The organism is Nostoc sp. DedSLP03 (assembly GCF_034530815.1).
GTDB lineage: Bacteria > Cyanobacteriota > Cyanobacteriia > Cyanobacteriales > Nostocaceae > Nostoc.
Window position 1 is genome coordinate 1 of the sequence record NZ_JAVRCK010000012.1, and the last position, 115,343, is coordinate 115,343.

A 115,343-nucleotide genomic window follows, 5' to 3' on the forward strand; every position below is an offset into this window, starting at 1 on the left:
TTTAGATCCTCTCTTGCGTAGCTGGTTGGTGGAGGATATTGGTCGGGGCGATCGCTTTCCCAAAGCGTAAATTATTTTTTATAGATCAATTCCTTTGCAGATGAATTTGACAGGTGTATCCAACGCCGAATCGTTTTATACACACTTTTGCTTACTTCTGTATCAATGTGAATAAGAAAAGCAGTCACTATATTATATAGAAAGAGCAAAATTTGCTATAACCACTCAAAAAAATCAGTTCCAGCCTAATGCTTCACTAATTTGCGCTGCTAGTTTCAAGGGACGGAAAGGCTTGGCAAAGACAGCAGCTACATCTAAGCCAGTAAACACCTCTTGAGCGGACTCCTGGACTTTGGCAGTTAGTAAAATTACGGGAATTGACTTAGTCACGGGGTTAGCCTTGAGTTGTTGCAGAGTGGCACGCCCATCCATATCAGGCATCATCATATCTAGTAAAATTACATCAAGCTTAGAGTTGGCTGCTACATTCAACGCTTCCCAACCAGAACAAGCAGTCAACACGTTCCAACCAGCAGCCATTTCTAATCCCAATTTAGCGATCGCCTGCACATCTTCTTCATCATCAACAATCAAGATATTTCTGCTCATATTGTCACTCTCGCATGATATGTGATGCTGATTAGCTTGATTAGTCTTCGGCTATTTTAGAATGCAATCGGGTAGAAGTAGGGGAGATTTGGGTAATTAAAGGCTGCTATTGACAGTCTACTAAAGGTAACAGCACATAAAAGGTGCTACCTTTGCCTAAAATGCTCTGAACCCAGATTTTACCATTATGTTGCTGTATGATATCTCGGCAAATAGCAAGTCCTAAACCTGTTCCTCCTTTGTTGCGGGAGTCAGATGCATCTACCTGCTGAAAACGCTCGAAGATGATTTGTAATTTATCTTCAGGAATTCCTCGCCCTTCATCTTGGATCGTAATTAAAAGAAAGTTGGATGATGAAGGCTGATTTTCTTCAGATTCAACACTTTTAGATTCTGAGAGAGTGGTACTTATCCACACAGTGTCACCTGGTTCAGAAAACTTAATCGCGTTGCTCAGTAAATTGGTGAGGGTTTGCAAGAGGCGATCGGGATCTGCCCAAAGTTCTGCTGCTACGGGATTTATAATTAGTCGAACTTGTAATTTATCTGCCATTGCTTGCATTGCTTCCGTTGCCGTAATTAGCAAGTCTGCGGCGTTGCACTTCGCCTTCCGTGTCAAGATTTTGCCCGATTTCATTCGCTCTAAATCGAGAATATCGTTGACTAAACGAATCAAGCGTTCAGTATTAGTTGTGGCAATGCTGAGGACTTTTTGTCCCTGTTCGGTTAGAGTTCCCAGTTGTCCTGAACTCAATAAATCTAATGCCCCCATTGTGGAAGTTAAAGGTGTACGCAACTCATGACTAACTAAAGAGATAAATTCGTTTTCTAGGCGTTTACGTTCGGTGATGTCATTGGCAATTAATAAAGCACATTGCACTCCACCTAAGTCAATTAATTCGAGAGATATCAGTATGGTTTTGAGTTCTCCAGACTTTGTAGAAAATTCAAATTCTAGATTGTATAGCGAACCAGTTTCCGGCAGAAGTTGAATTGTTTGAACGATCGCGACTGTGTTTTTACCTAAATTAAGTTTGGTAGCAGTATCTTCAATTACTTCTTCTAAAGAATAGCCGCTCATCTTCAAGAAGCTGGGATTGACATCAATAAAACGAGCTTCCGAAACTGTGGCGATCGCAATTGGATTGGGACTAGAGCGAAAAACCTTAGCAAACTTCTCCTCTGCTTTGGCGCGTTCAGTAATTTCCTGCTGCAACCGCTCATTTTGGGCTTGGAGTTGTCGTTGCAGTTTCCAAATGGTCAAGTGATTTTCAATTCGTGCTAAAACCTCTTCTAGTTGAAAAGGCTTAGTGATGTAGTCCACCCCACCAGCTGTAAAAGCTTTCACCTTATCTAGCACATCACCCAAAGCGCTGATAAAAATTACTGGAATTTCGCGGGTGCGATCGCTTGCCTTCAGATGTTGGCAGACTTCATAGCCATTCATCTCAGGCATATTCACATCCAGCAAAATTAGGTCGGGAGGAACTGCATTTGCTCCGCGTAAACCCGTAGAACCTTTAGTTACACTCCTAACTTTATATCCCTGTTCCGTCAACATGGCAGATAAGAGATTCAGGTTTTCTGGCGTGTCATCAATCACCAGTATGTCTGCTTTAGGGAAGTTGGGTGACTCTTTAGGCATAGAAATATCGACTTTAGCCACAATAGGCTACTAATTGTTTCTAGAGATTTTAACCTTAGTTCAATATCTTAATAATCAGTTACAAAAAAAATAGCAATTATCCATTTATCTACCCTAGTTCTCCCCGATTAATTTCTAATGTTAAAAACATCAAATCAAGTTTGGAAATCACTTACTAAATTACACAACAAGGAATAACTTGTATGCAAAGTGCAACCGTGCGGAAACCAACTATTATTGCATCAGGAGAAGGGAATCAATTTTCAGTTATTGGTGCACAGTTCACAACAAAAGTAACCGGAGAAGAGACAAACCAAGCGTGGACAATTTATGAAATTACAGATACAGAAGAAAATGGTCCACCACTTCATACTCATCCTTGGGAAGAGGCGTTTTATATTCTAGAAGGTGAACTAGACATCCAAATTGGTACAGAAACAATTTTGGCATCACCAGGCTTTTTCGTTAACATTCCTCACAATGCAGCACACGGCTTTAAGATTCGTTCTGCTACTGCGAAATTCCTGGTTTTAATTTCGCCGAAGGGTGCGAAAAACTTTTATGAAGAAATGGGTCAAGTAGCAGATAGTCCATCGCTAAATATGGAAAAAGTACAGCCTGTTTTGAACAAATATGGATTGCAGTTTATTGCATGAAGTTTTCGTTTGGATGGATTTGGATGCACATTTGTGTACCCCTATTCACAAAGGCGATATAGAAACATGCAGAGTTCGGGTTGGAAATTGTTTTCGTTGATAAATAAATCTATTTCTACAAAAATGCTATGCACTCAATAACCAATAGGCTATTCTATTCCATGCCAAAAACTGTCTGCTTTTTCGCTGCCAGTGCCCTAAGTTTGGGTTTCACCGCTAGCCTTGCTTTTTATCCAAGCGCGAGTCAGGCGGGTAATAATACTGGAGTGCCTGCTGAACTCCAGGGCGAGTGGCGGTATGGCCGGATTTCGTCCATTCAATACCAAGACAGTTACACAGGGCAGTCCGCAGCCCCAAACGGCTCTAGCGACCAATTCCAACTTGCATCTAATGGAAGTTACAAGCGAAATAGACTGATTCAAATCAACACCTACAACTGTGCGTCTAACCTCTTCATAGAGGAAAAAGGCAAAGTTAAGATTGAGGCTCAACGCCTGACTTTTCAACCCAGCGACAGCACATCTAAAGGGCAAATCTGCAATAGCGGGCGCACCTACTCCAGCCGCAACACAGCAAAGCCTGAGACTTACCAGTGGTCGATTGAGACGAATGATTATGGACAGCAAGTTTTAGTACTTGAGACTGCCGATGGTAAAGGTCGCGCTCATTATGGACGACCTCAATAAACTAATGAGCATTCAATTTGCATAGAACCCAATACGCTGAGGTTAAGAATTTTTTCTCTCTCCTGCTTCCCCTAGTTTTACCCGATTGTTTTCTAATCTACAAGATATCGAACGAGGTTATTCTATGATTCACCATATTTCAATTGCTGTTAGAAACCCTAGTCATGTTGCTCAAGTTCTGGGGGAAATCTTAAAAGCGCAAGCTGTTCCCTTTCCTCCTAATCCTGGAAGTTATATGGTTCTACCTTTTGATGAATACGGTACAGGTATTGAACTTTATCCTTTAGGTTCTCAAATAGAACCTGGTGAAGGTGATGAACAATGCGTATTTGTACATACTGCTATTACTTCCAGGTATACAGATATTCATGCAGCTATCTCTGTACCAATTAGTCAGCAAGAAATTGAAAAAATTGGTGTTCGTGAAGGTTGGCGTGTAGTGCGCTGTAACCGCGATTCTTTCTTTGATGTGATTGAGTTTTGGGTGGAAAACAGGTTAATGATTGAATTGCTAACACCAGAAATGGCATCTCAATATTTGAAGTTTGCCACCCAGCAAGAAAATCTGAAATATTTTTTGGCAGAACCAGCTTTAGCTACAAATTAATAAACATTTATTGCAATCCTATTTTATTTGTAAGAATTGCAAACCGTAGAACCCCAACTTGTTTGATAAGTTGGGATTCTGCTTTTATTTGCACCTACCTTGCGGTAAGCTTCTTTGCGACTATGACCAAGCCAAAACTCTACTTTTTCACCGCCGGATAGTTAGTTAGTTAATCTTATACTGTTAGAATAAAATTCTTTTAAGGATATTAAACTAGCGGCATTGTAGATAATTGATATGATACAGAAATATCATTACTTATTTTGTAACAGCCAATCTACTAATTCCTGGTAAGCGCCACATAGATACTTTTTGAGAGCATCACGCTCATGCCAACCAACTGGGTTGGTTGGATCTAAAATTTTATGCAGCCGAGTATGAGCTTCTGTACTTGATGATCTTAATTTATGACACTTGAGTAATGCGGTAGCGAATATACTAAGTTTTTTTTCTTGAAGTTGAGTATGGATATATTCCATTCTATCTGGCAGAGCCATTTTTAGAACATCTTCCCTACTAGGTTTCAATTTTAGTTTGTCTACAATTATGGGATAAAGTAATTCTTCATGAAACAAATCTAACTGAGACACATATCGCGAAGGATTAGGAAGGTATGATTTATCTGATTGCCATAGAAATTTGGTTGCACGTTTATATTCTGATCCAAGTAAAGCATGAAAGTCTACTGGCTCAGAAAACTTAACTCTGTAGAATTTTGTGAAAGTGTGCCGTATGTAGCATGATTGAAGATGAGGCAGAGAGTTATCATACCCTCTAGCAGAATTTATAGAGTACTCACTAAGTTGTTGTGTTTCATTAAGACCCAATTTCTCCATTGTTAGACGTAAAGTTTGAGATGCTTTGGGGAGGTATTTAATTTCTGGATATGAAGCTTCAAAAGTTCTCCCCATCAAAGTTTGTCTGAGTAGTTCAAGGTTGTAGTCACGATTGGCAGCAAATACTTTTAGGCCAATCCAGTCTCGTGAATCAGAGCGATCAAAGTAGCGAACACGCTCCCAAGCAAGTTTGAGATTATCAAGGCTTATAAAGCTATCATATATTGAAGTACTAGTGTTCATTTGTAACAATAATTACTTGTAGACCGTTTCAATTATGTTGCACTACATACATAATACAACTAATTACACACTGATTAAAGTGAAGCCCAAAGTAAAGTCTTCAATGATCTAGATGAGATGCGTTAATTTTCAATAACACACCTCACCGCCCTACTACTTCTTCATCGCTGGATACTGTTTCAACACCTGCTTTAAATATTGTCCAGTATAAGACCTGGGATTTTTTGCTACTTCCTCTGGTGTACCCACAGCAATTAATTCTCCGCCTTTGTCGCCACCTTCTGGCCCCAAATCTATCACCCAGTCTGAACAGCGAATTACATCTAAGTTGTGTTCAATTACTAATATTGAATTGCCTTTATCTACCAATCGTTGCAACACATCTAACAATTTGTGGACATCGTAAAAAGATAACCCTGTTGTCGGTTCATCGATTAAATAAAGCGTCTTACCTGTGGCGCGTCGAGATAGTTCTGTTGCCAATTTCACTCGTTGCGCTTCACCACCAGATAAGGTAGTCGCAGGTTGTCCTAGTTGGACATAACCCAACCCGACATCAAATAAAGTTTGCAAACGCGCGATCGCTTTGGGTATATTCTGGAAAAAGTCTAAACTCTCCTCAACTGTCATTCTCAGAACATCAGAAATTGACTTATCTTTATACTTCACTTGCAAAGTTTCGCGGTTGTATCTTGCACCCTTACAAATTTCGCATTGCACGTAAACATCAGGGAGAAAGTTCATTTCAATCACATTCACACCCTGTCCGCTACAAGCTTCGCAACGTCCACCTTTAACGTTGAAGGAAAATTGTCCGGGTTTGTAACCCCTAGCTTTGGCTTCTACTGTTTGGGAAAATACATCCCGAATGGCATCGAAAATTCCTGTGTAAGTTGCAGGGTTGGAACGTGGTGTGCGTCCAATGGGAGATTGATCGATAACGATCGCTTTATCAATTGCGTTTAATCCCTGAATTTTATCTAAATGCTTGGGTAAGGGAACTTTCTTAGTTAAATGGTGTTGCAGAGATGGGTACAGTAATTCGTTAATCAGAGTAGATTTGCCAGAACCAGACACACCAGTGATGGAGACGAGTTTACCTAATGGAATGTCTACATCGATATTTCTTAAATTGTTGCGATGGGCATTTTTAATTCCCAAACTGCGCCCATTTCCTTCTCGGCGTTCTGCTGGTGTGGTAATTACTCGTCTTCCTGATAAATATGCACCCGTCAAAGAATCTTCTGCTGCTAATAACGCCTGAAAATCACCTTGGGCGATAATATTTCCGCCGTGAATTCCTGCACCAGGGCCGATATCAACTATATAGTTAGCTGCACGAATTGTTTCTTCATCGTGTTCAACGACAATTAATGTATTACCCAAATCACGCAATTTAGTTAAGGTTTTCAGCAATCTGCCATTATCTCGTTGATGCAAACCAATACTCGGTTCATCTAAAACGTAGAGAACTCCTGTTAAACCAGAACCAATCTGTGTTGCTAGACGAATTCGTTGGGCTTCGCCACCGGAAAGGGTCATGGCGGGACGGTCAAGGGTGAGATAATCTAAACCGACATCCAACAAAAATTGCAATCTGGCCTTGATTTCTCTCAAAACTAAATCAGCAATTTGTAACTGGCGATCGCTCAACTTAAATTGCTCAATTCTCTCTCGACAATCTCGAATTGACACGGTAGTTAATTCTAAAATTCCATATTGTCCCAACTTCACCGCCAAGGCTTCCGGTTTTAACCGTTTTCCTAGACAAACTTCACACGGCTGATCGATTAAATACTGCTCTAATTTTTGTTTAATTAATTCAGAACCACCCTCATACTGCCGTTGCAAAATTGGAATAGCACCTTTAAAACTCTGCTTTCTCTTTGCCTCTGCGGCTCGTTCATCTTTTTCTCCATACAGAAGAATTTGCTGCTGTTCTTCTGTCAGCTTGCCCCAATTTGTCTGTAACTCAAATCCATAAATCTGCCCCACGCTATAGAGTAATTCCAAGTAATAAGAATTATCTTTTTCTGACCAAGGCGCGATCGCAGCGTAAACTGGCGCTTCCCAGTCAGGTACAATCAAGTCTGGCGCAAATCTTCTTAAAGTGCCGATGCCATGACAGTGCGGACAAGCACCATAAGGTGAGTTAAAGGAGAACAATCGCGGTGATAGTTCCTCCATTACCGCGCCATGTTCTGGACAAGCAAAGTTTTCTGAAAATACTAATTCTTCTTCTTTTTCTTGTCCATCGTCACCAAGCAAACTCACCAGAATGGCTGCAATCCCACCCGATTGCTTGAGACACGTAGATAGAGAATCAACCAAACGCTCTTGGATACCATCTTTTTTCACCAAGCGGTCAATTACCACTTCGATGGTGTGGGTAAAATTTTTATCCAATTCAATGGAATCTGACAGTTCGCGGATCTCGCCATTGATCCGCACGCGAACAAAACCTTGGGATGCCAGACTTGACAAAAGCTTACGATGTGTGCCTTTTTTTCCCCGGACGACGGGTGCAAGAATTTGGAAGCGGGTGCGGTCTGGTAGTTCCATAATGCGATCGCACATCTCATCGATTGTCTGGGGTGCAATACAGCGATCGCATATCGGACAATGGGGTTCGCCAGCCCGACCAAACAACAGCCGCAAATAGTCGTAAATCTCTGTCACCGTACCGACTGTGGAACGGGGGTTATGAGACGTTGACTTTTGATCAATAGAAATTGCTGGACTTAAGCCTTCAATCGCTTCCACATCCGGCTTATCTAGTTGTCCGAGAAATTGCCGTGCGTAGGCGCTGAGGGATTCCACATAGCGACGTTGCCCTTCAGCGAAAATGGTATCAAATGCTAGGGAAGACTTACCAGAACCAGAAACGCCAGTGAATACGATTAGGCGATCGCGCGGCAATTCCAAGTCAATATTTTTCAGATTATGCTGCCTAGCACCCCGAATCCGAATGGTATTCTGGCTGTTGTGGCTGGGGTACGGAAGATGTCCATTCAAGGATGCTGCTAGCTGTTGGTCTGACATATTGGCGGCGAAGAAGGAGTTTCTTATGAAACAGTCCTTAATAATACTATCTTTAATCGGTTTATTGTAGAACAATAGTACTGTTTTAGTTAGTTATCATTCCAGATTCATGGCGCAGACATCCTTAAGAGTCTGCTAATTTGGAAGCATCCCGATTAAATATTCTTCTGAGGGCGAAGCTATGGTATCGCAAATCCAACCGCCGACCCAGCCAGAGGTCATCTACCCAGATAGTGACGGACAACCAGTGGCTAATAATACCATACAGTTTGGCTGGATTGTAGAAATTAAGCAGAATATCGAGTGGCTATTCGCTGACGATCCAAATGTTTTTGTCGCCGGAGATTTGTTTTGGTATCCAGTAGAGGGACGTAACAAAATTGTTAACGCCCCAGATGTGATGGTGGTATTGGGTAGACCAAAAGGCGATCGCTTGTGCTACCAACAATGGAAAGAAGAGGGAGTTGCACCGCAAGTTGTGTTTGAAATTCTTTCTCCCAGCAACACCCAAACTGAAATGGACAAGAAATTACTTTTCTACGATCGCTATGGCGTGGAAGAGTACTACATTTACGATCCCGATCGAAATAATTTGCATGGATGGTTGCGTAACGAAGATGGATTAGATGTCATCCCTCTAATGGAAGATTGGGTGAGTCCTCAGTTAAAAATTCGCTTTACTCCATCACCAGAGGGTTTGCAGCTATATCGCCCTGATGGAGAAAGGTTTTTAACTTATACAGAAATTTCTCGCAACGCCGAACAAGAACGACAACGGGCTGAACTTGCAGAACAAGCCAGAAGAGATGCCATACCCCGATTGTTGCAAATGAATTTGAGCATCGAACAGATTGCCCAAGCTTTGGGATTGTCAGTGGAAGAAGTGCGAACCTTTGCTCAGGAGTAACGCCGTGTGCAATTTTTTAATCGGGCTATTAGAAATTGAAGTTGTACTTGAAATATTCTGATTATGCTAGCCAACGCAGCCACTCATAATGTCACCTGGGAAAAGTTACCTGATGATTTTGTTTTAGACAACGAGCCAGTGGATAGCATTAATCAGCCACTCTTAGCTGCTGCTTTAACAGAAAGCTTGGAATTTGCTGGCAGATTACCCACCGATGCTTTAACCATTACTAACTATGGGATCTGCGCCACCTTGAATAATCGATTTGTGGTCAAAGCACCAGATTGGGGATATGTACCATCTATTCGAGTCTTACGAGAAAAAGTGAAGCGCAGTTATACGCCACGACTCCAAGGTGATATTCCCGTAATTGTGATGGAATTTCTCTCAGATACCGAAGGTGGAGAGTATTCCAGTAAACCGACCTATCCCCCTGGTAAATGGTTTTATTATGAGCAGATTTTACAAGTGCCAAACTATGCCATTTTTGAACCAGATGGCGGAGTGTTAGAAGTTTATCGGCAAGATGATTTCGGACATTATGAATTGCAAACACCTGATGCAAATAATCGTCACTGGATTGCCGAAATGAACTTGTTTATAGGTGTATGGCAAGGAAGCCGAGAAAATCGCACAGGCTATTGGTTGCGTTGGTGGGATGACAAGGGCGAACTATTACTGTGGGGTTTGGAGTTAGCAGCAAAAGAACGCCAGCGTGCAGAGAGATTAGCTGCTCAGTTAAAAGCGCTGGGAGTGGAACCAGAGGTTTAACTCGGAAGTTCGACCTTTTTACTCGGCCATTCTTGTTTGGAACTCGGAAGTTCCACCTTTTTGCTCGGCCATTCTTGTTTGGAACTCGAAACTTCGACCTTGCATTTTTTAAATCTTTCTGTGCGTTATTTGTTTCTGCCTTAGCTGATTGTGCTACTGCAATAGCATTCTTGGATACCTCAAGACTTTTTTGAGTAATTATAAATAATGCTACCGCCCCCACTAGAGCAAAACCTAACACCACAGAACCAATACGAATTCGTTGATTAGCTTTGTGGTTCGCCTCTGCTAAAACTTGCTTTGCTTGTTCCTCTGCCTTCAGTCGTTTCTGCACATCACGCTTTTCTAACTCTTGGCTAGCAGCTAAAAACCGATAGTCCAAGTCACTCAAACTTTTACCTACTGCCCATTCTTGGGCATCTTGCAAAGTCTGTCCCCGCAACAAGCGCGACTCATCTTGACGTTCCGACTCAACCCAGGCATTTAATGCAGCCGAGTAAGGACGCAACTTTGCCAAGATTTTTTCAGCCCACTCCTGTTTAAACACCTCTGCATAAATCCGGTTATAAATTCGCAGCTTCCCCTCCCGCTTTACCACCAAACCCGTCAGCCGCAGTTCCGTTTGTTCAGGACTATCATCAGTTGCTATCTCTCCCTGCTGCAAAATCTGTTGATACAACCCCAACAATCGCCCAGTCCTCTGTTCTCCACTCTGCAAAATTCTGTCTCGAATCGTCTTCAAATGCTCCGGCTCATCTTGCGTCTCCCAATTCTCAATAATTCCCTCGCATACCAACTCTTCCACCCAATCCCCAATCTCTAGTCCCCAGTTTCTAGTCTCCAATCCTCCCTGCACCAGCAACTTACAAACTTTTTGCGTCAAAAACGGCTGTCCTCCCGTCCAGTCCAGCACCACCTGCATCAACTCTTGAGAATCACCCACTTCTGCTAATCCCTGTGCCAAGGGTTGTGCCTCTCGGAGTTGAAAGCCAGTTAAATCAATTGCCTGTCCAATATTAAAAGGTGTCCGGCGTTTGTCTTGAATCAAATCTGAAGGCGTAGACACGCCAATCAAAGCAAAGGTGAGGCGATTATATTCAGGATGGTCTGCTCGTCGGTTGTAGCAATCGCGGATAACGGCAAAAAAGTCATCCAAGTTGAATGAAAGACTCAGAATGCTGTCAATTTCATCAATAAAAATAACTATCTTTTCAGTAATTGTTTTTAGTAAAATTGTTTCAATAAACTTGCTCAAATGCTGCACTGGTGAAAGCAAACCGTTATTAGTCCACCAAGTATCTAAATCAAAAGTTGGATAAATATTAAAACTTCCCACCAGAGTATCAATCACCCCGGCATACCACTGTTCTAGGGTAATATCTGCTGTCCCAATCGCTGTAAAATCAACAACAGCACAAGCAAATCCTTCTGTTTGCAACTGTTGCATTACCCGCACCCGCAAGCTAGATTTCCCCATCTGCCGGGAATTGAGTACATAACAAAAATCCCCAGCCTTCAAGCCTTCATAGAGGTCATGGTCAGCTTGCCGTCTGACATAAGTTGGTGCATTTTGAGGCAGACTACCACCGACTTGATATTGGTACTGGGTCACGTCGCTTTGCTCCGAATTCAAAATTCAAAATTCAAAATTCAAAATTATGAAATACAGCTAGTTTGGTGGGGTGCATTAGCACAGAGAGTGCAGCACCGAAAGTATTGAGATGGTAAGTTATGTCCTTGGCTAACGTACTCTACAAGATTACGAATTACGAATTAAATCAGCTAGACGTTTTAACACTTTTACCACAGTATCTAGGTCATCTCCACGATTGAGCGACAGTGTGTAAGATAATTCATATTTTGGTGTACCCTGTTTCATCAACTTAATAAATTGAAATTCTCGACCATTGGTTACAAAACCAAATGTAGGTTTATCATTACCAGGATTAGCCAACATATAAGCTAATGCTTGAGAAATTGCTACCTCCAAAGAATATTCTGCTCGTTTCGCCTCAATAATGAGAACCCAAAATGGAGGATGAAACACCAAGATATCAATACGTCCTCTAATAATTTTGCCTTCGTCTTCAGAAGAAATTCTTACCTCTTCTTCTGACGCAATATAAAAAGGCGGTTGATAAAAACCTGCTAGATGCAATAGTGGAGATAGCACCACCATTTTGACTACAGGTTCTAAAATAGAATATTTCGATAGATGCAAATATTCTGCCTTGACTTCGTTGAGAGATTGCTTTTCTAAGTCACTCAACTTAGGTAAATCTTGCTGCCACTCTAAAAAAAACTGTTCATTGTCTGCACGTTGTAGCCCAAATTGATCTATGAGTTGGGCTAAGGTTATATCTCTTCCTTGAATAACTTGAACCATTTTTGATCCTTTTTGTTAAATGGTAATTGCAAATAAAAGTCTTATTGCACTCCTAATGTACTTTTTTAATTTTTCTACCCCAAGCGATGCCCAAAATATTGTTTATACAAATCACACAAAGGCACTACTTGATTGCCTTGAAACTTAACTAACCCCATACTGCGGAGTTTAAAGGCTTCAGTTGTGTCTACATTCACGGCTCGATTTGCCATCATCACTTGTTTAACCGCAGCTAGCAAGCAATTCTGCATCCTCTTGCAAATTCAGCCAATGGCGGCGTAAATGGTCACTGTAAGGACCTTCCTCGGTTGCCGCGATTTTTTGCAGATTTTCCAGCGTTATCCGACCACGGGCAATTTCATAAAGCGCTACCCGCACTAAATAAGGATGACCACCCACGAGTGTCATTAATTCTTCAATTTGTGAGTTAGACCAATTGAGGCTGTGAAGCTGTACCAAGTGTTGTACTTGTGTTTGATTTAAGTCTAGTAACTCAATGGGTAAACCGACATTAAAAGGTGACTGATTAATATTGAGCGGGATATAAACTTCCTTAGAATGCACAATCACCAACCGGAGATTTTTCCAAACTGTTTCATTCTTTGACCGCTCATGCCAAGCTCGTAGCAATCCAAAAAAATCAGCCGCAATTATGGGATGCTTAAAGACTTCATCGACTTCATCCAAACTCAAAGCTATGGGGCTATTAATGGCTGGTAATAAATATCGTTGAAAGTAATTTGTACATTTATTCTTGCTACCTAAAACACCCTTCCAATACTCATCTAATTTATCGGGTAGATTCAATTCGTAGGTAATGCTGGCACAGAACCACTGCAAAAACCGATCTAAATTAGCGAGAAATTCTGCATCGGCTGACTGGAAATTTACAGGTGCTATCTGATAGCCATGTTGACTAGCATGATGGAGAACCCTTGACATGAGGGAAGTTTTGCCCATCTGCCGGGGAGCTTTGATGCGAATTAAGGCCCCTGGTTGAAGAATCGCTTCATAACAGTCTACCTCAATAGGCGATCGCTCCACATAGAAAGTAGAGTTTAGAGATACCTGCCCTTCTGGATTTTCTAAGGAGACTGCTGTTTTTATCTCGGTATCTGGAATAATTTCGTTAGCAGAGATAGCACCTTGGGAATTGTTCCGACTTTTCAGCACTGGGGTGGAAGATTCTGGAATACTTTCTAAATCAATCGCGCTACAGCCAAATTCATAAGCATCCTCATAAGACCTATCAGCACCCAGTGCATCATAAAAGCCTACCGCAAATTTAATTGCCGCCCTGTCCCCAATTGCCCGATTCATCCCAACCACACAGTTAATGTGTTGGTAAATAGCCTCAGCTTGCACCTCGCTATAACAAGCATTTAATAATATACACTCAACTTTGTCTTGAAATAACTTAAATAACCTTGCCAGTGACTCTGTACTCACCAGCTGCATTTGCCCTGTATTATTTTCCAAGGCTAAACCTTGATTTCCTCCCCCATGTCCTGAAAAATGGATAATATGAGGATTATGATCTAAAAGCGCCCGCCGCAAATCATCAGGACGCACTGCCCATTTTGTAATCAGTTCAAATTTATCTCGGCTGCGAGAGCGTTGCAACCCTTCCTGAATTTCCCTTACTTCCTCGTCCAAGCGGAGTTTGTCTGTCGTTGTGGGATTAGCTGACACAATCAGGATTTTTTTCACAGCGCTATCAACTATTGAATGCAGGCTTCTGGCTTAGATGTAGTTTACTACAGCAGATAACTACACAATTACTGATAGTGCATTACCGTTAACGAGTATTTGAACTAGATTCATCCACCTTTTATCTCCGTTAACGAGTATTTGAACTGGATGAATCCACCTTTTATCTCCGTTAACGAGTGTTTGAACTGGATGAATCCACCTTTTTACTCCGTTAACGAGTATTTGAACTGGATGAATCCACCTTTTATCTCCGTTAACGAGTGTTTGAACTGGATGAATCCACCTTTTATCTCCGTTAACAAGTGTTTGAACTGGATGAATCCACCTTTTATCTCCGTTAACGAGTATTGGATACTCATGCAAATTGCAGCAATTTTCACAAGCATGGAATACACATAATTTTAGGGGCACAATATATTGTGCCCCTAAGCGTGTAGTTTATTCAATTGAAAACCGCTGTAATCCTTAGCCAGATGCAACCTAATTAATCTTAATCTCCGATTTTTTATTGGCAACCTGAGCTTAAATCAAAACTTTGACATTCTCTAGCTTCCGACAATTGCCTAACCGTATTACCAGGCTGATAACTTATTAAAGTTCCTGCAACCGCAGCTAGTGTAACAACAGTAGCTAGTCCCAACAAAGTGGCTCGTTTTCTAGGTTTGATTGTACTGATGAAATTATCTAACCCAGTCGCACTATCAACAACCTCAATTGACCCAAGTGCTTTAAAAGCAATAGCCGCATTAGCATAGCGACGTTTTCGGTTACGTTCCACCATTTTGATTAACCACCACCGGAAACGCGGACTGATTTGAGGAACTAATTGCTGGAAATTAAAGCGATAGTTATCATCAATTAATTTGCTAATCTCAACAGAACGGGTATTAGTAAGTAAGCAAATTAGTGTTGCTCCTAAACTATATAAATCTGATGCTTCTGTCAGAAAATGACCAAACTGTTCTTCTGGTGGCATAAAGCCTGGAGTTCCAGCGATAAAGCTGCTCAGAGCTACTTTTGTACCCTGTATTCTAGCCATGCTTGAGCTAAAACATATCGGCAGAAAGGTGAAATTATTATTACCCTTGCGCTAGCCAATCGACAATCTGGGCATTGACAACATCTGGAACTTCATCGTGAGGACAATGACCGGCATTGGGAATGGGAACAATTTTGATATCTTTGCCATTCTCCCGTGCCTTTTCGTAAATCTTGGCCCCGGTAATTGGTGTCCAGGGGTCGTCAGCACCCCAAATTACTAATAAAGGACGTTCTACTTTGGGCAAAAGTTCCTCTGGGCTTGGGCCAGGAGGGGCTGTGAGAATAGATGCGAAGACTTGTTGCGCTCCTGGGTCGCAAGAGGGAGTATAAAGTAAATTAACTAATTCATCAGTGACAGCTTCACGGTTCCGGTAAACTTGGTAAAGGGTGCGGCGAATTTGGGCTTTTTGGCGGATGCGGTTATAGACAAATTTACCTGTAATTGGCGATCGCACAAACCGATTAAAAGTTGACATCACCATCCGTAGCGGCGGGTTCAGTTCGTGGGGACGATGGCTTAAACCACCCGCAGAGTTAATTAAAATACCACCAGCAGCAATTTCTGGATGTTCTACCAGTACTATTAAGCTCAAAAGTGCGCCGATAGAGTTGCCAATAAATACAGCCGGTTCCTGGATGTGTGCTGTGCAGAAATCTTTCAGCAGTTCCACCCAAACTTCTACACTGTAATCAATGGGCGCTTTATCGGAACCACCAAAACCCAAAAGGTCTATGGCAAATACTTGGTAGCCAGCATCAGCTAAAACCGGGATATTTTTGCGCCAGTGTCCAATGGAAGCGCCAAAGCCGTGAACCAGAACCAAAGGGCGTCCTGTACCCATAACAGTGTACTGAATTTTGTAACCCTGCCAATTCCAAATGAATTTTTCAAAGGCGTCTTGAGTTGGAAGTTGTTGTGTAGTTACAGTCATTAATAAGATTCATAAAGTGTTTCTTCAAATATAGTATCTCTGACCAAAATCTGAGTGCTGATTAGATGTTAAGTAGGTGGGTGCAAATAAAGATAACTAGTGAAGATTGTCATTTGTCATTTGTCCTTAGTCATTTGTAAGGATTTTAGATTTATTTACATTTCGTAACCTAGTTAGGTTTTTTATCACTGACTGACTTACTTAGTTTCATTTACCCTGATTAATTGCGTCTCTAGCTTGCTCAACTGTAAAACTAATTTCCTGACCATAGGAAATTTCTAGTGTATGACCATCTGGGTCTCGAAGATAAGCCCAGTAACCAACTGGATGACCCCAGTCATTTGGCCCAGCCAGCAGTATTCCCTGATTTCGTGCCTCATTGCAGAGGCGATCGATTTCCTCGCGATTCTGATAAGCTACCCCAAGATGGGATTGTGGTAAGAGTGCGCCTTCTACTTTAGGTACTTTAATTAAGACAATTACAAAAGGTCTAGTCAAGTCACTAATCCAAGCAACATCTGATTGAGTTGCTCGATCGATGCGATGATGCACGACTGTCATCTGGGCATACTTTGCATAAAATGAGATACTTGCATCAACATTACTAACTGCAAGTGCAATGTGAGTAAAACCAAGATCGGACATTAAAATAACTCCGTATATAGACGTTGACCGGACGAATGTAGGTATTGGACTGAGTGCTTACTAAGCAAGCTGACACGAATGATAATGAAGATAGGCGTTATCTTCACAAAATTTATGTTTTTAACTTGGTTCGACAGTAATTCTTGGCTTTTGGAAATCGGCGGTAAACGAATACTAATTGACCCTTGGCTGGTTGGTTCGTTGATTTTCAGCAATTTGGAATGGTTGTTTAAAGGTTCGCGATCGCAAAATCGCCCAATCCCAGATAATATTGATTTGATCCTGCTATCTCAGGGTTTAGAAGACCATGCTCACCCACCAACGCTCAAACTGTTAGATCGCAGCATCAAGGTTGTAGCTTCTCCCAATGCCGCTAAAGTAGTACAGCAGTTAGATTACACCCAAATAACAGTATTGGCTCATGGTGAAACTTTCACTTTAAATAATCAAGTAGAAATCAAGGCTTTCCCTGGCTCTCCAATTGGCCCGACTTTGGTAGAAAATAGTTATCTCCTCAAAGAATTGGAGAGTGGTTTAACTGTATACTATGAGCCTCACGGGTATCATTCCCCACAACTTCAGCAATCTGCACCTATTGATGTAGTGATTACGCCGTTTATTGACATGACGCTACCTTTGCTTGGGCCGATTATTAAAGGACAAAATAGTGCTTTAGAAGTCGTCAAATCATTACAGCCTCAAGTAATAATACCTACTGCTGCTGGTGGAGATGTGTCCTTTGAGGGCTTGCTGATGAAACTCATTCAAACTAAAGGAAGTGCTGAGGAATTTCGTTCGTTATTAGAAAAGAACAATCTTTCGACGCGGGTATTTGAGCCAAAACCAGGCGATCGCTTTGAACTACCATTAGAAAAACGAGCATTGGCAATTTAAATTCGAGGACAGATACTGCTTGCCATGTTAGTTTAATAACATGGCAACTACTAATTTTTTTCCATAGCTGAATTATCTTGCATATACACTTGTCTAATCGGAAAAGGAATTTGAATTCCTACTTGTTGATAGCGTTTGTGTAATTTTTTGACAAATAGATGTTTCCCAATCCGCTGATCGAAATATTCACTTACTCGCATATAAAGCGTAAAATCTATACTAAAATCATTAAAAGTATGAAATCTGATATATGGTTCATTATCTTTTAATTCCGGTGCAATTTCTTGCATAACTTCTTTAGCAACTTCTACAGTAACTTTTTCAACTTTTTCCAAATCGCTATCATAACTTACGCCCACATCAATTGTTAAAGTAATTTCTTTTGCAGGTAAATGATAATTGGTGAAAATTGCTGAAGACAATTTAGAATTGGGAACAATAACTATATTATTGGAAATTTCTCTAATGGTCGTATTCCGCCAAGAAATATCTATAACATATCCCTCATGCCCAGCATCTAATTTGACATAATCTCCGGTTCTAACTTGCTTAGAAATAATTAAGTAAAAACCAGAAAATAAATTTGCCAGTGTGTCTTGAAGTGCCAAACCAACTGCTAAACCACCAATACCTAAAGTTGTGACGATCGGGGTAATTTGAACACCCACAGTTTGCAGTATGATTAATGTTCCCAAAACTAAAACAGTAATTTTAGCCAGGTTAGAAATTAGTGATGTGGGAACCCCTTCTGCTCTGCGAATAAATAAATTCACAAAACCAGCAGTCAGTTTGGCTAAGACAAAAGTTATTGAATATAGAAATGCCATCGTCAGAATTTTTTGCAGTACGATGGCAACATTTGGCTTGAGGGGAGCGCTCAGAACTGCCCAAAAAAAACCGCCAATGACAAACCAAAGAAAAGTCATCCGGTGTAGAGAGTGAAATATAATTTTACTCCCAACAATTCGTTTATTAGTAACGAATGTTTCTAGTTTTTTGAAGATAACTTTTTCACCGATTATTCCAGCCATAAAGCCAGATAGAATAAACACTATCGGCGTAATCCATTCCATCATATCAATTTTAGATTTGGAGTTTTACATTTAGGATAACAGCACTGTTGCTGCGATTATGGCTAAATTTTACCTTGTTATTTGTCGGATTACCTGCTTGAGATTTTCTGGACTATGGACTTGCCAATTATTTACCACCCAGATTACATTGCTCCTCTACCTGAAGGACATCGTTTCCCGATGTCTAAGTTCCGACAACTCTACGAATTGCTGTTAGCTGATGGTGTAGCTAATCAAGAACAATTTCATACCCCCGAACGTCCGCCGCAAGAATTGATAGAGTTAGTCCATACTCCAAGCTACGTTCAAGCTTATTGCGAAGGAACCCTAGATGCCAAGGCACAACGTCGCATTGGTTTACCTTGGAGTCCAGCACTAGCAAATCGTACTTGTGTAGCGGTAGGTGGTACGATACTGACTGCAAAACTGGCACTAAGTCAGGGTTTAGCCTGTAATACGGCTGGTGGAACTCATCACGCCTTTCCTAGTTATGGGTCTGGTTTTTGTATTTTCAACGATATAGCGATCGCTTGTCGCGTTTTACAAAAATTTGGACTCGTGCAAAAAATCCTGATTGTTGATTTGGATGTGCATCAAGGAGACGGCACAGCTTTTATCTTCCAAGACGACGACAGCGTTTTTACTTTCTCCATGCACTGCGAAGTCAATTTCCCTGGTACAAAACAAAACAGCGATTTGGATGTTCCTTTGCCGGTGGGAATGGAAAATGACGCTTATTTACAAACCTTAGCGAATTATTTATCAGATTTGTTGTCTAACGTCAAGCCAGATTTAGTATTTTATGATGCAGGCGTTGACCCTCATATAGGCGATCGCTTGGGGAAATTATCCCTTACAGATGCTGGCATTTTTCGCCGGGAAATGCAGGTTTTAAGTACCTGTGTGAGTAGCGGTTATCCCGTCGCCTGCGTTATTGGCGGCGGTTATGCTGATGATATGAAATCTCTCGTTTGGCGGCATTCCTTGCTGCATCGTGCCGCTAGCGAAGTTTATCAGCAATACAAACTATTTTAAACGCATAGGTACGCAGAGTGCTACCAAATTTAATTCGTAGCGATTCGCATTAAAATAATACTTTGCGCTCCTCTGCGCTTACCTTTGCGCCCCTCTGCGTTTAAATCAAAACCCTCAATTGTTAACTGGATGAACAACGGCAAAGTCAGAGTCTACGAACTAGCAAAAGAATTAAATTTAGATAGCAAGAAGCTATTAGTAATTTGTGAAAAGCTGAAAATTGCAGTCAAAAGCCATACCAGTGCAATTCCAGAATCCGATGCAGAACGTATTCGTGTAGCGGTAAGTAAACTAACAGCAAAATCCTCGAAAACTAAAACAACCTCTGAAGATTGGGGCTATACATTTATAGCTTCAGCAATAGATAGTTTCATCCGTCATCTTGAAGGTGAAGCCGCCCTAAAATCAGGATATGATTTTAGGGAGCGCCGCGATCGCGCCAATCAGTTAATGTATGAATGTGTCGGTAAAAAGCCTTCTCTATTTTATGTGCGTCGCAAAGGTGCGGGGAAAGAAACAAGAGAGGAAATCTGGGATTTGACAATAGCAACAGACTCCGATGATTTTCCATTACCCGCAACACTTGACAAGCTCAGAAAAACATTAGGATTTAGAGCGGCTGTACAAAAAGATGGACGCGATGGTATAAAAATACTTTCGGCTCAATTGTTACAACTCTCACGGGGACACGCCGACAGCTATGCCATAGCTTGTCGCTTGCGTTTACTGGCTAATCATCAGCATCATCTCGATATTCCGCCAGCGACATTGAAGCGCATCGCTACCGCGCCAGTTTGTGGCGAAAATGTACCTACAGAAGATCAGCTTAAAGCTTGGAAAGCATTTTTGCAAATTGAAGAAAAAATCGCTAAAGCTCGTCAATTTTGTGTGCGTTATGTAAGTCATAACTATAATTTTAAAAGACGAATCAGTTTTGAAATTAATGTAGCCTCAGCCACCCTTGACGGCTTTTATCAAAATTCCCTTGATGTAGAGAATTTTTGGGAACGAGCAAGAGGCACAAAAAACGAAGATTTAAAGCTTTTTGAAACTGCTCCTGTCGGCAAAAATTGGATTAGCGGTCGTCAATTAGGGACTGTTGAGGAAATTGACCCCAACCGTTGTATTATCAGCCTCAGATTAGACCGCGACTTAGCTGAATTCATGGCAGCAGAGCGTTATAAGTTGCCAGATACAGGATTTTTGTGTTTTGAAGCAGTTGGTGATATTCAGCAGATTCAGCGCAAGAAAAAAGCTTTAGATGATTTGAATAATGGTTATACTCAAAATCCTTATTTAGGCAACTTTTTATTCGATGCTTCTCAGGCTAGACAGATCAAAACAACTGTTGAACTGCAACCACAAGATTTATTATTATCTTCTGCAAATCCTGGGCAGAAAGCAGCAGTGGAGAAGGTACTTGCCGCAAAGGATCTTGTTCTCATCCAAGGGCCACCAGGTACTGGGAAAACTACCGTAATTGCGGAGATTTGCTATCAAATTGCTCTTCGCGGTGGACGAACTCTAATTGCTTCTCAAGCCAATTTAGCAGTAGATAACGCCCTGAGTCGATTAGTTCACAACCCAGTAATTCGCGCTGTACGCAAGGGTAAAGCCGAAAAAGTTGGGGAAGAAGGACAGCCATTTTTAGAAGACCAAGTGATTGGCAGATGGCTAGAAAATACTGCAACTGACTGCGAAAATAATCTGACTCAACGGCTGGAAAATATTAAAATTTTCACTCAATTACTGGCATCATCACAAAGATTTACTGCTTACTTCCAAGCAGAGGAAGAATTTAATCAGCAACAAACTAAATTCAATGAAAATAAGATAAGACTAGAGGGAAACTTTCAAAATCAAGAAAAAGATTACAACGAAAATGTAGATAAACAGAACGAGGTTGAATCACTAATTGCCAAATTAGAAAATATATTAAAGACTTTACCAAATATTAACTGGGAAGCTTCAGAAATTACAGATTTCTTGCCACTTCTTAAACCCTACACAGAAGGTAACAGTTTAGTAGAAGAGTTTTTAGCAAATGTTCGTCAAATCATCAAATATACTGATGAGCTTGGCTTTGTGCGTCCGGCGCTTGGTGCTTTTGGTTTAGCGGCTTGGTTGCGTAAAACTGTAGCAATAGAAATTTCTGGATTTAAAACTTCTTTGACTGATGCTCAAGAAGCAAGTAAAGCCATTTTAGAAGTTGCAGCATCAGTAGAGGTTGTCAAACAAAATTTCGCCTCGTTAAATCAGTTACAACCAGATTCTCAGCAATATCTTACCAAGCTGCAAAATATACAGCAAACAATCCAGATATGGCAAAATCGCCAACGGGAAATAGATTACATTATCTCAGCAGTTAAAGAATGGAAATCTACAGTACCCTCTCATCTCTATCAAACTTTAAAAGAATGTCATCAATCAGGTTTACCACTTACAGAAAATTTAGTTGACTTGCCGCTAGGTTTGTTGATGTTTGCTAATACATTAAAACTACCAATAGTACCAAAAGATTATAAAATAAATCTACCTGAATGGGAAGTATTAGCAAAGGCGATCGCTTATGAAATAGACGGAGGTTTTACTGACAGGCGGGGTAAACAGCATAATTTTAGCTATTTTTTACAAGAAAATTTTAGTCAGATTCCAATGGTGCTATCAAAGAGCGATCGCACTCAATGGCAAGAAACCTATCAACAGTTTAACAATTATCAGCTACTCAACCCCAAACAACGAAAATTACTGGTTGAGAATACCCAGGTTTTCTTAATTAGAATGCAACGGACTTATAGTACATCATGGGAATGGAATAATATCGACTCTACTCTCACCCGTATTACACAAGAATTGTTAGATATTATCCTTGCAAATGCGCGTCAATGCGTTTTAAAAGTCAAAACGGAAACCGAGCAACAACTTCAGCATCTACAAGGACAATTAAATGAACTTCAGAAAAATAAAGTTAGCCAACAGCAAATATCTATTACTCAAGCTGAGGTAGAAAAAGCACAGCAAGATGCTAATTTTCAACTTGGGCAAGTGATTAATATTTTGCAAGATATTAATCAAAAACATATCCCTTCTCAATTACGTATTTTAGTTGAAAAATATCTGGGAACACAATCAAATATTTGGAAGCATCCCCAAGAATTTGCAAATCAAGTGAATTATTATAGAACTTCCATTAGTCAGTTTGAAACCTTAATCTCATCATTAGAACCTTTTGCTGTACTTGAGATAATTAAACATTCTTTAAATGAGCATTTATCAAAACTACAAGAAGAAACTGAAACTTCTCTACAGCATCTACAAAAATTACAAACTAATTTACGTGAAATAGATCAGAAGTCACAACCACAGCCATCAGAAAACCTAAGAGAAGAACGAAGCTGGTGGTTGACAAAATGGCAAACAATACCTGATAAATTTAAACCAGAAAATTCCCAAGCAGACTTATTTAGTATAGAGTTTTTACGCAATATCAATACTCAGTTTGAATCTTGGCAGCAACAACTCCAGACAGACGAAACTTATCTCAATAAATATCAGAATTTTGTTCAAGATTGGATAGGAAAATTAAGAGAGCCAACTGAAGGCGATAGGGACGATTTAAGACGCATATATTTAGATAATGCTAATGTCGTCGGTATCACCTGTGTTCAAGCTGCAAATAGAGGTTTTTCAGAAGAATTTAAATCTTTTGATGTGGTCATCATTGATGAGGTTAGTAAGTGTACTCCACCAGAGTTACTAATCCCAGCTTTGAAAGGCAAAAAGCTAGTAATGGTAGGCGATCATCGCCAATTACCACCCATGCTTGATACTAGCACTTTAGAAGAAGTTGCTCAAACAATTGGCAATACACGAGACGAACTACAATTCCTAGAAGAATCACTATTTAAAAGTCAGTTTGAATCTGCTGATGAAAGCATCAAACAAATGCTAACTACACAATATCGAATGCATCCATTTATTATGGGTGCAATTAATCAGTTTTATGACGGTAAACTAGAATCTGGTATTTTAGAGGCGGACACAAAACGCGCACATCATTTAGCAAGCGAAATTATCCAAGAATCTCAGCATCTTATTTGGGTAAAAACGCCTATAGAAAATCAGTTTTTAGAGCAACGAAACGGAACTTCTTACTTTAATATTCCAGAAGTTGATGCGATTGAACGTTTGTGTCATCAGTTTGAGAATACTTGGGTTTCTAAAGTTGCTAATGGGGAACCAAAAAAAGAAATTGCCGTAATTACATTTTATGGCGCTCAATTAAGAAAAATTGATGAACGTCTGCAATCTGAACTTTTTCCTTCGCTAGAAATTCGTACTGGTACAGTAGACAGATTTCAAGGTATGGAAAGACCTGTTGTAATTGTCAGTATGGTTCGCAATAATAACAAAGGAGATGTGGGATTTGCAAAGAAACCAGAACGGGTAAATGTTGCATTTTCCCGCGCTCAAGAACTATTAATAATTGTGGGTTGCCATAATTTATTTACCCATCAATCAGGTAAAGTCGGAAGTATGTATTCTGAAGTATCAAATATTGTTAGTCTTCATGAAGGTTTCGTTGATGTTTCTCGCCTCTTCAGCTAAATCTGTGGTGTGCTTACGCATAGCCGGTCGCAGGTATTGCGCGAATCGACAAAAAACCTAAATTTCATAAACTGTAACTTAGGCTAAGTATCTTAACGGAATTTGCTCCTAAACAGGACTTACGCAACTGGCACAGTGCGATCGCTAGCCAGTAGTACATAAGTATTTAATTACCCAGAATGTATTTGATATTTACAAGCTCAAGCACAATTTGCTTTTTAATTATTTAATTGAGCAACTAAAACGTCCAGATATTGCTGCCTTCTATGTAGTTTTTGGGTGCTCGGTGCGCTTCGCACATCATTGCTTGTGCCAGTTGCGTAAAGTTCTGAACCAAAAATTCTTAGGTCTACAAAGACTCTAAATAGTTCAAAAGATCCGCCATTTCTTGAGGACTAGGTTGGAATTTTGGCATTGGCGGTGTTTCGCCACTGATCACTTGGTGAATCAGCCCATACCGAGACTTGTGCTTTGAAACAGCTTGCAAACTGGGCCCCACTCGCCCGTCTGCTTCCAAGCCATGACAACCAGCACAGTTAATTTGAAATATCGCGTGTCCTTGAACTGGGTTTCCTGTTAGGGATAGAACACTCTTGACGTATGGATCGGAGGCTTGAACCAACTGAACACCAAAAAAGCCCAAAGGGACTCCTAGCAGTATAGTCAGCGTCAATAAAACGATCCGCTGAATCAAAATTTCAGGTTTGTTAATCTGGTTATCCAAAAGGTTTGCTGTGAAAGTCTAGGTGTGCTAAAAAGTTTTCATTTCCTACACATAGCTTAAAAGTTCTTGATTGTGTCTGCAAGCACAGAAGACTATTTTTTTGTGACCAGTCGCACTTCAAAGGGCTGTAGGGCGCAGGATTCATACGAAATTTGGTAAAATCAAAAACAGGCAACGAATATTTAATAATTACAAAGAGGAGATTTACAGTGGTTGAACCCCTGCTATCAGGTATTGTCCTTGGTCTAGTTTTCGTAACTCTCGCTGGACTTTTTTACGCTGCATATAAGCAATACAAGCGCCCCAATCAGCTGGGGGGATGAGGGAGTGCTGAGTTAGGAGTTAGGAGTTAGGAGTTAGGAGTTAGGAGTCATATTCTTCTTCATCTCCTTATCTGCTCCTGATTCCTGATTCCGAATTCTGTAGAAAGTAAGTGATGTGTTGCCGTAAACTTTCTGGCGGCAAATTTCCCAAGCGGGAATCTCTGGCGGTGTCCAACCTTGTGAGGCGTGTTCAACTGCGATTTCGCCGCTAGAATCTAAAAGTTGATGGTGAGCGATCGCTTCTAATACTGGCTGATATAATCCACTGGCATAAGGTGGATCGAAGTAAATTCTATCGAATTGCTTGCTTGATAAAGTCTTTAACTGCTGGGTAATATCTCCCCGCAATACCCGAAATTCTTGGTCGGCATTAGCTATCTGCTGCCAATTTTGTTGAATGGTGGCACAGGCTCGGCTCAATTGTTCAATTCCCACTACTAGGCTGGCTCCTCTACACAAAGCCTCTGCGCCCATTGAACCAGTACCGGCGCACAAATCTAGCCAGCGACAACCTACGATTTCTCCTTGCCAAATATTAAATACTGCCTCCCTTACCCGCGCACTAGTGGGTCTAGTTTCTTTACCTGGTAAAGTTTTTAGCTGGCGATTACCGTAAATTCTCAGGCTCATTGGTTATTAGTCATTAGTCATTAGTCATTGGTCATTAGTCAATGTTTAATGGTCGGTGGTGATTTTGATTTATTCACAAAGGACAAAGGACAAATGACAAAATAATTATGCAGGAATTTTTTCGCGGACTTGAGCAACGAAATTAGACAGGATTTGCAATCCGATATTAGAGGATTTTTCGGGGTGAAATTGTACTGCCATCAAATTTTCATGAGCGATCGCAGCTGTGACGGTTTGAGTGCCGTGAGTGATAGTTGCTGCACGGATTAGCGGGTCTATCGGGTCAACATAGTAGGAATGGACAAAATATACCCAAGGATCGGACGGTAAATGCTCCCACAAAATACTTTTTGGTTGAGTGATTTCTAGTTGATTCCACCCCATATGAGGAATAGTTATGTCAGGTTCGGGACGAAACCGCCGCACTTTTCCTTTGATAATTCCTAGCCCTGGTTGAGTACCTTCGGCACTTGATTCAAAGAGAATTTGTAATCCTAAACAAATTCCCAAAAAAGGTTTACCAGATGCGATCGCTTCTTTAATAGGTTGTTCTAAACCACGCGATCGCAGGTGTTGCACTGCTGGATCGAATGCTCCTACTCCCGGTAGGACTATAGCATCTGCCTGTTCTAATTCCTTTGGAGAGTAAGTAACATTAGGAGTTGCCCCAGCTTTTTCCAAGCCTTTGCAAACTGAGTGCAAATTTCCCATCTCATAATCTACGACCGCAATTACTGGCATTTACCTGCTCCTTGTAAATTTATTATGGAGGGTTTTTCTATTCTAAATAATATTTGTTATGAAGAAAAGAATTCTATTAACTTCTTTTGACACTTGGCTAAAAGATCAACAGTCAAATTCTTCTGATGATTTATTACTTGAAGTGAGCAAACTTAAGTTGATACCACATGACTTAACTTTTTTACGCCAGTTACCCGTAGATGTGCAACTTGCTAGTACTCAGGTAATGGAAAAAATCAAGGCAATCCAACCTGATTACATCATCTGTTGTGGCATGGCTGCAAGCCGTACACAATTAAGTGTGGAAGCAGGTGCTAGCTGTAAAGAAAATATTTTACAGACAGAAGTTGATTTAGAAAAATTAGTAGCGGGAGCAGCAGCAATACAAATTAGCCACGACTGTGGAAAATTTGTCTGTGAAGGTCTTTACTATTCAGTGTTGGACTACTTAAATCAAAATAAACTCACGGCACGTTGTATTTTTGTCCACGTTCCGGTTCTCAATCAAGAAAATTTGATGGGGATTCTTGCCGATTTCGTATTAATTATTAACAAACTGGCACTTTCATCAAGTTGTTAATGTCTGTATGGTGAAAGAAATATCTAAGTATATGTTGCCATTGTTACTAATTTTCCCAATTGCCCAATCAACTCCTGCCAAGCTACCACCTGAAGAAGTCGTCCAACCACAAGAAGTACGCCCTTTACCAGGTCAATTGGATACAGTGCCAACCTTTAACAGCAATAGTCCAGAATTGGTTTTGAAAGAAGGAATTTTACTTTCTACCTTTCCACCAGATGGGAAAAAAGTGCCAACAGCGCATCTAAATTTTCCGTTTCGGGGACGATTTGATATTTTTGCCCATCATGTTGCGAAGGCTGAACCAGCAGAGAATTTGCGTTCTCTTTATTTAGGGATAATTTTGCATAACCCTGGTTCGGAACCGGTGAAAGTAAATATTTGGCAGGCGGCGAGTTATTTGAGTCAACCGGATGCACCATTTATTCAATTACCATCTTTTAGTCAAAATCCTTTAGGTAAAGTTTTTGCCGGGCCTGGCGATCGCGTCATGTCTGATGTGCTTCGGGGAGTGCGACAAGAGATTTTCCCTGCCCAAATTGAAATTCCACCAAAGCAAAGTCGGATGTTACTAAATTTACCAATTCCTGTGCAGGGATTGACACCACCCTTAAATGGTCGGTCTACATTCATGCGACTGCAAAGTGATGGCACTGTCTATGCAGCTAGCCTAGCGATGTTTGCACGCGAGAATCCTGATGGCAGCGAGCGAACGCCTACTTTAGAAGAATGGCAGAATTTACTAGATAATGGCGATTTGGCTGTGCCACGAGATAAAACTCCCACTCCCTTAGAAGAAACTGGTAAGCCAAGAATTTATGGGCGAGTTGCGGGAGTGGTTGGTGGTTCACGATGGAGAGCCTTATTAGTAGATAAGCCTAAAGCTAGATATCTAACTATTCCTCAGCCTGGTCAAGTGTTTTCCTACGCTCTGAATACCCTGCATGGCGGTACATTAGGAACTGGTCAAATTCAAAGTGCGCCGATGCTAGTGCGCTATCCTGACACCGCATATCGCGCTCATGGCAACTATGGAATTCAATATAATCTCAAGTTGCCGCTATACAACAATACTCAAAGTTCTCAAACTGTTAGTGTGTCGATACAAACACCACTAAAGGAAGATCGGTTAGTCAAACCAGGGTTACGTTTTTTGAGTACACCAGATCCTCAAGTATTTTTTCGAGGAACAGTGCGAGTACGTTACAAAAATGACCAAAATCAGCCGCAAACTCAGTTTGTGCATTTAGTACAAAAGAGAGGTCAACCAGGGGAACCATTAGTTTTATTAAAGATGAAAGCTGGCGATCGCTCTTTAGTAGAAGTTGACTTTCTCTATCCGCCAGATGCTACACCTCCGCAAGTATTAACAGTTTCAACTCAAGCTGAACCTCGGTGAGCAGTTATGGGTAATGGGTAAGGGCTTTTCTCCAATTACCTATTACCAAAAAATAATTAAAGCCTGTTCTAAAGCTTTTCACTCCAAGTTTGTATATTTAGGGTGAATACTTATTCCGTTCTATGCATTGCAATAGAAATAGCAGACTAAGTAGATAGCCAATAAGAGGACGGTATGGCAACAAATCAAAAAATCAATCAAGAAACTGAGTTAAATTCGCTTCAGCAACTTGTTGGAACCCTAATCTTACTGGTAGAAGATGAGCCAGATATTGCAGATTTACTCACTTTCATTTTGGAAGCAGCAGGTGCAGAGGTAATGGCTTTAAGCGACGCAGAAGAAGCCCTTTTTTTGGTCGAATCGCTTCATCCCGATATTCTGCTGTGCAATATGAAGCTGCCCGATCGCGATGGAAGTTGGTTAATTGAGCAAATTCGAGTACATTCTTGCCCATCCTTAAGACAGTTGCCTGCGATCGCTATCACTTCTTATACACGAGAAGTCTCAAGCTATAAGGCTTTGAATGCTGGTTTTAATCGATTTTTAGTCAAGTTTGAGAGTCCAGAAGAAATTGTAAATGAGATTGCTAACCTGCTATCTACCGAGCTTTAAATATAACTAGCTAGCCTCGATCTCGTTTTTGATACTGCTTCCACACAATACTCTGTGGGAGCGCACAGCTAGCTATACACTCCTAAAAACGATTTTAAGAAAAGAAACCATAAAACCCTAAGTGAGTAGGGTAAAATGTAGCATATATTTGTTATCCTCGTTGAAAACCCTTTGCTGGCTTTTGTTGCCCCTTACCCTTGGGCTTAGATTTGTTAACTTCTCCTAAAGCTTCCTGAAATAAGTTATGCAAATGTATGGGTACACTGGCAATGTCTGGCAACTCTGGCTCGATAGGTTTGTGGAATTCTTGCAAAAGTGTATCCAAGTCACTTTCAAGCCTAAATGGACGTTGCAAAAATGTTTGCAACAAATTTTCTAATTGAGTTGGATATTGTTGCGCTAATCGATGCCAAATAAAAGCATTAATACTTTTATCTTCGAGGTAGTAGCGAATTAGTTTTTCCGCTCCTTGAACACTTTGCCAATCCTCTGCCAATAAGATTGCTTGTACTTTACTATATGTTGGTAAAAACATTTGTCCCCAACGAGGATGAGAGAGAGCCGTTACCTGTTCTGCTTTCTTGAGTTCAGCAGGCAAATCAACCTTTGGCATCACCATTTTGCTCTTGCTGCTTTTGCTGTTAAGCATCTCAGAGACTACGTTGGAATCAGCACCAAATTCTTGTGCGGCTGCTTTGATTTCCTCGTCACCAATGCCAGCTGCTTCTGCCACTTCCGCAAGAGATTTAGAAGTATCAATTCCTGCGGCTGCAAAGGTTTTTTCAGTAATTACTTCTTGAAATTCCGTTATTTTTTTATTCAGCTGGTATCCAGGTAGTGTGATTTCATCAGTGCCAAAAAAGTCCACAAACTGCTGATGATATTTTTCTACTGACTGCCAAGCTTCTTCTAGCAAGTCTGGAGCATCGCTGTAAAGATTACTTTTATAGTTTTCTTTAAAATTACCAATTGCTACGGCAAGTTTTGGTTTACCTAATTTACCCATTATTGTGTAGGGGCCAGAAAACATCCAGTAGCTATCGGTAACGGGAGAAATGCGAGTTAGCAAGATTTCTCCGACTTTCAAGCGAGATATTGCCTGTAATGTTTGAGGATTGTTTGGCTTGACAATGTAGTGTTTATCTGTCAACCAGTTCGTCAGTTCAAAACCATCAGGTAAAATATTAGTGATGGCAAATAAGCCAATAAAACTATGATGCCAACTGTTAATCAGTCTGCGATCGCTTTCTGCTAAATCTGGATGGCTTTCGATAAACAAGTCTAATGGTGACTTATCACCGACTTTCCCATCTGTCAAAAAGCTATCGATAGTTAAGTCTTGCTGCGTACTATCACCACTTCCACGGCGTAACTGTTCTGCTGCATAAACTTCTAGTGCTTGTGCTAGTTCGCCTTCAGCATCAAGGACAAAATCAACTAAGGCTTGTTTTAATTCGTGCGATCGTTCTAATATGACATCCACAAGTTAATCTCTCGGTGCAACAGATGTAAATTATAGCCTTTGAGAGAATTTCAGCATCTAGCTATTGCTAGATTTATAGAAATGCACACTTAGCAGAATAGGTTTGTTCGTGCAGGTATACTACAGCCGACATCTGTCACAGCCAGGTTATTGGGATTAAATCCTTGGCGAAATCGGCGGTGTGGTGTTTGGACAGCGATCGCAGTTATGGTATCATCTACTTCCCCGCAATACCTTAGAGATTCAATTTCTTGGGGTAAGAGTTTTTTGAAAGTTATAAATATAGAGAAAAACGGGAATATAGAAGTTTGATTTCCAGACTTTTTTCAAAACCTACTATGCAATCTTAGTTCATTTGTACTATTTTATAGTTGTAAATTTTATTACAGGCATATTATGAAAAGCGATCCTAATCAGAGTAAGGAAACAAATTATAACACTGGGCTGAGTGTTATTTTCTCTGAAAAAGCTCTCATTGCATTATTCCATATCATACTTGCCTTAGGCATTGCTCATCTACAATTTAGCAGTTCACCTAATCAAGAACACCCTGCAAAAGTTTTGCAAGACAAACACAATTAGTAAGGTTTTTACTAAGGAAATATGAGAAATTGCGAAAACTTGCACAAAGGATGATTACTTATGCCAAGAGGCGGTTCCAGAAAAGGGTCAGGTCGGAAATATAAATTTGGCGAGCCACTTACAGACATTGGTGTCCCTTCATCAATCAGTAATGACTTGATTGTGGCAATAGAAAACCTTTGGGAAAAGGGAATAAAAGGAGAAGAACTCATAGATATCCTACATTCAGCAAAGTTTCGCAAGGTCAGGAAGTATGATTATCCAGTATCAGCAGGCATACATAGCACATCTAGTGTTGGAGGGGATTCAATGAACATTGATTATGAAGAAATTGATCTCTGTGAGGAACTGATCAATGAATCAAATAAAACGATTATCTTACCTGTAATGGGAGACTCAATGATAGATATTGGTATATATCCTGGTGATTGGTTAATTGTTGAACTGATTGATCCTCTATACCAAAAGCCTAAGGAGGAAGAGATTGTTATAGTTTCTGTGGATTATGAGACTTTAGTTAAACGTTATAGGAGGGAAAAAGGAGAAGTAGTCTTAGTATCGGAGAACAAGAACCACGAGCCAATCAGACGTTCTGAAGGATCAATTTATATTTCAGGAATTGTGAAAAGTGCTATTTGTCGCAATTTATCAAAAAGATTGCCGAATGGATAACCTTTGTACAGGACTCATTGATGAGTTACTTTGCAGTCTTTTTCAAACCTTGCCATCTTTGTCGCAATCGCTGCAAGTTAGGTGTATGACCGCCATAACGCCAGCCAACATAAGCTTGACAAATTTCATCTATTACCTCAGCAGTAGCTAAAGCATGATGCTCGTATGAGACTCTGGCATACTCTAAAGGTGTTTGTGCTGGATGTTTGCCTAAACCTTTTTGAGTTGTCCATTGCAGCATTTGTTGATAAAGGCTCTCCATCGCTGGCAATTTCTTTAACCATCGGCGGTTGCGCCACTCTCGCCACTGACCCCAACCTAGCCAAACAAAGAAAGCTGCTGTAGTTGACAAGATTAAGCCAGTTAATACACCAAACCAACCTTGAGAGAATAAAGCTAAAAACCAAGCGATCGCTCCGATCGCCCACTTAAATATTGTCTCAAATAGATTATTTAACCAACCTGTCACCGGAGAAGGTAGCCAGCCAGCAACCCAATGCCACAATTGGCGTAACACACTAAAAGTCTGAGTATCTTCAATGGATGGCGGTATCAGAGGATGATTGGGAATAGGGTCAAAGGCAAACCAACCATATTTCGGAAAATACACTTCCGTCATCGCATAAGCGTCAGTATTACGGACAACATACAGTCCTGTAAATGGATTAAATTCTCCCGCACTAAACCCTGCTACCAACCGCGCTGGGATACCAATGGAACGCAACATTACCGTAAGAACTGTTGAAAAGTGGTCTGGATAGCCTCCCTTTTGCTTAAACAAAAAAGTTTCTACCAAATCTTCTTTTTCACTCAAATAAGGTAGGTCTAAGGGATTTTGGGGAACAGAGTAGCGTTGCTTTAAATATTGAGCTAAGTAGAGAGCTTTTTCGTAGGGTGAATCTAAGCTTTTAACAGACTTTGCGACTTTTTCTTGATTGTAGTTAGCGAGGATTTCTTCGGTACGTTGCCGAACTTTTTCAGCAATTTCGGGAGGAATTTGCAGATAATGCTTTTTAATCTGTTGGGGATATTTAGTCGAAGCTTCACCTAACAAAGTGCGATCGCGGTATGGTACTTCGGAAACTACTGTGTAGGTGAGACCTTGTGATAATTCTACAGGCGATCGCAATCCGTCTTCTTTATCAACAGCGATCACTGGTGCTGGAAAGTATACTTCTTTGGGATAAGTCATCGCTGGAATCAGGTTAGGCAAATCCGACACCACTGTATAAGTTTGTACTACTTGTTGGGTTTTACCAGTGAGTACAGATGGGGAAAGAAAAATTTGGTAAGACCAAGGCGATCGCCTAACAGTCGTAACATTTTCATTGCGAGAAACTTCCCATCCCTTACCTGTATAGCGATCGAATCCTAATACTCGCCAAAAACCCTCAGCTTGCGATCGCACCCGCATTACAACCTTGGGTTTCATCTCGCCTCGCAGGTTTTGGTTTATTTGGCTATTAAAACCGTAATAAAAATTATTATCTAATTTACCTGGTTCACCTGTTTTATTTTGTCCTGTACCACCGCTACCACTACCTTGATTCTCACCTTTACCTTGGCGGACATAACCGGGATTAATGATACTACGTCCGGTGAAATTACTTTTTACTTGAATAGCAGAACTTACAGGAAAATTTCGTAATTGATAGCCGGGAAATCTGGGTAAAACAGCAAAAATTGCCAGCCCTAGACCGACAATTAGTAAAAAAGTTAGAATTAAAAATTTAAAATTAAGACTTGAGGAATTCTTCTGATTGAATTTTTCCTTTTGAGTTTTTAATGGCTGCAAACCCAAGCGTGAGCGGTAATCTAGTACTAAAGTTGGCAGAGCGATCGCTAAAAATAACAGCAACACAGGTGCAAATGCTAAAGTCTGACTTAGGGTTGCTGCCACACCCAATAAAATCAGTCCGATAACAATGGAATAGCCCAAATTTTTCCGGCGCGGTGTATCAAAGCTGTGTAACACCTGGAGTTGAATTAATAACTCTGCCAAACCCAACCGCGTATCATTTAACTCTCCCACTAATCGCCCAAAGAAAGCACCTAGTGCTACTAACATACCGATGGCGATGCAGAATTTAATTGCAACATTGCGATCGCGGCGACGATAATAACTCCAAATTGCACCCACTACACTTAGGGGTAACGCCCAAAAACTGAATGAAGTCTCAGCAGCAATATCCGTCGCCACAATTCCCAAAATAACCAACGCTAGCACCAGCACCCGCAATAAAATTGAATCTTCCACTTCAATCAAAGGCGAATCCTGCGGATTTTGCCGCCAGAAATTACCTACACGGATACGCCAAAACCGATTCATCCTGGATAAATTAAACATTTGAGTCTAATAGAAGCAATGATGTAGATGCAAAAAACACAATGGAGGGGGAGTCATTACTTACCCTACTACTGTGTCAAAAAAATGATAAATACGGGGTAGAGATGGAGATACACGAGAAACGGTTGACGCGGTAAATCGAGAAATCAAATACTTTCTCAATATCCCTATGTCCCCATATCCCCGTGTCCCTGTGTCTTTGTAATAACTGCTTCTCGTAGACACCCTAATGACCGTTTATTGAAAAATAGGATAAGCTTCAAAACCAGGAAAATCCTTTTAATATATATCGGCGTTGATTGAGATAGTGTGCTAGCGGTGGCAATTTCAACTAAATCGTGGGATTAATCACAAACAACAACGACTGTTCGTCTATTTCTGGAAATTCAACTTCCAAGGTATAAGTTGGGTTAAGTTGCTCGCAGCCTAACTCTACATTTAAGTATCCCGAAGTCGAAGATGTTGTCATTGCTAAAGTGCCACTTCCCCGCAGCGTCAAAGTTCCTTTAACAGGTAACTCAGCTTGAACAAGCAACTTCGTAAGTTTACCTAGAGACTGGTATTCTACTCTGATGTTCAAAGCACCAACACTAGTTAGCCATTGTCTTTCTACCACCGGACTGGTTGTTGAAACTGGTAGAGTCAGATTTTCTAGCAGTTGTTTAGCTGCTAGCAACGACAAAGCCATCTGTTGACGCGGTTGTAAATCTGAGTAATCGCTCTGAATAGCGGGCATTGTCTCCAGAGTGCTTGCAGACCGATAGGTGCTTCTTAGCACCAATCCAGCTATATCATTTAGTGCTTGAGACTCATTGGGAAAAAAGTTCTCCACCACTTGAACTAATTTTGCCCCCAATGGCACTGAAGATGTCACTAAAGCCTGACATTGTTCTAGCAATTGCTGGAAAACTCTTTCCGGTAAGCGGGTTGGCAAGGTCAACTTTGACTGTTGTACCATCCATCCCCAGCTCGGAACGAGTGTCATTGACGGCTCATCAACAAAATCAGGATATTCGATTAATTGTGTTTCCCAAGGAAACAACGGTGGATGTTCTTGGGCTTGGATTTGTAGCCGATGCTTAAGGACAGCTTGAAAACGATCTTGCACAGTAGGAATTTCTCCCAGTTGAAAGGTCTGGGGCGTTCCTCCTAATTTTGGCTCACTGCTTTTTGAAGCAGTGGCTTCTTTGAGGAGGTTTTTTACCCCGTCATTTTCCTCACATTCTAGCGATCGCTCGTTATTTTTGACATCATCTGTCAATAACCAATCGAGACACCGGTGTTGTAAGGATTCTGAGTCACTATTCATGAGTAGATGCACCCGATCCGGAAACTAATGAGTTACGAATTTCCCAAGCTTGCTCAAGAATCTTAAACCATCGTTTTTGCAGTTGTGCCATTGACAGCCCTAAAGTTTTTGCTATTTTTTCATCAGCTTGTCCTTGTTGCTTCAACTCTAATAAAGACCGTTGCTTATTGTCCAGCTGTGCTGTGTATACTTGCCATTGCTGAGGAGTTAAACCCAGATTGGTGTGCAAAGAAGCTTCCAGCCACTCGTGAACTAATTCCCAACGGTGCAACAGGGCAAACCGAATCAAATGATACTTAAAGCGCTGTTGTAAATAATCTCTCTGACGAGGGGTTAAACCTAAAATCGACTCAATTTCTTGTGCTGATAAATCCTGGAGGCGGAGAGAAAAATAATCAGCGCAGTCAGATTGTTGTCTTTGTTCGAGATAATTCATTAATTCTGTAACCACAACAGAACGCAAGGTGTCTTCTTCAGGTTCGGGTTCGGCTTGCGTTGCCATTGTGGAGCGCAATTGGTGAATTGCTGGCTCTTCCCAAGAACCGTCACCTTCATTATTGCTACCTTCTGCGGCTTGTTCTATATCTACACTGGTTTCTGGGGGCTGCTGTTGGGAAAAAGTTTGTGCCCGGAGGATAATTAGCTGCTGCTGACGGCCTGGTAAGGGAATGCGTCGCTTGCCGTAGCGCTCGGTAAATGCCATATACTCGGACAATTCTAAGAGCGTTTGCGGGCGATAAGTGGCACCAAGTTGATTTTCTCGCCGGAAAGCGTTCAACGCTTCTAGATAAAAACTCTGGAGGAAATCTTCGATGATTGTCAGCCGCCCTTGATAGCTCAATTGTCTCTGAGGAGGATTAATATATCGATAAATAATTGCACTCAAAGTACTGTGTAATTCGACTCTGCCCCGATTTGAACCCAACTGATAGTACCTGAGACACTGTTGCAGCCGATGCCGAGCCAAGGTCATCGCCGAGCTTTCTACAGATCCAGAAGCTTGGATACGTTTACTCTCATGACAAATCCGGTAGACTTCGGTGGTAATACGTCTTGCTACGTCGTGGCAATTCTGTTCCGAAGCTTTGGTTGACTGCTGAAACTCCTTGGACAGGAGTTGAAAGATCGCCTCCACGCCTGTAGAATTTTCTCCCAGAATAGTTGCAGATGGAATAGTTGCGGTTGCGGCTGAATTCATAGTCTCGGTTTTCAAAAGACCCTAACTTAACTTAAATACAACCTGTAGGACTGTGGGTATTGGCTAGTTTGGTTTTACGTATAAGCTAAACGCAGGCCAATCCTATATTGAGGATATGGCTGATTTTATTATTCCCAATTCTGATGGAATTGTTCACACTTGATAGATGTTATTGCCATTACCCAAGAGTCGTATACAAGTCATTATGGATTTAGAAGCACAAATTCAATTGCTGATTGACAATGCACCCCGCGATGGTATTACACCACATCTTGTTGCAGCAATTACTCCTGCCCTGAGAGCGATCGCTCAAAAATTACGCTACTCCCAGTACTATATTCTCCAGAATTCGGAGTCAAGCTGGGTTTTAACTACATTGAGCAATCGTGCTAACCCAGGATTAGAAAAACGTGTGATTTACGCTTTCCCTACCATACAGGATGTCTCTCTAATTTCCCCTGATGGGCTTGACCCTCAAATGCTAGCTAAAATTACTCCTGTCACCCATATTTTGTTCCAATTGGTGGCATTAGAACCCGTAGATAGTATCGTTTTTTTGGAGACGCCGGGTAAGACCACTCATACCGTCGAAGTTCGGCGAACTGAACTAGAAAAACTCATGCAGAAACAGTTACGACAACAGCGATCGCCTAAACAGATCCCCCCTGATATTGCATAGAAAAAATTTGGATGTGGGGTTTTTTAGATACAATCCCACATCCAAATTTTTAAATCTCAAATTTCTTTAAAAAAGTTTTTTAAATCAGTGAAAAAAGAAATTTTTTCTTTCCGTTACACCATACGATTGACTCAACTTTCGGTGAAACCTAAAATTGATTAAAAAATAGTTATCAGTGAACATTTTCCTTTTTCAAGTTTTAGTTTCCTAGTGAAGCAGAGTTTTATACTTAAGAACTTTCACATAAAAAATATCCCATTCTCGATTGTGAAGTACCCAGTAACCAAAAGCGGGTAAGTTTTTAGAGTGAGCGCTCAGTCAAACACTATTCACTCCCCAAGTAGTAATTTATTTTTTGGAAATCCTTAAGAACCTCCAAAAAAAAACCCCACTTTCTAGCTGTTCAATAAGTGGATTGAATTAAACATAAAACTGCTTTAGTGCATTAAAGCGTTAACACAACATTTCAGGTTTTCAGTACGTTATGTAAGCCACAACACACCTACATCTAAATCCCCACTTTCTACCTGAGAACTTTGATAACTGATTTAATAGAGGCGACTCAGTGTGTACTCAGCGATGTTAATCAATGCTTGGTGGGATTCTGAGAATGGGAGAACTGCAAGATGTTCAATTGCCAACTTAGCATGGTGAGCAGCTAATTCTCGCGCCTGCTGTATACCTTGACTATCTTGAATTAGTGCTAGTGCTTGCTCTAAATCTCCTTCTTGAGCAAACTCTCGTTCAATCAGCACTTCTAAAGATGGTTTTTCCGCCAAAGCAAATAAAACGGGTGCAGTTAGATTACCACTTTTTAGATCCGACCCTACTGGTTTACCCAAGGTATCTGTTGTACTGGTGAAATCTAAAATGTCATCAACAATTTGAAATGCTATACCAAAATGACGACCGTAGCTATACAGATGCTCAACAGTTTCTCGCGAGACTTCACTGAGTAACCCAGCAGCTTTAGAACTGTTGGCGATTAAGGAAGCTGTTTTGTAGTAACTCTTCTCAATGTAAGTTTCAATAGAGATACCAGCATCAAAACGATTTAATCCCTGCTGAATCTCCCCAGTAGCCAAATCCATAATGACTTCTGAGAGCAGTTTAACGACCTCTAAATTGTCCAAGTTTGCTAAATACCAGGACGATTGGGCAAAGAGAAAATCTCCTGCTAAGATGGCAATGCGGTTCCCGAACAAACTATGAACGGTAGGAACGCCTCGCCGCACATCTGATTCATCTACCACATCGTCATGTACCAAGCTTGCTGTGTGAATCATTTCTGTAATCTCAGCAAGGCGGCGGTGACGCTGTGTAATGTCTTGTTCTAACATTGTTGCCCGCGATATTAGCAGGACAATTGCTGGTCTGATACGCTTTCCCCCAGCTCCGAATAAATGTTCGGCTGCTGCAAACAGAATGGGGTGGCGATTTCCAACTAGCTGTTTTAGGTTATCTGCTAGTAGTCGCAGGTCTGCTTCCACAGGGGTAAACAGGGAGGTGGCTGGGGTCATGGATGGGCGGACTCTGACTTAGGTTACGAAAGTTTACATATCCTATACTCATTTTAAGATAACCCTGTGCCAGCGCAAAGTTTTCATCAGGTAATCCCGTTTTTATGAGTCTATGGGTGATAATTAAGGTTGTTAAGGTTTTTGTCAATAAGCAATTGTACTTAAGTTGAAACTACTCAAACTTTAAACTAAATTAAAAAATCAATTCTCAGTACACGGGATACAGGTTACATTAATTAAATTGTGTTAAGTAGTTTCTCATCTCACCTTTATTGCCACAGCTTTCAAGACAAGTTAAGCAATATTACTTATTGACAAAAATGAAGTAATTCAAATTTGCCCCCAAGAGGTGAGGCTAAATTTCTCTAGATTGAGGTGTAGCTCTGGAAAAAATTTGAAATTTAGCAGCCCAATAAGCTCAAAATTCAGGGTCGTTGTGTTACGCTAAAATATAGGAATTTTAAATTTTGTAAGATATTCGCAGCCCAAAAGTTAAGTCAGCTACTAGTTGATTTTACTTAATTGGTGCTGTGAGTCTAAAATAAATATTCGTCGGTTAGATTAAGGGAATAAATTCTTTAATTTTTCCTACGATATGTAAAACTCTTGGTTTGGAGCTGTGTGATATCCCTATGGGAAGCCGCTACACGTACTTAGCGCACGTAGAGCGCAAGCATTGCTCTTTTCCCAGCAGTTTTAGCAAAAATAAAGCAGATCGAGTAGACCGCTGAGAATCGTAGTTTTAGATTGCTAAACGGCAAGCTAACTGCTGTGGGATCTATGGTTTGCAAGAAGTCGCATTAAGTCATAAATTCTTTGTCCGTAAAGGATTTTATCTTCTCTATAGGTAATTTTACCATAGGAAACTACAGTCATCAAGAATGTACTTGCTTGGCTGAGGTTCTACTAATTTTATGAAATTTTAATATTCGTTTAGAAGGGTGCTAGTAGAACAATGATTTACGGAAGTATACCTATGATGATTTTTATTTTAGCCTCTGGATATTTGTTCACAGTCTACCTGTTATTAGCACTGGCGAAGCGAACAGGTACAAAGACTGTTCCTACAAGTTTCTCTTCATCTACCGAAGGAAAACACAAGCAGGAGATATCAGTAAGGACAAAGGTGACTCAAGCAGTTAATAGTCAATAGTCATTTGTCATTTGTCATTTGTCCTTAGTCCTTCGTCATTTATCGAAACAAATGACTAAGGACTAGGGACTGATTAGTTTTATTGGAGTTGGGAAATAGCGATATCGGTGAAAGAAACCTCTTCAACCATTGGGGTATAGCCTAGCCACTGCACTCCTGACTGAGAAAACTGTTGCGGACAACCACTGACGGCGAAGCGAGTTGGTAATGGTAGATGAGTATTTCTTAAGCCTAGTAAGTCTAGTTCTTGCGCACAAGCTGCGACAACATGAACAGCTGGATCGACCAACTGGACTTGAGAGGGGAGGAGCGATCGCAGTACTGGTGTAAGATGCGGATAATGGGTACAGCCGTGAACTAGGGTGTCAATTTCCTGCTCTAATAAAGGCTCTAGGTAGCCTCGTGCAACTTGTGCAGTGTAAGGATCGTGAATGCGGTTTTGCTCAATCAATGGCACAAACTCCGGACATCCAACTTGCCAGACTTGGACATCGGGAGCAATTTCAAGAATAGCGTGCTTATAAGCATTACTTTTAGCTGTAGCTGGAGTGGCAATTACACCAATCCGCTTTCCTTGCTGCACCGCAGCTTTTGCACCCGGTAGGATTACTCCCAAAATAGGTATGCTAAATTCTTGACGTACAGTTTCTAGGGCTAGGGCAGAACTGGTGTTGCAAGCCATAATCACCATTTTTACCCCTTGCTGTTGTAGCCAGGTAATAATTTCACGTGTAAATCGTAAAATTTCTGCTTGTGAACGAATTCCGTAAGGAAGTCTAGCTGTATCCCCAAAGTAAACTATTGATTCATTGGGGAGTTGCCGATATATTTGTCGCAGTACTGTCAGCCCACCCACACCACTATCAAAGATGCCAATTGGGGCACGTTGGGGTTCTCGATTGGAAGAATCATCAAGATTCCCTGCAAAAATGGAAGATGAATACACAGGCAGATATATTTTTAGGTTTTGGGATTTAAAATACAGAATTTAGCAGACAATCTCTAATTTGACTACTAAATTCTGCGCGTCAAAGAAGTTTAAATACCACCTCTTTAATTAGTAATTTGTACTATATTACCTCTGCTGTAAGTATTTTAGAATGCCACGAGCGATCGCTTCTGCCATTCGATTTTGATATTCTGGTGTTCCCAATCTGGGATTATCCTCGTAACCAGTCATATAGCCTGTTTCTACCAAAATAGAAGGCATGGAGCTTTTTCTAAGAACATAGAATCTCGCTTTGCGGGTTCCCCGGTCTTTAATAGTACCGATGTCCTGGAGAATGGTTTTACGAACTACTTCAGCCAGACCATAACCACTATCGAAATAATATACTTCTAAGCCATTGACATCAGGGCGATTATCAACGGAATTAGCATGAATGCTGACAAACAAAGTCGCATTAACTCGCTTGGCAATATCTACCCGTCCCTGAAGTTCTACGAAAAAGTCGGCATCCCGCGTTAGTACCGCTTGTACACCATTTTGCTCTAAAATTGCTCCTACCCTTTTCCCAATAGGCAGAATTACATTTTTTTCTAAAAGTCCCCCCAAACCAGGAGCACCTGAGTCTTTTCCACCATGTCCTGGGTCAATAACTACTAGCAATTTCCCTCTGGGAACTGAGGGACGTGGCTGTGGCTGGGAGATTGGACGAGGATTATCTATAGGATTTGGTAATTGTCCTTGGTCTGGTGATGGCAGAGGAGGTAAAGCAATGGGTGGTGTGATACTGCTACTACGTCGTAATTCTAAAGCTAAAAGCTGGTCGCCAACCTGGTTGAGTTCCCCAATTTGTACTCCGGCTGCTGGTTGAACCAAGACGGTGACAGTGTTGGATTCTTGTGGTTGCAGGCGTACCCGCAAAATCGGGCTATTAGGATTAAAAGTCGGGCCTGTGACTTTGGGAGCTAACTTAGCATTATTGATAGTGATGCGGAACAGACCAGAGGTTCTATCCCAGCCTCCTGTAGCAGACAAAGTTTGGTCGGCTCGAATCAGCAGTTGTGTGCCATTATTAGCCAGTTGTACAGACTGAATGCTAGCAGGTGTGTTACTTGGTGCTATGGGACGTGGACTGTTATTTCCAGGCAACTGGGCAACTCCACGACTGGGTAGAATCACAAAACCACCAACACTGCTAGTGGTTGCTCGCCAATTTGGACTATTTTCATCTACTTGTAAAGTCAGGCGAACAACAGATGGACTAGTTTGCAGCTGGCTGAACTGGATACGGCTAACACCATAGCGATTAATTGACAAATCTCGCTGTTCTAAACTTGGTGATAGAGTTGCGCCAGCAATATCGATGTTAATTGCCTTTTGATCGTTGCTACGATTTACCTGAATCTGAGGATTACCACCATTGGTACGGACAAAAAAACCATCACCAGTGACTTGTAAGTTCTCAATTTGAGTAACTTTGGCGACAACCATTCTGTTGTTCAGCGATCTGGTATTCAGTGGATTTACAGAGCCGCTTGTCACCACATTATAAATATTCCTTGGGGGAAACGTTGGTGTAGATGTTCTGGGTAAAGTATCAGAGGCTATAGCTTGTTCTGGTTGCCCTTCAGTGTTTCTTGCAGGTACATTGTCTGCTTCTGGTCTAGGCAATTGCACTGTCCAGCGATCGCCAGTTGTACTCACAAATTGCACTCGTTTCGGGTCTAAACTATAACCAGGAGTTAGTTCAACCACTATGCGCGTTGTTTGTTCGTCAAACTGCCCAACACGGATTGAACGAATTGCGCCGCCCACTTGTTGGGTTAGCTGCGGACGACCAAATGAGGTTCCTGGTAAATCAATAACTAGACGAGTCGGGTTAAAAATTAATTGTGCTTGGGGTTGAACATCACCTTGAGTATTGATTTCCAACTTGTTTTGATTGGCATCAAAACGCCAAGATTCAAGTCTCGCGGCCATTGCCGGCGACGATAGCATGAAGATGGTTCCAATAGTACTGGATAGTAACCAGCGTAATTTCACAGTCTTTTCTCCTGATTCACATTTATGGGAGCCGTCAACATCTCAACATATTGGCAAATCCTCACACCGTCACCGCGCACACTTGAGTTTTGCGCTGTTATTAAGACACAGCTAATGGCGTAAAATATAGCACGCTCCTCTGATTTTGCCATGCCATTAGCCTATATAAATTTGACTGCCAATTTTAGATTTTAGATTCCCGATTTTAGTTTTCTGCCAGACTAGGGTCTTGCTACACTAACACCTGTTGTAAGTGATACAAATCCAAAATCTAAAATCCTTCGACTGAGCACAGCCGTACCCTCCAAAGAAGCAAGCTACGCGTAGCGTTCCGCAGGAAAGTCTAAAATTCAAAATTTGTTGACTTGCAAAGTATCAAATGACAATAACAAAGAAGCTGCTCTTATTCCGCCGCAAGAATACTTAAATTGTTTTACTACTAAATTGGATAAAAATGGTAAAGATTAGATGTACTTACTCAACAATTTAGAAATTTAGACTAAATTACTTATCTTCTCTTTAGATACTGAAGAACACCACGAGCGATCGCTTCTGCCATTTGATTTTGGTAAGCTGAGGTTCTGAGTCTAGCCATATCCTGTCGACCAGTCATATAACCTGTTTCTACGAGAATCGAGGGCATAGAACTTTTTCTGAGGACATAAAATCTGGCTCGCCGCACTCCCCTGTCTTTGATAGTACTAATACTTTGAAGAATACTACTACGGACAATGCGAGCTAGATCCAGACCGCTGTCGTAATAATAGACTTCTAAGCCATTAACGTCGGGACGACTCGCACCTGCGGAATTAGCGTGGATGCTCACAAACACATCAGCATTAGCTCGCTCTGCTAATTGCACCCGTCCCGGAAGAGTAACAAAATAATCAGAATCCCGCGTCAGAATCACTTGTACACCATGTTGCTGCAAAATCTCACCCAGCCTTTTACCAATAGGCAAGATAACATCTTTTTCGCGCGCCCCACCTATACCAAGCGCTCCTGAGTCTTTACCACCATGTCCGGGGTCAATAATAACTACCACTCGCCCATTGGTAACTCGGCGCTGTGGTTGTATTAGGGGTCGAGGATTTGGATTGTTTGGGTCTGGGAATGGCCCGCGGTTCGGTGGTGGTAGCCCAGGTAAAGCATAGGGTGGTCTTGCAGGAAGGGTGACAACTCGCCGAGAACCTTGTATTGGTAAAGCCAAAAGCTGGTCGCCGATTTGCTGGGGTTGCCCAATTTGCACTCCTCCTGCGGGTTGAACTAAAACAACCACTGTATTGGATGCTTGAGGTTGCAGACGTACCCGAAGAATGGGGCTATTGGGAGCAAAAGTAGGCCCTATAACTCTGGGAGCTAACTTGGCATTGGTAATTGTGACGCGGAAAATACCTAAGGATCTATCCCAGGTTCCTGTAGCAGATAAAGGTTGGTTGCCTCTAATTAGCAGTTGTTTGCCATTATCGGCAAGTTGCACAGACTCAATTGTTGCTAGCGAGTTATTGACAGATGCTCTACTGGGAGAGGAAACGACTTCTGACTGATTGTCTGAATTATTACTTCCAGGCAATCTGACAACTCGACTAGGTAGAACTATCAAACCACCATCGCTACTATTAGTTGCTCGCCAATCTGGGCTATTTTTATCTACTCGCAAAGTTAAGCGGACACCAGGAGGTTGGCTTTGCAATGAGGTGAATTCGACGCGGCTAATACCATATTTGTTAACGGGTATATTCCTCTGCTGCATCAGACGTGGTGATAAAGATGCACCAGAGATATCTAGAAAGATGGTAGCGCGATCGCGGCTACGAATTACCTGAATTGGTGGATTACCACCACTGGTACGAATGAACAACCCATCACCTGTTACCTGTAAGCTCTCAATTTGAGTTGCCCCTCGTGTAGTAGTAGCAACCCTTGAAATATTAGATTGACGTTCGGAGTCTGGGGTAACTACACTGTAAGCACTTCTAGGAGATGAAGCTACTTTTTCGACTTCTGGTTTCGGTAATTGCACCGTCCAGCGATCGCCAGTTGTACCAACAAATTTCACTCGTTTCGGGTCTAAACTGTAACCAGGAGTCAATTCAACAACTATGCGTGTTGTATCTACATCAAACTGTCCAACACGAATTGAGCGAATTCCACCACCCACCTGTTGGGTTAACTGTGGACGACCAAATGTAGTTCCCGGCAAATCAATTACCAGCCGAGTTGGGTTGAAAATTAGTTGTGCTTGGGGTTGAACTGCTCCCACAGTATTAATTTCCAGCCTGTTTTGATTGGCATCAAAGCGCCAAGATTCAAGTCTCGCGGCCATTGCTGGCGACGATAGCATGAAGATAGTTCCAATAGTGCTGGCTAGTAACCAATGTAATTTCACAGTCCTTTCTCCTAATTCACATTCATGGGAGCCGTCAATATCTCAACTCATTGGTAAATCATCACACCATCACCACTTAAACTTGACTTCTGAATTCCTTGTTTGATTTTTAAGCCAGTATTTAGACACACTTAAAATCATCGATCGGGTTTCAAATTAAGTTTAAATCCCCATGCGAAACCTTCCACCTTTACAGGTGGAGAACTGTGACTCCCAATAAGGCTAGAAAACTGATAATTGATAGCTGTTTACTGATTAGTGTTTGTTCTTTGCTGCCATCGATGCACTGATTAAATAATTCCCATTACTGTCAAACGATCTAGCAAGATTTATCGGTGTTACTCCCCAATTATCTGGAAAATATTCAGATAAAGGCTCACAAGCTGAGGGAGACTAGAAATTAAGTAACATTCTGAATGCTGGTAGAAATTTATAAACAAATGATTATTCTACAATCACACGGGACGGAGATTTGAGAATAGAAGTTTCCACTGCACAATTGAAGCAGAGGGGCAGGGGAGCAGGGGAAGCAAAGGGACAAGGGGGAATTATTGAACAAGTCTCTCCCTTGTCTCCCCCATCTACCTTGTCTCTTCCTCATGCTCAATGCCCAATACTTCGACTACGCTCAGTACAAGTGCCCCATGCCCCATGCCCCATTCCCAATAATTAACGATCGCCAGAATCTGGAGTTACTCCCAAATTGCTGCTGTCATTTGATGCTGGCACTCTCGACTGAGGTGGTTCAATTACCAACGAAGTCCCAGAGGAACCGTCTAAAATTAGTTGCTCTGAATTTCCGTCCACGGTTTTTGGATCTGGAAACACAAATCGTAACAATGGAGGAGCTAAAAAGGTTGTCAAGATAACCATCATGATAATTGCTGCCCCTAATGGTTTCGAGAGAGCGCCACTGGCAGCGCCAACACCAGCAAACACTAACCCAACCTCGCCTCTAGGAATCATCCCCACACCGATCGCTAAACGGTTGATTTCCGGTTGACCAAACACGCTTAAACCTGTGATTACTTTACCAAGAATGGCTACTATAATCAGGAAAGTTGCCATAATTAGACCTTCACGATTGTCGGGAATTGCTGGGTTTAATACTCCCAAATCGGTTTTTGCCCCAACAGTCACAAAGAAAATTGGCACTAACATATCGGCAATGGGACAGACTTGCCTTTGCAGTTCTTTACGCTTATCTGTTTCTTCTAGAACTAAACCAGCTGCAAAAGCTCCTAAAATTGCTTCTAACTGGATGACGGCGGCCAGGTATGCCATAGCAAAAGCGAAGACGAATGCTGGGATTACTAGTCCACCACGTGTTTTGAGTTGATCGGCGATCGCTACAAAGGACTTATTAAAAACATTGCCTAGTAGAATTGCTCCCAAAATAAAACCAGTGGCGCTGATAATCAAATAAATTACTTTGCTGACATCCACCACGCCGTCTTTAGCTAAACTGGCAACTACCGCTAAAACGATGATTCCCAGAACGTCGTCAATTACGGCAGCACCCAAAATAATTTGCCCTTCTTTAGAATTGAGTCGCCCCAATTCTGACAGTACCTTGGAAGTAATACCAATACTAGTAGCAGTCAAAGCCGCCCCGGCAAAAATTGCGGGTACAGCTCCAATCCCAAACAAAGTCATCAGTCCCACGGTCCCAGCGGCAAAGGGTACTGCTACTCCAACTACTGCGACAACAGTGGCTTGAATACCAACTGCCATTAAATCTTTTAAATTCGACTCCAAGCCGATTTCAAACAGCAGAATGATCACACCCAATTCTGCCAGAACGGAAATGACCTCGGACTGGGCTGCAAACACTGCTGGAGCAGCTTCAGGCGTTAAACCAGCAGTGGTTTGAAGGAAGGACATAATCAAAGAGTTAGAACTGTCTGTGCCGCCTTCTGGAAAGACTAAAAGATGGAAAACAGAGATGCCAACTACCACACCGCCAACGAGTTCGCCTAAAACAGGCGGCAAACCCACTTGGTTTGATAACTCTCCACCAACTTTACTGGCGAGATAAATGACTACTAAGCTTAGTAGCACTGCTTCGACTACCATTGAACTGTCTGCGGCTTGTGTTGCGCTAGCCAGCAGAGGAAAAGAGAAGTTGATTGGTTCTAACAAATGCATTAGGTTCTCTGAAAATCCTTCTCTTTGATTCTGACGCGTTTCTGAAAAACATCCTATGGAGAAGCAATCCGAATTCAAAATGAATACGGTGTAAACTTTTCATTTACGCTGTTCAGTACTAGTGTAATTTTTTTAGTTTCAAAAAATGTAACCATTTCCGCTTTTGACGATCGCAGTGTCAAAGTAAGAACATACAAATCGTATCTAGCGATCGCACTTAAGTTGTGAAAAACTTGTGGTGGCTGTTGGTTCTCAACGACCACCAGCAGATTGCTACATACCTTTATATAAAACATCTGTGGATACTTTGAGGAGTGCAAATATGATGACTAGAGCCGCTTTACCCGGTTCTCAATTTCCGTCTGGAAACTTGTGGAAAATACTGCCTTTAGCAATTCTTGTATGTGCAACTTTTGCACTACCTGCATTCGCACAAGAAAAAGATAAATTGTGGCGAACCCTTAGTGTCAGCGGTCGCGGAGTGGAAACAATTCCGACAACTCTGGCACAAGTCAATTTAGGAGTGGAGATTCAAGGGAAAACAGCCCAAGAGGTACAGCAAGAAGCCGCTCAGAGGTCATCGGCGGTGGTTGCGTTTCTCAAGAGCAAAAATGTTGAAAAACTACAAACCACTGGTATTCGTCTCAATCCGGTTTACAGCTACACCAATAATGTGCAGCGGATTACAGGCTATGCTGCCACTAACACTGTGAGTTTTAGTATTCCTGTTGCACAAGCTGGGACATTATTGGACGATGCAGTCAAAGCCGGTGCAACACAAATTAACGGCATTAGTTTTGTTGCGAATGATGAAGCGATCGCCGCGGCTCAAAAGCAAGCATTAAAAGAAGCTACTCAAGACGCGCGGCAGCAAGCTGATGCCGTTTTTAGTGCCTTGGGTTTTAAATCCAAAGAAATAGTCAGCATTCAAGTTAATAATGCCAGTGCGCCTCCACCACCACCAATGTTTTTACGAGCTGAGGCTGCAAAATCAGCTGATGCTTCCACCCCGATTGTTGGTGGTGAACAGCAAGTAGAAGCATCGGTGACGTTGCAAATTAGTTATTAGTCATTTGTCATTTGTCATTTGTCATTAGTCCTTTGTCATTTGTAAAGGCAAAGGACTAATAATCAATGCCCAATGCCCAATGCCCAATGCCCAATTAAAAATGTTCTGAAGACATATCTCCTGCACCGCCCTCTCCATCACGCTTAGAGCCTAATAAATCTAGTTGGTCTACTCTAATAATTGGTGTAGAACGGTTTGCTCCTGTTTGGCGATCGCTCCATGTGTCAAACTTTAAGGAACCTTTGATGCCTATTAAGCTTCCCTTACGCACATAATTACCTGCTACTTCAGCCGTCTTATCCCATAACTCCAGCGTGAACCAGTCAGGTTCATCGCTGTTGCGCGATCGCCTTTTTACCGCGAGTGTCAATCTACACTTCACACTACCAGACTCAAAATACTTTATATCAGGGTCGCCACCTACACGACCAACAAGGGTGACAATATTAATACTCATGTGCGTTACCTTTCAGTACAAACGTACTTAGCAATTTCGACTTTCATCATAGCGAATTGTGAAAGACTTGAAAATAATGTGTTAAACAGTTAACAATATAATTGACTTGAAAATTTATACACATTATTTGGAGTAAACACATAAAAATATACGGATATACTAATCTAACCAGAGAATATCAAAAAGTACGCGGCTTGAGACATACTAAATATTTCTGGGAATCATATAAAAATATTGTCTAATTTACTCAACTTAGGATACAAACATAATCGAATCAAGCACGATTAACTCTTACCGTTGTAGTCAAGAAGTATCGCACATAGGGGGCTTACAGACGCGTGGGTATTTTTAGGAACTTTCGCACTTCATGGGATATGGGTATCGACCTTGGTACTGCAAACACCCTGGTTTATGTATCTGGTAAAGGTATTGTACTACAAGAACCTTCTGTAGTTGCTATCGATGTCAACGAAAAGGTGGCACTAGCAGTAGGAGAAGAAGCCAAAAAAATGCTCGGTCGCACACCGGGAAATGTGATTGCTCTCCGTCCTTTGCGGGATGGTGTAATCGCTGACTTTGACATCGCCGAGCTGATGCTCAAAAGCTTTATTCAGCGTGTAAATGAAGGTAAATCTTTAATCCTACCCCGAATTGTCATTGGTATTCCCAGTGGCGTTACAGGAGTAGAAAGACGAGCGGTGATGGATGCAGCTCACCAAGCAGGAGCCAGAAAAGTCTATTTAATCGATGAACCTGTAGCTGCGGCCATTGGTGCAGGACTACCTGTTGCCGAAGCAACTGGCAACATGATCATCGATATTGGTGGTGGGACAACAGAAGTTGCAGTGCTGAGTCTTCAAGGTACGGTAATCAGCGAATCAGTACGCATTGCTGGAGATGAACTGACGGATGCGATCGTTCAGTATATTAAGAAAGTTCATAATTTAGTCATTGGTGAACGTACTGCCGAGGAAATCAAGATTCGGATGGGTTCTGCCTATCCAACTAATGATGATAATGACGCGATGATGGAAGTTCGAGGCTTACACCTACTTTCTGGTCTACCGCGAACTGTCACAATCAAAGGGCCGGAAATCCGTGAAAGTATGATGGAACCGCTATCAGTAATTATCGAAGCTGTGAAGCGGACACTAGAACGCACACCGCCAGAACTAGCAGCAGACATTATTGACAGAGGGATTATGTTAGCTGGTGGCGGTGCTTTGCTCAAAGGCATAGATACCCTTGTTAGCCATGAAACAGGGATTATTACCCACATTGCTGCCGATCCTTTGAGTTGTGTTGTGCTGGGAACAGGTCGTGTGTTAGAAAACTTTAAACAGTTGGAACGAGTTGTTATCGAAAGCTCTCGCAATATGTAACAAAAAAAATATCAGACTTGAGTTCTATTTGAGTTCTATTTGGGTTTTATATACATAGAATCCAAGTAGAACTTAATTTATATAAGTACATGTAGGTATATATGGTGACAATACGGCGTTGGTGGGATCGTAAAGGGTTGCAAATTGGCTTGTTAGCTTTAGTAGTTGGTAGTGCTTGGATATTGCGACAGACTCAAGGAGAACTAGTGCTAGAGACATATCAGGCAATTACCCGTCCATTAGAGATGTTGCAGTCAGGGCCAACTCCAGAAGAACGTCTTAGAGATGCCCGGATAATGGAATTGCAAACCCGTATAGTAGATTTGGAAAGTCAAAAGACAAAGTTACAAGATTTATTAGGCTATGTGGAAAAAGAGCCGCTGGCATCACGACCAGTTCCAGCACGGGTAGTGGGACGTAGTGCTGACCAGTGGTGGCAACAAGTGACGCTGAATCGCGGTGCGAATGCAGGGATTCAGGAAGGCTTCATAGTCAAAGCAGAAGGCGGATTGGTGGGTTTGGTGGAGAGTGTAACTCCCAATACTAGCCGCGTGTTGTTAATCAGTGACCTCAAGAGTCAAGTGGGTGTATCGGTTAGCCGGACGGCAGCTAAAGGCGTTTTACGAGGAGATTCTTCTGCTGAAGCTGTATTGGAGTTTTATGAAAAAGTTCCAAATGTCAAAGTAGGAGATTTAGTTTCCACATCTACTTATAGTCAGAAATTTCCCTCCGGTTTGGCAGTAGGACGAATTAAGTCGCTGGATTTAAAGAAACTCCCGGCATCAGTGGCAAAAATTGAGCTTTTTCCGCCAATCCGCTCTCTCGATTGGGTAGCTGTTTATCCCAAACCAGAAAACCAAGAGTCGGCAAATCAAGTGCCGCAAAAGTCTAAGTAAATTCTTTGAAAAAATAGAAAAATGAAGATTCCTGCATTTGGTGGTAGCAGGCAGAAAAAGCCAAAATCGTCACAGCAAAAATCGAAATTCCGAATCCAGCCGCTGGCTCGTTGGCATCCCGGTATACGTCAGTTGTTTGGTTGGATAGTGACGGCTAGTTCTGTACTGTTATGTTTGCTATTATTACCAACCCGATTCCCAGGTATGGAATTGTTGGGAATTGGCCCTAACTGGCTGTTAATTTGGGTGGTAGCTTGGAGTGTGAAGCGCACAGTGTTTGCCGGAGCATTAGCAGGTATAGTTCTGGGGCTACTTCAAGATTCGATGACATCACCTAGCCCGACTCATGCCATCAGTTTAGGTATAGTGGGGGCTTTAACTGGTCTGCTCCAGAAACAGCGTTTTATCGAAGAAGATTTTATTTCGATTGCTGTAATTGTCTTTGTTTTGGCAGTTTTGGCAGAAACTATCTTTGGGTTGCAATTAACTTTGCTGGGCAATGAGCGTAAGGTGACAGATATTTGGACATATTATCAGCGTGTCGCTCTGGCCTCTGCCATTCTGAGTAGTCTGTGGGCGCCTGTGGTCTATTACCCGTTGAATCTTTGGTGGCAACGGATGAAATTATTGGAGCAATAGTAAAGGGAGTTTAGAGGCGATTAACCCTTGTCTGTACAAGAATTAGGAGTAGAGACAGGATTAATCGCGCCTATACAAGAATTTAGGAGTAGAGACGGGAAGAGGTTACAGGTGACAATAAAGAAAATTATCTTTTGTACCCTGTAACCTAAATATTTATGGAATTTGGGCAACCTCTGGCAATATGGATTCAAGCTACAGTGAACTGTAAGTGTGAATCTTACAGACTCATGTAAGTTGAGACAGTTAATAATAGCGCCTAGATATTACTGTTTAATTATCAGGAGCAAAGCGCGATTCTCTTGTAGAGAGGCTGCGCGATCGCGTGCAGAATATTTACAGTGTTGCCTAAAATTATGGATAATTCCCCAGTGGTCGCTCAAGCAGATGCATCCTTACCAAATTTCACTCAGGAAAATACACCAATAGTGGAGTCAGCAGCTGGCTCGAATTCACCACCGAAGCAAAAGGTAGGAACTGACTTTGACTCTCGCATGATGCTGCGGTGTTTAGAACTTGCCCGTCGCGCTTTAGGGCGGACTTCGCCAAATCCGTTAGTAGGAGCGGTGATTGTTAAAGATGGCGAGATTGTAGGCGAAGGATTTCATCCTCGCGCAGGTGAGCCTCATGCAGAAGTGTTTGCCTTGAGGGCAGCAGGCGATCGCGCGCGTGGTGCAACAATTTATGTCAGCCTCGAACCTTGCAATCACTATGGGCGTACTCCCCCTTGTTCGGAAGGATTGATTGAAGCAGGGATGGCAAAAGTAGTAGTGGGTATGGTTGACCCCAATCCACTGGTGGCTGGAGGTGGCATCGCCCGTTTACGAGCGGCAGGGATTGAAGTATTGGTTGGAGTAGAAGAAGAAGCCTGTCGTCAGCTAAATGAAGCTTTTGTGCATCGCATTCTTTATAAGCGACCTTTGGGAATTTTAAAATATGCCATGACTTTAGATGGCAAAATTGCTACTACCTCTGGTCATAGTACTTGGGTGACAAGTCAAGAAGCCCGCAGTGAAGTACATCTAGTGCGGGCAGCTTGTGATGCGATAATTGTCGGCGGTAATACAGTCCGACAAGATAATCCTTACTTAACCAGCCATCAGGTGGGGGCACATAATCCCCTACGAGTGGTGATGAGTCGCCATCTTAACTTACCGGCCAGTGCCCATCTGTGGCAAACCGTGGATGCTCCAACTTTGGTGTTGACACAGAAGGGTGCTAACCCCGATTTTCAAGACCTGTTGCTCAACCAGGGTGTGGAGGTAGTGGAATTAGCATCACTGACACCGGATAAGGCAATGGCGTACTTATATGAACGAGGTTTTTGTAGCGTGCTGTGGGAGTGTGGTGGCACTTTAGCTGCTAGTGCGATCGCTCAAGGAGCAGTGCAAAAAGTTTTGGCATTTATTGCCCCAAAGATCATTGGTGGTAGTATTGCTCCCACACCAGTGGGCGATTTAGGTTTTACTACCATGACCGAGGCGTTGTCTTTAGAACGTGTTCGTTGGCGTGTAGTAGGCTCTGACTGCTTAGTAGAAGGTTATCTTTCCCCAAAAGCTAATAGTCAACAGTAATCACGCTTGACGAGCGATCTATTTATTTATCTTGATTTTGCGTTGGCGTAGCCCGCCGTAGGCATCATGAACATTGGCGTTCATGGGCAAGATCGCGTATAAGGACTAGTCGAGATTGAATGTAGTGGCTAAGAAAATCAGTTTCGTTAGAATCTAACAACACTTGCGTTTCGGTTTGTTTCACTAACCACTGCACCAAGCTAGCATCATCCAGTTGTAAGAGGAGCTTGGCTTGAGCGGTTTCAACCACTGACCAAAGCTGACGTATGATTGTAGGAGTCATCAGACCTCGATTGAATAATTTAGCTTTGCTGTCTTCAGATTACACAATTCCGATCGCAATTTACGACATGAATGTAGAAGCTGAGACAAGTATTATTAAAAACTTAATAATGGTATTTATAACTTTATGAAGATTAAGAATTGAAAATCGGAAATAGGGAATGGGAAAAACAGATTTTTAGGGATTTAGTTGCAAAATCTAGAAAACAAATGCACTAATTCTAAAAATTGGCTTTTTGTGTTTGGGAAGACTGAAATTATCTTGATTGTACCTGAATAAAGTCAGTTTTTAAATCACTATGTTGAATACTAAGTCTGTCTTGAAGGATACAAAAATCTAACTTTCGAGAACAGTGTTTGCCAGAAAGTTAACACTGTTTGGCTGTAGATGGATTTACAAAATCATGTAAATCTGCATCCCAAATGCTGATGTAAATAAAATCACATTGTTGGCGGATAATTTGACCCTTGACTGAGCCATTTTTAAAACTAAAATTATCAGCTTGACGCTGTTGTACCTGTTTGAGTCCCTGCTTAATTTCTTCAGTGGCTTGCCCTGCTAACATTCCATTTAAGGTAGTCTCCATTACTTGTGGGTCTACCGATTGAGCAAAAGATACCTCAGTTTGACGCAGCGTTTTAGAATTACGATCGAATAAGTAGCCAAGGTCAATTTTGTTTGGCACTAGTTTGTAAACGACAGCACGAGTCTTGCCCCATGCGCCTCTTAAATCTTGATTTGGCTTGCCGAGGGTAGCTTCTACGTCACTTCTTGAGGTACCTGTAGGAAATGCGGGAATGCTTTGGCTAGTGGTAGCTAATTTACTAGGCGAGCGATCGCTGTTTTGTGGTGTGGAAGGAACTTCTGGTTTGGGAACTGCGCTTACCCGATCCTTTGGTTCTGGCTGTGGCGTGGATACTGCTATCGGTGCTGGAGTATCTGAAGTGACAGGCTCTTTATCTGGCTGTGGTATGGGTACAACTGGAGAATTAGAGGTTGGTCGCCGTTGTGGTGAAGAGCTAGGGATAACTGGAACTGGAGACGTTTGGGAGGAAACGGGCGGTTCGGTAGATGCAGGAGTGGGAAAAGATTCTGGCGATGGCGTGGGATTTGTGCCAATAGTTGTTTCTGGCTGTTGCTGACGAATGATGCTAGGAATTGCTACTGCACCAATCAAGCCACCGATCAACAAACTACCAACAATCACAGCAGGTTTTTGCCAGTTTTTAGGATTGGCAGACCGTGGAATCTCAGAATTGTTTTGTGGAGAATATAATGGCTGAGTTTGCCGAGTCGATGCGGTGGGAGAAAAACTAACTGTGGAAGTATTTGCAGTTAACTCAGGAGGATTACTACCAGATTGCAAGGCATGTAGCATTTTACTGGCAGTGCTGTAGCGATCGCCAGCATGAGGTTTAATTGCCTGATTGAGTATCGCGGCCAATTGAGAAGAGACGTTAGGGGCGTGCCTCTGCCAAAGTATTTCCCCAGTTTTTAAATCGGTTACTAGTTCTTGCGGGTGTTTGCCAGTCAGCAGATAAATTGCCGTTAAACCTAAGCTGTAGATATCAGTGGCGTAAACTGGGCGGCCAACGGCTTGTTCGCTAGGCATATATCCCGGCGTACCAATGACAAGCGATCGCGTGGGGTATCCTGGAGAATTGACCACTGAACGGATTGTTTCTTTGACTGCACCAAAATCAATCAAAACTGGCTCGTTATCAATAGAACGCAGAATAATGTTATCTGGCTTGATATCCCGGTGAATAATGCCTTTACTGTGAACATAATCTAAAACTGAAAGCAGACTCAAGAGAATTCGCCGAACAGCAGTTTCACTCTCAAATCCTTTGGCTTCGACAATTTTTGTCAGAGTTTGACCGTGAATCCATTCTTGGACGAGATAAAACTGTCCATTCTCAGAAAAGTAGGCGTAGAGTTTGGGAATTTGGTAACTACTTTCACCCAAATACTCCAAGGTTGCGGCTTCCCGTTCAAACCGTTGTTGGATAAGTTGGTAGGTTTGCGGGTCATTATTGGTTATCGGTTTTAGTTGCTTGATTACACAGCGACGGCGAGAAGGCATGTGGACATCTTCTGCTAGAAAGGTTTCGCCAAACCCACCAGCGCCGATTACCTGGATAACTTGATAGCGATTGTTTAGCAGGGTTATTGTCATGAAAAATTATAAGCGTAGACACCCAGTGCAAAGGCAAAGACTTCTTGTCTTCTCCAAACTTGTCGTCAGACATTGCCCTTTCCAAATGTACATCACATAAGCGAAGGCAAGGCAATATACTCTGGTGAAATTAAATATGCGTTATCCAGAATTATTGTAGAGACGTAGCAGTGCTACGTCTCTCCATTCTGATGTTTAATGCCAGCCAATACATTGGTATCGGAGAATCCTGCCAAATTTACTTCGCTACGAATGAATGAAATACTGTACTAAGTGAACTCTATAGTTTCAACAAACTCTAAAATATTTTCTTTGATGTCTTCAGCCTCTTCCTCAACAGAATCAGGAGTTTCGCCGTTAATAAAACTGTGCTGACTACTAACTATATACAAAAATTCACCACTGATGAAGGTGAGCAACCCCCGGTACGCATCTAATCTGCTCGCAGTTCCATTATTTTCTTGCTTAGAAATTGTCGAACCTTTGGGCATATCAATTAATACGTAGTAAGCGCCTCGCAAAGTATTTTCCAGATATTCGGTATATTCCACAGAAGCATCTGGTACATTAGCGAAAATCGCTTGGGGTACATACTTGTCTACTAAAATTGTTTGTAAATATTCTTCTTGTCCAACAGACTCCAATTCCTCTAACTGTTCTAGGGGGAAAGGATAATAATCGATTCTCAGCAAAGTACCGATGTCATCAGAAAAGCCAACTACTCCTTCCTGGCTTTGAATTCTACCGCCCTGCTGCGGATCGACCGGAATCGGCACGGTGAAATTACCTAAAGGCGATTGATAGGTCTGTTCGCTAAAATCTTCGATGACTACTGTCTCATCTTCATCGTCTGTATATTCTTCATCTTCTGCTTCTTTAAACGCTGCAATTACCTCCTTGATGATTTCCTCTGCTTCTTCATCCTCCAGTTCTAAAGCTGCTTGTAGCTTTTTCAAGTAGATTTGTTTCGATTTGGGAATGGCGAGGTCATCGTCTAAAAGCACTATTACCCCAGCTGCAAAACCATCTAGCACTAATTCATCTGAGAGAGATACTTTAGCGGCATTAAACAAAGGCCCAATTCCCTCTTCTTCGGCAATGGAGATCAGTCTATCAACTATTTCTGCAATGTCATCTTCTGAGTATTCCTCGAAAACCTCGAATTCCCAGAGGATACCCGCTAAACTGTCTGCATCTACCTCTTCAATAAATGAATCAGCGATCGCAGTCACAGTTGCGATCGCCGCCACCGCTTCCTCTGGACTTAGTGATTCCTCTGATGTCTTTGGTGAGTTAAAAACCTTGTCATATTTAGTCATAATTGCTACCTAAATTAATTCCTTGATAGTAATAACAGATTGAAAGTGACAATGGTCAGTTTACCAATGGAGCGAATCTTCTAGAGAAAAAGTTGGCTGATACGTGGTTTACTCAGTATTGCTCAGGTGTAACAAAACCTTCTTGACAACTAATATCCAAGGAGTTGAGGTGTTCTAAAATCTTTTCTCGAATATACACCTAAGTACTAGACAAACTCAGTATTTACTACAGGTTAATTTAATTAAATATTGTAAATTTTTGTAATCCAGCAATTATCCTTAATAACTGCTATATTCTTCTTTGATTTTTATCCTCTAACAGATGAATTATATCTACCGATAGAATTATAAACTAGCTAGCGATAGATACTTACACCGTAAGCAGGATGTCACAATACCGAAGTTTGTAGTGACACACAATACCTGAAACGTTGTACTGTTGGTTCTGCAAGTGTGAATTAGATGAAATTTTGAGTTTTTTTATGGTACAAACCCCACCATCCCAGTTCTCACCAGATCAATATAAAGTAGATCCTGCAAAGGAAAATGTAGACGCTCTTATACAAGAACCGCAGTTAGATATTGAGATTGCTCTAGAGTTCCTTTACACCAGAGATATTGAATTTCGTCAGGAAACAATTTATTTTCTCGTAGTCGATCGCTTTTATGATGGCGATCCAGATAACAGCGAAGGTGCAAACTCAGAACTGTACGACCCAACTAGACAAGATTGGGGTAAGTACTGGGGTGGCGACTTGCAAGGTGTCATCGATAAATTAGATTATCTCAAGAATATGGGAGTTACTGCTCTTTGGTTAACTCCCCTGTTCGAGCAGGTTGAAGAATTATTTGTTGGCAATGCAGCAATACATGGCTATTGGACAAAAGACTTTAAACGGATTAATCCTCGATTCATTGCAGAGGGAGAGAACCCTTCTTTAAACGCCACTCAAGAAGAAAAAAATACAACCTTTGATCGGTTAATTACAGAAATGCACAAGCGCAATATGAAGCTAGTGCTGGATATTGTCTGCAACCATAGTACACCTGATACTAGCGGTAGTAAAGGTGAATTGTATGATGATGGTGTCAAAATTGCTGATTTCAATAATGATGTCAATAATTGGTATCACCACTATGGCGAAGTGCAAAATTGGGAAGACGATTGGCAAGTACAAAACTGTGAACTAGCTGGTCTGGCAACCTTTAATGAAAATAATACAGAATATCGGGAGTATATTAAGTCAGCAATTAAACAATGGTTAGACCGGGGTGTGGATGCACTGCGGGTAGATACTGTCAAGCACATGCCGATTTGGTTTTGGCAAGAATTCACTGGCGAGATGAGCAATCACAAACCAGATGTATTTATATTTGGTGAATGGATTTACAGTAATCCTGATGACGATCGCTCAGTGGAATTTGCCAATCACTCAGGCATGACACTTCTAGACTTTGGGTTGTGTGTGGCAATTCGAGCTGCACTAGGGCAAGGTTCAGAAATGGGATTCCAAACAATTCAATATATTTTTGACCAAGATCATCGCTACAACGGGGCAACAGAGCTAATTACCTTCATTGATAACCATGATATGTCCCGCTTCCAATCGCTGAATCCCGATCCAGCAATGCTGAAGGTGGCGATCGCCTTAATTATGACCTGTCGCGGCATTCCCTGCATTTACTACGGCACAGAACAATATCTGCATAACGATACTGATGGCGGTAACGACCCGTACAACCGCCCAATGATGGAAAGTTGGGATACTGAGAGTGAGATTTATCGTTGCATCAGGCTGCTATCTGGCTTACGGCGACTGAATCCAGCCGTGTCAATGGGTAGCCACTGGCAAAAATACTTAACACCGGATGTTTACTGCTATGTACGCCGCTATCGTGACTCCGCGTGTTTTGTCGCTTTAAATCGGGGAGGAGAAGTTACTTTACCAGAAGTAGAAACAGAATTGCCCGATGGCGAACATACCTGCGTGGTGACTCGCAACAAGTATGAGGTGAAAGATGGCAAGATTTATGACCTAGTACTAGAAGAACGGGGAGTGATTGTTTTCAGCCACGTTGCCGAACGCATAAAAGCACAAACAATTGTCCGCGTCCAACTCAATGGTGTGGAAACCAAACCTGGTGAAATTATTGTGGTGACAGGAAATTGCCCAGAGTTAGGTAACTGGGATATTGGCAAAGCGTATCCCTTAGAGTACATCAATACCAATACTTGGTTTGCCGAAATTCCCTTTAATGAGAGTGCTGGAAATCTCATAGCTTACAAATATGCCATGTGGCGGGAAGGGCGATCGCCTCTACGCGAAAATCTCGTAAATCGCCGCTGGGTGATTGCCAAAGAAGGTACTGTCAAATGGCGTGACACTTGGGCATCGGGAAGAGAATCTTAGAAATAAGGTAGAGTGAAGGATTAAAATTTTGATTCTTCACTCTTCATTATTTGTAATTTTTGAGTATTAAAAAATACACAAATTGAAATTAATAAAAGGAGTAATTGCTAGATTCCTTTTGGAGGATTAAATAAAACAGCATCAATAATTAAAGGTTTGTAGTCAGCGCTTTCGCCCTACTTTGTTTGTAAAATGTCTAGTAAAGCACTGCATTGAGCAAAAAGAGGCAAAATGTTGCTGAAAACAAAGGGGTAACTGTTGATGAGTAAAACGACACTCTACAATCAGGACTTTCTGGTATGGACGCAGCAACAAGCTGAATGCCTGAAGAAAGGACGCTGGGCTGAGTTAGATGTTGAACATTTGGTAGAAGAACTAGAGGGTTCGGGTCGGAGCGAACAAAAAGAACTTGGAAGTTATTTACAGGTGCTTTTGATGCACTTACTCAAATACCAATATCAACCAGAGCGAAAAACCAAAAGTTGGGTTAACACAATCTCAAACTGCCGAAACCAAATTCAAGATTGCTTGGAAGATACTCCCAGTTTGCAGCGCCTTCTAGAAAACTGGGAGTGGATACAGAAATATTATCGCCGCGCTTGTCGAGATGCTGCAAATGAGACTCAAAAGCCAATAGAAACTTTTCCGCTTGAGTGTCCTTTTACTATGGAACAAGTTCTTAATTCTGAATTCCTGTAAGTTAAACTGCTGAGACTCACTAAGTAGGCATAATTAAACATAAAAAAATCCTAGTCCGTAGTGAGTTATTCATCGCTCAAAACAAAGATTATCGGCTTCCTGAAGGTAAGAGAACACCACTGTAATTTAACATCGTGGGTGCATAGGCGAACATTTACCGCAGGCATCGCACATTCATTGCAAACTTATAATATCGATCATATCTATCCACCTCTGACTTTTTATTGCGATAATTCCCAAGGGGGACGCGCTCTCCACTGGTCAGTTAAAGGGGGATAGATGACACTCAAGCGGTTGGTTTTATTTTTTGTGATGACGCCGATAGCAGTTCTGTTAGCAGTTTCGGCTTTATTCGGTAGTTGGCAAGAACCTCAATTTCAAAGTCGTTTGGAACTATACCAAACAAATATTGCTTTACAAGCCCAAGCTTGGCAATCAGAAAATAGCAATGATGACAAACTCCAGGCGATTCGGGAAGCAATACTTGGCGAGCAACCTCTAGAAAGCGCTACAAAGCAGTATCAGGAGGCGCGTCAATCAGTTCAAGCTAATTTAGACAAAGTTAACAACAAACTTGCACAATTACGCTCTCAAGCGGAAATAACTCCCGCACCTCCAAAACCTCTACCGGATGCTCCTCCTACTATTAAAACTTCTAAACAGGGACAGCAACAGTTAGAGCAGTCTTTTAAGCAATTACAAAAATTACTGGCTGAATTAGACCTGCGCTTGGGAATTTTACAAGCACAGCAAGGACAGACGGATACAGCCTTTAAGACTTGGAGCGAATTACAACAACGCTCAGATATTAATTCAGGGTTTTGGGAAACTGCTGCTGTATTGACTGGACTGTGGAGTAATCCTCCTCGTATCCTCCCAAATGCTCAAGAACCAATTCAAAAGAATTTAGAAGGTTGGTTTCGCTCTACTGCTTTGGTTAAGTTATACCAACTCCAGCAACGACAAGATGCGTTATCAGCAGTAAAAGCCGCACAACAAGAATCTTCTACTCAAGCAGTGATTAAATTGGCAGTTATTGGCACTATTCCCACCTTGGCAGCTTTAATTGGTCTAATACTGCTGATTTTATTATTTGCTCAACGCTTGTTGAAAGGAAAAGCCTCGTTATTAGCTCAAAATGCTGATATCCCCTGGTCAACTCCTTGGGGTGGCGAAACGGTTTTGCAGGTTTTTATCATTGGCTTTTTCTTTATGGGGCAAATTTTTGTGCCCTTAGTAATATCGTTGCTACCCATTCCGCGTCCGATTGTAGATGTGCGACTTCAGGCATTTTCTGTGTTGGTTAGTTACTTCTTGGTAGCATTAGGTGCGCTGTTAGTACTGTATTTCTCTCTCAAGCGCTTTTTTCCACTACCAGAATTCTGGTTTCGCTTCCGTCTTCAAGATAATTGGTTTTTGTGGGGACTGGGAGGCTATTGCACGGCTTTACCTGTAGTTGTGGTGGTATCTTTGATTAATCAGCAGCTATGGCAAGGACAGGGTGGGAGTAATCCCCTGTTGCAATTAGCCCTGGAAAGCCAAGATGGTATCGCACTTGGTATATTTTTCTCCACAGCAGCGATCGCAGCTCCATTTTTTGAAGAAATTCTATTTCGCGGTTTTTTGTTACCTTCTCTAACTCGTTACTTACCCGTGTGGGGGTCGATTCTAATCAGTAGTTTGTTGTTTGCGATCGCTCACCTCAGCTTATCGGAAATTCTCCCCCTGACCGCATTGGGCATTGTGTTGGGAGTAGTCTACACGCGATCGCGCAATCTCCTCGCTCCTATGCTCCTCCACAGCCTTTGGAATAGTGGTACACTATTAAGTTTATTCATTTTAGGTAGCAATTAATACATTTTCGTTACTGTTGCCAAAAACAAAAATATCTGATTTTATCACGATAGGTAGAGACAATTTACTAGTAATAATTGGTTATAAGCATAAATACTAGCTGAAAACCCAATTACGATAATGGCAAAAGCAAATTAAAGAATGCTATTAACATAGACAACAAACTATCTAGTTAAGCATTTATTCTCATTCTGGTAGATTTTAGCCATTTTTCGAGATGTTAATTGTCTTCTTGAACCATTTTTAGCTGTCATAAATTGGAATGCAATTCCGGTTTGCGCTTATGGAAGTGGGGATCGGTAACTAAAAAACGGTTAGAAAGATATGGAAGCTGCCTTTTGCACTTCTAGATTCCCACTAGCCACGTAAGTGTCTTGTCATTGGTGCGATGGCGTTTCACATTTGCTGGAAGCATCGCAAAAGAATCCGGAAATAATACTGATGAACTTGTAAAACGTGGTGTATGTAGCAGCTTTTGCTGATTATTTAAGATTGATTCTGCTCAAGATAAATGTCTGAGCTAAAAATCTGCAAAACTGCTGCACCAGGGTTTGCGATCGTCAAATCCAGCAAAAGTCATCAAGGAGCGCCAGTTCGGCCTATAGCGCAAGACATCTTAGCGTCTCCTTGGAATAGAAGCACGCTGATTTTAATTATTCATCTTGAGATTTACTCAGACTGAAAAAATTAAAAATCTATTTATTAAGCAAGTAAATGTATTTGCTTCCATTACAATAAAGACTTTATTTTTATACTCACTAATCGAGGAGCAGCACTTATATGGCAAATCTTAACCCCAGTCACCCTACCAAACAACTTCTAGCTGGTTACTGTGGGATTATCCTGGGAGCATTCGGGGTTCATAAGTTTATTCTAGGATACGCTTCGGAAGGCTTTATCATGTTAGTGATTTCTGTAATTGGGGGTTCTTTTACCTACGGCGTTGCTTTGTTAGTTATGCAACTTATAGGTCTAATTGAAGGCATGATCTACTTAAATAAATCCCCTGAAGGATTTGTAAATACTTATTTTGTGAATAAGCAGGGCTGGTTTTAGTACAAGAATAGCTTCTTACTGAAAGCAGAGAATGATACCCCCTGCCAAGTTTAGGATTGCAGCAAAAGCGCAGGGATAAAGGTTAGCAACCAAAGAAACATCCTTTTTCCCTTTCGCTTCACCTTTTACCTTTAACAAAAGTTATACAGCACTTTTACCTTCTATATTTATTTTTATTAATATGCTCAATTTCAAACCTAAACAGCTTAACTGGGCAATGTTCTTCTTGTTAGGCTTAGGATATTTCAGCGTTATATCTCATTTAGAAATCAACTATTTCTTCAAAAACCTGATTGCGATCGCGCCAATACAGATGGCAGCGATTATTTATGTCACTTATCAACGTTGGAAATGTCAACCCCCTGTAGGGTAATTTCAAATTTCCAATTCAGAACCCTACAGAAAAATCTGAGAACTTGGAACGTTGAATTAAAATGCAGCGATAGTCTAGATGCTCAACGAAGTACGATAAATTAATAATTTTAATATGGTTGACATTGAGTCATAGTTCCATATTTAGCCTACGCTCGAATTAGAGACGCTTTTAGTCAGGCGTTGAATTTCTGTAGCGAATCTAAACACAAGCCATGCAACTTGTCCCGAAAACTAAGCCAGCCCCAGAACCTGACCCAATCCTAGAGAAGATTATTCTAGATGTTGGGGGTATGAAGTGTGCTGGGTGTGTGAACGCAGTAGAGCGACAGCTGACCCAACATCCAGGAGTCAAGAGTGCCTGTGTGAACCTGGCCACAGAGGTAGCAGTTGTAGAGTCAGAAGTTGGTGCAATAGATGTAGATGCACTGGCACAGCGATTAACAGCCGTTGGATTCCCGACTCAACCCCGAAAAGCTAATGGCACAGTAGCAGGCGAAATATCGACCTTACCAGATCCAGCAGAACGACAACGCCGAGAAATGCGTTCTTCTTTATGGCAGTTAGCGATCGCAGCGGTATTGCTAATATTGTCGGGAAGTGGACATTTTGGTAATCTTGGTAGCTCAGTGCTGCCAGTGCTAAATAATATCTGGTTTCACTGTGGACTAGCGACAGTGGCGCTGTTAATTCCCGGTCGCCCGATTTTAGTAGATGGCTGGTTGGGGTGGCGGCGAAATGCGCCTAACATGAACACCCTAGTGGGATTGGGAACTTTGACAGCCTACATTGCTAGTTTAGTAGCGCTGCTTTTTCCCCAATTGGGTTGGGAGTGCTTCTTTGACGAACCAGTAATGATGCTGGGCTTTATTCTCTTAGGAAGGACATTAGAGCAACAAGCTAGAGGTCGCGCGGCTGCTGCATTTAGGAAATTACTAGCACTCCAGCCACTCTTAGCGCGATTGATTGCCAACCCAGAGAAAGCCGGAATGGGTTCTTCTATTGTTGAGATTCCTGCTGAACAGGTGCGTGTCGGTGAATGCTTACAAGTGCTGCCAGGTGATAAAATCCCCGTTGATGGTGAAGTGGTGGTTGGTCAAACAACGGTTGATGAATCAATGCTAACTGGGGAAGCCGTGCCAATAATCAAAAAACCAGGAGATATGGTGATAGGGGGGACACTAAACCAGTCAGGAGCGATCGCTATTCAAGCAACCCGGATTGGAAGTGATACAACTCTAGCTCAAATTGTCGCCCTAGTAGAAGCCGCCCAAACTCGGAAAGCCCCAGTACAGAAATTAGCAGATACAGTAGCTGGTTACTTTACTTACGGGGTACTAACAGCATCTGTCTTAACATTTGGATTTTGGTACTTTTTCGGCACTCACATTTGGACTGATATCACCATGTCTGGTGGCATGGAAATGATGAGCCACGCTCACCACTCCACTCCCCACTCTTCCCTGTTAATTAGTTTAAAACTAGCGATCGCAGTTATGGTAGTCGCCTGTCCCTGTGCTTTGGGACTTGCCACACCAACAGCCATTCTGGTTGGAACTGCTATGGGCGCAGAAAAAGGTTTGTTAATCAAAGGTGGCGATGTTTTAGAAAAAATACACCGGTTAAACACCGTAGTATTTGACAAAACTGGCACTCTTACCACAGGTAATCCCATTGTTACAGATTGTCTGCTAATTGAGCGATCGGGGACTAGGGACTGGGGACTGGAGAAGAATAATGCTCAATCCCTAATCCAACTAGCAGCAGCCGTAGAAAGCGGTACTCACCATCCCCTAGCAAAAGCGATTCAGCAAGAAGCACAGCGGCAACAGTTATCTATTCCAGAGGCCGTAGACTTTCACACGGAACCAGGGCTAGGGGTATCTGCTGTAGTAGAAGACACAGTTGTATTGTTGGGTAACTGGGAATGGTTGAGTTGGCACGGCATTGCCATTAACGAAACCGCACAACAGTTAGCACAGGATTTAGCAACAGATGGTAAAACAGTTGTTTGTGTCGCAATTGGCGGAACCTTAGCCGGACTAATTGGTGTTTCTGATACCCTGAGATCGGATGCTCAATCTACAGTAGACAAGTTGCGTCAGATGGGCTTACGGGTAATGTTGCTCAGTGGCGATCGCCAAGAAGCAGCTAGCGCCATAGCTAAACAACTAGGATTAGATAGCGCTGATGTAATCGCAGGTGTTCCCCCAGCTAAAAAAGCGGCGGCAATCCAGTCTCTCCAGTTAGAAAGGACAAGGAGACAAGGGGGACAAGGAGACAAGGGGACAAAGAAAACTCCTAACTCCTCACTCAGCACTCCTAACTCTCCACTCCTAACTCCCTACTCAGCACTTAGCACTCAGCACTCAGTAGTCGCAATGGTAGGAGATGGAATCAATGACGCTCCAGCTTTATCCCAAGCTGATGTCGGAATTGCTTTACACTCCGGGACAGATGTGGCGATGGAAACTGCTGAAATTATTTTAATGCGCGATCGCCTAAACGATGTCGTCGAATCTATTCAGCTTAGTCGCGCCACATTCAACAAAATCCGCCAAAATTTATTCTGGGCTTTTGCATATAATACAGTTGGCATTCCTTTAGCTGCAGGTGTTTTATTTCCTAGTCTGGGTTTTGTGCTTAATCCATCTGGTGCTGCTGCATTAATGGCTTTTAGTTCTGTTAGCGTCGTCACCAACTCAATATTATTACGGCGATTCGCTCATCGCGTGTAGAATACTCCTTTACACGTCCAATTTGCCACCACAAATCTTGGTTATCAAAACAGAATTTAGGAGTCAGTCGTCAGATTAAGACACTTACCAAAGCTATCATAGCTACTGGAGTAGAACGGACATGTTCTACTCTTTCAAGGTATTATGCAATTTTAAAGCTTATTTAGATTAGCACCACAAACTTTTGGTGCGCAAAAATGGCAAGATACGATACTAAACAAAGTTTAATCAATTACAGTTCCACGATTTGTCAATGGCAGCAGAAACCAATGAAAACCATCTACTAATTATTGAAGACGATCAAGGTCGCAAAGAATTTTCTCTGGAGCACCCCGTCTACTCTATTGGTAGAGACCGCGAATGTAATATCCGTTTAATGTCGCAGTTTGTCTCCCGCCGCCATGCCACATTAGTGAGATTGCCACGAGAGCATAATAGTCATAGCTACTATTACCGGATTGTAGATGGCGATGCCAAAGGTAAGCCTAGTTCCAATGGTTTGATGATTAATGGACGTAAAATACCAGCCCACGATCTCAGAAATGAAGACGAGATCGTTTTTGGGCCTCAAGTACGTGCCATTTATTACCTTTTAAGAAACACTCAGCGTTTAGGACAAACGGATTCGAGCGAGTACGACATTACACTAATAAACCCCGGTATGGCCGAGGATTTAGAGGATTAAGAGAGTGAATTATAACTACCAATCACAGTCTGATATTTCCACGGCTTCAAACCGTGGAAGTATCAATTCAATCACCAAAACTATCCTGCAATACTTTCAATCAAATGCCAATGGCGGCTACTTTCAATAGCTTGCTTGATTAACTCAAACATTTGTCGGCAGTAATTATCTAGGTGAATTGGTAGTTCTTCATTTTTAATCACAATACTCATCCGGGTTTCTGTTTCAGTAGATTTTGATTTGTCAATCAGTACTTCTACTGTTATTAATTTAGGAAAAGGAACATTTCCAGGAACCTCACGACCGATAATATATTCGGCTGTGTGATACTGAATATCCAACTGACAGTCCTGTAGAAGTTCTACAAGTAACGGCACCAGATGGTCACTAGGAACAGAAATAATAAATGAACAGGTATAGCGAGCCATAATAGCCCCAAGCCTTGCAACACTCCGTCCATCCTATAATACCGAAGTATCTAAATATAAAGTCATTAAAAAATCAAAGTTTTTGAGAGCAGGTATTACTAGATATACAGTCAATGAAGAGGCAGTTCTTGCTGGGGGCAGGAGGTAAACGTCATAAATAATTTAGGCGTTCCGTGAGTGTCAGCTGAATGGGGTTTCAATAAGGACGCAGTATTTTTTGTGGCATTTTCCGCTCGAAATACATACTTTATTCTTCTAAGATACGCTTCACGAACATAAATAAATTTACTCGATCTAGAAGAAAGTGGTAGAGGGCAAAAAATGTGTTTTCTTCCTCCTGCCTCCTGCCTCCTGCCTTCTTTGGTAAGCTGAAAGTTTGATCGAAAACTTTACAATAAAGGTTTGGCTGAGGTAGAAAATGAAAGTCGCAATTACTGGAGCAACAGGATTTGTCGGTAGTCGTTTGGTACAACGATTACAAAAAGAAGGTCATAAGATAGTAGCATTAACTCGGAATACCGCTTTTGCTCAAAAGGTTTTTCCATCTGAGGCTTTCCCTAATGTAGAAATTGTTGCTCATACACCAAATGCATCTGGTTCTTGGCAAAGTGTCATTGCTAATTGTGATGGCGTAGTTAATTTGGCAGGAGAACCTATTGGTGAAGGACGCTGGACACCAGAACGGAAACAAGAAATCCTCAATAGCCGAAAGTTAGGTACACAAAAAATAGTTGAAGCAATAGCCAAGGCGAACCCTAAACCATCTGTGTTAATTAACGCTTCGGCTATTGGCTACTACGGCACCAGTGAAACGGCTACCTTTGATGAAACCAGTCTATCTGGTAACGATTTTCTTGCCCAAGTCTGCCAAGCCTGGGAAGCTGAAGCGAGGAAAGTAAAAGATGCTGGTGTGCGACTAGTAATTCTGCGTTTTGGAATTGTCCTCGGCAATGGTGGTGCTTTAGGTAAAATGATTCCGCCTTTTAAACTCTTTGCTGGCGGGCCTATTGGCAGTGGTCGGCAGTGGTTCTCATGGATTCACGTAGACGATTTAGTTAACCTGATTTTGCAAGCTTTAACTAAACCGGAAATAGAAGGCGTATACAATGCCACTGCCCCTAACCCAGTTAGGATGGCAGATTTAAGCCAAACTTTGGGACAAGTGATGAATCGACCTTCCTGGTTGCCTGTTCCTGCTTTTGCGATCGAAGCTCTTTTAGGAGACGGGGCAATAGTAGTTTTAGAAGGTCAACAAGTTATCCCAAAACGCACTGTGCAAACAGGCTTTGAGTACAAATATCCTAATTTGCAATCGGCATTAACACAAATTCTGAATTAAAAGGGAGTGGGGAGTGGGGAGTGGGGAGTGGGGAGTGGGGACTGGGGACAAGGGCACAGGGGCAAAGAGGCTTAGGGGAAAGACTTACTGCAACTTCCTTCCCCTCTGCTCCCCTGCTTTTTTCCAGTCCCCAGTCCCTAATCTCCAGTACCCAGTTCCTTGACTATTGACTAGAAAGAAATTTTTTGGAAACCCAACTGATAATACCGCTGAGAATTGCACCGCCCATGAGAATGCCAATTGCGGGGTTAAACAAGGGTTGCCACAGTTGATGCCACAAATCTAAACCCAGGTTTACTCCAGCGGCATCACCGATCGCAGCGATCGCTAACCAGCCAAAGCCAAATAAAACCAAAAAAACATCGGCGACTAAAACTATGTTTAGCCAATTTAACAATTTATCTTTCATGATTGGATTGGGGATTGGGTACTGGGGATTGGGGAAGGTGGGGCCCCCTCTGGGGATAAGGGGTAATGGGGATTGGGAAGAGACAACTTAGAGACTTACTTGAATAAATTCCCCCTTGTCCCTCTTGTCCTCCTGGTTCTCAGTCCCCAGTCCCCATCCTCTACTTTTCAAACAGCCAACTTTTGACTTTTGCTAAACTTTGCCAATCTGGTTTTCTACTTAAACCGTCCTCAATACTATTTTTTATTTCATCACTCCATTCTTCGTTGACAAAAATCAACTGTTGTGCGACGTCTATATGTTCCCGCAAGCCTTTTTGCTTTGTTTCCAGCATTGCTAAGGCGAGATTGATTCTAGCTTGGGGATCTTGTGGATTTAACTTGACTGCCTTCTGTCCGGCTTTGTAAGCCAAATTGGGTTTGTTATCGAGTAGATACAACCACGCTAAACAAACCCAAGCTGCACTAGTTTTAGGAGCGCGATCGCACACTTCTTTAAATACAGGGATTAAAGATTCTGCTGATTCTCCTGCTTTATAGCGTTCTAAACCTGTATCAAACAGGGATTCAACTGTATTAGTCATTGGTCATTGGTCATTGGTCATTGGTCATTGGTCATTGGCCATTGGTCATTTGCAAAAGACAAATGACAAAGGACAAATGACAACTGACAATATTACACCCCAAATGACTTGCCGCAACCACAAGTTTGATTAGCATTGGGGTTAGTAAATTGGAAACCACCGCCAATCATGGCATCGCTGTAATCGAGCATTAAACCGTAGAGATATAACAAACTCTTGCGATCGCTGACAATTTTGAAGCCATCATAATCAAAAACTTCATCATGAGGGGTTATTTTGCTGGTATCTTCAAAGTCCATCATGTAAGACATCCCAGAACACCCACCCTGACGCACTCCTACCCGTAAGCACAAGTCTGTGCCTTGCTTGTCCCGGAGGGATTTTACCTGGTGCAATGCGGCTTCGCTCAACAGAATTCCACGTTGTTGAGCTTCAATTGCTTGTGTCATCTGCTTTTCAACTCCTTAATTAGTATAAGCGTTACCCTATATCGGCTTGTAATGCTTCTGGGTTGCTCTTGGTGTTTTTGTATTCATTCTAGCGGCTTAGATGTTGCTAGATACCAAATTGTAAACACTCCGTCAAAAGTAGCCAAAGATTTTTATTCTAGAATTGAGAGACTCAATGTGTTTATACATTCGGTATTCTTAAAATTCCAGCCTTACGGCAGCAACAGAAGCAACCACCCTTCAGGTGCAGCCATAAAAATTTAATCCGAGGCTAGCTAGCCCCCAAAATTTACTTCCAAATTGCTTCTTTTGATTCTATGACAAGTTTTAATCGCTCTACCAGTCGCCGGTTGAAGAAATTAACTCAAATTCCTTCTGTATGGGAGGGCGATCGCCGTCCGTTGTCATCACCAAACCAGGTGTCAGACTCAGAGGCAAAGGGAGAATGCATTCTTTGGGTAGATTACTCCCAAGGTGTTGTTCGAGGAATGGACGTGGTAGCTTCCGATACCGGCCCAGAAGCAATAGTTCGCACCTTAATGCAAGCAATGGAGCATCCCCAGAGTCCGGCAAGACCTGCTAGACCCCAAAGAATTGTAGTCAAAGACCGCGAGATCCAATTTTACCTGCGGGGAGTGCTGCAAGATTTGGATATCGCCATTGACTACGCACCAGAACTGCCTTTAATTGACGAACTATTTCGGGGATTCGCTGATATCCTCGATAGTCAAACCCCCGATTTACCCCCACAGTATGCGCAAATCTTGCGAGAGAAAGCATTTGCAATTTGGCAAGCAGCACCTTGGGAATTTTTGCAAGAACAGCAAATTTTGTCAATCGAGATTAATCGGTGGGATGTTGGCACACTCTACGCCTCAGTTATGGGAATGCTGGGAATGGAGTATGGGATTTTGTTTTATCGCTCAGAAGACTCTTTAAAACAGTTTCGCGCCGCAGTTTTAACGGATGAAGAATCAACAGAGCATCTAGAAGAAGCGTTCCTTAAGCAAGATTGCCTGTTTCTCACTTTTGAGAGCGTTGACGAAACCGATGAAGATGACGATGAAGAAGATGATTTGGCGGATCTGCCATTATCAGAAATTGACCCTACTTTTGGTAATATCCACCCCTTAGAAGGACTACGGTCTGTTTTGTATGACGAAGAAGCATTGGTAATCTTGGTTGCGATCGAAAGCCTAAGCCGCTTTATTCGCGATCACCGTCGCCAACTTCATGAGGAGATTTTCCCAACTCTGAGCCGTCGCTATCGCATTTCTCTACCGCAGTCGGAAGAATCAACTAAATCTGTGGCTGTGACAGTCTCTACCATGCCGCAGTTAGCAGCAGAATTAGAGGAAATGGCAGGCTTTGGTATTGATGACGAGGAGATTAACAACCTTGATTTCCAATCATTGCGAGATGACTTGATACCAGAAGATTCCTTCCTCAGCTTAGGTGTAGTGTCTTGGGAAATGTTGGAGTTTCTGCGAAAGGGGGTCAGCTACCACCAGGCTGGTGAAATCAAACAAGTCGGGGACGGTTTGCCGGTGATTTTAATTCAAACTTCTCGGCCCAAGGCGAAGACTGTAATTGAAAGGATTGAAGCAGCAGGCGGACTGAAAGCAATTTGCTTCAATCCAGGTGCCGATCCTTTTGATGGCGATCGCTACGACCTGGGTTTATTGCAAACTCAAAATGGCGAATTGTTCCTATTCGGTGAATTTTTAGATGAAGATCCGATTCATGTCGAAGCCCGAAAAAAATGGAATCAGCGGTGTAAAAATACTAAGGGCTACTGTGGCTTAATCATTGCCAAAGGACTAACGGGAGCCTCCCGTGGTAATCCTCAGTTACGAGATATGATGGCTTTGTTTGAAGGGCGATCGCTTTCACCTAAAGATTTAGGTATTGGCACTCTCCAACTTATGCCCCAACTGAAATTTGAATAATTACATGAATTGCCGCAATCTCAATCTCAAATTATCGGTATGAGAAATTAAGTTGATGTGTATTTGATTGATTAAAACTGCATTTGAGAGGAATAAAAGGGAAGGCTTTGCCTTTTAACGTTTACCTTTGTTCTCTTTACCAACGGAGTGTTGATTCATCAGTTCTGAGTACTGTCTTACCCTATAGCAAAACGTGGGGATGAAAGTAAGGGCGCATCATTGACAGCAGATTTCAAGGAAAGTGAGTTACACAAGCTAAGTCTGTTACCTAAATATCAAGCATGTTTTACTGCTTAATTCAGAATTCTGAATTAAGCAGTAACTGTTTCAGGCCAGTAAAAAGGACTCAGGATTTTCACTTTTGTATATACCCCAATACAATTCAGAATGAGCAAGAAAACCCAGATGTAGACAGGCGTTTTATCGCGTCTTGAAAGACCAATTGTCTACACCAATAACCGTTAACTAAATCGTATTGGTATATAACCCATCCCTGGTAGCTAGTCTTTTAAGTAGAGGCAGAGTATTTCCGGTTATACTCAGTCTTCGCGATCTGCGTACCTATCAGCGTGCGGCACTTTTTCATGAATATTCATCTATATGTCAATACGAATACGCGACCAATCTTGAGAAGCTAACTTTACCTAAATTTCATGAAGTACCTATATTTTCATAGTTTTCTAGTTATTTTATCTCAGTTATCTAAGTATAAATAACTACAGCAACCTAAAAATTTATCTTCAAAGACTGCTTGAATCAAACCTAACCGATACATTGAGATATTGGAATCTTTTTTTTAACAAGTTTTTGAGTTTAGCCTCCTGTTATATATCAATATCATTAAGCAAAAGTTCAGATAATATGTTTTTCTTTGTAATTTTTTTATAAAGGAGAAAAAATAGCTTTGCTAGTGTCTAAATGAAGATTATTTAAAGCGCGTAAATAATAGCTATAATAAACACACTGCCGAAAAAATTAAAATATATGATTGTTTTTACGGGTATACTTACCAGATAAAAATAGTTGTGATAAAAATTTGCTTTGCAGGAATTTATATCTTGGCTTAGATATGAGGAAAGATTTTTATGTCAAACTTCTAACGCCCTACTTGGCTAAAAATGATTTATATAACTTCTAGATAAATGAAGACGAAAAATAGTAAAAATATTGCTGGTTTCAAAGCAAGCTATATCGCTAGAAAGAAGATAAAAAAGATGCAATGCTTTATAGCATTCTGACGATGATTTATTGTAAAAATATGAAGCAAAACTAAAATATTATCGGCAACAGTCAAATAACATCACATATATTCTGGATAAATTCGCCTGTGTAAAATTACAGATGTTACTGTCAAAAATTACCAAGATAATTGGCAATTTAGACTCAGTAGACTGAGCGTTGTCCCTTTTTTTCGGGCTACTATGTTGGCAATGAAAAGCAATCAGCTTGATCGAAGTAAGCCAAAATTGATAACAGTTCAAGTAGCTCTTAAGTTGTTGGTTACAGTCTGGTTAGATATAGGTGTTTGTTTTAAGGCGATCGCTTATTTGTCTACTTTCTAAGTCCCTATTAACGCAATACACACACCACTTAAAACCTCCTGTAAATCAGCATTTCAGCATGATAATGATTCTGAAGCTTTATTTTTTGATGTTCTAGCAGATATTCTCTCCAACTGGGTTTGACGAACTTAGTTAAGAGAGAAGGTCAAATGCTTTCAATGGAGAATAACTTTGGAAATCTTCATTGAGTTAACAGTAGGTATCTGGAATTCCTTTATAAAATTTCATTGTTAGGGTTTACTCATGCTGTTAGTGGGGTTATTATCTTCAAAAGCAACGATGTGCTATTTATGCTGTCACAATAGTAACAAATAAAGTGTAGTATTTTGATTTTTTTAGAAAATGATCGATCCTTTGACAAAACAAACATTCTTAATATTAATGGTATTACTTGTTTCGTGAGACAAACTCTGATAATCTTATCGGTTCCCTCTTTAATTTAGACCCTTTCGACCATCTAAATATACAGCAGATAGCATGATAATGACAAATAAAAAATGGGCAGTTAAACGCATAACAGTTAATCTTGCAACGCAGGAAGCGGAAAAACTAGAAAAATATTGCCAACAAACAGGTAGACCTGCAACTGATGTGATTCGTGAACTGATTAGAAGTTTGCCTATCTCCGACGACGGTAAAGATGGAAACAACTAAGAAGTGACTTTTACAACTTATCCAGAAAACTGCTTTGCCACCAAAAAAATATCTCTGATACTTTTGAGAGTCCGCTGCTATGGACAAAAGTTTGTCTAGATGATACAGACGCGTTTTTATCGCGTCTGGTCATTTACCGGGACTAGAAGAAGTAATCAAAGAGTTTTTAGTATCGATATTGGCAAGCATTAATATGCTGCTGGAGTTGATATTAAGTAGCAAATTCCGACACCAACCCAGTTACAATCTGTAAAGAAACTGAAAAGGAACGACGGAATGCGTGTTGCAATCGTAGGTGCGGGACTGGCTGGGCTAGCAACCGCAGTGGATCTAGCTGATGCTGGTTGTGAAATAGAGATTTTTGAATCTCGTCCGTTTGTCGGCGGTAAAGTTGGCAGTTGGGTTGATGGAGATGGCAACCATCTAGAAATGGGGTTGCATGTATTTTTTGGGTGCTACTACCAACTATTTGACTTAATGAAAAAAGTGGGGGTGTTAGAAAACTTACGCCTCAAGGAACATACCCACACTTTTATCAATAAAGGGGGGCGCACTGGTGCTTTGGATTTTCGCTTTCTTACAGGTGCGCCTTTCAATGGCTTAAAGGCATTTTTTACTACTTCCCAACTATCGTTGCAGGATAAATTGCAAAATGCGATCGCTTTGGGTACTAGTCCGGTAGTTCGCGGATTGGTAGACTTTAACGGGGCGATGAAAACTATCCGCAATTTAGATAAAGTTAGCTTTGCCGATTGGTTTCGCAGTCATGGTGGAAGTAATGGCAGCATCAAGCGGATGTGGAACCCGATTGCCTACGCATTGGGATTTATTGATTGCGAAAATATGTCTGCCCGTTGTATGTTAACCATATTCCAGCTATTTGCAGTTAGAACTGAAGCTTCAGTTTTGCGAATGCTGGAAGGTTCTCCAGCTGAATATTTACACAAGCCGATTCTGGAATATCTGGAAGCTAGAGGCACCAAAGTTTACACGCGCCGCCAAGTTCGAGAAATTCAGTTTACTGAGTCAGCCGAACAAACCCGTGTCACTGGTATAGTAGTTGCCCAAGGTGATGCAGTAGAAACGATCGCAGCTGATGCTTACGTTTTTGCCTGTGATGTTCCAGGAATTCAACGCATCCTACCCCAGGAGTGGCGTAAGTGGTCAGAATTTGACAATATCTACAAACTGGATGCAGTGCCAGTGGCTACAGTGCAGTTACGCTTTGACGGTTGGGTAACAGAACTGAACGATGGAGAGCAACGCAAACAGCTAAATCAGGCGGCTGGAATCGATAATTTACTTTACACAGCCGATGCTGACTTTTCTTGTTTTGCCGATTTAGCGTTGACTAGCCCTGCTGATTATTATCGTCCAGGACAAGGGTCTTTGTTACAGCTAGTGCTGACACCGGGAGATCCGTTTATTGCCCAAAGTAATGAAGCGATCGCACAACATGTTCTCAAGCAAGTCCATGAACTGTTTCCCTCGTCGCGGGAGCTAAATATGACTTGGTACAGTGTTGTAAAGCTTGCTCAGTCTCTCTACCGAGAAGCGCCAGGGATGGATGCGTACCGTCCCAACCAAAAAACACCAGTAGATAATTTCTTCCTTGCCGGGAGTTATACTCAGCAAGACTACATCGACAGCATGGAAGGTGCTACTATTTCTGGACGGCGTGCGGCAAAAGTGATTTTGGAGAGTTTGAAGAAATAACGTAGACACCCAGTGGCTTGCCGCAGGCTACTTCAAAGAGTGCAAAGAACGCGATCGCAAAGCATCTCGTAGAGAAGGAAAAAGAGAAATGCCAGACTGGTTAGAGCATACTGTGCAGGTAGAAGTAGAGGCTCCCATAGATTTAGTATGGAGCCTCTGGTCTGATTTAGAGCAAATGCCCCGGTGGATGAAGTGGATTGATTCGGTGAAAATTCCGCCAGATAATCCAGATATATCTCTTTGGAAATTAAAGACGGGCAGTTTAGAATTTAATTGGCAATCCCGAATTCTCAAAGTTATTCCTAACCAAATTATCCAATGGGAATCGGTTGATGGTTTGCCAAATCAGGGAGCGATTCGCTTTTACGATCGCCACAATAGTAGCATTGTTAAAATGACTATTTCCTACGCTATCCCCGGCATTCTTGGCAAAATTATGGATAACTTATTTTTGGGACGGATAGTTGAATCAACGATTCAAGCTGATTTAGAAAGATTTAAAGAATACGCGTTGAATGTTAAAGCTAATTGATATAGATAGCAAAAACAGGCAGTAAGAAATAAAGTGTCAAAGTTTCTTGCTGTCTGAAGGGAAAATATGGATTTTTTAATTGCGTGTCTTTATTACGAAGTAGAAGTTAGAGAGTGCTTTATCTTTTCTATAGCTTGATTCAATCCTTTTGTGTCAATCCAACCTACATAACCGCCAAAAAGCATTTTGTTATTGCTGTCAGCTAAAAAGATATGCTTGACATTAGCTGGATTAATAAAAATTTTAATTACAGTACCATCTTTAAGAGTAAAAATAGGTGTTGCTCTCCTGAAATCTCTGCTGTGGGCTTGAGTCATACCTGGGACATTGACTAATATTTCAACAGCTTTTTGAGCAATTTGATAAATACTGGTAGCTATTTCTGCTTCAGTATTCCATTCTTCCAGCCAATCTATTCCTTTTTGACTTAAGCGAAAATCTTCTTTTACAGCAAGCTTCTTATTCACTAAACTAGACAAATTTTTTAAATACAAAATAACCGTAATAATGTATAAAATAATTTTGGAAAATCTACCTATAATCCTTGCAACTATTTGATTTGACATATTAACTATTGCCTGTTGTGACAATAAGATTCCTAGTCCTTAACTATAAAAATTCTCTAAATGTAAAAAATCAGTAATAATACGTGAAAATACTATTTAAACTAACCAAAATAACCCGCGATCGCGCAAATAATAGAGCATTAGTTACCACTTAGTAAATTGTGTTGACACACCTTACTTACTGTTGGTTCTGGAAGTGCATCACCTACAGCTTTGTAAGCAATAATTAGAGACTCTAAAGCTTGAATTCCATTTGCCACAGCTAACTTGTAAGTATCCCCATGAGTCCGCCAGCGTTGTCCTGGAAAATCAGGGAATCCTACCAAAAAACAATTATCTTCTTCAGACCATTGAATAAGCATTTGGTATTTAAGCTCACTCATCTTGTTTCTTCTCCTCTATGCCTCATCTAACATTCTGAACTTAGAGGATTAAAAAACTACCAAGTTGGGTCGCTAAACAAATTAATTGTCAATTCCTCGCGTGGCGGTATTGCGGTGATACAAGCGCGAACGATCTCTCCATCCTCTAATTCGACGGTGCAAGCGTGACAAGACCCCATGAGACAACCGGTGGGAATAAATACCCCAGCCCGGTCTGCTACATCTAAGAGGGCTTCTCCCACTTCGGCATCTACTGTGACATCATCTGGTAAAAAGCGGACACGAACAATCATCAATATTACGCATTTAATAGAGTTGTCATTTGTCCTTTGCAAATGACCAATGACCAATGACCAATGACCAATGACATTTCAAGGAATTTTAGCTTAAGACAAAAACAGACTTAAGTCTAAATGGCTTTCAATTTCAATGGCTAGAGAGTCCAAAATCTGCTCTCGCTGTTCCCGATAGTTAGCAACACCGGTAGGCAAAGATTTTAAACCTCGCTGTTGACGGAGGCGATTTAACCAAGCGCGTCGCCAAGGGCCATTGTCAAAAAGCCCGTGGAGATAACTTCCCCACACCGATTGACAACTATCTACTAACCCTAAATTAATATCGTCAAATAGAGCATGGTACGATTGAGTATCTATGCCTTGCTGTTCGATACGCGATCGCCCTTGATGGATTTCAAAGCCATTGACTGGCAAGCCTTGTTGGGGATAATTTGAGCTAACTTGGCGCTGACGGGCGATTTTTTGTCCTGTAATCACAGTTCTGATTGGTAAAAGATTTAACCCTTGAAATCTACCAGCTTGTCCCTCTATCCCTTCTGGATCGGCGATGATTTGACCGAGCATTTGATAGCCACCGCAGATACCTAAAACCGTTCCCCCAGAAGCAGCGTAGTTTTGGATCGCTTCTGCCATACCGCTTTTTTGCAGCAGTAGCAAATCAGCAATTGTGGTCTTTGTACCTGGAATAATTACGGCATCAGGATGTCCCAAATCTTGCTTAGGGCTTAAGTATTTAATTGAAACTGTACTTTCTGATTCCAGTGGGTCAAAGTCGGTGAAATTGGCAATTCTTGGTAAACGGATGACGGCAATGGTGAGGTCAGTTTGGGCTTTATTTGTGGACGATTGACGTTCTAGCAGGTCAAGAGAATCTTCTGCTGGAAACATTTCTTGCAAGTAGGGTATAACACCGATAACGGGGATACCTGTGCGTTCTTCTAGCCATTTTATCCCCGGATCTAAGAGCGATCGCTGCCCTCGAAACTTATTAATTACTATACCTTTAATTAAGGCGCGTTCATCTGGTTCCAATAACTCTAAGGTGCCGACAACATGGGCAAAAGCACCACCCCGGTCAATATCAACTACTAATATGGTTGGTGCATTTAAATATTTTGCTACCCGCATATTAGTTAAGTCGCGGTGCTTGAGGTTAATTTCCGCAGGGCTACCGGCACCTTCACAAACCACCATGTCAAATTCTGTTCCTAAATGCTGTAGCGATTCTTCAATTGTCCGCCACCCCAGTTCAAAATATTGCTCGTAGTAATCTGAGGCACTCACTTTGCCTACAGACCTACCTTTAATAATTACTTGAGAAGTCATATCCCCTTGAGGTTTGAGTAAAATTGGGTTCATTTCTACCCAAGGCACGACTCCCGCAGCCCAAGCTTGCACTGCTTGAGCATAGCCAATTTCTCCACCACTGGCGGTGACATAAGCATTTAAAGCCATATTTTGGCCTTTAAAGGGAGCCACTCGCCAACCACGCCGCGATAAAATGCGACAAATAGCTGTAGTTAAAAGTGATTTCCCTGCATGGGATGTTGTCCCCACTACCATAATTGATTTCATAGTTGCTATCACTTAGTTTTTCAAGATACAGAGTTAATTTTTAGAAGCGAACAACAAGGGAGCAGGGAAAGTGGAAAAGCGGGGGAGCAGGGGGCAGGGGAAAAGGTTAAAGGTTAAAGGGAAAAGGAATAAATTTAATCTTTCCCCTTTTCCCCTTACCCCTTTCCCTTTCCCTTTCCCCATGCCCAATGCCCTATACCCAATGCCCAATGCCCAATGCCCAATGCCCACTATAACCATCACAAATAGCAGTTGCACGGTTATGGTAAAGACTTCATGAATAGATATGATGTTTCCGTATATATTGTTCCCTTTGATTCCCTAATCCTAACTCTTAGGTTTTTATTCTAAAAAGGTATCCGTAACCAACGAATCACTGCATCATAGAAACGATCGCGCCATGAAGGAGTACGCCAATTTTTACCCTGGTATTGTTCTACTAACTGGCGTCCCAAGGGAGTGAGACGAAAACTATCTGTAATTCCCTGACCATCAACTTCTCGGCGCAATACACCTACTTGAATCAACCAGCCCAAAGCGTCATCACAAGCTAATTCTGATAAAGGGCGTTTAGTATAGCCCTGCTTGAGTCCATTTTCCAGAGCGATCGCAGTTAATGATACACTCTGGTGGCTCATCACTTCAAATAAAGATACATTAAAAGGCGAACACACTAGCGATCGTTCGGCTCTTTCTACTGTACTTTGAGGATAGACAAAAATATTTGGGTTTTGGGAATCAACAGCAGCCATTGTGTATTGGTAGAAATTTTTCTTCTAACAAAGATTAATTTAAGAATATATTTTTTCTTGTACCAAATACCCCATTAAACCAAAATTAGTTACCTAAAGTGTATTTATCCGATTTTTTAGTAATTATATTTAAACATTATAAATTAATGTAAAATTTCAAGTGCATCAACAATCTGAAACAGGAAAAGTTAATTATGCCTCTAGCAGTTGGTACGGATGCACCTGCATTTACCGCCAAAGATACAAACGGCAACACAGTTTCGTTATCTGATTTGAGGGGGAAAACGGTTGTTTTATACTTTTACCCCAAAGATGATACGCCAGGCTGCACCAAACAAGCCTGTAGTTTTCGGGATGCCCAGTCTCAATATCAAGGTAAAGATATTGTCATCTTGGGAGTCAGTGCAGATGATGAAGTCTCCCATCAGGCATTCACCCAAAAATATAATTTGAATTTTCCCCTACTGGCTGACACCGACAAATCCCTCATCAAAGCTTTCGATGTGGATGGCGGCGGTTATGCCAAGCGCGTCACCTACGTAATTGACCCCAGCGGTAAAATTACCCATGTTGACGCTAATGTAAATACCAGCAACCATGCTAGCGATATTTTAGCTGCGCTTGGGCTGTAGGTTTTTACCTGAATAATTCAGGATTTTTTTAAATAGTTTCAGCCCCAAGCCTTTAGAGGCTTGGGGTTATTTGTTTGAATTCAGTTACCTGATGGTGGTGTCACCGATGGCGATGTAACTGATGGTAGTATAATCGTTGGCAAATTATTGGGGGTTGGTTGCTGTTGTTGACCTTGAATTAGTTTTTGTTGCCTTGCTTTAAAGGCTGCTGCTGCTGAGTTTAGTTCTTCGTTCTGTTGGTTAGAATCCCAGTTGAGATTCCCGAAATTTGCCCGATGAATCAGATCGAACATGTTGAAATTGTCTGAGTTGGAACGGGCGAAAGGATCGGTATTTTGGTCTGTTGTACTATTGCTGGGGAAAGCATCCGTTGGGCTGCTGATTTGAGCGTAACTTGGTTGAGCCATGAGCAAGGAAGCAAAGCTAATTCCTGCTGCCGTAGCTAGAAAGAGTCTAGTAATTTGTAAAAATGGTTTTTTCATGGGTTTTGACCCTAAATAAAATTGATCTATTTTATCTTTTTAAGCAAGAGTCCGCCGCAGTTGGGGTTGAATACTCAGCAAGGCGACTAGGGCAAAGCCAAACAACACCAGCAACGCTCCCCCAAAGGTAACATCGCCCCAAGGAGCCTGCATCACTACACTACCTAGTCCCCAATTACTGTGGAAATAGAGATAGCGAATTGGTTCGATCGCATAGCTGAGAGGATTCAGGGTAGCGATAACCTGTAACCACTTAGGCATGAAGGATAGGGGTGCTAAAGCTGTACTCGCAAACAATAATGGTAGGTTAGTGACAAAAATCACTGCAATCAATTCAATGTGTCCGGGTAGAGCAAAAGCTAAACCGAGAGAGATGGCTGTTACACCCAAAGCTAAGAGTAAGACAATTAGAGCGATCGCACTTAAACCAGCTATATTGGGTAGTCCTGCGCCCAAAAATGCTGCTGCTGCAACAATTACGGCTGCTTGCAACAAACTTTGGCTGATGATAAAAATGGCTGAGGCAAAGACAATGGAAAACCGCGATGCTAACGGTGCTACTAGCAAACGATTCAAAAAGCCGAACTCGCGGTCAAACATTACAGGTAAACCAGCATTCAGCGCCCCAGCAAAGGCTGTAAACACAATAATGCCAGCCGCCAAAAATTGACCGTAATTTGTTGTATTGCCAAATATACCCTTGGGAGCATTTTGGAATAAAGCACCAAATAGCACTAACCACATTACTGGTTGAATAATTCCAGCAACCAAAGATGAGGGACGGCGTTGCAACTGAATAAACAAGCGACGAGTTAAAGCCAACGTCTCTTGTACGAATTCACCGAAAAAGTTAGGTGCAGTATTAACATCTGCTTGTGGCGATGCTAATGGTTGCCAATTGATATCAGATTTAGGAGTAACACTCATAGCAATTTTGGATTTTGGATTTTGGATTTTAGATTGGGCATTGGGCATTGGACATTAGGCATTGAGCATTGGTCAATATTTTTCTTCCCCTGCTCCCCCTGCTCCCTGCCCCATTCCCTATCTCATATTCTGCTTCTTCTCAGCTTTGGGATCGCGGGTGGCGACGGCTGCGAGTTCTGCATCCAACAAGGTGCGTCCTGTGGCAGCGAGATAAACGTCATCGAGGCTGGGGCGAGATTGGGCGATGCCAAATATGGGCAAGCCAGCGGTATTCAGCGCTTGCTGTATGTTAATAAGAACATCATTCTGAGGTGTCACTACTAAGTTGAGTGAATTACCTTGAGCGCTGTTGATGATGATTTCTTGGACAAAAGGCAAAGGTTTCAGGAGGTTTTTAGCTTTTTCAGCTTCTTCAATGGGGGAAAACTCGCGGATTCGCAAGGTGATGCGATCGCCCCCTACTCGATCTTTCAATTGCGAAGGTGTATCGCTGGCAATGACAATGCCGCGATCTATAATTGCCACGCGATCGGCTAAAGCGTCAATTTCTTCTAAGTAATGGCTGGTAATTACTACCGTCGTCCCAGAAGCGCGTAATTTTCTCAGGAAATCCCATACCACAAAGCGAGTCTCTATGTCAAGCCCTACAGTTGGCTCGTCCAATACCAGAACATCAGGTGCATGGAGCAAGCCGGCAGCTAAGTCTAGGCGCTTGCGTAAACCGCCAGAGTAGGTTCCTGTCTTTTTATTGGCGTATTCTTGCAAACCGAGTAAATCTAATACCGTCTCAATCCGCTGTTTAGCTACTGCGCCTGGAAGGTGATAAAGTGCTGCTTGCAATTGCAGCAGTTCTTTTCCAGTCAACACCTTATCTATAGCGACTTCCTGAGCTACGTAGCCTAGTCGTTGTCTTGCCACTCTTGGATTATCTAACACAGAGATGCCAGATACTTCGATAATGCCTGCATCCGGTGTGGTCAACGTACACAAAGCACGCAAGGTAGTAGTTTTCCCAGCACCGTTGGGGCCAAGCAAACCAAAAATTTCTCCTGGTTCTACCTGAAAGGAAACATCCTGGACGGCAACCACTGTACCGTAACGTTTTTGCAGATTTTGAATTAAAACGGCGGGAGCCATGACAGCCGATCCCCAACTATACAAATCTCAATAAAGTCTATCCTTATTGTAGAAGGTAGAGAGCAAGGAAATAGCGCATGAGCGAAAATCTGTAAATAAGTTCGCTTCATGCGCTATGCTGCCAAAAATTTTTAATTATTCTAAACAAGTTGCTCGATTGCGTTTGTAGCGAAACAAACCAAATACTACAGCAACTAATCCTAAACCTGGAAGATTTGCAGGCTCTGGAACCTTACGAATGGGAGGCTTAGGCGGAGTGTAGTACTTTATTGGGACATCTGGCAGATCGCCATTAAATAGATAATTGTGAGACTCGCCATTTCCTGTCAAAGAAGCTACGACTACATTGCCGTTAATTTGACCGTTGTTGAAATTAAAATTAGCCAAAGGTGCAAGAATACTACCTTGGATACCAATTCCACTAGCAGTTATATTTGTCGCTTCATAAAAGTTGTAAATTACCTTTTGTTTATCTGCGCCAATGATATTAAACCCAAAGTTTTGCAGTGACACATCCTTACCGCTGATATTGACAACGATAGTTGAATTTGCGTCCCCTTTAACTTCAAAATAGTTGGTCTTGGAGACAGATGAGCCTGCAAGATTAAAAACATTGAAAGCAGTACCACTGCCACTAAGGTTAATAGCACCCCAAGGTTGAACTGTTGTGTTACCAGTCGGAGTCAAGGTTGCCAAATATTCAGATAGTCCTCGCAGTTGTTTCCCTGCTTCATTGAAGTCGATGGGATTACCCTGGCTGAGAGTTCCTTGGGGAAATCCCACATTGCTGGATACATTGGCGCTGCCTCCATAGACAGCATTCCCGTGGTAGACTTGACCGTTGCTTAGAGTTAAATTCTGTCCAGCGATTACTACGTTGCCGCTATTGCCAGAAAGTCTGCTTCCAAGTCCGCCGACGAAATTTATGTTACCGCCAGCAGCAACTTTTCCTTCAATATCTGTATATTTTTGAGAGATATCTCCCAAAACAAATACATTGTAATCAGAGGCAGCGCCTAACTCAACCGCATTCGCTCTTGCTGAGAAACCCAGCGCCAGAGTTACTACAATCGGAACTGTTACTAACCCCCAAATATAATAGGTTTTTGATTTCATCTTCTAGTTTAGGAATCATCAAGATGATCCTATGAGTATAAATCAAAGATTGCACTAATTTACTAGCTATTTTTATTGAAGTTTCACATTAGTATAACTACTGTATAGTTTTCTCTAAATTATCTGTTCAACCGCATATTTACTGTTGATTGCATAAATTAAGTTTTTATCAACAATAATTCAGGAGTTAGGAGTTAGGACGTTTTTTCAAAACTTTCAAAGTTTTGAGCCTAGTGTCATTGTAACCACTGATAAATTCCCCTATCGCTTGGATGTGTTTCAGGTAATCAAGAATGGATTTTGTGATGACTTCTCCTTAACATCATAGACCGCTTTATCGACTAGGGCGGATATATCCTTCTGCTTCCAATTTTTTTAAGGCTCTTTCGACTGCCACTTTTCCATATCTTATACCAACAGCAGTAGATTCCTGAGTGATTTGGGGAATAACAGTAATTGTTTTTTGTCCTAAAGGTGTCTGATAAAATGCAATGATTTGTTTGATTTCCTCATTAGTAAAGTATTTATTATAAATAGGAATAATCTCATTTACAATATCATCTATCTTGAGTTCAGCAGCAAAAGTATCCCAAAATTTTTGAGGAACTTGAGGGTATTCGGACTTGAAATTATTTAATAGTTGAGTGAGGATCTGTGTAGAAAGATTTTTCGTACCAGTTATCTCTAACAATTTCTTGATATTATTAGTTTTTTCTATTTCTTGAGCATTACTACTTGGTGCAATAGTATTAGTTGGAATTTGAGCAAAAGTAACTTTATTGAAGGTCGTTACTAAGGAAAGTACAACTGCTGGTACGAACAAAAAATTTATCTTCATTGATTTAAATTTATTTTTAAGAAAAGATTATTTAGGTAAGTTTGACAAACGAGGAACCATTGTGAGTAATGGTCTCAAATTATTATCCTTAAATTTACCATATAAGTCATTCTTTTACTACCTTTAAGGTGCGGAAACTACTATCAGCACAACCACAGATCGATCCTCCCATTGCCTGGATTTGTTGCAGATAGTCAAGGACGGGTTTGGTGATGACTTCTCCCGGCATTAACACAGGAATTCCTGGGGGATAGGGACAGACGATTTCGGCACAGATGCGTTTATCGATCTTTGTCAAAGGTAGTATTTCACTAATAGCAAAAAAGGCTTCGCGGGGAGAAAGTTGTAAAGCATAATCTAGGGTTCTGTCTAGATTTAGCCAAACCTGGTTTTTAACAGTCAAGTTGCTTCGGCGATATTCTTTGGCGAGGCTGGTGAAACCTTGCACTAATTGTTCAATATCGGCTGGGGTGTTGCCCAAACTAATAATAAAGGTGAGATGTTGTAGTGAGGCGAATTCAGCAGTAACAGCAAATTTTTCATCCAAAATTTCATCTGCTTCAAATCCGGTTAAACCTAAACCAGAAACAGTGACAGTTAGTCGCGTTTTGTCTAAAATTACAAAGCCGGGACATCCCCCCAACCCCCCTTTTAAAGGGGGGCTTAAAACTGATAATTCAGGAATTTGACTGATTTTTGTTCTAGCTTCCTCAGCAAGTTGCAAAGTTTGAGACATCAGCATTTTTCCGTGGAGTGCCATTTGCTGACGCGCTGCATCTAGGGAAGCTAAAAGTATATAGCTGGGACTGGTAGATTGTAAGAGTTGCAAAGCTTTACTGATGCGATCGCCATTTATCCTATCACCCTGGATATGCAGCATCGATGCCTGTGTCATTGCACCAAGTACTTTGTGGATGGATTGTACAGTTAAATCTGCACCTGCGGCTAAAGCTGGAGTGGGTAATTCGGGATGAAAGGCAAAGTGTGCGCCGTGTGCCTCATCTACAAGTAGAGGGACATTATATTGATGTGTAATATTGGCGATCGCATTCAAATCTCCACAAACACCGTAATATGTGGGGTAAACTATTAATACTGCTTTCGCATCTGGATGTTGTTGGAGTGCAGATTGTACAGCATTGGGTGTAATGCTATGGGCAATATCTAAAACTGGATCGTATTCAGGATTGAGAAAAATTGGTATAGCACCAGAGAGAATTAAACCTGCGATCGCAGAAGAATGCACATTCCGAGGCAGAATAATTTTATCGCGTGTGCCACAGGTAGCAAGAATTGCCGCTTCAATTCCACAGGTAGAACCATTGACAAGGAACCATGTTTGCGAAGCACCAAACGCCTCAGCCGCCAGTTGTTGTGCTTCTTGAATAACGCCTTGGGGTGCAAAAAGATTATCTAAATCTGCTAATTCGGTTAAATCAGCCTGAAAGACGGCTTTACCAAGTAAGTCAGCTAAAGGTTGAGAAATTCCTTCACCTAGTTTATGTCCTGGAGTGTAAAAAGGCGCATGAGGTCTTGCTGCATTAGCTTTTAAGGCATCTAATAAAGGTATTTGGTTTTGATTGAGCATTTTTGAGAAAACGAACCGTTAATGATAGAATCTTAAGTATGCTAGGGCATATTGAGTACTCCGAAATAACAAATGAGTACTCCAAAATAACAAATGAGTACCCCGAAATAACAAATGAGTACTCCAAAATAACAAATGAGTACTCCAAAATAACAAATGAGTACCCCGAAATAATAAATGAGTACTCCAAAATAACAAATGAGTACTCCGAAATAACAAATGAGTACTCCAAAATAACAAATGAGTACCCCGAAATAACAAATGAGTACTCCAAAATAACAAATGAGTACTCCAAAATAACAAATTGTTCAGGGTTGAGAAAAATTGGTATTGCACGCAGAGGCGCAAAGTACACAAAGGAAATAGAGAATCGTTACGCACAATGCTATGCTTGCGTTAAAATCCGTAAGTCCTATGTAGCTGCCTAGATGAGACCTTATCATCAAATCCCGATTTTTGAGTGTGGTGAACCGCTAGTAGCGATTCCTTTGGAATTGTTTGCAGTGGAATCTCCCCATCCTTATGAAAAATTAGGTGCGCCTTATGGCGATCGCTCTCCTTATTATCTTCGTCAAAGCGTTATTGAAAATTTGCTCCAAGCGCAAAATTATCTTAATCTCTTGCATCCTAACTGGCGGATTCAAATCTTTGATGCCTATCGCCCGATCGCAGTCCAGCAATTTATGGTAGATTACAGCTTCGCCCAAGCAGTGCGGGATAGAGGACTGACTAATGTGGAGTTATCAGCAAACCAACGCCAAGAGATTTGGGAAGCGGTTTATGCAATTTGGGCTGCACCGAGTTTAGATGCAAAAACTCCGCCTCCTCACAGTACTGGTGGGGCGGTAGATGTAACGCTGGTAGATGATGTAGGGCAAATAGTAAATATGGGTTCGCCAATTGACGAAATGTCAGAGCGATCGCATCCTGATTATTATGCCAATAGCGATCGCTTAGAAACGCAAAAGTATCATGTTCATCGTCAACTATTGCGAGATGTAATGTTAAAAGCCGGTTTTCAACGTAATCCTAGAGAGTGGTGGCATTTTTCTGTCGGCGATCAAATGTGGGCTTGGCTGAATAATCAATCCCATCCAGCCAATCCTGTCACCGCACGTTATGGACGGCTTACATAGATGCGTTATCACAAAAGAATTCAGAAGTCAGAATTCAGAATTGAATTGGAGTCTGACTGGGAGACTTGCTCAATCTAATGCTGAATAAATGGTGATACTAAATGCGAAATCTTTCTTACGGAATCCATAAAGAATAAATAAGCGTTCATCCCACACTTTCTTCCTCTGACTACTGAATTCAGACTACTGAATACTTCTTCAAGCATCTTGAGGATTTAACTCTTTTAACTCGTCGGTGGTGTAAGTACCAATGGGAGTCCAAACTAGATAGGGAACGAGTAACAACGCCGCTATTAGAGAAATCGGTAAAACGCAGATTGCCAAGACAGCGCCTGAAATCAAACCGATTAGCCCAAGAACTTCCCCAACTTTGAGACTGCGAAACCTCAACATTGTAGGTATGTAGGCAACGGTGATAATTTCCACCAAGAGGTACAAAGCCATTAGTAGCCAAGTAATTATGCCTCCGGGATTTTTTTCCCAGACAATATAAGCCGAAGCTGCACCGCAAATAAAAATCACAGTCCAGATAATTGGAATCAGCGGCTCAAAAACTAGCCAGCGAGGGCGACTTAAGTTTGCAAACCATTTAACATCACGTGGCGTGATGAAGAAACTACCAAGGGCGACGAAGAAAGTTACAGCCCCAATTATTATCCAAGATGGAATCATAATGCACTCTTGCTTTGTGTATTTTGTCAATTCATACACTGCAAGTTTGACAATTTAGACTAGATGTTTAATCATTCTCTGGTGCGATTCTTAGGCATCTTGAGGATTGAGACTCATCATCTGCCAAGTGGTATAAGTACCAATGGGACTCCAGAGCAAATAAGGAACTAGTAAGAGTGCTGCCCAACCAGAAAAACCTAAGACTGCAAGTATCAATAAAATATCAATAATCAAACCTGTGCCACCGAGAATTGTACCCACTTTCAGACTGCGAAGCTTAAACATTACAGGCGTATAGGCGATGGTAACAATTTCTAATAGCAGATATAAACCCATAATTAACCAGGTTGAGGTGCTTCCTGGGTCTTTTTCCCAGACAATATAAGCTGACCAAGCACCGCAAATAAATATTACAGTCCAAATAATCGGAATTGCACCCTCAAAAGTTAGCCATCTCGGTCGTTGTAAACGCTTGAACCATTGGCGATCGCTAGGCGTAATCACGTTCGCTGCTAAAGCAACCAAGAAAGCCACGCCCCCAATCACCATCCAAGATTTAATCATGCCCGTTAGTCCTTTACAAGCGCTATTTATCGGTTAATATCACTCTTTATAGTCTGATTTTGTCAATTTAATTGCTAATTACTCATCATCCCTGAGTTTGAAACCTTCACATCGTTTGGCAGGATTTTAAATTATAGGCATTGGGAATTGGGAATTGAGAATGGGGCATTGCTACCGTTTTAAAGGCGATCGCTTTATGCAACAACTCTATTTTTTTTGGTGAGGTGCGGCTCGTTCTAATTAAGAGCCTCTAGTAACTAGCCCTCTTTTTCCTCTGCCTAGAGTGACAAAAGAGGGTTACTTTGAGGTTGATTGTGGGGCAAGCTATATTTAATCAGTCCCAGTCCAACGTTTGATATGAGTAATTTCGCCGAAACTGTAAAGCATTTTTACTTTCAAGGCTACCCAAGAGTTTACGATCAGGGTCAGTTATTAAATATTGAATCACTTCGGATGTTCCAACCCACGTCTTTTCATGTTCATGGGCTAGCTCTTCCAAGAGTAGAAAATCTTAATCAAGAAGAGTTTGGTTCCGTTGATGACTACGATAAATGGGTACGTCAGGTAAGGTTTAGTTTTCATCTCGAAGGTATTGAAATATGGCTTTACGATATGCAGAACTCTTCAGCACTAATAGCACCAGATAGTTTCTGGGAAGCCTATAACTTCTATAAGAATACGATTGAGGCGGCAGATATTGGAAGCGTTTTTGGTTTAAGAATCACGATTCAAGGAGAAGATACACTAGCCGTTCGGGTAATAACAGATGGTTCAGATGGATGGCTTGAAGTCTTTGATAGATTGGGAAATAACCTTGGGGCGGCACGGACTCTTGGTTGTCGCGTTCCTCCTGGTAGTGGGATTGCTTGGCGAGCAACTAATGTCATTCGTGAGTATATTCGCAAAAAACCTCGGTTTCCACCAGAACTTTCCTAGATCAATTAAATAGTAAGTAAACTTACTCACATCTTTCTATAATTCTTGCAGCTCTAAGAGCCACACCCAAATAATTTTTACTCATCACTATTTCAGTGAGTTTTTGATTAAGGTTAGCGATCGCTTTTTAACTACAACAGATTGCATGATGAGGTAGAGATAATCGTCGGGGCACAATATGTTGTGCCCCTACCCGTATACTTCATTTACTTTGCTAATCAAGTTTCACAGCGATCGCCATAAATAAGAAAATTGTGGAAGCTCAAAGATTGATCGGGAATAGAGATGGTAACATTAGCCTGTTAGCCTAATAGTTCATCCTATGTGTTTCTGGTTATCACCTACCTCTCGTCATGCTTATGGCTAAAACAACTAGGATTTTTGGCGCAAATTCTCTAAAGTTTAAAAGCAGGGGTCGAGAAACGGCAAGAACGCGCTGGCTCACCGCCCTAGCTCACTTTTTACGTTTGCCTTTGTACTTCCTGGTCGCTTTGCTATGCATTCTCGGTTCACCAGTGCTAGCAAAAGTCCCTGGCTCAATCAATTCTTTATCCCAACTGCCAATAAATAGTATAATATCCCTAGCTGTGCCCACAGATGCCGCCTCACTCTTACAGCAGGGCAAAGTTTTATACAGTAATGGCAACTTTACCAAAGCTGTAGAAGTTTTACAACAGGCTGTCCAAATATATAAGCAGCAAGGGGAGAGCCTTGGACTAGCAGTCACATTGGGTAATCTTTCTTTAGCTTACCAGCAACTCGGTGCATGGAATCAGGCGCAGCAGGCAATTACAGAAAGCTTAAATGTACTCCAAGAACCGGATAAAAACCAAAATCTGCAAATATTTGCCCAATCACTAGATATTCAAGGTCGTCTGCAATTGGCAATGGGAAAGTCCGAGGCGGCTTTGGCAACTTGGCAGCAGACAGAAGAAATTTACAAACAAGCAGATAATCAAAGTGGCGTGGTGCGATCGCTAATCAATCAAGCACAAGCGTGGCGTACCCAAGGATTTTACCCGCGAGCGATCAAAACCCTCGATCGAATAAGTCAGACGTTAAAATCTCAACCAGATTCTCTAGAAAAGACAGTGAGTTTGCGATCGCTCGGTGATGCCCTTTTGGTATTGGGCGATTTGAAAAAGTCACGCCAAGCATTAGAAGAAAGTCTGATAATTGCTCAAAATCTCCAATCAAGCGCTGATATTGGGGCTAGTCTGTTCAGCTTGGGGAATAATGCCCGTAAACAAAATCAAAAGCAACAGGCGATCGCCTATTATCAAAAAACAGTCGCAGTATCTCCCTCACCCCTCACAAAAGTTCAAGCACAACTCAATCACCTGGGACTACTGATTAAAGATAAAGAATGGGCAAAGGTGCAAACTCTTTTGCCATCGATTGAGTCCCAACTCAGGCAACTCCCTCTCAGCCGTGCGAGTATTTACGCTCATGTTAACTTTTCACAAAGTTTAGCAAAAGTCAAGAGTGGTGTATTACAAGCATCGAGTCATATTTTTTACTCAGTATTAAGTACAAAAGATTCAGCAAAATTACTCGCTAGTGCCATCCAGCAATCCCGTAGTTTAGGAGACAAGCGGGCAGAGGCTTATGCTCTGAAGAGTTTAGGCGGCTTGTATGAAGAAACCAAACAGTGGTCAGAAGCGCAAGACCTGACCAGGCAAGGATTAGCTTTGGCACAGAGTAGCAATGCACCAGAAATTACCTATAGCTTGGAGTGGCAGTTAGGTAGATTGCTTTGGGCAGAAAAAGATATTAATGGTGCGATCGCCGCTTATGATGCTGCTGTAGACACTCTTGAGTCTCTGCGAAGAGATTTAGTAGTCAATAAAGATGTAGTCAACCAAGATGTGCAATTTGATTTCCGGGACAGTGTAGAACCTGTCTACCGCCAGTCAGTAGAGTTACTGCTGCAATCTCAAAAAGGAAAACCAAATGAAAAAATATTGGATAAAGCACGCCAGCGGATTGAAGCACTCCAACTAGCAGAATTAGACGACTTCTTTCAGGAAGCTTGTCTGCAAGGTCAGAAAGTAGCCCTCGATCGAGTAGTAGACAAAGATAATTCCAAGGCTGCCATTCTTTATCCAATTATTCTTAGTGACGAACTCCAGGTAATTGTCAAAATTCCTCAACAACCTCTGCAAAGCTACAGAACCAAGATTTCCCAAGGGGAAGTAGAGAAACTCTTAATAAAACTGCGAAGAAATCTTGTCAATCCAACTGCTACTAAGATCGTCCAAGCCCAATCGCAAGAAGTTTACGGGTGGCTGCTTAAACCCATTGAGTCACAATTACAACAAAGTGGCGTCGATACGTTAGTGTTCGTCCTAGATGGGCCATTACGTAATTTACCAATGGCAGCTCTCTACGATGGTAAACAATATTTAGTAGAGAAATATGCGATCGCCCTAAGCGTTGGTCTACAACTCCTCGACCCGAAACCGCTAATTAAACAGCAGCTCAGAGCGCTAACCGCAGGACTGACTCAGCCACCGCCAGGATATACCAAGTTTGCACCATTGCTAGCGATCAAATCTGAATTTGACGGTATTGCCAAAGCAGGAGTTTCGACAACCAGCTTATTGGATGGAGATTTTAAGAAAAAGAAATTGGAAAGTGAAATTGATGCTGCTTCATTCAACATAGTGCATTTGGCAACCCACGGTCAGTTTAGTTCCCGCCTTGAAGACACTTTTATTTTAGATTTCGATGGTCAGATCAATGTCAAAGATTTTGATACTCTCTTCCACAGCCAGAGTAAAACCGTAGTAGAATTATTGGTTTTGAGTGCTTGCCAGACAGCAACAGGAGACAGTCGGGCAGCACTGGGTCTTGCAGGAGCAGCTGTCCGAGCTGGCGCACGTAGTACCATCGCTTCTTTGTGGCAAATTGATGATGAATCAACGGCGATGTTTGTTAGTGCCTTCTATCGAGAACTCAAGAGTGGCAAAATCACCAAAGCCGAAGCAGTGCATCGTGCCCAACTACAACTGCTAAAACATCCCAATTACAGAGCGCCAAGCTTTTGGTCTGCCTATGTTTTGATTGGCAATTGGTTGTGATTTGAAGGGGCCGATCTTTGTAAGCGATCGCTCAAATTGTCCGCTGAAAATTTGGCAAACTATCTGCTAGTTGATAAGCCGCTTTTAGCAGCTTGAAGCTATTTATCGAGGTATAAATACTCAAAATCTCTATCTCTGAGATGATTTCAATATACAATCTTTTAATTGTATGGGATATTTTTACCTAATCCCAGTCCCCAATTCTCTTTTTCCAGTATTCAGTTTTTTTTCAGTATTCAGTTTTGTGGCATAAATTTATTGAATGCGGGTGATATATACATAGCAGCATTGAACCCTAAAAATTGACTTATGAATAACTCCACCTATCAGCTAGATGATTTCGCTTTAACATTGCCGATTTCCCAAACAGCTCGCATAACTGCCCAGCAATTTGCTAACCAGCAACCAAATCTTGAAAAAGCAGAGCAAGTCCGGCTGAATACTTTAGCTGTATGGGTGGTGAATGACTACTTGCAGATGATGGATATTCCTACCGATCTTCAAGCTAGTGACAGTTGGAACCCAATTGTGCGCCTTTGTGGAGATGTAGCTGATTTAGAAGTGCCCTCAATTGGCCGTCTGGAGTGTCGCCCTGTCCGTTTGCATCAGCAGATATGTTTTGTTCCTCCAGAAACTTGGGAAGAACGGGTGGGTTATTTAATGGTTCAATTTGATGAATCGCTTGAAGAAGCAAGGCTGCTTGGTTTTATCCCTAGTGTGACAACCCAAACAGTTCCTTTAGCGCAACTGCAACCATTAGAAGCGTTTATTGATCGCATCTGGGAACTGCGTCAATCTCCACTGAATTCATTAGTGAATTTGAGTCAATGGTTTGCTGGTATATTTGAGACGGGCTGGGAAACTATTGAATCGCTGTGGAATGTGCCGGAACTCATGCCAACTTATGCCTTTCGCAGTGTTGAAACTTTAGAATTAGATACCCTCAAACAACCAGAATCAATTACTAAACGGGCAAAAGTGATTGATTTAGGTATCCAAATCCACAACCAACCTGTGATGTTGATTGTGGAAATCAGCCCCGAAAAAGATGGACAAACTAGTATTCATCTCCAATTGCACGCCACTGGAAATCAAATTTACTTGCCACCAGGAGTTCATCTCACTGTTATAGATAGTTCAGGAGCAGTATTTTTAGACGCTCAATCTAGAAAATTAGACAACTACATTCAGTTGCAGTTTCGTGGTGAACCTAGAGAGCAATTTAGTGTTAGGGTCGCCTTGGATAATACCAGTATTACCGAATATTTCCGAATTTGAAATATGTAACTATCTTCCTTGTTTGTCGGTAATTTATTAAGTGATAATTCATTAATTGAAAATTAAAAATTAAAAATCCAAGCCAGCTTTTGGGGATTTTGAAAGAAATCTGTAGACACTTGTGAAGCTTGCGATCGGACATTAGAACAGGGCACGATCTTGCATGGGGAAATAGCGACGGTTATGGGTAAATTAGTGGCGATCAAATTTGGAGAGGGTAGTTTTGAGCAGGGGTTTGCTGTCACCCTCCAAATTGGTGAAGAACACGAGCGTGCTACAACCGAAATCACCGGGAGGCTCCCTTCATTCCCGGAAATGCCGCTCTATTATAGTCATTGGCAGTCTAGTTATCGGCAGATAGGCAATCGTTATCGCCTCCATGCTGACAAAATGCAGGTGACGAATGTATCAATGGTGCAAGATTGCGAAAACGCTTCTCATATTTTGCGCGCACGCTTTAATACTTGGTTGCGAGCAGAGGAGTTTCGCCCTTTGAGGGAAAAATGGTTAGAAAAATTATCATCCAGCGACGAAGTACGGGTAATTCTGCAAACAGAAAATAGCCAATTGCAGCTATTACCTTGGCATCTTTGGGATTTGTTAGAACGCTATCCCAAAGCTGAAATTGCCCTTTCTTCACCATCTTACGATCGCATTCCCAAGCCACGTACTCTCAATCAATTAGTCAATATTTTGGCAATTGTCGGCAATAGTAAAGGGATTGACACCCAAGCCGATCGAGCTTTACTGCAACAGTGTAGTAACGCACAGGTGAGCTTTTTGGTAGAACCACAACGTAAGGACTTGACTGAGCATCTCTGGGGAAAAAACTGGGATATTCTCTTCTTTGCCGGACACAGTTCCAGTCAAGGAAATGGCGAAAGCGGACGAATTTATTTGAATAGAACTGATAGTCTTACCATTGGCGAGTTAAAGTACGCTCTCAAAAAAGCCATTGAAAATGGTTTGCAATTAGCTATATTCAACTCCTGTGATGGCTTGGGATTGGCGCGAGAATTAGCTGATTTGCAAATTCCTCAAATAATTGTCATGCGCGAACCCGTCCCAGATCAGGTTGCGAAGGAGTTTTTAAAATATTTTCTCCAAGGCTTTGCTGGTGGCGAGTCTTTATATCAAGCGGTACGCCAAGCGCGGGAACGCTTGCAAGGACTTGAGGATAGATTTCCTTGTGCAACTTGGCTACCAGTAATTTGCCAAAATCCGGCGCAGATACCACCGACTTGGGATGAATTAAGGTCTACAAAATCTGAAGATGAAGAGTTAGCAAGTTTACCTTTGTCTAACAAACGCAGATTTAAGAGAACTGTGTTATCCAGCTTGGCAGTTACAGCTTTGGTTTGTGGTCTGAGATTGGTGGGATCGCTAGAAAATCCAGAGATTCAAGCCTTTGACCTAATGATGCGATCGCGCCCTGCAGAAGGACTCGACCCCCGACTGTTGATTATCACAATTGACGATGAGGATTTAGCAATTCAAAGACAAAATGGCGAGTCCTTAATTGGAGCTTCTATTTCGGAAAAATCTCTGAATAAACTCTTAGCAAAACTCAATCAATACCAACCCCGCGCGATCGGCTTAGATGTCTACCGTGATTTTCAGGCCAAAGAGCCAGATTTAATTACTCGTCTCCAGCAAACTCAGAACTTGGTTGGCGTATGCAAAGGGAGCGATCGCACAGGAAATATCAAAGGCATTAAGCCGCCACCAGAAATCCCTCCAGCAAATCTAGGATTCAGTGACTTTATTCACGATCGCGATGGAGTTATTCGTCGGCATCTTCTGTTCATGAATCAGGAAACCACATCATCGTGTTTTACTCCATATTCCTTCAGTTTACAACTAGCATCCCTTTATCTGCACCCTTTAGGAATTCAAACAAAGTTCACCCCTGAAGGAAATTTGCAGTTGGGTAAGACTATTTTTGAGAATTTGAAGTCTCGTACTGGTGGCTATCAAAATATTGATGCGAATGGCGGTCAAATCTTACTCAATTATCGTTCTTCAAAAGAAATAGCCGAACAGGTAACGCTAACGCAATTTTTATCTAGTCCAATTAACCCCAACGCCATCAAAAACCGGATTGTTTTGATTGGTGTGACTGCAAAGGGGGATTCTCCAGACACCTGGTCTACACCTTATGGCATTCCTTTAGACGAGCAAATGCCAGGAGTACTGGTACAAGCTCACATGATCAGCCAGATCCTTGGTGCAGTTCAGGATGGACGGCCGTTGCTGCGGGCTTGGTCATGGTGGGCAGAGGTAATCTGGATTTGGGGCTGGTCTTTGATTGGGGGAGTCCTGATTTTGCGCAAGCTTTCGTTACCCTGGTTGGCGTTGGCAATGGGTGTTGCTTCTAGCGTTTTGTATGTAGTTTGCTTTGGTCTGTTAATTTCAGGTGCTTGGGTACCTTTCGTACCGTCGGCTTTATCGTTGTTAGCTATGGGAGTTTTAATGTCAATTTATAGTAATTCAAAAACAAAAGTGCGGGCGGGGAATGGGGAAGAAGCAAGGGAGCAGGGAGCAGGGAGCAGGGGAGCAGCAAAGAAATTGCAGTAAGTTTTTTCCCTTTGTCCTCTACACCTCTGCCCTTTTTCAATGCCCAATCTAAAATCTAAAATCCTATGAGGTCAGGTTTCTATGAATTCAAATTCACAATCGATAAAGCTGTTTTTAGTAGTAGCTTTTAGCTGTACAAATTTATCAGTTAGTCTGACTCCAGTACTGGCGAAACCAACCCCTAACCGCTCTGATATTAAAACAATCCTTGCTCAAGCTAAAACCTTTAATCAACCTCCAATTCCAGCTGGCTCCCCTCCTGGAGGTCGCGTTCGTGGTGGAGCGAAGCGTGGGGAACCTGGATGTCCTACACCTAAAATTGACTTGACTGCTTTAGTGCCCTTTACTCAAGAAGCTAACTCAGTGATTAACGTCTGGGGACAAACAACAGTAGAACATCCAAGTTGGTTTTTCTATGTGCCATATACCAAAAATTCGCCATATACAGTTGAATTTGTACTGCAAGATCCAGATGCTAACGAGGTATACAAAAAAGCGATCGCTCTACCAGATAAGCCCGGAGTCATCCGCGTTTCTTTGCCTAACACTGCTCCCACTTTAGCAGTAGGCCAACAATACCGCTGGTTTTTCACCATTAACTGTGACAAGCAACAGAATGCTCCCCCAACTTTTGTTGAAGGGGTAATAAAACGAGTTAACCTCAGTCAACCAATAGTCAAACAACTAGAAACGGCAGAACCTCTAAAGCGCTATGCTATCTATGCCCAAAATGGGATATGGTACGAAGCACTGACAACGTTGGCTGAACTGCGTCAACAAAATCCTCAAGATGCAGCCCTGACAGCAGAGTGGCGAAATTTGTTAGACAGCATCCGCTTGAATGATGTTGCCGAAGAACCTATTCTTCCAGGAACACCTTAAACTAGGAAAAAATTTTCAGTTAATACCAATTTAAAAAAAGAATGCAAAAAATAGACCATTTGTAGAGACGCGATTCATCGCGTCTTGACTTTACACCGATTCATCGATTGAATTGGTATAAGCAAAGATTTGATGTAGAGACGTTGCAATACAACATCTCTACAGTTGTGTTGTTTAGTTTGCAGCAGCACTTACTAAACCATTGTGCCTGAGCAAAGCGATCGTACTTGGTTCGCGACCCCGGAAAGTTTTAAACACCTCCATTGGATGCTTGCTACCACCGAGTGCTAGTACCGTATCCCGATAACGCCGACCTGTCGTTTTTATCGCTTCTTCATTTTCTAGCCCAGCTTCTTCAAAAGCGGCAAAAGCATCAGCACTAAGGACTTCAGCCCATTTATAACTGTAGTAACCTGCTGCATAGCCACCCTCAAAAATGTGCCCAAAAGAACACAATATTGAATCTTCTGGAAGTGGTGGTAAAACAGTAGTAGTCTTAGCTATGCGATGACGCACATCTGCTGGAGTTTCATTGCTGCCAGAACGATAGCGGTAGTGTAGTTCTAAATCAACACTGCTAAGGTGAATTTGCCGTAACATACCAGTACCACTCATATAATTACGCGCCGCTAGCAGCTTTTGATAATAATGCTCTGGTAGGGCTTCTCCAGTTTCGTAATGTTTAGCCATACCAAACAAAGTGGGTCGCTCATAACACCAGTTCTCCATAAACTGACTGGGTAGTTCCACTGCATCCCATTCCACATTATTGATACCTGCGGCTCCAGCATAGTCAACCTTGGTGAGCATGTGGTGTAATCCATGACCAAACTCGTGGAACAAAGTTTCTACTTCATAGAAAGTCATCAAACTCGGCTTGCCATCTACTGGGGGAGTTTGGTTGCATATTAAATAAGCCACAGGCAACCGAATGCCAGTTGCACCATTTTCATTTTTGGCACGATTGATACATACATCCATCCAAGCACCACCACGTTTTTCTGCTGGACGGCTATAGGGATCTAAGTAGAAATAAGCGATGGGAGAACCAGTTTCATCGGCTATTTGGAAATAACGGACATCTTCATGCCATATTGGGGCTTGACCATCAGCAGGGGTTACTGTAACACCAAACAACCGCTTAACAAGTCCAAACAAGCCATCTAGCACTTGGGGAAGGGGAAAATAGGGACGTAATTCTTCAGCGGTAAAGGCAAATTTTGCTTCTCGTTGGCGTTCTGCCCAAAAGCTGATGTCCCAATGTTTTAAATCTTGATATTCTTCTCCATAAGATGCAGCAAAAGTTTGGAGTTCTTTTAAGTCTTTGACAGCAGCATCATAACTGGCCTGGCGTAGTTCTTCTAATAGTGCTTCGACTGCCTCAACATTAGGAGCCATTTTACTTGCAAGGCTCAACTCGGCAAAACTCTTAAAGCCAAGTATATCTGCAAGTTCTTGCCGTAACTCCAAAATACGCACAATTAACGGATTATTATCTAAATCGCCACTAGAAGCGCGAGTGATATGAGCTTTGTAGAGCTTTTCACGCAAATCTCGACGGGTGCTGTGCTGCATAAAAGGGCCGTAGCTGGGAAAGTCTAAAGTAATGCGCCAAGGGCCATTTTCTGTTGTGGCGTTCTCTTCTCCTGCCGCACGAGCCGCTTGAGCAGCTAAACTTACCAAACTTGGTGGTAAACCGTCAATTTCCGCTTTTGTTGTCAGGGTTAAGCTAAAGGCTTTCGTGGCATCAAGTACATGGTTAGAGAATTTAGTAGAAAGTTCTGCCAACTCCATCTGAATGGCGTTGAAACGGTCTCTTATCTCTCCTTTTAAGCCAACACCAGAAAGTTCTGCATCTCGAATGGCGGCTTCCACAATGCGCTGTTGAGCTAATTCTAAAGTTGCCCAACTATCACTGCTACGGAGTCCCTTAAAAGCATTGTAGATGGGTTGGCTTTGACCGAGTTTGTTGATAAATTGTACGACTAGTGGCTGTACGATTTCATGAGCTTCGCGCAGTTTTGGGCTATTTTTAACACCCATTAAATGATTTACCACCCCCCAACTCCAGGTAAGCCGTTCCGTCAGCTTTTCTAAGGGTTCTACTAAACCACTCCAAGTCGGCTGTACATTAGCCTCTAAAGTGGCAAGTTGCTGGTCAAGTTCTGCTAGCAACTGATTGAAGGCGGGTACTACTCGTTCTGGTTTAATCTCTGTAAATTGAGGTAAACCAGTGCCTTGGAGTAAGGGATTATCAGAAATAATGGTACTTGCACTCATAGTTTTGTGTGAACTGCGAACGAATAAAAATCAACAATGATTTTTAGTTATATATCTTCTAATGTAACGATCGCTGTGATATTTAGTATCGTCATTGTGGCAAAAAGGTAAAAAAAACGATAATTCCTCACAAAAGTATCCCGATACGACTATTTTCTATTTTGTTTAGTTTATGAACGATATGACAGGCAATAGTCCCAGAAATATCAGCGAAAGTTTTTAAGATAATATAATCATGCACCCATCCTCTCAACCAGGTGGCTAATTATGACTAGCCTCTTACCCAGTTCTCGATCGACAGAAGTTTTTTACCCAAGTTCGGATGGTGAACCTTTGGCAGAAAGTTATGTTCATTTATGTGCTTTACTAGCAACTTTAGAAGTATTGAGGCAATATTTACTGGGTCGGCAAGCAACGGTTTTGAGTAACCAGTTTCTTTATTATGCTCAGGGTTTTCCGAGGTTACGGATAGCTCCAGATGTAATGGTGATTTTTAATGTCGCTCCTGGAGGACGGGATAATTACAAGATATGGGAAGAGGGACAAGTGCCTGTAATCATCTTTGAAATGACTTCGGAGGGCACTAAAAACCAGGATACAGGTTTCAAAAAGACGCTGTATGAGCAGTTAGGGGTATTGGAATACTGGTTATTTGACCCCAAGGGAGAGTGGATTAAGGAGCAATTACAAGGGTATCGGCTGCGAGGCGAGGTATATGAGCCAATTACAGATAGTCCATGTGAACCTTTGCAGCTGCGCTTGCAAGTAGAGGAGCAACTGATTGGTTTTTATCGAGAAGACACCAAAGAAAAGTTGCTGATTCCAGAGGAATTGGCAGAGGCGTTGAAACAGGAAAGATTGGCAAGGGAACAAGCCCAAGAGCAAGCAAAACAAGCAGAATCGCAGGTGCAAAGGTTAAAGGAACATTTACGATCGCTTGGCGTTGACCCTGATACTATCTAGCCATACATTTGCGACGATCGCAGAGTGCGTTTACTCACATCTTGCAGCTAGCCCTAGCGATTAGAAATCCTTAGCAACCCGAAAAGGAAGGCTCCAGATTTCCATATTTATGATATTATTTGGCAACTCATCTTTTTACTCGTAAAATCGAAGACAAGATCGAGGTCAGTAGAAAAGAGTCCCTAAATTAATGAATACGTTAATCAGTCAGGGTGGAAGAGCTATCACTAAATTTCAGGTGGTAGACCGGATAAACGATATCGCTTGGCAAGCTCACCAAGGCAGCGTTGCGGCGATTATTCAGCTATTGAACGAAAAGCTAGCCCAGTCTTGTGTCAGAACTAGAGCCATTTTTTCTGATGGTGTCTTACAAATTCTGTGCGAGGCAGCTAAAGTAGAGCAACTTGAGCAATCTCCCCTGGTAGAACAAATCCAGCAAATTCTTGAGTCTATCGCGCCGCGTCACATTCGCCGTGTTAAAATCAACAGTCGGATTGTTCGAGAACAACAATTGCTGTGGTTAAAGGAAATAGATAGCGATCGCGAAAATCAATTGCTTTGGTCACAGGAAATTACATTAATTCAGCCAAATGTTGTAAAGCAATTAATTAAAGATTTCACAGACGCTCAAGCTGAACTAGGAAAACCAAATTATCCTAAAACTCAAGTCTCTCGTCCTTTAGTACTCATTAACAAAGAAAAATCCAAAAATAAACCTAAAACAAAGATATTAGCAGCAGCAGGTTTATGCTCGCTGTTATTGCTTAGTTGGGTTGTTTATGCCCAGCTAGGTAATAAATTGAAAAACCTAATACAACCAGAAACTTCCAAATCTTTAACTACAGAAAACACTAACGATAGCAAAGCCCAAACACCGTCTCGCGCTCCTAACAATAGCTTTTCTGAGCCTTCTGACGATCCATTTCAAATATCTGTGCGAATTGCCAACCAAGCTTCTGCATCTGGAAAAACAGCTACAACCTCAACTCAGTGGTTAGAGATTGCTGCTAAGTGGCAACGAGCTTCAGATTTAATGAGTACGGTACCACAAACCCACAGCCGTTATCAAGAAGCTAAAATTCGTACTCAACTTTATAAAAAATACAGTGAGGCGGCACAGAAAGAAGCAGATAAGAGCAAATCTTAGTTTTTTCTGATTGGAAGACTTCGATTAGTGATTAGTATTCCAGTAGCGATCGATGGATTATTCACTTTACTTATCGCGCTTCATCCAAGCGCGTAAAACTAATTTCAATGGCTAACGCTTTTCTTGGGGAATAAAAGCAAATTCCCCACTTGATAATATTACTTATACCACTGAATAGGCGCGAAAGGGTTTTAGATAACACATATTTAATTTCTGAAGATATCTATAAAAAAATCGACCTTATTGTGAATAAAGTCGATTTAATCAGGCGGATTCATTTGTGGGGCCAATCCAAAATCAAAAATGTGTATGTCCCCTAACTCAAGAGTTCTCCTGTTTCTTGCAGGGAGTGTAAGCGGCGGTAAATACCCTCGTGACGCAAGAGTTCATCGTGGCTACCCATTTCTACAATCTTTCCTTGCTCTAGAACAACAATTTTATCAGCTTCCCGGACTGTGCTTAAACGGTGGGCAATAACAATGGTGGTGCAAGTGCCCTGAATCGATCGCATCGCTAGCTGAATTGAACGCTCAGACTCATAATCTAAACTAGAGGTAGCTTCGTCAAAAACCAGCACGTCTGGTTCCACCAACAATGCTCTAGCAATTCCCAAGCGTTGTCTTTGTCCTCCAGATAACCTGACACCTCGTTCTCCCACGACAGTGTAATAACCTTTGGGTAAGTACTGCACTACTTCATCGACTCTAGCAATTCTACAGGCTTCCTGAACCTGCTCGAAAGTGGCATTTGGTCTGCCATAGGTGAGGTTATCCAATATAGTACCGTTGAAAACGTCTACTTCTTGGTGAACGATCGCTAGCCTTCGTCTATATTTACCTACATCCAAAGTGCGAATATCTTGACCATCAATCAGAATTTGACCTGCTTGAGGTTCAAAATATCGCAACAGCAATTTTACTAAAGTAGACTTACCAGAACCGGAGCGCCCTACTAATGCCACTGTTTGGTATGGCTCAATCAACAAGTTGATATCTTGCAAAACTTGACGGTTGGCATCATATCCAAAACTAATATGAGATAACTCAACTTTTCCAGTAAATTTATAAGGTGATTCTGTCTGGTTATTCTCTTCTAAAAGACTGGCTGAATCGGATGCAGTTGGCTCTTGGAGAAATTCGTGAAACCGCAGCATGGAAGAATAACGACGGGCAAAAACTTCTGCCAAGCTACCAATAGGTTCTAATTCAGCATAAGCCATGCTAGAAAGAGTTAAGGTCATGACAAAGTGGCCTAGAGAAATTTTTTCATTTACTGTTGCTGCTAAAGTCAAACCCAGAATTGTAAATACACAAAACTGAATTACGGTTCTTTGCCAAGTACCCAATATCGTATAACCTTTGTGGATGCGATAATCAAGCACCATTAGTTCTCGATCCAAACGTTGCTTTTGCCGCTTCAGTTCCCTAGCTTCTGTAGCAAATGCTTTTACCGTTTTGATATTGGTGATTAATTCGGAAGTGCGGCTTTCGGTGTCCTCTGCATACTTATCCAGACGACTTTCGTACCTAATGAGCTGTTGTAAACTCCTCAAGCTGAAGCTGAGAATAATTACAAAGGAAATTAGATATAAAATTGCAATCCGCCACTCAATGAACAAGATAAACACAAAAATACCCAGCACGCGAGCCAGTTTAGGAATCAACTGTCCGGTAACTTCAGGGTAACTAAAAGTATGATTAGAAATACCTCTAGCTACTCTGCCGGCAATGCGTCCAGGGTTATTTTCATCATAAAATTCTAGTGGCAGAGTCAGAATTTTAGCGATCGCTGTTTCGTTTTTCTCTCGACGCGACCTGAAAGCTATATGCCAATGAAACCAATTGGTTAACCAGGGTTGTGTTGGCGCTCTCACTACGGTGACAACGAAAATTAAACCCAGTAATACACCCAAAGATAGAGTTTTATTAACTGGGTAATTGGTGATGTCCGAAAAAGTTGCGATCGCACTTTGAAGTGGTTTGTCCAAGGGTTGAGCAGACAAAACGTTTAAAATCTGCCCGATCGCATAAGGAACAACCAAATCAATAATTTCGTAAACGCTGGATGCTGTAATACTGAAAACACTTACTTTCCAGTAAGAGCGAAAGTAATTGACAATATCTTGAAATTTGGCCATGATGCACACCGTCCAAGAGCGCGATCGTAAACTTGGAATTTTATATACTACAACTATACTACAAGACGATCGAGAGATAGATGACAAATCACTCTTTGGGAGTAGTTGGTAACTCTTGAGGTAAAAATTCGAGGCGATAGCGGTAGAGAGCAACTGGTCGAAAACCAGCTTTAAAATAATCTGGATCTTGGGGTGAAATATAGACAGCAGTAACTTGATCTGCTTCAATCGCCGGATTAGATGTTGAAATTTTATGATAATCCGTAGTCGATTCTACAGAGTTTAAATAGGGGCGCGAACCGCCTTTAAATAGTTGTTGAAACACTTCTGTGGTGATGAACTTGCCATCAGAGGTAGTTTCTGTAGCACGTGCAGTCACAATAGAAACTAGTTGGCGACTGCTACGCAAGAACGTAATTTGACGATTAGGTGAATCTGGATCTACTTTGACTGATAACACTGCTTCATCCCCTAAATAAGCCTTTGCCAAATTCAAGCTATTAAATGCTCTATCAGCTACTAAAATTGGGGATTTGTAACCTATCTGAGGAAGTATTTTTAACCCAGAAATAGGTGGTTGCTCTTTCACAAATCTTACTACAAAACTCACAGGTTGATTTAATTGTCGGCGATTACCTTCAAATCCTGGAGTTACGATTTCTGGTGCTAAAGGTGCAGCTAAATCTACTAACGTACTTGTAACTTTCCAAGTTCCAGCCATCCATTCAGGGTAAACTAAATCACCTGAAGCCGATTGCACTGAAGTTAGTTTTTCCCATTGGGGAAAATTTGCTAACCTTTGAGACAACTCTCCTGCAAAAGCTTCACCACCCCACAGAAGGAATAAAAACAGCAAGCAAAAACTCCAAATTACCTTGATTACAAGCATTAGCAGTTTTGTATTGAATGGTTATTGTTTATCGATTAAAAATTAAGTAATTTTCTGTAATAAATTAAAACTTTGTAGTGAGATAATTAGCCCTAGCCCGAATTGATAGTGATAGCATGACATTGGCATTAGGCATGATTGAAGTTTATGGCATTCCCACAGCAGTGGAAGTGGGAGATGCCATGTGTAAAGCTGCCCGTGTAACCCTTGTTGGTTATGAAAACACTGATTTGGGACGAATTACTGTTTTAATTCGAGGAGCTATAGGCGAGGTGAATGTAGCAGTGACAGCAGGATTAAAGGCAGTGCTGCGAGTTAACGGTGGTGAGGTGCTTTCTAATCACATTATTCCCCGCCCCCACGAAAATTTAGAATATGTTTTACCGATTCATCGCAGCGTTAATATCGAGCAGTTCAGTGCAGATATCCGATTTCCTCCACCCCTATCAGTTTAGCTGTATTAAATTTCTGCTGGTAAAGGTTGCCAAATTTCGCCATACTTCTCTTTTAAAGTTTGCCAAGCTTCCACTTGTCCTAGTTCATATTCTCCTGGTTTACCCCATTGTAAAAAGAGGCTTAAAGCAGACTCCTGTTTATCATCTAAAAACCGAATGGCATAGGTTGTAAAGTTACCTCTTTTCGCTTCACCTGTTTCAAATTTCACTTGAGTGATTTTATCCATATTCAAGTGAAACTCAAAACCTTCGGTGTGCATATTCGCATACTTACCTTTAGGCAATTCTGCATAAAATAATTTTTCTATTTTGCCTCGTGCTTCTAATACAGCAGCGCTGTTAGTCACAATTAAACGCAAAGTTCCTAAAGTCTCGCAAGCTTCTAAAAAGTCTTTTAATGTTGTGGTCATTTGTCATTTGTCCTTTGTCATTTGTCGTTTGTCCTTTGTCATTTGTCATTTGTCCTATGCTGCGGGTAGCGACTGGCGCGTCTACGTCATTTATTAGTTTTTTACTAATGACCAATGACCAATGACTATTTTTCATATTGTTCATAAGCAGCAACAATGCGCTGAACTAGCGGATGGCGCACAACATCTTTTTGAGAAAATTCGCAAAAGGCAATACCTTCAACGTGTTTTAAAATTTGTAAAGCCACTCCTAAACCCGATTGTTGGTGAAGTGGTAAATCAGTTTGTGTCATGTCGCCTGTAATTACCATCCGCGAACGGAAACCCAAACGAGTCAAAACCATTTTCATTTGAGCGGGTGTAGTATTTTGCGCTTCATCTACAATTACAAAAGCGTTATTGAGGGTGCGTCCCCGCATATAAGCAAGTGGTGCGACTTCAATTACACCGCGTTCCATTAAACTGGGTACTTTTTCTGGATCGATGAATTCATAAATAGCATCGTAAAGTGGGCGAAGATAAGGATTAACTTTCTGCTGTAAATCTCCAGGCAAAAAACCGAGCTTTTCGCCAGCTTCGACGGCAGGGCGGGTTAAAATTAGCTTTTCAAACTGGTTGGCAAGGAGTGCTTGGACGGCGACAACAACAGCGAGATAAGTCTTACCGGTACCAGCAGGACCAATGCCAAAGGTGAGATCGAGTTTGCGGAGTGCGTCGATATATTGGCGCTGGCGGAAGGTTTTGGCACGGACTTCTTCACCCCGGCGACTTTTGGCGAGGACATTTCGCTGTAAATCTTGCAGTTCCCCTTGCCGATCGCTATCTATGGCTTGACGGGCTGTTAAAATCTCGGCACTGGCAATCGTATTGCCTTTAATCCAGAGGTCTTCAAGCGATCGCACTAATCGAGAAGCCAAATCAATTTGCTTTTCAGTACCAGAAATGACTAATTCCTGTCCGCGTAGTACTAAAGCGGCTCCTGTTTGCCGAGATAGGATTTTGAGATTTTCTTCTCCATCTCCAGCTAGAGCGATCGCACTGGTAATATTCGGCAGCTGAATTGTTAAGGCACCTGCCATAGTATTTCTTAATTGGTGAGGATCTGTATTTGACAAAGGTTAATTTTTTCTCGCTAACGGCGAAATTATACTTTTATTACCTACATTGTGAAAAAGATTTGCAATAAATTAATCGGCTGTAAGAGCATACATTTGTATACCTCTACTGGTCAAAAAGAGGAAAAGGGGCAGGTGATGGGAGCAGCAAAGAATCGCCATACATGAATCTAGGGCTGCTGAAAGTTTGGACGTATTATTTCTCGTATTACACATCTCGAAATAAATACTTTTACTTTTGGGCATAAATAAATTTAGTTGCTCTTTAAGCTTTGTGGCAGGGTAATTCCAGAATCTTTCCCCCTGCTCCCTTCTCCCTGCTCACCTGCCTCTTCGGTGAAGAGTTCAAAAAAAGATTTAAAAATCTTTTTGCTACTTTCCATCGTTATAAAAATTCTGAGCGGAGTAAAAACAACCGCTCAGATTTACTCTCTAGTTTCAATCTAACGGAGGCGCGGTTTAACAATGGGTTTAGGCCCATCATTTGCACGCGGTTCTTTCTTAATCGGCGGTGGCGATCGATCTTCTGTGTCTTCATCAAAAGACATACCCTCGCGGCCCGGAGTGGTGCTGCCATAGATATCCAGGTATGTTGATTGCCCAGCTGCGGCTGCGGCTGCGGCAATTACTGTACGAATCGCCTGAATATTGCGTCCCCCTCGACCAAACACTTTTCCTTTATCTGTGCTTTCAAAGGCGATGCGAACCCAAACCCGATTGAGGGACTGAGAAATTTCACAATCGACGCTTAATGTTTCTGGAGATTCCAAAAACGGCTGTACCAAAAACCGAACCAGCTCAACATAGTTGGGGCTAGCTGTTGGGAGTTTTGTTCCGAAATTATGATGCGGCTGTTGCACTGACCTGCTCAAAAACATTAGCTTTTACTAGAATGCGACGAACGGTATCAGTGGGTTGAGCGCCTTGTTGTAGTCGCTTGACGATGGCGGGAACGTCTAATCGCACTTCATCAGTTCTGGGGTTATAAAATCCCAATTCTTCTAAGGGACGACCATCGCGGCGAGCGAGGTTGTTAATAGCGATAATGCGGTAACTTGCTTCCCGCTTTTTACCGAATCGTTTCAAGCGCAGTTTGATCATGGTTGAAGAATCATTCTCCTATTGTTAGATATTAGTTAGCAACTAATTGGTGAGGAAGTAACTTAAATTTGGCTGCTGCCGATAAATTAAGGGTTAGTTTCCTCTGCTAATAAATTCTGAGGTCGAAATGCTAATTTTAGCACTGCCTAGCATTTGCTGCTATTTGTCATTAGTCATTAGTCATTTGTCCTTTGTCATTGGTCATTAACGAATGGCACGCTTGTAAAGCTATAAGCTTTGCCCTAACTAGTTAAGAGCCTGGAGGCTCCGCTTCCAGTGGCTTGACCAGAGGCAGAGCCTCTTGGAATACATTCCCAGTCTTCAGACTAGGAAAGAGGTGACACAAGCCTTTCGCTTTTTCGTTAGTGCCATTCGGTCTTTAGCAAATTACCAATGCCCAATGCTCCATGCCCAATGCCCAATGCCCAATGCCCAAAAACTAAAGATTGCCGAAGCCTTTTTTCTTTTTATCTTTGGGTTTTTTCTTTTTCGTAGCTGAGGCACTATCATAACCTCGCCATCCGGGGGCTGGGGGACGATTACCAGCACCGGCAAAGGCGTTGCCCATGCCGCCACCGCCGAACATTCCCGGCATTCCAGGGAAGCCACCTTGACCCATTTGCTGCATGAGCGATCGCATTTTTTGAAAATCACCCACCAGTTTGCTGACATCTGACTCTCTATAGCCGGAACCAGCAGCAATCCGCCGCCGCCGACTGGGAGAACTGGCTAATAAATCGGGGTCGTGGCGTTCTTGGCGAGTCATGGAGTTAATCATCGCCTCACAGCGTTTTAACTGGGTTTCTCCCTGCTTGAGTTGATCGTCTGAAAGCTTGTTCATCCCTGGAATCATCTTGATCAAGCCTCCCAGAGAACCCATGTTCTTGAGCATCCGCAATTGCTTGAGAAAGTCAGTAAAGTCAAACTTTGCTGACAAGATTTTCTCCTGCATTTTCTCAGCGTCGGCTAAGTCAAACTCTTCCTGGGCTTTTTCTACCAAAGTGAGAACATCGCCCATACCGAGAATCCGTGATGCCATGCGATCGGGATAAAACGGTTGCAGTGCCTCGACTTTTTCACCCACGCCCACAAATTTAATCGGCGCTCCCGAAATCTTTCGCACTGAAAGCGCTGCACCGCCACGGCTATCACCATCTAATTTGGTGAGAATCGCTCCAGTAATGCCGATCTGTTCGTGGAAGGTGCGGGTAAGATTGGCTGCTTCTTGACCAGTCATCGCGTCCACCACCAACAGAGTTTCATCGGGTTGGACGGTTGCTTTGATGCGGGCTAATTCCGCCATCATATCTTCGTCAATTTGCAGGCGACCGGCAGTATCAATAATTACTGTGTTTACACCTTCTGCCCTGGCGCGTTCTACACCTTGCCTTGCGATTTCTACGGGATCGGCGTCGCTTCCTAGTTCAAATACTGGTACGTCAATTTGCTTACCCAAGGTTAGCAACTGATCGATCGCTGCTGGGCGATATACGTCTGTCGCCACCAACAAGCAGCTACGCTCTAATTTTCTCAAATGTAAGGCTAACTTAGCGGTAGCTGTGGTTTTACCAGTACCTTGCAACCCAGCCATCAGAATAATAGTAGGCTGTTCCTTGGCTTCGGCGATGGGAACATTTTCTTCTCCCATCACCTGCACTAGTTCATCATGAACAATTTTGATGAACTGTTGGTCAGGTCGCACGCCGACAATCACCTCGGCTCCCTGTGCCTTGGCTTCGACTTCGCTAACAAAATCTTTGACTACCTGGAGATTGACATCTGCTTCCAACAGGGCGCGGCGCACTTCGCGCAATGCATCTTGAATGTTGGATTGAGAAATTTTGTCCTGTCCCCGCAGTTTTTTCCAGGCGGCTTCTAAACGGTCAGATAATGCATCAAACATAATGTAATTACAGGTAGTTCGCCAATGGAGAATTCTAAACCGCCGATGAATGCGATCGCGAATTTCCGCTAAAGTTTAAACGTGCTATCTACCAGCTTAGTATTTTTCACCGCGACTGTAGCAATCAGATACTTACCTTTATGGGGCATGGGGACTTTGATGCTTGAATACTTGCTACTGCTAACGTATCGCTGCGATCGCTCTGAGGATTGAATGGATAGGGGGCGACAGGATACACATGGAAATGAATTTAGGAGAAACCTTTCTCCCAAACCAGATGAGTCACAATCTCTAACACTACAAGAGGTATTTTTACTTTGATGTTGCTATGAATACTCGATATACTCTTGAAAATGTGTGACATTTTAACCATAATAAATTAGTGGAATGGCAAGTTGAGTTTCATGATGATTTCGAGTCTGAGTTTGACGCTTTACCTCAAGAAGTAAAAAATGAGTTGCTTGCAACGGCTGAGATATTAGAAAACTTTGGCCCACAAGCAAAACGTCCTCATGTTGATACACTCAAAGGGTCAAAGTACAGCAACATGAAAGAGTTACGATTTTCAGCTAGTAATGGTGTTTGGCGTGTGGCATTTGCTTTTGACCCATTGAGACAAGCCATTTTATTGGTAGCAGGTGATAAATCTGGTGTTAGCCAAAAACTTTTCTATAAACACTTAATTAAAAAGGCTGATACACGGTATAAAAGTCATCTTCAAACACTAAAAGAATTAGGGTAATAAGAATGGGTAAAAGCCTAAGAGAAAAAATAAAAGAACAGCCAATAGAAAGCCAAATTCAAATTGAAAACCGCGCTCAGGAATTAATAGCCCAGGAATTAACTAGACAAAAACTCTTACTAGAAAAGCAGCAACTTAAATTGAGAGCGAGAAAAAGAAAAGGTTTGAAACAAAGAGAGGTAGTTATATTTGGAAAGATTAATCATAGAACATTAATTTAGTAAAATGCTACAAAAGCCTGCCAAACTCCAACGAATTGGCAGGCAATAAATTCTTAAAGAACAACAACGTACCCATTCAAAAAGAAAAGGTAAATTGCTGTTTTAAGATTGCTCTAAGAAAGCAGCTTAGATTACGATCGCAACGATTTTAGGATCGCTAATAGCGCGGCGAGAGCTTGCAATAAAGGCAGTAAACGCCTTACGAACATTCGCACCCTTTGGCAAAGAGACGTTAACGAATGCTTACACCGCTAGGAACTCGACTTCTCTTATCCGACATCGCTTCATCCTCCAAATGAGGTTAACTGGCAAAGTTTTCCTTTCATTCGGGATGAAACTTGAGGATTGGGAACTCTGATGATTGAATATTGGCTATTGCTGCGATCGCTAATTCGTAATATTATGATTTGGGTAGCTACGGTAGCCAAGATGTCGCAGCGAATCAAAGTATACTCATACTCGATATACCATTCGTCAAATTCATATATTGGTATTGCTCTTGCCGAAAAAGCTTTGCAGGGTTTACCTGTTGATATTGAACGACGACCAATTTACATACCGAAGGAACGCGGGATAAAGGTAGCCGATTTACAAGGACGAAGTGAAAGCGCCGTGTTATCGTCCTATCACAAAGAAGATTGTCTGCGGTGGGCGAAAAAGTACGGCATTGAAATTCGGCTCAAGGAGTTTGAAGAATTTGCTAGGTGGGTCAAGCGCTGGGAGAAAATGAAGTTTGGCCGCGAAGAACTTTCCGCGAGAGCCTATTACGCTGCTTGTGGAACTGGAAAGGAACATCTGCTTGATGCCGCGTTTTTTCGAGCAACGTACATCGATCAGCTTGATGTCAACGATGAGTCTGTAATTAAGAAAGTTGCAGATGATGTTGGGCTGAATGGCGATCGCATTCTTGAATTAATCCACGGCGAAGCAGCAAAACTTGCAGCAGTGGCAGCTTTGGCAGAATACGAACAGTTTGGCTGTCCCGGAGTCCCGACTTGGGTAGTTGAAGGTGAGAGGTTTTGGGGAAAGGATCGTGTTGATTGGGTAACAGAAAAGGTAAAACAATTATGTAATACTGCTGTTACCAAAACAGTAGTGAGTGCCGAGTAAAAAAAGTGATAATTTTTCAGATAATGCATAAAAATCATCACTTTACCTCTATACTTATTCCTGGTCTAACCCCTTAACTTTAGCTACTGGTTTTTTTATTTGTTACCTGACGAATTGGCAACTCAATCACAAAGTCTGTACCTTTGCCAAGTTCAGATTGACAGTATATTTTACCGTTGTGTTTTTCTGTAACTATCTGATAGCTGATAGACAGTCCCAACCCTGTACCTTTACCGACAACCTTAGTAGTGAAAAATGGATCGAACAGTCGAGAGAGGACTTTTTCATCTATGCCGAGTCCGTTGTCGGCGATGCGAATGACAATCCAATCTTTATTGAGCAGGGAGGTAGAAATTTGGATTTTGCAGGGGTTTTTTGCCAGTGCTTCAGAAGATTCCTTTGTGGTTCGTTCTTCTAGAGCATCAATGGCATTAGACAGCAAATTCATAAATACCTGATTCAACTGACCGGGATAGCATTCTATTAGAGGTAAAGTAGTATAATCTTTGCTCACATGAATGGTGAGGCTATCACCTGAGGGCTTCAAACGGTTTTGTAAAATCATTAATGTACTGTCGATGCCTTCGTGAATATTTGCTGGTTTGAAGTCAGCTTCGTCTAGGCGCGAGAAGTTCCGCAAAGATGTGACAATTTCCCGAATGCGTTCAGTGCCGACCTGCATGGACTGGAATAATTGAGGTAAATCCTCAACCAAATACGCTATTTCGGCTTTTTTGAAGAACTCTTGGATTTCTGGTGCGGCATCAGGATAATGATGCCAATAAAGTTGCATATAGCGAAGCAATTCTTGCGTGTATTGGTGAGCGTGTTCTAAATTGCCGTGGATAAAATTAATCGGGTTATTAATTTCATGGGCAACTCCCGCCACCAGTTGCCCCAAGCTGGCCATTTTTTCAGCGTGGATAATTTGCATTTGGGCAGTACGCAGTTCATTCAGTGCTTGGGCGAGTTGATTCGCTTCTTCACGAGTTTGACCCAGCAAACTAGATTGTTGAAATAAGTTGGCTTGACGCAGTGCTACACTGAGTTGAGCCGCCACTTGGGTGACAAATTCCAATTCCGCCTCTTCCCAATGACGTGTATGGGTGCATTGGTGAATGCACAACAACCCCCACAGTTCATCCCCTTCCATCAACGGCACAATAATCTGTGCTTTGACTTGGAATCGCTCAATTACATCCAGATGAGGTACTTTGGAGCCAACGCTGTTGACATCAGATATTACTTGCACTTGCCCTTGACGATATTGGGGTGCATATTGATCGCCGAAGCAATAGTCTTGCACCTTCACGGCGAGGGCAGAATCGAACTTGGGTAAGACATCTTCAGCAATAAATTCACCACTGCAAAAACCAACATTAGGATCGAAGCGGAAAATGCCAACTCGATCGGTATTTAGCGATCGCCGCACTTCCTGTACTGTAGTCTTAAGGATCGTCTCTAAATCCAAAGATTCTCGAATTTTGACGACCAAATCAAATAAAATCCGGCGCTGTTCAGCCGATTGTTGCAGTTCATCAGCGCGAGTTTGAATTTGAGTCACCATTTGAGAACTTTGCAGTGCCACTCCTAGTTGGCTAGCAACTTGTCCCAAAAATTCCACTTCCACACTATCCCACTGGCGCGGTGCGGAATGTTGATAGGCAGCCAGCAATCCCCACAAATTCCGTCCGACAAAAATTGGGGTTAATGCATAAGCGCGAATTTTGAACTGCTCCAAAATATCGAGGTGACAGCGCGAGTGTCCAGCTTGATAAATATCCTCTACAGCAAAATTTTCGTTGTTGCGGTAGCGTCCGCCTTTGGTTTCTTGAAGGTGAGTATCTTCCCAAACGAGATTTTTGCCAAAGGGATTAATACTGTCCCACTGTGCCTCAACCATGCCGAAATTACTGACGAATTCGCCACTCCAGTCTTGATTGAAGCGATAAACGCCAACCCGCTCAACTCGCAGCAGTTTACATACTTCTTGGCAAGTAGTTTTTAGAATTAAATCAATATTTAAAGAGGAGCGAATTTTCCCGACTACTTCAGTTAATGCTCGTTGCCTTGCGATCGCATCTTTGAGGGCAACTGCCTGTTGTTTCGACTGAGCTAAATTCTCGGCTTGTTGAATCGCGACTCCCAATTGTGCCCCTACTTGTCCCAGAAACTCCACTTCGTAATTTGCCCATTGGCGCGGCCCGGAGTGTTGATAGGCTGCTATCAGTCCCCACAGTTTTGGGCCGATGAAGATGGGTGCTAAGGTATATGCCCGAATCTTAAATTGCTCCAAAATATCCATGTGACAACGCGAGTGTCCGGCTTGGTAGATGTCGTTGACAACAAAACTTTCGTTATTGCGGTAGCGTCCACCTTTGGTTTCTTGGAGGTGGGTATCTTCCCAAA

General features: G+C 41.9%; 98 protein-coding genes and 2 pseudogenes (1 of these 100 running past the window's edge). 47 read left to right on the plus strand and 53 right to left on the minus strand.

What is annotated here, in order from left to right; translation table 11 throughout:
* Positions 1–234: 234 nt before the first annotated feature.
* Positions 235–609: a response regulator gene (locus RM368_RS08030; RefSeq protein ID WP_322693593.1), complete on the minus strand. Its 375-nt coding sequence runs from the start codon at positions 607–609 to the stop codon at positions 235–237.
* 106 nt (positions 610–715) lie between these two features.
* Complete coding sequence (locus RM368_RS08035) at positions 716–2,275, minus strand: ATP-binding protein (protein WP_322693594.1); 1,560 nt, start codon at positions 2,273–2,275, stop codon at positions 716–718.
* A 182-nt stretch (positions 2,276–2,457) separates the two neighbouring features.
* Here RM368_RS08035 and RM368_RS08040 point away from each other — a divergent pair, with 182 nt between their 5' ends.
* The 3 genes from RM368_RS08040 to RM368_RS08050 all read left to right on the plus strand — a co-directional run bounded on the left by RM368_RS08040 (position 2,458) and on the right by RM368_RS08050 (position 4,203).
* Positions 2,458–2,910, plus strand: a complete 453-nt coding sequence (locus RM368_RS08040; protein WP_322693595.1) for a cupin domain-containing protein — start codon at positions 2,458–2,460, stop codon at positions 2,908–2,910.
* A 161-nt stretch (positions 2,911–3,071) separates the two neighbouring features.
* On the plus strand, positions 3,072–3,596 hold the full coding sequence (locus RM368_RS08045; protein ID WP_322693596.1) for a hypothetical protein: 525 nt from the start codon (positions 3,072–3,074) through the stop codon (positions 3,594–3,596).
* A 124-nt stretch (positions 3,597–3,720) separates the two neighbouring features.
* Positions 3,721–4,203, plus strand: a complete 483-nt coding sequence (locus tag RM368_RS08050) for a hypothetical protein (RefSeq protein ID WP_322693597.1) — start codon at positions 3,721–3,723, stop codon at positions 4,201–4,203.
* Positions 4,204–4,457: 254 nt separating this feature from the next.
* Here RM368_RS08050 and RM368_RS08055 read toward each other — a convergent pair whose 3' ends face one another.
* Positions 4,458–5,282, minus strand: a complete 825-nt coding sequence (locus RM368_RS08055; protein WP_322693598.1) for a hypothetical protein — start codon at positions 5,280–5,282, stop codon at positions 4,458–4,460.
* A 153-nt stretch (positions 5,283–5,435) separates the two neighbouring features.
* On the minus strand, positions 5,436–8,324 hold the full coding sequence (gene uvrA, locus RM368_RS08060) for an excinuclease ABC subunit UvrA (RefSeq protein ID WP_322693599.1): 2,889 nt from the start codon (positions 8,322–8,324) through the stop codon (positions 5,436–5,438).
* A 181-nt stretch (positions 8,325–8,505) separates the two neighbouring features.
* Between uvrA and RM368_RS08065 the strand changes: the two genes are divergently transcribed.
* Together RM368_RS08065 and RM368_RS08070 are read left to right on the plus strand one after the other, a co-directional pair.
* Positions 8,506–9,231: a Uma2 family endonuclease gene (locus RM368_RS08065; RefSeq protein WP_322693600.1), complete on the plus strand. Its 726-nt coding sequence runs from the start codon at positions 8,506–8,508 to the stop codon at positions 9,229–9,231.
* A 63-nt stretch (positions 9,232–9,294) separates the two neighbouring features.
* Positions 9,295–10,002, plus strand: coding sequence for a Uma2 family endonuclease (locus RM368_RS08070; protein WP_322693601.1), 708 nt, complete (start codon positions 9,295–9,297; stop codon positions 10,000–10,002).
* A gap of 106 nt (positions 10,003–10,108) precedes the next feature.
* On the opposite strand, the pseudogene RM368_RS08075 reads toward RM368_RS08070, so the two are convergent.
* The 3 genes and pseudogenes from RM368_RS08075 to RM368_RS08085 form a co-directional block, all read right to left on the minus strand.
* Positions 10,109–11,614, minus strand: a pseudogene (locus RM368_RS08075) (AAA-like domain-containing protein); the annotation flags it as partial.
* A gap of 147 nt (positions 11,615–11,761) precedes the next feature.
* Positions 11,762–12,388 carry a type I restriction endonuclease gene (locus tag RM368_RS08080; RefSeq protein WP_322693602.1) on the minus strand — a complete coding sequence of 209 codons (627 nt, stop codon included), beginning with the start codon at positions 12,386–12,388 and terminating at the stop codon, positions 11,762–11,764.
* A 74-nt stretch (positions 12,389–12,462) separates the two neighbouring features.
* Positions 12,463–14,098, minus strand: a pseudogene (locus RM368_RS08085) (AAA-like domain-containing protein).
* 150 nt (positions 14,099–14,248) lie between these two features.
* On the opposite strand from RM368_RS08085, the gene RM368_RS08090 reads away from it, so the two are divergent.
* Positions 14,249–14,500, plus strand: a complete 252-nt coding sequence (locus RM368_RS08090) for a hypothetical protein (protein WP_322693603.1) — start codon at positions 14,249–14,251, stop codon at positions 14,498–14,500.
* A 106-nt stretch (positions 14,501–14,606) separates the two neighbouring features.
* Here the strand turns inward: RM368_RS08090 and RM368_RS08095 are convergent, their stop codons facing one another.
* The 3 genes from RM368_RS08095 to RM368_RS08105 form a co-directional block, all read right to left on the minus strand.
* Complete coding sequence (locus RM368_RS08095) at positions 14,607–15,140, minus strand: hypothetical protein (protein WP_322693604.1); 534 nt, start codon at positions 15,138–15,140, stop codon at positions 14,607–14,609.
* 40 nt (positions 15,141–15,180) lie between these two features.
* Positions 15,181–16,074: an alpha/beta fold hydrolase gene (locus tag RM368_RS08100; protein WP_322693605.1), complete on the minus strand. Its 894-nt coding sequence runs from the start codon at positions 16,072–16,074 to the stop codon at positions 15,181–15,183.
* Between the two features lie 207 nt (positions 16,075–16,281).
* Positions 16,282–16,719, minus strand: coding sequence for a VOC family protein (locus tag RM368_RS08105; RefSeq protein WP_322693606.1), 438 nt, complete (start codon positions 16,717–16,719; stop codon positions 16,282–16,284).
* A gap of 114 nt (positions 16,720–16,833) precedes the next feature.
* On the opposite strand from RM368_RS08105, the gene RM368_RS08110 reads away from it, so the two are divergent.
* Complete coding sequence (locus RM368_RS08110; protein WP_322693607.1) at positions 16,834–17,613, plus strand: MBL fold metallo-hydrolase; 780 nt, start codon at positions 16,834–16,836, stop codon at positions 17,611–17,613.
* Positions 17,614–17,663: 50 nt separating this feature from the next.
* Here the strand turns inward: RM368_RS08110 and RM368_RS08115 are convergent, their stop codons facing one another.
* Entirely contained in the window at positions 17,664–18,689 is a 1,026-nt protein-coding gene (locus RM368_RS08115; protein WP_322693608.1) for a mechanosensitive ion channel family protein, read from the minus strand.
* A gap of 111 nt (positions 18,690–18,800) precedes the next feature.
* Here RM368_RS08115 and RM368_RS08120 point away from each other — a divergent pair, with 111 nt between their 5' ends.
* Together RM368_RS08120 and RM368_RS08125 are read left to right on the plus strand one after the other, a co-directional pair.
* The gene (locus RM368_RS08120) at positions 18,801–19,721 is read left to right on the plus strand and encodes a histone deacetylase (protein ID WP_322693609.1); all 921 of its coding nucleotides are present in this window, start codon (positions 18,801–18,803) and stop codon (positions 19,719–19,721) included.
* Between the two features lie 129 nt (positions 19,722–19,850).
* Positions 19,851–24,329, plus strand: coding sequence for a translation initiation factor IF-2 N-terminal domain-containing protein (locus RM368_RS08125; RefSeq protein ID WP_322693610.1), 4,479 nt, complete (start codon positions 19,851–19,853; stop codon positions 24,327–24,329).
* A 349-nt stretch (positions 24,330–24,678) separates the two neighbouring features.
* Here the strand turns inward: RM368_RS08125 and RM368_RS08130 are convergent, their stop codons facing one another.
* The gene (locus RM368_RS08130; protein ID WP_322674223.1) at positions 24,679–25,053 is read right to left on the minus strand and encodes a cytochrome c; all 375 of its coding nucleotides are present in this window, start codon (positions 25,051–25,053) and stop codon (positions 24,679–24,681) included.
* Positions 25,054–25,262: 209 nt separating this feature from the next.
* Here RM368_RS08130 and petG point away from each other — a divergent pair, with 209 nt between their 5' ends.
* Positions 25,263–25,376 (plus strand): cytochrome b6-f complex subunit V, encoded by a 114-nt coding sequence (gene petG, locus RM368_RS08135; protein ID WP_063721252.1) that lies wholly within the window; start codon positions 25,263–25,265, stop codon positions 25,374–25,376.
* 33 nt (positions 25,377–25,409) lie between these two features.
* On the opposite strand, the gene rsmD is transcribed toward petG, so the two are convergent.
* Both rsmD and hisH read right to left on the minus strand, forming a co-directional pair.
* Entirely contained in the window at positions 25,410–26,006 is a 597-nt protein-coding gene (gene rsmD, locus RM368_RS08140; protein ID WP_322693611.1) for a 16S rRNA (guanine(966)-N(2))-methyltransferase RsmD, read from the minus strand.
* A gap of 105 nt (positions 26,007–26,111) precedes the next feature.
* Positions 26,112–26,747, minus strand: a complete 636-nt coding sequence (hisH, locus tag RM368_RS08145; RefSeq protein ID WP_322693612.1) for an imidazole glycerol phosphate synthase subunit HisH — start codon at positions 26,745–26,747, stop codon at positions 26,112–26,114.
* 58 nt (positions 26,748–26,805) lie between these two features.
* Here hisH and RM368_RS08150 point away from each other — a divergent pair, with 58 nt between their 5' ends.
* From RM368_RS08150 to RM368_RS08160, 3 genes are all read left to right on the plus strand, one after another.
* Positions 26,806–27,327 (plus strand): peptidase C15, encoded by a 522-nt coding sequence (locus RM368_RS08150; RefSeq protein WP_322693613.1) that lies wholly within the window; start codon positions 26,806–26,808, stop codon positions 27,325–27,327.
* 31 nt (positions 27,328–27,358) lie between these two features.
* On the plus strand, positions 27,359–28,726 hold the full coding sequence (locus tag RM368_RS08155) for a DUF3370 domain-containing protein (RefSeq protein ID WP_322693686.1): 1,368 nt from the start codon (positions 27,359–27,361) through the stop codon (positions 28,724–28,726).
* Positions 28,727–28,900: 174 nt separating this feature from the next.
* Complete coding sequence (locus tag RM368_RS08160; RefSeq protein WP_322693614.1) at positions 28,901–29,338, plus strand: response regulator; 438 nt, start codon at positions 28,901–28,903, stop codon at positions 29,336–29,338.
* 151 nt (positions 29,339–29,489) lie between these two features.
* On the opposite strand, the gene RM368_RS08165 is transcribed toward RM368_RS08160, so the two are convergent.
* On the minus strand, positions 29,490–30,821 hold the full coding sequence (locus tag RM368_RS08165) for a hypothetical protein (protein ID WP_322693615.1): 1,332 nt from the start codon (positions 30,819–30,821) through the stop codon (positions 29,490–29,492).
* 642 nt (positions 30,822–31,463) lie between these two features.
* Between RM368_RS08165 and RM368_RS08170 the strand changes: the two genes are divergently transcribed.
* Positions 31,464–32,075 (plus strand): LexA family protein, encoded by a 612-nt coding sequence (locus RM368_RS08170; RefSeq protein ID WP_322693616.1) that lies wholly within the window; start codon positions 31,464–31,466, stop codon positions 32,073–32,075.
* Between the two features lie 25 nt (positions 32,076–32,100).
* Here the strand turns inward: RM368_RS08170 and RM368_RS08175 are convergent, their stop codons facing one another.
* From RM368_RS08175 to hetZ, 3 genes are all read right to left on the minus strand, one after another.
* Positions 32,101–34,422: a transglutaminase TgpA family protein gene (locus tag RM368_RS08175; protein ID WP_416212221.1), complete on the minus strand. Its 2,322-nt coding sequence runs from the start codon at positions 34,420–34,422 to the stop codon at positions 32,101–32,103.
* Between the two features lie 331 nt (positions 34,423–34,753).
* On the minus strand, positions 34,754–35,731 hold the full coding sequence (locus tag RM368_RS08180) for a PatU (protein WP_322693617.1): 978 nt from the start codon (positions 35,729–35,731) through the stop codon (positions 34,754–34,756).
* Positions 35,724–36,929, minus strand: coding sequence for a heterocyst differentiation protein HetZ (gene hetZ / locus RM368_RS08185; protein ID WP_322677959.1), 1,206 nt, complete (start codon positions 36,927–36,929; stop codon positions 35,724–35,726). The genes RM368_RS08180 and hetZ overlap by 8 nt, the downstream gene beginning before the upstream one ends.
* A gap of 205 nt (positions 36,930–37,134) precedes the next feature.
* On the opposite strand from hetZ, the gene RM368_RS08190 reads away from it, so the two are divergent.
* Entirely contained in the window at positions 37,135–37,608 is a 474-nt protein-coding gene (locus RM368_RS08190) for a hypothetical protein (protein ID WP_322693618.1), read from the plus strand.
* 548 nt (positions 37,609–38,156) lie between these two features.
* On the opposite strand, the gene sds is transcribed toward RM368_RS08190, so the two are convergent.
* Positions 38,157–39,128 (minus strand): solanesyl diphosphate synthase, encoded by a 972-nt coding sequence (gene sds, locus RM368_RS08195; protein ID WP_322693619.1) that lies wholly within the window; start codon positions 39,126–39,128, stop codon positions 38,157–38,159.
* A gap of 955 nt (positions 39,129–40,083) precedes the next feature.
* Between sds and RM368_RS08200 the strand changes: the two genes are divergently transcribed.
* Positions 40,084–40,281, plus strand: a complete 198-nt coding sequence (locus RM368_RS08200) for a hypothetical protein (protein WP_322693620.1) — start codon at positions 40,084–40,086, stop codon at positions 40,279–40,281.
* Positions 40,282–40,360: 79 nt separating this feature from the next.
* Here RM368_RS08200 and murI read toward each other — a convergent pair whose 3' ends face one another.
* From murI to RM368_RS08220, 4 genes are all read right to left on the minus strand, one after another.
* The gene (gene murI / locus RM368_RS08205; protein ID WP_322693621.1) at positions 40,361–41,227 is read right to left on the minus strand and encodes a glutamate racemase; all 867 of its coding nucleotides are present in this window, start codon (positions 41,225–41,227) and stop codon (positions 40,361–40,363) included.
* A gap of 129 nt (positions 41,228–41,356) precedes the next feature.
* On the minus strand, positions 41,357–43,270 hold the full coding sequence (locus tag RM368_RS08210) for an N-acetylmuramoyl-L-alanine amidase (RefSeq protein ID WP_322693622.1): 1,914 nt from the start codon (positions 43,268–43,270) through the stop codon (positions 41,357–41,359).
* 508 nt (positions 43,271–43,778) lie between these two features.
* Positions 43,779–45,659: an N-acetylmuramoyl-L-alanine amidase gene (locus tag RM368_RS08215; RefSeq protein WP_322693623.1), complete on the minus strand. Its 1,881-nt coding sequence runs from the start codon at positions 45,657–45,659 to the stop codon at positions 43,779–43,781.
* Between the two features lie 669 nt (positions 45,660–46,328).
* Positions 46,329–47,807 carry a cation:proton antiporter gene (locus RM368_RS08220; RefSeq protein WP_322693624.1) on the minus strand — a complete coding sequence of 493 codons (1,479 nt, stop codon included), beginning with the start codon at positions 47,805–47,807 and terminating at the stop codon, positions 46,329–46,331.
* Between the two features lie 325 nt (positions 47,808–48,132).
* Between RM368_RS08220 and RM368_RS08225 the strand changes: the two genes are divergently transcribed.
* The gene (locus tag RM368_RS08225; RefSeq protein ID WP_322693688.1) at positions 48,133–48,876 is read left to right on the plus strand and encodes an SIMPL domain-containing protein; all 744 of its coding nucleotides are present in this window, start codon (positions 48,133–48,135) and stop codon (positions 48,874–48,876) included.
* Between the two features lie 94 nt (positions 48,877–48,970).
* On the opposite strand, the gene RM368_RS08230 is transcribed toward RM368_RS08225, so the two are convergent.
* Complete coding sequence (locus RM368_RS08230) at positions 48,971–49,333, minus strand: single-stranded DNA-binding protein (protein WP_322693625.1); 363 nt, start codon at positions 49,331–49,333, stop codon at positions 48,971–48,973.
* Between the two features lie 374 nt (positions 49,334–49,707).
* Here RM368_RS08230 and RM368_RS08235 point away from each other — a divergent pair, with 374 nt between their 5' ends.
* The 4 genes from RM368_RS08235 to ribD all read left to right on the plus strand — a co-directional run bounded on the left by RM368_RS08235 (position 49,708) and on the right by ribD (position 53,824).
* Positions 49,708–50,715: a rod shape-determining protein gene (locus RM368_RS08235; RefSeq protein WP_322693626.1), complete on the plus strand. Its 1,008-nt coding sequence runs from the start codon at positions 49,708–49,710 to the stop codon at positions 50,713–50,715.
* Between the two features lie 101 nt (positions 50,716–50,816).
* The gene (gene mreC / locus RM368_RS08240) at positions 50,817–51,611 is read left to right on the plus strand and encodes a rod shape-determining protein MreC (protein WP_322693627.1); all 795 of its coding nucleotides are present in this window, start codon (positions 50,817–50,819) and stop codon (positions 51,609–51,611) included.
* 21 nt (positions 51,612–51,632) lie between these two features.
* Entirely contained in the window at positions 51,633–52,250 is a 618-nt protein-coding gene (mreD, locus tag RM368_RS08245; RefSeq protein ID WP_322693628.1) for a rod shape-determining protein MreD, read from the plus strand.
* Between the two features lie 356 nt (positions 52,251–52,606).
* The gene (ribD, locus tag RM368_RS08250) at positions 52,607–53,824 is read left to right on the plus strand and encodes a bifunctional diaminohydroxyphosphoribosylaminopyrimidine deaminase/5-amino-6-(5-phosphoribosylamino)uracil reductase RibD (protein ID WP_322693689.1); all 1,218 of its coding nucleotides are present in this window, start codon (positions 52,607–52,609) and stop codon (positions 53,822–53,824) included.
* Positions 53,825–53,888: 64 nt separating this feature from the next.
* Here ribD and RM368_RS08255 read toward each other — a convergent pair whose 3' ends face one another.
* From RM368_RS08255 to RM368_RS08265, 3 genes are all read right to left on the minus strand, one after another.
* Positions 53,889–54,107: a hypothetical protein gene (locus RM368_RS08255; protein WP_322693629.1), complete on the minus strand. Its 219-nt coding sequence runs from the start codon at positions 54,105–54,107 to the stop codon at positions 53,889–53,891.
* A gap of 367 nt (positions 54,108–54,474) precedes the next feature.
* Positions 54,475–56,286 (minus strand): protein kinase domain-containing protein, encoded by a 1,812-nt coding sequence (locus RM368_RS08260; RefSeq protein ID WP_322693630.1) that lies wholly within the window; start codon positions 56,284–56,286, stop codon positions 54,475–54,477.
* A 269-nt stretch (positions 56,287–56,555) separates the two neighbouring features.
* Positions 56,556–57,605, minus strand: a complete 1,050-nt coding sequence (locus RM368_RS08265) for a hypothetical protein (protein WP_322693631.1) — start codon at positions 57,603–57,605, stop codon at positions 56,556–56,558.
* Positions 57,606–58,087: 482 nt separating this feature from the next.
* Between RM368_RS08265 and RM368_RS08270 the strand changes: the two genes are divergently transcribed.
* From RM368_RS08270 to RM368_RS08305, 8 genes are all read left to right on the plus strand, one after another.
* Positions 58,088–60,016 carry an alpha-amylase family glycosyl hydrolase gene (locus RM368_RS08270; RefSeq protein WP_322693632.1) on the plus strand — a complete coding sequence of 643 codons (1,929 nt, stop codon included), beginning with the start codon at positions 58,088–58,090 and terminating at the stop codon, positions 60,014–60,016.
* A 261-nt stretch (positions 60,017–60,277) separates the two neighbouring features.
* Entirely contained in the window at positions 60,278–60,715 is a 438-nt protein-coding gene (locus RM368_RS08275; RefSeq protein WP_322693633.1) for a DUF29 domain-containing protein, read from the plus strand.
* Positions 60,716–60,994: 279 nt separating this feature from the next.
* Positions 60,995–62,569, plus strand: coding sequence for a CPBP family intramembrane glutamic endopeptidase (locus tag RM368_RS08280; RefSeq protein WP_322693634.1), 1,575 nt, complete (start codon positions 60,995–60,997; stop codon positions 62,567–62,569).
* 511 nt (positions 62,570–63,080) lie between these two features.
* Positions 63,081–63,251 carry a hypothetical protein gene (locus RM368_RS08285; protein ID WP_322693635.1) on the plus strand — a complete coding sequence of 57 codons (171 nt, stop codon included), beginning with the start codon at positions 63,081–63,083 and terminating at the stop codon, positions 63,249–63,251.
* A gap of 98 nt (positions 63,252–63,349) precedes the next feature.
* Positions 63,350–63,625, plus strand: a complete 276-nt coding sequence (locus RM368_RS08290; protein ID WP_322693636.1) for a TM2 domain-containing protein — start codon at positions 63,350–63,352, stop codon at positions 63,623–63,625.
* Between the two features lie 181 nt (positions 63,626–63,806).
* A complete protein-coding gene (locus RM368_RS08295; protein ID WP_322693637.1) occupies positions 63,807–63,998 on the plus strand; it encodes a hypothetical protein in 192 nt (63 codons plus the stop codon).
* 214 nt (positions 63,999–64,212) lie between these two features.
* Positions 64,213–66,735 (plus strand): heavy metal translocating P-type ATPase, encoded by a 2,523-nt coding sequence (locus RM368_RS08300; RefSeq protein ID WP_322693638.1) that lies wholly within the window; start codon positions 64,213–64,215, stop codon positions 66,733–66,735.
* A 247-nt stretch (positions 66,736–66,982) separates the two neighbouring features.
* Complete coding sequence (locus RM368_RS08305; RefSeq protein ID WP_409882195.1) at positions 66,983–67,420, plus strand: FHA domain-containing protein; 438 nt, start codon at positions 66,983–66,985, stop codon at positions 67,418–67,420.
* Positions 67,421–67,500: 80 nt separating this feature from the next.
* On the opposite strand, the gene RM368_RS08310 is transcribed toward RM368_RS08305, so the two are convergent.
* Positions 67,501–67,848, minus strand: a complete 348-nt coding sequence (locus tag RM368_RS08310) for a hypothetical protein (protein ID WP_322693640.1) — start codon at positions 67,846–67,848, stop codon at positions 67,501–67,503.
* A 418-nt stretch (positions 67,849–68,266) separates the two neighbouring features.
* Here RM368_RS08310 and RM368_RS08315 point away from each other — a divergent pair, with 418 nt between their 5' ends.
* The gene (locus RM368_RS08315) at positions 68,267–69,187 is read left to right on the plus strand and encodes a TIGR01777 family oxidoreductase (protein ID WP_322693641.1); all 921 of its coding nucleotides are present in this window, start codon (positions 68,267–68,269) and stop codon (positions 69,185–69,187) included.
* 163 nt (positions 69,188–69,350) lie between these two features.
* Here RM368_RS08315 and RM368_RS08320 read toward each other — a convergent pair whose 3' ends face one another.
* The 3 genes from RM368_RS08320 to RM368_RS08330 form a co-directional block, all read right to left on the minus strand.
* Positions 69,351–69,596, minus strand: coding sequence for a hypothetical protein (locus RM368_RS08320; protein ID WP_322693642.1), 246 nt, complete (start codon positions 69,594–69,596; stop codon positions 69,351–69,353).
* Between the two features lie 160 nt (positions 69,597–69,756).
* A complete protein-coding gene (locus RM368_RS08325) occupies positions 69,757–70,179 on the minus strand; it encodes a hypothetical protein (protein WP_322693643.1) in 423 nt (140 codons plus the stop codon).
* A 92-nt stretch (positions 70,180–70,271) separates the two neighbouring features.
* Positions 70,272–70,628 carry an iron-sulfur cluster assembly accessory protein gene (locus RM368_RS08330; protein ID WP_322665540.1) on the minus strand — a complete coding sequence of 119 codons (357 nt, stop codon included), beginning with the start codon at positions 70,626–70,628 and terminating at the stop codon, positions 70,272–70,274.
* 317 nt (positions 70,629–70,945) lie between these two features.
* Between RM368_RS08330 and RM368_RS08335 the strand changes: the two genes are divergently transcribed.
* The 4 genes from RM368_RS08335 to RM368_RS08350 all read left to right on the plus strand — a co-directional run bounded on the left by RM368_RS08335 (position 70,946) and on the right by RM368_RS08350 (position 77,041).
* Positions 70,946–72,577, plus strand: coding sequence for a DUF6930 domain-containing protein (locus tag RM368_RS08335; protein WP_322693644.1), 1,632 nt, complete (start codon positions 70,946–70,948; stop codon positions 72,575–72,577).
* Positions 72,578–74,616: 2,039 nt separating this feature from the next.
* Positions 74,617–74,793, plus strand: coding sequence for a CopG family transcriptional regulator (locus tag RM368_RS08340; protein ID WP_322693645.1), 177 nt, complete (start codon positions 74,617–74,619; stop codon positions 74,791–74,793).
* A gap of 276 nt (positions 74,794–75,069) precedes the next feature.
* Entirely contained in the window at positions 75,070–76,509 is a 1,440-nt protein-coding gene (gene zds / locus RM368_RS08345; RefSeq protein WP_322693646.1) for a 9,9'-di-cis-zeta-carotene desaturase, read from the plus strand.
* 88 nt (positions 76,510–76,597) lie between these two features.
* Positions 76,598–77,041 carry an SRPBCC family protein gene (locus RM368_RS08350; protein ID WP_292786899.1) on the plus strand — a complete coding sequence of 148 codons (444 nt, stop codon included), beginning with the start codon at positions 76,598–76,600 and terminating at the stop codon, positions 77,039–77,041.
* A gap of 92 nt (positions 77,042–77,133) precedes the next feature.
* Here the strand turns inward: RM368_RS08350 and RM368_RS08355 are convergent, their stop codons facing one another.
* The 5 genes from RM368_RS08355 to RM368_RS08375 all read right to left on the minus strand — a co-directional run bounded on the left by RM368_RS08355 (position 77,134) and on the right by RM368_RS08375 (position 80,613).
* Positions 77,134–77,607, minus strand: a complete 474-nt coding sequence (locus RM368_RS08355) for a hypothetical protein (protein WP_322693647.1) — start codon at positions 77,605–77,607, stop codon at positions 77,134–77,136.
* 140 nt (positions 77,608–77,747) lie between these two features.
* Entirely contained in the window at positions 77,748–77,990 is a 243-nt protein-coding gene (locus tag RM368_RS08360) for a type II toxin-antitoxin system HicB family antitoxin (RefSeq protein WP_322693648.1), read from the minus strand.
* 56 nt (positions 77,991–78,046) lie between these two features.
* Positions 78,047–78,283 (minus strand): 2Fe-2S iron-sulfur cluster-binding protein, encoded by a 237-nt coding sequence (locus tag RM368_RS08365; RefSeq protein WP_322693649.1) that lies wholly within the window; start codon positions 78,281–78,283, stop codon positions 78,047–78,049.
* Positions 78,284–78,376: 93 nt separating this feature from the next.
* The gene (gene cobQ, locus RM368_RS08370; protein WP_322693650.1) at positions 78,377–79,861 is read right to left on the minus strand and encodes a cobyric acid synthase CobQ; all 1,485 of its coding nucleotides are present in this window, start codon (positions 79,859–79,861) and stop codon (positions 78,377–78,379) included.
* Positions 79,862–80,208: 347 nt separating this feature from the next.
* Positions 80,209–80,613: an Npun_F0494 family protein gene (locus RM368_RS08375; protein ID WP_322693651.1), complete on the minus strand. Its 405-nt coding sequence runs from the start codon at positions 80,611–80,613 to the stop codon at positions 80,209–80,211.
* 194 nt (positions 80,614–80,807) lie between these two features.
* On the opposite strand from RM368_RS08375, the gene RM368_RS08380 reads away from it, so the two are divergent.
* Positions 80,808–81,245, plus strand: a complete 438-nt coding sequence (locus RM368_RS08380) for a peroxiredoxin (RefSeq protein WP_322674261.1) — start codon at positions 80,808–80,810, stop codon at positions 81,243–81,245.
* Positions 81,246–81,325: 80 nt separating this feature from the next.
* Here RM368_RS08380 and RM368_RS08385 read toward each other — a convergent pair whose 3' ends face one another.
* From RM368_RS08385 to RM368_RS08410, 6 genes are all read right to left on the minus strand, one after another.
* The gene (locus RM368_RS08385; RefSeq protein ID WP_322693652.1) at positions 81,326–81,727 is read right to left on the minus strand and encodes a hypothetical protein; all 402 of its coding nucleotides are present in this window, start codon (positions 81,725–81,727) and stop codon (positions 81,326–81,328) included.
* A 39-nt stretch (positions 81,728–81,766) separates the two neighbouring features.
* Positions 81,767–82,654 (minus strand): ABC transporter permease, encoded by an 888-nt coding sequence (locus RM368_RS08390; RefSeq protein WP_322693690.1) that lies wholly within the window; start codon positions 82,652–82,654, stop codon positions 81,767–81,769.
* 117 nt (positions 82,655–82,771) lie between these two features.
* Complete coding sequence (locus RM368_RS08395) at positions 82,772–83,791, minus strand: ABC transporter ATP-binding protein (RefSeq protein ID WP_322693653.1); 1,020 nt, start codon at positions 83,789–83,791, stop codon at positions 82,772–82,774.
* Positions 83,792–83,926: 135 nt separating this feature from the next.
* Positions 83,927–84,907, minus strand: coding sequence for a choice-of-anchor A family protein (locus RM368_RS08400; RefSeq protein ID WP_322693654.1), 981 nt, complete (start codon positions 84,905–84,907; stop codon positions 83,927–83,929).
* Between the two features lie 334 nt (positions 84,908–85,241).
* Complete coding sequence (locus RM368_RS08405) at positions 85,242–85,730, minus strand: DUF2059 domain-containing protein (RefSeq protein WP_322693655.1); 489 nt, start codon at positions 85,728–85,730, stop codon at positions 85,242–85,244.
* Between the two features lie 121 nt (positions 85,731–85,851).
* Positions 85,852–87,333: an aminotransferase class I/II-fold pyridoxal phosphate-dependent enzyme gene (locus RM368_RS08410; protein WP_322693656.1), complete on the minus strand. Its 1,482-nt coding sequence runs from the start codon at positions 87,331–87,333 to the stop codon at positions 85,852–85,854.
* A 428-nt stretch (positions 87,334–87,761) separates the two neighbouring features.
* On the opposite strand from RM368_RS08410, the gene RM368_RS08415 reads away from it, so the two are divergent.
* Positions 87,762–88,469, plus strand: coding sequence for a M15 family metallopeptidase (locus tag RM368_RS08415; RefSeq protein ID WP_322693657.1), 708 nt, complete (start codon positions 87,762–87,764; stop codon positions 88,467–88,469).
* Positions 88,470–88,667: 198 nt separating this feature from the next.
* Here the strand turns inward: RM368_RS08415 and RM368_RS08420 are convergent, their stop codons facing one another.
* The gene (locus RM368_RS08420) at positions 88,668–89,141 is read right to left on the minus strand and encodes a TspO/MBR family protein (RefSeq protein WP_322693658.1); all 474 of its coding nucleotides are present in this window, start codon (positions 89,139–89,141) and stop codon (positions 88,668–88,670) included.
* 90 nt (positions 89,142–89,231) lie between these two features.
* Complete coding sequence (locus tag RM368_RS08425; RefSeq protein WP_322672498.1) at positions 89,232–89,705, minus strand: TspO/MBR family protein; 474 nt, start codon at positions 89,703–89,705, stop codon at positions 89,232–89,234.
* A 357-nt stretch (positions 89,706–90,062) separates the two neighbouring features.
* Here RM368_RS08425 and RM368_RS08430 point away from each other — a divergent pair, with 357 nt between their 5' ends.
* The 5 genes from RM368_RS08430 to RM368_RS08450 all read left to right on the plus strand — a co-directional run bounded on the left by RM368_RS08430 (position 90,063) and on the right by RM368_RS08450 (position 98,461).
* Complete coding sequence (locus RM368_RS08430) at positions 90,063–90,641, plus strand: hypothetical protein (protein ID WP_322693659.1); 579 nt, start codon at positions 90,063–90,065, stop codon at positions 90,639–90,641.
* A 359-nt stretch (positions 90,642–91,000) separates the two neighbouring features.
* A complete protein-coding gene (locus RM368_RS08435; protein WP_416212222.1) occupies positions 91,001–93,724 on the plus strand; it encodes a CHAT domain-containing protein in 2,724 nt (907 codons plus the stop codon).
* Positions 93,725–94,033: 309 nt separating this feature from the next.
* Positions 94,034–95,002, plus strand: a complete 969-nt coding sequence (locus tag RM368_RS08440) for a DUF1822 family protein (RefSeq protein ID WP_322693661.1) — start codon at positions 94,034–94,036, stop codon at positions 95,000–95,002.
* A 183-nt stretch (positions 95,003–95,185) separates the two neighbouring features.
* Complete coding sequence (locus RM368_RS08445; protein ID WP_322693662.1) at positions 95,186–97,579, plus strand: CHASE2 domain-containing protein; 2,394 nt, start codon at positions 95,186–95,188, stop codon at positions 97,577–97,579.
* Between the two features lie 81 nt (positions 97,580–97,660).
* A complete protein-coding gene (locus RM368_RS08450) occupies positions 97,661–98,461 on the plus strand; it encodes a DUF928 domain-containing protein (protein WP_322693663.1) in 801 nt (266 codons plus the stop codon).
* 174 nt (positions 98,462–98,635) lie between these two features.
* Here the strand turns inward: RM368_RS08450 and RM368_RS08455 are convergent, their stop codons facing one another.
* On the minus strand, positions 98,636–100,741 hold the full coding sequence (locus tag RM368_RS08455) for a M3 family metallopeptidase (RefSeq protein ID WP_322693664.1): 2,106 nt from the start codon (positions 100,739–100,741) through the stop codon (positions 98,636–98,638).
* 267 nt (positions 100,742–101,008) lie between these two features.
* On the opposite strand from RM368_RS08455, the gene RM368_RS08460 reads away from it, so the two are divergent.
* Together RM368_RS08460 and RM368_RS08465 are read left to right on the plus strand one after the other, a co-directional pair.
* Positions 101,009–101,704, plus strand: coding sequence for a Uma2 family endonuclease (locus tag RM368_RS08460; RefSeq protein WP_322693665.1), 696 nt, complete (start codon positions 101,009–101,011; stop codon positions 101,702–101,704).
* Between the two features lie 190 nt (positions 101,705–101,894).
* Complete coding sequence (locus RM368_RS08465; RefSeq protein WP_322693666.1) at positions 101,895–102,851, plus strand: hypothetical protein; 957 nt, start codon at positions 101,895–101,897, stop codon at positions 102,849–102,851.
* Between the two features lie 316 nt (positions 102,852–103,167).
* On the opposite strand, the gene RM368_RS08470 is transcribed toward RM368_RS08465, so the two are convergent.
* Entirely contained in the window at positions 103,168–104,988 is a 1,821-nt protein-coding gene (locus tag RM368_RS08470) for an ABC transporter ATP-binding protein (RefSeq protein ID WP_322693667.1), read from the minus strand.
* 88 nt (positions 104,989–105,076) lie between these two features.
* On the minus strand, positions 105,077–105,877 hold the full coding sequence (locus RM368_RS08475) for a DUF6816 family protein (RefSeq protein WP_322693668.1): 801 nt from the start codon (positions 105,875–105,877) through the stop codon (positions 105,077–105,079).
* 116 nt (positions 105,878–105,993) lie between these two features.
* Here RM368_RS08475 and RM368_RS08480 point away from each other — a divergent pair, with 116 nt between their 5' ends.
* The gene (locus RM368_RS08480; protein WP_322693669.1) at positions 105,994–106,332 is read left to right on the plus strand and encodes a carbon dioxide-concentrating mechanism protein CcmK; all 339 of its coding nucleotides are present in this window, start codon (positions 105,994–105,996) and stop codon (positions 106,330–106,332) included.
* A gap of 5 nt (positions 106,333–106,337) precedes the next feature.
* Here RM368_RS08480 and RM368_RS08485 read toward each other — a convergent pair whose 3' ends face one another.
* The 5 genes from RM368_RS08485 to ffh all read right to left on the minus strand — a co-directional run bounded on the left by RM368_RS08485 (position 106,338) and on the right by ffh (position 110,861).
* Positions 106,338–106,742, minus strand: coding sequence for a ChuX/HutX family heme-like substrate-binding protein (locus RM368_RS08485; RefSeq protein ID WP_322693670.1), 405 nt, complete (start codon positions 106,740–106,742; stop codon positions 106,338–106,340).
* A gap of 125 nt (positions 106,743–106,867) precedes the next feature.
* The gene (locus RM368_RS08490; RefSeq protein WP_322693671.1) at positions 106,868–107,821 is read right to left on the minus strand and encodes a PhoH family protein; all 954 of its coding nucleotides are present in this window, start codon (positions 107,819–107,821) and stop codon (positions 106,868–106,870) included.
* 479 nt (positions 107,822–108,300) lie between these two features.
* Positions 108,301–108,735, minus strand: coding sequence for a KH domain-containing protein (locus RM368_RS08495; RefSeq protein WP_322693672.1), 435 nt, complete (start codon positions 108,733–108,735; stop codon positions 108,301–108,303).
* Positions 108,698–108,958 (minus strand): 30S ribosomal protein S16, encoded by a 261-nt coding sequence (rpsP, locus tag RM368_RS08500; protein ID WP_251955408.1) that lies wholly within the window; start codon positions 108,956–108,958, stop codon positions 108,698–108,700. Before rpsP ends, RM368_RS08495 begins: the two co-directional genes overlap by 38 nt.
* A gap of 439 nt (positions 108,959–109,397) precedes the next feature.
* Positions 109,398–110,861, minus strand: a complete 1,464-nt coding sequence (ffh, locus tag RM368_RS08505) for a signal recognition particle protein (RefSeq protein ID WP_322693673.1) — start codon at positions 110,859–110,861, stop codon at positions 109,398–109,400.
* A gap of 382 nt (positions 110,862–111,243) precedes the next feature.
* Between ffh and RM368_RS08510 the strand changes: the two genes are divergently transcribed.
* The 3 genes from RM368_RS08510 to RM368_RS08520 all read left to right on the plus strand — a co-directional run bounded on the left by RM368_RS08510 (position 111,244) and on the right by RM368_RS08520 (position 112,934).
* Positions 111,244–111,603, plus strand: coding sequence for a type II toxin-antitoxin system RelE/ParE family toxin (locus RM368_RS08510; RefSeq protein ID WP_322693674.1), 360 nt, complete (start codon positions 111,244–111,246; stop codon positions 111,601–111,603).
* 5 nt (positions 111,604–111,608) lie between these two features.
* Positions 111,609–111,824, plus strand: a complete 216-nt coding sequence (locus RM368_RS08515; RefSeq protein WP_322693675.1) for a hypothetical protein — start codon at positions 111,609–111,611, stop codon at positions 111,822–111,824.
* 357 nt (positions 111,825–112,181) lie between these two features.
* Positions 112,182–112,934, plus strand: a complete 753-nt coding sequence (locus RM368_RS08520) for a DsbA family protein (RefSeq protein WP_322693676.1) — start codon at positions 112,182–112,184, stop codon at positions 112,932–112,934.
* A 79-nt stretch (positions 112,935–113,013) separates the two neighbouring features.
* Here the strand turns inward: RM368_RS08520 and RM368_RS08525 are convergent, their stop codons facing one another.
* Positions 113,014–115,343, minus strand: the 3' portion of a protein-coding gene (locus tag RM368_RS08525) for a GAF domain-containing protein (protein WP_322693677.1). Its footprint extends 850 nt past the window's final position; 2,330 of the gene's 3,180 nt are visible here — the last part of the coding sequence; the start codon falls outside the window, past its right edge — the gene reads right to left on this strand; it ends in the stop codon at positions 113,014–113,016.

Excerpts from the sequence above, each read along its gene's own strand:
- RM368_RS08065 (WP_322693600.1), top strand. The coding sequence starts at position 8,506 with ATGGTATCGCAAATCCAACCGCCGACCCAGCCAGAGGTCATCTACCCA.
- uvrA (WP_322693599.1), bottom strand. The coding sequence starts at position 8,324 with ATGTCAGACCAACAGCTAGCAGCATCCTTGAATGGACATCTTCCGTAC.
- RM368_RS08520 (WP_322693676.1), top strand. The coding sequence starts at position 112,182 with ATGATTGAATATTGGCTATTGCTGCGATCGCTAATTCGTAATATTATG.
- rpsP (WP_251955408.1), bottom strand. The coding sequence starts at position 108,958 with ATGATCAAACTGCGCTTGAAACGATTCGGTAAAAAGCGGGAAGCAAGT.
- RM368_RS08425 (WP_322672498.1), bottom strand. The coding sequence starts at position 89,705 with ATGATTAAATCTTGGATGGTGATTGGGGGCGTGGCTTTCTTGGTTGCT.
- RM368_RS08470 (WP_322693667.1), bottom strand. The coding sequence starts at position 104,988 with ATGGCCAAATTTCAAGATATTGTCAATTACTTTCGCTCTTACTGGAAA.
- RM368_RS08430 (WP_322693659.1), top strand. The coding sequence starts at position 90,063 with ATGAGTAATTTCGCCGAAACTGTAAAGCATTTTTACTTTCAAGGCTAC.
- RM368_RS08175 (WP_416212221.1), bottom strand. The coding sequence starts at position 34,422 with ATGTTTAATTTATCCAGGATGAATCGGTTTTGGCGTATCCGTGTAGGT.
- RM368_RS08485 (WP_322693670.1), bottom strand. The coding sequence starts at position 106,742 with ATGACCACAACATTAAAAGACTTTTTAGAAGCTTGCGAGACTTTAGGA.
- RM368_RS08290 (WP_322693636.1), top strand. The coding sequence starts at position 63,350 with ATGGCAAATCTTAACCCCAGTCACCCTACCAAACAACTTCTAGCTGGT.
- hetZ (WP_322677959.1), bottom strand. The coding sequence starts at position 36,929 with ATGAATTCAGCCGCAACCGCAACTATTCCATCTGCAACTATTCTGGGA.
- RM368_RS08330 (WP_322665540.1), bottom strand. The coding sequence starts at position 70,628 with ATGACACAAGCAATTGAAGCTCAACAACGTGGAATTCTGTTGAGCGAA.
- RM368_RS08385 (WP_322693652.1), bottom strand. The coding sequence starts at position 81,727 with ATGAAAAAACCATTTTTACAAATTACTAGACTCTTTCTAGCTACGGCA.
- RM368_RS08455 (WP_322693664.1), bottom strand. The coding sequence starts at position 100,741 with ATGAGTGCAAGTACCATTATTTCTGATAATCCCTTACTCCAAGGCACT.
- RM368_RS08300 (WP_322693638.1), top strand. The coding sequence starts at position 64,213 with ATGCAACTTGTCCCGAAAACTAAGCCAGCCCCAGAACCTGACCCAATC.
- RM368_RS08150 (WP_322693613.1), top strand. The coding sequence starts at position 26,806 with ATGAAGAAAAGAATTCTATTAACTTCTTTTGACACTTGGCTAAAAGAT.
- RM368_RS08465 (WP_322693666.1), top strand. The coding sequence starts at position 101,895 with ATGAATACGTTAATCAGTCAGGGTGGAAGAGCTATCACTAAATTTCAG.
- rsmD (WP_322693611.1), bottom strand. The coding sequence starts at position 26,006 with ATGAGCCTGAGAATTTACGGTAATCGCCAGCTAAAAACTTTACCAGGT.
- RM368_RS08270 (WP_322693632.1), top strand. The coding sequence starts at position 58,088 with ATGGTACAAACCCCACCATCCCAGTTCTCACCAGATCAATATAAAGTA.
- RM368_RS08050 (WP_322693597.1), top strand. The coding sequence starts at position 3,721 with ATGATTCACCATATTTCAATTGCTGTTAGAAACCCTAGTCATGTTGCT.
- mreC (WP_322693627.1), top strand. The coding sequence starts at position 50,817 with ATGGTGACAATACGGCGTTGGTGGGATCGTAAAGGGTTGCAAATTGGC.
- RM368_RS08350 (WP_292786899.1), top strand. The coding sequence starts at position 76,598 with ATGCCAGACTGGTTAGAGCATACTGTGCAGGTAGAAGTAGAGGCTCCC.
- RM368_RS08365 (WP_322693649.1), bottom strand. The coding sequence starts at position 78,283 with ATGATTGTTCGTGTCCGCTTTTTACCAGATGATGTCACAGTAGATGCC.
- RM368_RS08120 (WP_322693609.1), top strand. The coding sequence starts at position 18,801 with ATGGACTTGCCAATTATTTACCACCCAGATTACATTGCTCCTCTACCT.
- RM368_RS08285 (WP_322693635.1), top strand. The coding sequence starts at position 63,081 with ATGTCTGAGCTAAAAATCTGCAAAACTGCTGCACCAGGGTTTGCGATC.
- RM368_RS08045 (WP_322693596.1), top strand. The coding sequence starts at position 3,072 with ATGCCAAAAACTGTCTGCTTTTTCGCTGCCAGTGCCCTAAGTTTGGGT.
- RM368_RS08320 (WP_322693642.1), bottom strand. The coding sequence starts at position 69,596 with ATGAAAGATAAATTGTTAAATTGGCTAAACATAGTTTTAGTCGCCGAT.
- RM368_RS08200 (WP_322693620.1), top strand. The coding sequence starts at position 40,084 with ATGATTTACGGAAGTATACCTATGATGATTTTTATTTTAGCCTCTGGA.
- RM368_RS08415 (WP_322693657.1), top strand. The coding sequence starts at position 87,762 with ATGAGACCTTATCATCAAATCCCGATTTTTGAGTGTGGTGAACCGCTA.
- RM368_RS08460 (WP_322693665.1), top strand. The coding sequence starts at position 101,009 with ATGACTAGCCTCTTACCCAGTTCTCGATCGACAGAAGTTTTTTACCCA.
- RM368_RS08440 (WP_322693661.1), top strand. The coding sequence starts at position 94,034 with ATGAATAACTCCACCTATCAGCTAGATGATTTCGCTTTAACATTGCCG.
- RM368_RS08490 (WP_322693671.1), bottom strand. The coding sequence starts at position 107,821 with ATGGCAGGTGCCTTAACAATTCAGCTGCCGAATATTACCAGTGCGATC.
- RM368_RS08265 (WP_322693631.1), bottom strand. The coding sequence starts at position 57,605 with ATGACTAAATATGACAAGGTTTTTAACTCACCAAAGACATCAGAGGAA.
- RM368_RS08375 (WP_322693651.1), bottom strand. The coding sequence starts at position 80,613 with ATGGCTGCTGTTGATTCCCAAAACCCAAATATTTTTGTCTATCCTCAA.
- RM368_RS08160 (WP_322693614.1), top strand. The coding sequence starts at position 28,901 with ATGGCAACAAATCAAAAAATCAATCAAGAAACTGAGTTAAATTCGCTT.
- RM368_RS08040 (WP_322693595.1), top strand. The coding sequence starts at position 2,458 with ATGCAAAGTGCAACCGTGCGGAAACCAACTATTATTGCATCAGGAGAA.
- RM368_RS08475 (WP_322693668.1), bottom strand. The coding sequence starts at position 105,877 with ATGCTTGTAATCAAGGTAATTTGGAGTTTTTGCTTGCTGTTTTTATTC.
- RM368_RS08395 (WP_322693653.1), bottom strand. The coding sequence starts at position 83,791 with ATGGCTCCCGCCGTTTTAATTCAAAATCTGCAAAAACGTTACGGTACA.
- RM368_RS08055 (WP_322693598.1), bottom strand. The coding sequence starts at position 5,282 with ATGAACACTAGTACTTCAATATATGATAGCTTTATAAGCCTTGATAAT.
- RM368_RS08275 (WP_322693633.1), top strand. The coding sequence starts at position 60,278 with ATGAGTAAAACGACACTCTACAATCAGGACTTTCTGGTATGGACGCAG.
- RM368_RS08225 (WP_322693688.1), top strand. The coding sequence starts at position 48,133 with ATGACTAGAGCCGCTTTACCCGGTTCTCAATTTCCGTCTGGAAACTTG.
- cobQ (WP_322693650.1), bottom strand. The coding sequence starts at position 79,861 with ATGAAATCAATTATGGTAGTGGGGACAACATCCCATGCAGGGAAATCA.
- RM368_RS08230 (WP_322693625.1), bottom strand. The coding sequence starts at position 49,333 with ATGAGTATTAATATTGTCACCCTTGTTGGTCGTGTAGGTGGCGACCCT.
- ribD (WP_322693689.1), top strand. The coding sequence starts at position 52,607 with ATGGATAATTCCCCAGTGGTCGCTCAAGCAGATGCATCCTTACCAAAT.
- RM368_RS08155 (WP_322693686.1), top strand. The coding sequence starts at position 27,359 with ATGTTGCCATTGTTACTAATTTTCCCAATTGCCCAATCAACTCCTGCC.
- mreD (WP_322693628.1), top strand. The coding sequence starts at position 51,633 with ATGAAGATTCCTGCATTTGGTGGTAGCAGGCAGAAAAAGCCAAAATCG.
- RM368_RS08355 (WP_322693647.1), bottom strand. The coding sequence starts at position 77,607 with ATGTCAAATCAAATAGTTGCAAGGATTATAGGTAGATTTTCCAAAATT.
- RM368_RS08100 (WP_322693605.1), bottom strand. The coding sequence starts at position 16,074 with ATGACTGTAACTACACAACAACTTCCAACTCAAGACGCCTTTGAAAAA.
- RM368_RS08435 (WP_416212222.1), top strand. The coding sequence starts at position 91,001 with ATGGCTAAAACAACTAGGATTTTTGGCGCAAATTCTCTAAAGTTTAAA.
- RM368_RS08480 (WP_322693669.1), top strand. The coding sequence starts at position 105,994 with ATGACATTGGCATTAGGCATGATTGAAGTTTATGGCATTCCCACAGCA.
- RM368_RS08220 (WP_322693624.1), bottom strand. The coding sequence starts at position 47,807 with ATGCATTTGTTAGAACCAATCAACTTCTCTTTTCCTCTGCTGGCTAGC.
- RM368_RS08070 (WP_322693601.1), top strand. The coding sequence starts at position 9,295 with ATGCTAGCCAACGCAGCCACTCATAATGTCACCTGGGAAAAGTTACCT.
- RM368_RS08445 (WP_322693662.1), top strand. The coding sequence starts at position 95,186 with ATGGGTAAATTAGTGGCGATCAAATTTGGAGAGGGTAGTTTTGAGCAG.
- RM368_RS08390 (WP_322693690.1), bottom strand. The coding sequence starts at position 82,654 with ATGAGTGTTACTCCTAAATCTGATATCAATTGGCAACCATTAGCATCG.
- RM368_RS08190 (WP_322693618.1), top strand. The coding sequence starts at position 37,135 with ATGGATTTAGAAGCACAAATTCAATTGCTGATTGACAATGCACCCCGC.
- RM368_RS08080 (WP_322693602.1), bottom strand. The coding sequence starts at position 12,388 with ATGGTTCAAGTTATTCAAGGAAGAGATATAACCTTAGCCCAACTCATA.
- RM368_RS08125 (WP_322693610.1), top strand. The coding sequence starts at position 19,851 with ATGAACAACGGCAAAGTCAGAGTCTACGAACTAGCAAAAGAATTAAAT.
- RM368_RS08105 (WP_322693606.1), bottom strand. The coding sequence starts at position 16,719 with ATGTCCGATCTTGGTTTTACTCACATTGCACTTGCAGTTAGTAATGTT.
- RM368_RS08310 (WP_322693640.1), bottom strand. The coding sequence starts at position 67,848 with ATGGCTCGCTATACCTGTTCATTTATTATTTCTGTTCCTAGTGACCAT.
- RM368_RS08495 (WP_322693672.1), bottom strand. The coding sequence starts at position 108,735 with ATGTTTTTGAGCAGGTCAGTGCAACAGCCGCATCATAATTTCGGAACA.
- RM368_RS08515 (WP_322693675.1), top strand. The coding sequence starts at position 111,609 with ATGGGTAAAAGCCTAAGAGAAAAAATAAAAGAACAGCCAATAGAAAGC.
- RM368_RS08400 (WP_322693654.1), bottom strand. The coding sequence starts at position 84,907 with ATGAAATCAAAAACCTATTATATTTGGGGGTTAGTAACAGTTCCGATT.
- RM368_RS08260 (WP_322693630.1), bottom strand. The coding sequence starts at position 56,286 with ATGACAATAACCCTGCTAAACAATCGCTATCAAGTTATCCAGGTAATC.
- RM368_RS08335 (WP_322693644.1), top strand. The coding sequence starts at position 70,946 with ATGACAAGTTTTAATCGCTCTACCAGTCGCCGGTTGAAGAAATTAACT.
- RM368_RS08410 (WP_322693656.1), bottom strand. The coding sequence starts at position 87,333 with ATGCTCAATCAAAACCAAATACCTTTATTAGATGCCTTAAAAGCTAAT.
- RM368_RS08420 (WP_322693658.1), bottom strand. The coding sequence starts at position 89,141 with ATGATTCCATCTTGGATAATAATTGGGGCTGTAACTTTCTTCGTCGCC.
- RM368_RS08340 (WP_322693645.1), top strand. The coding sequence starts at position 74,617 with ATGATAATGACAAATAAAAAATGGGCAGTTAAACGCATAACAGTTAAT.
- RM368_RS08295 (WP_322693637.1), top strand. The coding sequence starts at position 63,807 with ATGCTCAATTTCAAACCTAAACAGCTTAACTGGGCAATGTTCTTCTTG.
- ffh (WP_322693673.1), bottom strand. The coding sequence starts at position 110,861 with ATGTTTGATGCATTATCTGACCGTTTAGAAGCCGCCTGGAAAAAACTG.
- RM368_RS08380 (WP_322674261.1), top strand. The coding sequence starts at position 80,808 with ATGCCTCTAGCAGTTGGTACGGATGCACCTGCATTTACCGCCAAAGAT.
- zds (WP_322693646.1), top strand. The coding sequence starts at position 75,070 with ATGCGTGTTGCAATCGTAGGTGCGGGACTGGCTGGGCTAGCAACCGCA.
- RM368_RS08180 (WP_322693617.1), bottom strand. The coding sequence starts at position 35,731 with ATGAATAGTGACTCAGAATCCTTACAACACCGGTGTCTCGATTGGTTA.
- RM368_RS08450 (WP_322693663.1), top strand. The coding sequence starts at position 97,661 with ATGAATTCAAATTCACAATCGATAAAGCTGTTTTTAGTAGTAGCTTTT.
- RM368_RS08095 (WP_322693604.1), bottom strand. The coding sequence starts at position 15,140 with ATGGCTAGAATACAGGGTACAAAAGTAGCTCTGAGCAGCTTTATCGCT.
- RM368_RS08090 (WP_322693603.1), top strand. The coding sequence starts at position 14,249 with ATGAATCCACCTTTTATCTCCGTTAACGAGTGTTTGAACTGGATGAAT.
- hisH (WP_322693612.1), bottom strand. The coding sequence starts at position 26,747 with ATGCCAGTAATTGCGGTCGTAGATTATGAGATGGGAAATTTGCACTCA.
- RM368_RS08110 (WP_322693607.1), top strand. The coding sequence starts at position 16,834 with ATGTTTTTAACTTGGTTCGACAGTAATTCTTGGCTTTTGGAAATCGGC.
- RM368_RS08255 (WP_322693629.1), bottom strand. The coding sequence starts at position 54,107 with ATGACTCCTACAATCATACGTCAGCTTTGGTCAGTGGTTGAAACCGCT.
- RM368_RS08235 (WP_322693626.1), top strand. The coding sequence starts at position 49,708 with ATGGGTATCGACCTTGGTACTGCAAACACCCTGGTTTATGTATCTGGT.
- RM368_RS08030 (WP_322693593.1), bottom strand. The coding sequence starts at position 609 with ATGAGCAGAAATATCTTGATTGTTGATGATGAAGAAGATGTGCAGGCG.
- RM368_RS08115 (WP_322693608.1), bottom strand. The coding sequence starts at position 18,689 with ATGATGGAATGGATTACGCCGATAGTGTTTATTCTATCTGGCTTTATG.
- sds (WP_322693619.1), bottom strand. The coding sequence starts at position 39,128 with ATGACCCCAGCCACCTCCCTGTTTACCCCTGTGGAAGCAGACCTGCGA.
- RM368_RS08325 (WP_322693643.1), bottom strand. The coding sequence starts at position 70,179 with ATGACTAATACAGTTGAATCCCTGTTTGATACAGGTTTAGAACGCTAT.
- RM368_RS08315 (WP_322693641.1), top strand. The coding sequence starts at position 68,267 with ATGAAAGTCGCAATTACTGGAGCAACAGGATTTGTCGGTAGTCGTTTG.
- RM368_RS08280 (WP_322693634.1), top strand. The coding sequence starts at position 60,995 with ATGACACTCAAGCGGTTGGTTTTATTTTTTGTGATGACGCCGATAGCA.
- RM368_RS08360 (WP_322693648.1), bottom strand. The coding sequence starts at position 77,990 with ATGAGTGAGCTTAAATACCAAATGCTTATTCAATGGTCTGAAGAAGAT.
- RM368_RS08170 (WP_322693616.1), top strand. The coding sequence starts at position 31,464 with ATGCCAAGAGGCGGTTCCAGAAAAGGGTCAGGTCGGAAATATAAATTT.